Consider the following 103698-nt stretch of genomic DNA (forward strand, 5'->3'; position numbering starts at 1 on the left):
CAGACTTAAACGTTAAAATAATGGACCAAAAAGAAGCTGTTGAAGAAGGAGCTCCAACAGAAGAAGAGGAAGAAGAAGGTTCTGAAGAAGAAGAAGAGGAAGCAAAAGATTGTACTAATTTGGAAATGAGTGTGAGGTATACAAGTACAAACATCATTATCGAAGTAGATAATAGATCGGAATTAAGAAAAGATAACGCAACATTTGTATGGTCAATAAACGGTAAGGAGTTAACACCAGCAGAATTACTTGAATTTGATAATAATGATACTGATCATAGTTTAATTGTAGCAGAGCCAAGTGATTTCAACAAAGGGAAAAATATAGTTGAAGTAAAATTGACATCACCAAGTCTTTGTCCTGGAGGAGTAACATTAAAAGCAGAGGTTTTTAATGAGTCTGAAGAAGAGCAACCAGTGATTGGAGAACCAACAATACCAATAGAGGAAGAAACACCTATAGCTGAACCAGTAACGCCAGTAACACCAACTGAGGGAGAAACACCAGTAGCAGAACCGACAGTGCCGGTAGCACCAGTAACACCAATTGAAGAAGGACCATCGACTCCAGTTGAACCAAAAGAATTGACTTGTAATGATATTTCAATTGAGTTAGGAGAACTTTTAGATCCAGAAAATAGAAATGGAAAAGTGGTGCAGCGAGCGCTTTATAGAGTTACTTCTATTAAAGATGCTACGTATACATGGTTTTTAGATGGAAAAGATGTGACTAGTGAACTATCAAGTGCAGTTGGAGTGAAATTTTTCTCTACTTTACCTTCCATAGTAAATATGCGCTTGGAACCAGGGACACATGTAGTTGAAATTTTAGTGACATCGCCAAATATTTGTCCTGGTGGAGTAACTATAAAAGATACCATTGTAGTTCCTTAATGCAACAAGATAAAAAAGAATATAACTAAATAGTAGTTTTATAAAGCGCGTGTATATTGGGAATACACGCGCTTTTTTATTTTAAATGCTTAATTGTTAAAAAAAGTTAAAAAAATAGGGTAAAGGATAAAGTTGGGGTTGTATTTAAACACAAATTAAATTTTAATTAAGACCAACAAACTTAAAGTTATGAAAAAGAACATTTTTTATGGATTATCATCTTTGATGCTATTATTTGGGATGACATCATGCGAAAAAGAATCTACGATTGAAGAAAACGTTATTAATGATAGCGTTGAAGTAAACAAAAAAGGAGCTAAAACATTACTGGCATGTGATGATATTGAGTATAGCTTTGTTTATGGGATAAGTGGCAGATTTTCTGATTTTGCAACTGTGCCTGTTCAAATAAAAAAGGCGACAAATTTTAAGCATGAATATACTTATAGATGGTATTTAAATGGAAAGTTATTATCCGATAAAGACAGACAAGCTTTTGGTTTTGGAACGGGTAAAGTTTTGCCGTATTTGACTCTTTATTCATTTGATAAGGAAGGAACTTATGAGATTAAGTCGGAGGTAGTCTCTGAGTTTTGTGAAGGAAGATCACTTTCTGCAACAGTAGTTATTGATAATAAATTAAACGTAAAAATTTCAAATCAAGAGGAAAAAGTTGTTTCTCCAGAAGAAATTGAAGAGATTCCGAATGAAGAGCCAGTAACGCCAACTAAACCAATAGCACCTGTTGAGCCAGTTGAGCCAATAACACCTGTTAATCCAGTTGAGCCGACAAAACCGATAGCAACATCAGGTGAAAAATTAAGCTGTGATGATTTAACACTAGCAGCAAGGACAGCTATTAAAGGTAGGGTTATTGTTGAAATTCCACAAAGGAAAAATGATGCAGGTAAAAGTTTGATAAATCCATTTCAAAGCAACTACATATACACTGTAGATGGTAAAACATTAACAGATGCGGAATTAGATGCTGTTGATGCAGATGTTGTGGGTGATCACAGTTTAGTCGTTTTTACAAATCTTGCCCCAGGAGCACATACAATAGAGGTACAAGTAACTGCAGACAATATTTGTTCTGAAGGAAAAAATTTATCAGTAAGTTTTACAGCTAAATAATACGATTTGCTGATAGTAATTTCGTATTAATATGCTGAATTATTTTTTGCTAGTCTAAGGCAGGGCAGCACTATAGTGATGAGCCAGTTGATGCTAGCAGGAAAAAGCATAGCCTTAGTTCCGATTGCTTTTTTTAACGCCAGAATAGTGAAAAAGAAACAGCAGATATGCGATTTTTGTTAGTAAATCGTATAAGATAAGGACTAATAATTGTAGTAGTTTTATAAAGCACGTGTACGTTGGGGATACACGTGCTTTTTTGTTTTTTAAATATCTCGTATCTTTGCGCTTTCAACCTTAACTATTAGTATAGCATGCAACTGTACAATAAATTAAGCGCTGCCGAAAGAGCTACTCTTATTGAGGAAGCAGGCACAGAGCGCATTACTATTTCTTTTTACCAATACCATAATATTGGCAACCCACAAGTACTTCGAGATCACCTTTTTTTAACTTGGAACGACTTAGATGTTTTAGGTAGAATTTATGTGGCAACCGAAGGGATAAATGCGCAATTATCTGTCCCCGCACCTAATTTTACTAAGTTTAAAACGCATTTGGACAGTATTTCTTTTTTGGAAAATGTACGTTTAAATATTGCAAGAGAGCAGGATAATATGTCCTTTTTAAAGTTGAAAGTAAAAGTCCGTAATAAAATTGTTGCCGATGGTTTGGATGATCAAACTTTTGATGTTACGCAAAAAGGGGTGCACGTTGATGCCAAAACCTTTAATGAATTAATCGAAGATCCAGATACAGTGCTGGTAGATATGCGTAATCACTATGAAAGCGAAATTGGGCATTTTAAAAATGCGGTAACTCCAGATGTAGATACCTTTCGCGATTCGTTAGATATTATTGAAGAAGATCTTAAAGACCATAAAAAAGACAAAAAGTTGGTCATGTATTGTACCGGAGGAATTCGCTGCGAAAAAGCGAGTGCGTATTACAAGCATAAGGGTTTTGAGCAAGTATATCAATTGGAAGGCGGAATTATTGAATATGCACGTCAAGTGGAATCTGATAATTTAGAAAATAAGTTTTTAGGGAAAAACTTTGTTTTTGATCACCGTCGTGGCGAGCGTATTTCAGAAGATATTATTTCTAACTGTCACCAATGCGGAAAACCATGTGATGTACATGAAAATTGCGCCAATGAGGCATGTCATTTGTTATTTATTCAATGCGAGGAATGTAAACAGGCAATGGATAATTGCTGTTCCGATGCTTGTAAAGAAATTGCCGCGTTGCCTTTTGAAGAACAAAAAGCACTAAGAAAAGGCAAAGGGAATAGTAATAAAATTTTCAAAAAAGGAAGGTCTGAAGTGTTGAAATTTAAGCGGTAAATAGGGTCATTGAAGTGTTAGTACAGTGATTTTTATTTCAAATTTATTTTAATACAAAATGATCCTGAGTCTTTATTGGATGTAAATCGTATAACTAAACTCAGAGGTATTTTCTTAAAAAAAAAGAACAGTTCTACTGCTGTTAAATTTATAGTATCTTTACTACTTAAGAATAGTTTTACGAATTAAACACTTACATGTTGATTTTTAGTTTGTATGCTGCGTTATAACAATTAGCGTGAGATTTTTAAAGATCTGTAATGCTAGTGTTTACGCAATTGAATATGAATTATATTTTCTGTTGCTTTATACAAATTGTAGGCAATAGGTAGTAAAATCAATACGTAAAGTTTTATATATAAATTGATGTATGGCATGTAGTAGTTGTGCTACCAAGGACGGACAGCCCAAGGGATGTAAAAATAATGGAACTTGTGGAACCGATGGTTGCAATAAGTTAACAGTTTTTGACTGGCTTTCAAATATGTCGCTTCCTAACGGAGCGAAACCCTTTGATTTTGTTGAGGTACGTTTTAAAAACGGACGAAAAGTGTATTTCCAAAATACCGAAAATTTAACCTTAAGTATAGGAGATGTTGTAGCAACACAAGCCAATTCTGGGCATGATGTTGGTATGATTAGTTTGGCAGGCGAATTAGTGCGTGTGCAAATGAAACGAAAAAAAATTCCAACCAGTGGTGACGAAATTTTAAAAATATACAGAAAGGCAACTCAAAAAGATATTGATATTTGGAAAGCAGCCCGAGATCGAGAAGAAAAAATGAAAGTCCGAGCACGCGAAATCGCGATCAAATTGGATTTGAAAATGAAAATATCGGATATCGAATTTCAAGGAGACGCATCCAAAGCTACATTTTATTACACTGCGGAGGAACGTGTTGATTTTAGACAATTAATTAAAGATTTTGCCAAGGAGTTTAGCATTCGTATTGAAATGCGCCAAATAGGTTTTAGGCAGGAGGCGGCTCGTTTAGGGGGAATTGGCTCATGTGGTCGTGAGTTGTGTTGTTCCACTTGGTTAACAGATTTTAGATCGGTAAATACCAGTGCGGCACGTTACCAACAATTATCATTAAATCCTCAGAAATTAGCAGGACAATGTGGTAAGTTAAAATGTTGTCTAAACTATGAATTGGATGGATATTTAGAAGCCTTAAATACTTTTCCTAAAACAGATGTAAAAATAAAGACAGAAAAAGGAACTGCTGTTTGTCAAAAAATAGACATTTTTAAAGGCTATTTATGGTATGCTTACGAAGGTGAATGGATGAATTGGTTTACGGTAAAAGCTGAAGATGCGAATGAAATGATTCGTATGAATCAGCAGAAAGAAACTGTTGAAGCGCTGGAAGATTATGCTATTGAGGATAAGAAAGAAAGCACATTTGAGTATGAAAATGTAGTTGGTCAAGATAGTTTAACTCGTTTTGATCAACCTAAAAAGTCAGGTAACCGACGCCGAAATAATAGAAAAAAGCCTCAAAATCAGCAAAGAAAACAACAACGCCCAGAGGCTAGAAAGGCAGGTCATCAGAAAAAAGAAGGTGATGTGGGTGTGGAACAGAAAAAAACGACATCACGAAGAAAACCAGGGAATAGATCAACGAATAAACCCAACAATAACAGACCAAATAATAAAACAAACCAAAGCACCAAATCAACTGCTAGAACGACAGATGCTAAAAATACTGCGGGAAGTACAAATAAAGGGAAAGTTGATGGACAGGTAAAAACAAATAACAAACCTAGGCCAAAACGAAAACCCAAGCAAAATAATAAACAAAATCCACGACAGGCTCAAAAGCCTAAGTCTGGTACAAATCAAAAACCAAATTCAACTACTAAAAATGTGTAAATTAGGCCTTTTAGTCCCTTTTTTAGGGTTTAATGACCAATGGATGAGCTTAAAAAATACAGCTGTTGTAAAACAGCAACTGTATAAGCATATCTCAAAATTTATAGTAGTCATTTTTTTAGGATTAGTAAGTTGTGATCAAAACCAAGTGTTTGATACCTATACCGCAATTGAAACTAAGGGATGGCATAAGGATAGTATAGTTCGCTTTAATTTACCTGTTATGGATTCATTAAAGTCCTATAAATTGTTTTTTAATATTCGCAATACCAATGAGTATAAGTTTAGTAATCTTTTTATAATAACGAGTATTGATTATCCCAATGGAAAAAAACAACTCGATACATTGGAATATGAAATGGCTGCTCCCAATGGGGAATGGTTAGGTGATGGGACAACATCAATAAAAGAAAGTAAGCTCTGGTTTAAAGAGCGATTTAAATTTAAAGAAAAAGGGAATTATAAAGTTTCGGTAAGGCAGGCAATGCGTACCAATGGTTCGGAGCACGGTATTTTATTTTTAAAAGGAATTACCGATATTGGCTTCAGAGTGGAAACTCAGGAAACTCATTAAAAATGACACAGAAAAAAACAACCTCAAAAAAAACACCAGCAAAAACCAGTAACGTTAAATTTATTAAGTGGTTTTGGATTGCATTTGCATCCGGCTTTTTATTTTTAGTTCTTTTGTTTTTATTAGCTGGTTTTGGAGCTTTTGGAAAAATGCCAGAATTTGCCGAGTTAGAAAATCCAGAAAATAATTTGGCTACCGAAATTATTTCTGCAGATGGAAAAACCATAGGTACTTTTTTTAATGAAAATAGAACTCCGGTAAGCTATGACGAACTGCCCGAACATTTAGTGAAAGCACTAGTTGCTACCGAAGATGAACGTTTTTATTCGCATTCGGGTATTGATGCACGGGGAACTATTCGTGCCGTAGTTAATTTAGGAAGAAAAGGAGGAGCTAGTACGATTACACAACAATTGTCTAAAATGTTGTTCACTGGTGGTTCTAAAAATATTGTTGAGCGTATTGCCCAAAAAATGAAAGAATGGGTAATTGCTACTCGTTTGGAACGCCAATACACCAAGGAAGAAATTATTACCATGTATTTTAATAGGTATGATTTTTTATACCAAGCGGTTGGAATTGGTTCGGCCTCTCGTATCTATTTTGGTAAAGAGCCTCGAGATTTAAAAATAGAAGAATCGGCTACTTTGGTAGCTATGCTTAAAAATCCAATTTTATATAATCCACAAAAAGAACGTTTTAAAAAGAATAGTTTACAACGAAGAAACCAGGTGTTAAAACAAATGGAGAAGCAGGAATTTATTTCTACCAAAGTAAAGGATAGCTTGCAAAATTTACCGTTGGAAATAAACTTTTCTCCAGAAGGACATGCCGAGGGAATAGCGACTTATTTTAGAGAATATTTACGTGACTTTATGGAAGGTTGGATAGAAGAGAATCCTAAACAAAACCCTGTTACCGGCGAAAAAGAACTTTACAATATATATAGAGATGGACTAAAAATTCATGTTACCATAGATTCTCGTATGCAAAAATATGCCGAAGAAGCGGTGAGAGAGCATTTAACAAAGCTGCAAAAAGAATTTGATAGGCAAAATAAAAAGAATACCACTGCTCCTTTTAGAGATATTGAAAAGAAGGAGCGAGAAAAGATTATTAAGCAAGGAATGCGTCGTTCCGAGCGTTACAGAATAATGAAAGCGGCCGGCAAATCAGATAAAGTAATTTATGCTTCATTTAAAAAGAAAGTAAAAATGCGTATTTTTTCTTGGAGTGGAGCTATAGATACCATTATGACGCCAAGGGATTCGATTTTATATTATAAATCCTTTTTTCAGACAGGTATGATGTCTATGGAGCCTCAAACAGGACATGTTAAGGCTTGGGTTGGTGGAAATAATTATAAGTATTTTCAATACGATCATGTAAAGCAAGGTAAGCGTCAGGTAGGGTCAACGTTTAAGCCATTTGTATATGCCACAGCCATTGATCAATTAAAACTGTCACCTTGCGATACCTTACCCAATGTGCAGTATACTATTGAGGCTGGACGTTTTGGTAGCACCGAAGATTGGACTCCAAAAAATAGCGGGGACAAATATGGAGGTTATTTAACCTTAAAGAATGCTCTAGCAAAATCTGTAAATACGGTTACAGCTCGCATTATGGGTCGTATAGGACCCGTTCCTGTGGTGCGATTGGCTAAAAAAATGGGCATAAAAAGTAATATACCCGAGGTGCCATCAATAGCTTTAGGTACCGTTGATTTAAGTGTGTATGAAATGGTAGGGGCTTATAGTACTTTTGCCAATGAAGGGATTTATAATCAGCCAGTAATGATTACTCGAATAGAGGATAAAAATGGAACGATTTTATATCAAAATGTACCCGATCCTCGTGATGTAATTAGTAAAGAAGCTGCCTACGTGACCTTAAATTTAATGGAAGGAGTTACCAGGGCTGGTTCTGGTGTGCGTTTGCGTACTGGTAAATCTTATCGGGAAGATTATAAGCGTGTTGTTACTGGATATCCTTATGAATTTACAAATGCTATTGCGGGAAAAACAGGGACTACTCAAAATCAAAGTGACGGTTGGTTTATGGGGGTAGTACCTAATTTATGTACAGGAGTTTGGGTTGGTGCCGAAGATAGAGCTACCCATTTTTCCTCGGTAACTTATGGACAAGGAGCCGCTATGTCTTTGCCTATTTGGGCAATATATATGCGTAAGTGCTATAATGATAAAACACTAAAAATATCTAAAGATGATTTTGTAAGACCAGGTAATTTAGGTATTGCTATTGACTGTGAAAAATACAATGAAAATAGAAAAGAAAACAATGACAATGATGAAGAGATGGATGAATTTGAATAATTAATATAATTTTAATCTTACTAAAGCATAAAAAAAGCATCCGGATGAGGATGCTTTTTTATTGAAACATGTTTAGGATATCTATTTAGTATAGATTTTTTAATAAACAAAAATAATTAAATATTAATTTTTAATAGTTTTTGTTTATAATCAAATATTAAGCATAGCTCTTAAAGCTTTAAAATTGTTGTTTTAACGAGTATTTTAAAATTATAAAAAGCTACTTTTTCGGTGTAATTATCTTTAAGTGTGACTTAAGCTATTTTTTTTGTAGGTAGTCATTTAGTAAGTAGGAATTTTCTTCAATTAAGTGATTTCAACCCTTATGGTTTCTAGATTTGTCGCTAAGTTTTTTATCATTTTGATATAATTTAATACACCGATTTTAGGGTGTTGAATTGGTCTTAGTTGTTTGATTTGCTCATAATATGAATTAAACAGTACAAGGAGCTTATGTGAATAATAACAAAACGAAAAATGAAGTTAATCCCCCTTTTTAAAAAAATAAGAAATTATCCTATTGTTGTAATTTATTTGATGGGTTTAATTTCAAGTCAAATTCACGGGCAACAAATTGGTGACCCTGGTTGGGAATTTGATACATCAAAGTATGATAGTAGGTATCCAGATATGAAAATTTGGGCTACTGCTGGAGTTCAAGGAGGTATTCCTTATCGTAATAACTATCAAAATAAAATTGAAATTAAGCCAGGTGATGATATTCAAAAAGCTATTGATCAAATGGCTAAAAAGTCTGGCGGAGGTGTAGTTATTTTAAAAAATGGAATATACAAATTAGGAGCAAAAACGATAAGTTTAAAATCTAATGTAAGGCTGAGAGGTCAGAGCAAAAATGGCGTAAAAATTAAATCAAGTTTGCGTGCTACCAAAAAGAATGAAAAAGTTCTTTTTAAAATGAATGCTATCGAAAGAGCAGGTATCGAAGATTTGTCTGTAGAATTTTTATTGCCTTCTGGAATAGTAATAAATGATGATCGCAATAATTCCAAAAAGAAATATTGTGGAAATTGTTGGAAAAACGATCCAAGTGGAAGAAAAGATTTATACATTAAGTTCGTAGGGATTTCTAGTAAAACAAAAAATTCATGGGTTGATAATTGTTCGTTTTTAAATTCTGGAACCGACCCTATCGAGGTGAATGGGACTCACATTACTTGTCGAAATAATTTGTTTGATGTATCTGCCAATAAAGGTGGAGGAGGTGAAGGTTATTATGGGGTGCAAGGTAAGTATGGCTTATTTGTTAACGAGACAGTAAAAAGAATACGTCATTTTGCTGTACAGCAAGGAGCTGAATATAATGTAGTGATTAATTGTGATTTTGAAGTTGATGTTAATTTCCATAATAAGGACAAAGGTCATAATCTAATTGAAAAAAATAAAATAACAAACCTTAATTGGCGAGGTTGGGATGTTTTTGCAACTGGAGGAGCTAAATATGGTCATACAAAACCTGGTCCAAATAATATCATTTATAATAATGATACCAATAGTGACGGTAAAAAAGGAGTGTATGGTGGTTCAAAAATAGTATATACATTTACAGGGTATGGACGTCCTTCGGAGTTGTCAAAAAATACACCTTCGGGAGGAACTTTTTATGCCATTAAAAGAAAAAAAACGGGAACACCAGCACCAGTAATTGAACCAAAGCCAAGTCCTAAACCTACAGCAAGTAACGGAAATAAAAAACCACAACTTTCATTTAAAGGATTGAAGAATGGAACAACTTTTAAAGTAGGATCCAGTTTAAATGTTGAGGTGCTTGCTAGTGATGCAGATGGAAGTATTTCCAATGTTAAGCTGTATGTAAATGGGAAATTTCTAAGGCAAGAAAATTTTGCGCCATATGAATGGGGAGGAAATAATGATAAGAGTTTAGTTAATTTAAAAAAGGGGAATTATACGCTGAAGGCCATAGCTACGGATAATAAAAATGCGACCAGTACTACACAAGTTGACATTAGGGTAGGTGAAACAACACCAATCAATAAAACCAATAGTATTCCCTTAGGAAAAACAATATGGCTTAAAGCTAATGACGGGAAAGGTGATTATGTAGTTGCCGAAAAAAATATAAACACGAGTCCACTTAGAGCCAATAGGAATAGGCTAGGTACTTGGGAACAGTTTATTGTTGAAGATGCTGGAAATGGGAAGGTATTTTTAAAGGCAAAGGCGAATAATAAATATGTACAAGCTAAAATCAATGAAGAATCACAAATTTTGGCTTCAACTAACAATAAAAGAGGTTGGGAAACATTTACTTGGGAAAGTAAGGGGAACGCTAAAGTGGCATTAAAAGCATTTAACAATAAATACATATCAGCTAGGTTGAATACGAATGATAAAGTATTATTGGCGAGTGCAAATGAAGCAAAAGCTTGGGAAACTTTTACATGGGGAGTTGTTTCGGGAGCAAAGCAAGTTGAGAATGATAATTATAGTATTAGAGCATATCCAAATCCGACTGTGGATACGGTTATAATAGATTCAGATGATTTGTCAGAGCTAGCATCAATTAATGTATCTGATATGAATGGGATAGTATTGCAAACAATACCGCTAGTAAATGAGCTAGACAAAATAGAAATTGAATTGAAAGATTATAGTCGAGGTGTTTATATTTTGAGTTTATTAAGCCTTGAGGGTAAAACTAAAATTATTAAGGTAATTAAAGACTAATAAAATTTTAGTAAAGAGTAAATACACACTTATATTTTTAAGGGGCTGCAGTTTTATGTAGCCCTTTTTTGTTTGTTCTAGTAAATGGAATTTGCATTAATTCGGTAAATTCATATAGGTGATGGTATAAATTTTCAATAATAAATGGAATGCGTATTAAAAGAGCCTTTTAATTTTTGTATTTTTAGTATTCATCTATTTTATTCTTGTATTCTCATGGTTAATAAAAAAGTAGCAGATGTTCATGAAGCTCTTAAAGGAGTATCTTCTAACATGACTTTTATGTTAGGAGGATTTGGTTTATGTGGAATACCCGAAAATGCAATTACAGAATTAGTACGATTAAAAATTTCAGGCTTGACCTGTATTTCAAACAATGCCGGAGTAGATGATTTTGGTTTAGGTTTGTTGTTGCAACAAAAACAGATAAAAAAAATGATCGCTTCTTATGTAGGAGAAAATAAAGAATTTGAACGTCAAATGCTGTCGGGAGAATTGGAAGTAGATTTAACCCCACAAGGAACATTGGCTGAGTGTTGTAGGGCTGCAAAAGCTGGAATTCCTGCTTTTTATACCCCAGCTGGTTATGGTACAGAAGTGGCTATTGGGAAAGAAACTAGAGCGTTTAATGGAAAAATGCATGTGTTAGAAAAAGCCTTTAATGCCGACTACTCATTTATTAAAGCATGGAAAGGGGACGAAGCCGGGAATTTAATTTTTAAAGGAACTGCACGTAATTTTAATTTACCTATGTGTGGAGCAGCAAAAGTGAATGTTGTCGAAGTAGAAGAATTGGTGCCTATAGGTGAATTGGACCCAAATCAAATCCATGTACCAGGCGTATTTGTTCAACGAATTTTTAAAGGTGAGAACTATATAAAACCCATTGAACAATTAACCCTGAGTGAGAAAAAAAAATAACTTAAAATATACAAATTATGGCAGTATTAAGGCTAGGAGATATAGCTCCAGATTTTACGGCAAAAACATCACAAGGAGATATTAATTTTCATGAATGGTTAGGGGATAGCTGGGGAGTGTTGTTTTCGCATCCTGCGGATTACACACCGGTATGTACTACCGAATTAGGAACGGTTGCAAAATATTCAGACCAATTTAAAAAAAGAAATGTAAAAGTAGCCGCATTAAGTGTTGATGGGGTGGATTCACATATGGGGTGGATAAGTGACATAAACGAGACTCAGGATACCACAGTTAATTTTCCTATAATAGCGGACGAAGATAGAAAAGTATCGGATTTATACGATATGATTCATCCTAATGCAGATAATACCTTAACCGTACGTTCTGTATTTATAATTGGGGATGATAAAAAAATAAAATTGATTATCGTTTATCCTGCTTCAACAGGAAGGAACTTTGATGAAATCATTCGTGTGATTGATTCATTACAATTAACAGCTTACAGAAAATTAGCTACACCAGCAAATTGGAAACATGGTGATGATTGTGTAGTGTCTCCTTCGGTAAAAACAGAAGATATACCGGAATTATTTCCTAAAGGACATAAAGTGATTAAGCCTTACTTACGTACTACACCAATGCCCGATTAAAAAAAAACACTAAACCTAGGACATAAAGTCCTAGGTTTTATTAATAATAGCTATGTTAGATAAACAAGGAATTGCAAAACGGATAGCAAAGGAATTGCAGGATGGTTTTTATGTCAACCTAGGTATTGGTATACCTACGCTGGTAGCCAATTATGTCCCTGCGGATATTTCGGTGGCCTTTCATAGTGAAAATGGATTATTAGGGATGGGGGCATTTCCTTATAAAGGAGAAGAAGATGCAGATTTAATTAATGCAGGGAAACAAACCGTAACAGCTTTGCCTGGAGCTTCGTTTTTTGATTCGGCAACTAGCTTTGATATGATTCGAGGACAGCATATTGATTTAACGGTATTGGGAGCTATGGAAATTTCTTCGGATGGAGACATTGCCAATTGGAAAATTCCAAGTAAATTAGTCAAAGGAATGGGAGGTGCTATGGATTTAGTGGCCAGTGCCAAAAAAATTATAGTGGCCATGATGCACACGAGTAAAAGTGGGCATTCAAAATTATTAGATAAATGTACGTTACCATTAACTGGAGTACATTGTGTTCAAAAGGTAGTTACAAACTTGGGCGTATTTGATATTACATCAAAGGGGTTTTTATTAACCGAAATTGCGCCAAACGTGTCTGTCGAAATGGTAAAGGAAGCTACGCTTGGAAAACTACATATTTCGGATTCGTTAAAAACGATTACTACAGACTAATAAATCTTCAAAAAAATATATTATTAAGGGCTTTTTGTTAATAAATGTTAAAAAATATTGCATTTTGTCGATTTTTAATGCTTTTTATCGAAAACATCTGATATTTTTTTCTATATTGGTACTCTAATTTGATAACCACCAATAATTCATACATGGAAGGAACGATAATAAACCACTCAGTAACAGCATCAATTCAGAATACAAAGGAGGAAAGCAATAATGTAGTAAAAAGCTATAAAGCTAAAAGTGACTCCAAAGAATTTCTTTCGGGTGTGTTTTACCTTTTTAAAAAAGTATTCCTTTTAGGGTAATTCTTCTTTTTATATTCCTTTTGGAATAGCATCAATAAGTTTTTGCGTATATTTTTTTTGAGGATGGGAGTATATCATATCTGCGTCTCCGTGCTCTTCAATACGTCCTTGATTCATTACTAGTAGTTGGTCTGCCATGTACTTGACCACCGCTAAATCATGTGATATAAATATATAAGTAAAATGGTAACGTTCCTTTAATTCATTTAATAGATTAAGCACTTGTGCTTGTACCGAAATGTCTAAGGCACTTACAGACTCATCGCAAATAATTAGTTTAGGCTGTAAAGCAATGGTTCGAGCTATACCAATACGCTGGCGTTGACCCCCGCTAAATTCATGGGGATAGCGATTAAAATAAGAGACAGATAAACCTACACGCTCTAGGAGTTCAATGGCTTTTTCTTTTCGTTCTTTATCACTATTATATAGTTTGTGAGCTTTCATGGGTTCAATAATCGCTTTTCCAACAGTCATTCGTGGATTTAAGCTAGCAAAAGGGTCTTGAAAAATAAGCTGTATTTCTTTTCGTAATTCGCGCATTTTTCTTCGCGAAAGCGAGCTAATATCTACGCCCCTATATTTGATATTCCCTTCATCTGCCTTTGTTAACCTTAAAATTAAATTACCCAAGGTTGATTTTCCACAGCCAGATTCACCTACTAACCCGAGTGTTTCCCCTTCGTAAATAGAAAAGTTAACCTTGTCAACGGCTTTAAATTCGGTGGTAGTAAACCAGCCTGTTTTAGTAAAAAAAGTTTTTGAAGCATTTTTAATTTCTAAAATAGGAGGTTGCGCGTATAGTTTTTGGTGCTTTTCTTTTCTTTCGGAAGCGGTAATTACGTTGCTTTTAGGAGTGCTATTTAAAAAATCATTTATAGTTGGAAGCCTAAATAAACGTTCTTTTAATGAAGGTCTGGCGTAAATTAACGCCTTGGTGTAATTGGCAGTTGGATTATTGAAAAGTTGCGCCGTGGGTTTTTGTTCTATTAGTTTTCCTTGATACATCACCATAGTGGTATCGGCAATATCAGCAACTAGAGCCAGATCATGCGAAATGAACATAATGCTCATTTGCTGTTCTAGTTGTAGTTCTTTTAATAGTGCAATAATTTCTTTTTGTACTGTAACATCTAAGGCAGTAGTGGGTTCGTCTGCAATAAGTAATTTAGGTTTGCAGGCTATAGCCATGGCAATAACAATTCGTTGTTTTTGGCCGCCACTTAATTCGTGCGGATAGGAATTGTAAATACGTTCAATGTTAGGAAGTTTTACTTTTTTAAATAAGTCCAATACTTTTTGTTTAATAACAGAAGTGGTAAAATCCGTATGCGTTTTTAATACTTCTGCTACCTGTGGCCCACATTTCATTGAGGGGTTTAAAGCACTCATGGGTTCTTGGAAAATCATGGCAATATCATTTCCACGTAAACTTTTAAACTGATTGTAAGTGTAATTTGTAATATCAGCACCTAAAAATTCAATGCTACCCGTAGTTATTTGAGCTATTTTATGAGGTAAAAGTCCCATTATGGCTAATGAAGTTACGGATTTTCCACTTCCAGATTCGCCAACGACACCCAAAATGCTATTGGCGGGTAAACTAAAAGATATATGGTGTAGTACATTTTTGTTGTTAAATGCAACAGACAGGTCGGTAACTTTAAGTACGGGATTCATCAAAAGTGTAGTTTGATTTTGTAGGTCTAAGTTAATTTATTTATGTGGATAAAGTAGGATGATTACAAGTACTGAGTCGGAATTATACCGAAATAATTTCGTGTGGCGCTAGTAATGGCTGTTGTTTAAATTTTAAAAGAATTTGAGCAACCGCTATGGTGTCCTTTTCACAATAAATAATAATACGATCAATATTCTTTTCTTTATAAAAAACATCTTTTACTTGGCTACCATCAATGTCATCTTTAGGCGATGGAATATTTAAAATAGTAGTAAGTAGTTTTAGTGATGTATAGTGTTTGTAGTCGCCAAATTTCCATAATTCTAAAGTGTCCAAATGAGGTACTTCCCAAGGTTTTTTACCAAATAAATTGAGTTTGTTGGGGAGTGATATTTCGTTTATAATCATACGACGCGCAATGTAAGGGAAGTCGAATTCTTTACCATTATGCGCACAGAGTACATGTTGAGGTTGGTTGTAGTGGGTGTCTATTAATTGTTTGAATTCGAGTAATAATTCTTTTTCTTCTCCATAAAAGGAGGTTACTCTAAATTGTCTTTCGGAAGTGTTTGGAGTGAAATAACCAACAGAGATACAGACTATTTTTCCAAATTCGGCCCAAATGCCAGCACGCTCATAAAATTCTTCGGGAGTAAAATCATCTTTACGTTGGTAGGCTGTTTTTTTGGTGTATAATTCTTGTAAATCTTCTGATATTAAGTTGAAGTTTTCTTCTTGGGGAACCGTTTCAATATCTAAAAATAATACATGCTCTAGCTTTAAATGAGTGTGCATTCTATTCTATGTGTAATAAATTAATTGAGTTGAAGCATTTGATAGGTTTCATCAATATAGGTAGTAAAATCGTTACCCGAATTATTATTAGGATCAGGTTGGTCGCGTTTGTGACCTAAACGTACAATAATCAGATCATCTTCGGGAATACAAATTACGTATTGCCCTAGTATACCACGCATATAACTTATTTTTTTGTTTCTGTAATTGCTTAACCATAGTCCAAAGCCATAGTTTTGACCATTGCTAAATTGAGGTGTTTGCGCTTTTATGGCAAGTTCTTTTGAAATGAGTTGTTTTTGATTCCAAGCGCCATTATGTAACCATAATTGTCCAAAACGACCAAAATCACGGGCATTACTAGCAATGCAGCAATAGGCCTTTTCCATGTGGTTTTTTGTGCCATCCACTTGCCACAAGGCATTTGAGTGCATGCCCATGGGTTGCCAAAAGCTAGTGCTTAAATAATTTGCTAAAGTTTTGTTGGTGGCTTTTTTTATACACATGGCAAGCAATTGGGTGGCGCCACTCAGGTATTTAAAGGATTTGCCAGGAGCGTCTTCAACTTTTAAACCTAATATTAGATCTTGAATATCGGTGTTGTAGTAAGCTTCTGCTGTCATAGAAAAAGGGCTGATGTAATTTTCGTTCCAATTCAAGCCCGAAGACATAGAGGATAAATCGCCTACCGTAAGTTGGTTGGCAAAGGCACCTTTAATTTCTGGGAAATAAGTTTTTACAGGGGTGTCCAAGTTGGGTATGTATCCATCATCAATAGCTTTAAAAAGCAAGGCAGTTGTCAAGCTTTTTGCCATTGAAAAGGAGTTGGTTTGACTGTTGCGGCTATAGCCTTCGGCATAATTTTCATACCAAATACTGTCATTTTTAATAATTAAAAAGGCTATGGTGCCCAAGCGCTCATGGCATTTTTTTAGTTTTTCTGTGGCCGATACGCTATTGTATTTTTTATGAAGTGGAAAATTTTGTGTAGCTCCTTTGCTAATTGTATTTGTATCAAAATGTACAGTGTCTTCAATATAAGCAGTAGTATGACCTGTTAGGTAAACTACACGTATCCCTTTTAAAATATAATCATAATCAAAAATGTACAGTAATGCAATGAGCAGCGCAATTACAGCAATACTGAATTTAAGAATTTTTTTTAACCATTTCATACCAACTAAATATACTAAAAAGAGCGCCAAATTTTAAAATTATGATTTTTTTTAGTCTTATTTAATTATGTAGTGGTTGTGTTTGCTACATTAGTGAGGTTACATATTTTTTTGGGGTAGTGCCATACTTCTTTTTAAAAGCAGCTATAAAATGACTCGATGTGCTGTAGCCTACTTTTAATCCGACTTCATTCACATTATTACCCTCGGCAAGGAGTTTACAAGCAAGCTCCATTTTATGATCGAAAAGAAAGGTATACACAGGTTCGCCATAAATTTGTTTAAAACCGTCTTTTAGTTTTTTTAAAGGCAACCCAATTTCCATGGCTAAATCTTGTAGCGTTGGTGGTTCAGCCATGCGGTCGATAATGATTTTTTTTGCCTGTCTTATTTTTTGAACATTAAGTTCATCTGCTAAAAAAGGACATTGTTCAACGTCGGCATCTTCCGGTTTGTTAAAGTGAAGGCTTAATAATTCATAAGCTTTGGCTTTGTAATATAAATCTCTTAACGAACTATGTACATTAAAATTCATTAATTGATTTAAAACCACGGCCATCGATGGAGAAATGGCCTTGTCTGCATAATATTTTTTGTCGCTATTTTCGGTACTTAAAAAGGGAATGTAATTGGCTTCCGCAGAAAATAAACTGTGGAATTTTTTTATAGATACTAATAATGTTACCAGCCATGAATTGGGTTCAATTTGAAGGTTCATGGGTAATTCCCTAGTTGGATTGTAAAGTAGTAATGAAGTTTCCTCCTTCATGGGCATCATGTACGAGCCATTATTGAAACTAAAAAGACCACTTCCCTTTATAGCATAATGAAATTGTATAAAGCTACTATCAATATCACGAACTACGGTTTGTGTTTTTTCGGTTTCATTTTGGAATTTTAAAATCAAGAAGTGATTTTCTAGTTGAATTTCTTCCATTAAACCTTCAGCGATATTTTTTGATACAATTTCCATGCGTAAGCGTACTTTTCTTATGTATAATAAATCTAAACAATCACTCAAATATACGGTATTGCTAAATATTTACGGTAATTTTTAACAATTTGTAAGTGTAAAATTTCGCAAAACGCTTTAGTCGACATTTATAAAACTTATAGCGTTATTTTAAGTTGTTTAACGACAGTATTTTTGTAGCATCTTTAACGATAGGATATTTATGGAGCCCCACCTACGAGCAAAAGGATCAAATTTTTATAGTATTGGACTTAGTTATAAGAAAGCCGATGTGGTTACACGTGGTAGTTTTAGCATAAGTGACGATGCAAAAAAGAATATCTTAAAACAAGCTAAAGGAGAGGGGATTGAATCATTGTTAATAATGTCTACTTGTAACCGAACCGAATTGCATGGTTTTGCACAACATCCTTTTCAATTAATTAAATTGTTATGTGAACATACTCACGGAACTGTTGAAGAATTCGAAAAAGTAGCCTATGTTTTTAAAAACTCAAAGGCAGTAGCTCATCTTTTTAGAGTAGGTACAGGTTTAGATAGCCAAATATTAGGAGATTTTGAAATTATTAGTCAAGTTAAAAATGGGTTTAAGTTGGCTAAAGAGCACGTGATGATTAATCCTTTTATGGAGCGATTAATAAATGCAGTCATTCAGGCAAGTAAGCGGATAAAAAATGAAACCGAAATTTCTTCGGGAGCTACCTCTGTGTCGTTTGCCTCTGTGCAATATATTATGCAGCATGTTGAGGATGTTTCCAATAAAAATATTCTGTTATTTGGGACAGGAAAAATAGGTCGAAATACCTGTGAAAACTTAATAAAACACACAAAAAACGATCATATTACACTAATTAATCGGACAAAAGATAAGGCAGAAAAAGTAGCAGGAAAGTTTAATTTAGTAGTAAAAGAATACGCAAATATACAAGCCGAAATTAAGCAGACAGATGTGTTAGTGGTGGCTACTGGGGCTCAAAATCCTACAATTTCTAAACAATTAATACATACAACAAAACCTTTATTAATATTGGATTTGTCAGTGCCTCGGAATGTGTCGGACAATGTGTTAGAATTGCCAAATGTAAGTCTAGTTCATTTGGATAATTTGTCGCAAATTACCGATGATACTTTGGCTAAACGCGAATCTCAAATTCCGAATGCCGAAAAAATTATAGATGAAATCGTAAGCGAATTTAATGCCTGGTTAGAAACCAGAAAATTTGCCCCAACCATAAAGGCTTTAAAAACAAAATTGACCTTAATACGCGATAGTGAAATCAACCAATTGCGTAAAAAGAAAGGTGATTTTGATGCGAATGAAGCGGCCTTAGTAAGTGATCGTATTATTCATAAGATTACTTCGCAATTTGCTAATCATTTGCGCGAAGAACAACATAACTCCGATGAAAGTATCGAGTTTATTCAAAAAGTATTTCAACTTCAAAACTTATAAGCTTGAGTAGAGTAATTCGAATAGGAACCCGCGATAGTGAGTTGGCCTTGTGGCAAGCAAAAACAGTACAAAAGCAACTAGCAGATTTAGGCTATCCATCGGAATTACTTCCTGTAAAGTCTACTGGGGATTTAATATTAGATAAACCCTTATACGAACTTGGAATTACAGGAGTTTTTACAAAAACCTTGGATGTAGCCATGTTAAAAGGAGAAGTTGACATTGCCGTACATTCCATGAAAGATGTGCCTACATTATTGCCTCAAGGAATTGTTGAAGCTGCCGTATTAAAGCGTGCCAATGTAAACGATGTATTGATTCATAAAGGAACAGCTGATTTTTCTGAAGAAGCCACCATTGCCACTGGGAGTTTACGTAGACAAGCGCAATGGTTACATAAATACCCTAATCATACGGTAGTGGATTTGCGAGGGAATGTAAATACGCGACTTCAAAAATTAAAAGATAATAATTGGCAAGGAGCTATTTTTGCCGCAGCGGGTTTGGAGCGTATTGGGCTTACGCCAGAAGAGGTAATTTCGTTAGATTGGATGATCCCAGCACCAGCGCAAGGAGCTATGTTGGTTGTAGCCATGGAAAATGATACATATTGTAAGGAAGCTTTAGGGCAACTTAATGACCCTATAACGGAATTGTGTGTGCACATAGAGCGTGATTTTTTACGTAAGTTAGAAGGAGGTTGTACAGCACCAATTGGCGCTTTAGCTAGCGTTAAAAATGATAAAGTATACTTTGAGGGTGTACTATTTTCACTTGATGGAAAAAAGAAATTAAGTATCTCGAAAAGTTGTAATTTGAATGAAGCAGCAACTGTAGGAGCAAATTATGCTGAAGAATTGTTGCAACAAGGGGGCGATAAGCTAATGCAAGAAATTAAAGCCGGTTTAAAAAAAGAAAAGTAGAATTACCATTATATTGAAAACAATACTATCAACAAAAAAACTAAGTCTAGCGCAAAAGGAACATTTATTGAATGCCCAGTTAGCTGTAGTGGATGTTGATTTTATAACAACAGCACCTATTTCATTTTCTGTAACCGAGAAAGAGGTAGTAAATGCTATTTTTAGTAGTTTAAATGGAGTGAAAGCTGTTTTGGATAAGGGAATAACTATTAAAAATTACTTTTGTGTAGGTAAAAGAACCGAAAGTTTATTAAACGAATTGAATATAAAGGTAGAGCATTGTGCCCCAAATGCTAAAGCACTTTCGGAATACATAATAACAAACCACAAAGACAAAAGCTATCATTATTTTTGTGCCAAAGATCGTTTGGAAATTTTGCCAAATGCCTTGACAAAAAATAGGATTAAGTGGAAAGAAATACCTGTATATAAAACAATATATACACCAAAAAAATACGAACAAGAATTCGATGGCGTATTATTTTTTAGTCCATCGGGTGTCGAAAGTTTTTTTAGTAACAACAGCCTAACAGGACATAGTTTTTGCATAGGAAACACGACAGCAAAAGCATTAAAAAAATATACAGAACAGTATACGGTAGCATCGCAACCGAGTATCGAAAATGTATTAGTAAAAGTCATAAAACATTTTAAAAGCAATGATTAAGAACGATTTATTTTTAAGAGCACTTAAAGGAGAAACAGTAGAGCGACCACCAGTGTGGATGATGCGTCAAGCGGGACGTTACCTTCCTGATTTTATGAAGTTAAAAGCTAAATATGACTTTTTTACACGTTGCCAAACACCCGAATTAGCTACCGAAATTACAGTAATGCCGATACATCAAATTGGTACGGATGCAGCGATTTTATTTAGTGATATTTTAGTGGTACCACAAGCAATGAATGTTGAGGTGCAAATGAAAGATGGAATTGGACCTTGGTTGCCTAATCCAATTCAATCTCAAAAAGATGTTGATCAAGTAATCATTCCTAATATAGAGGAAACGTTGGGATATGTGATGGAAGCTATTAAAATGACAAAAGAATCATTAAATGATGAGGTGCCATTAATAGGTTTTGCAGGTTCGCCATGGACAATTTTATGTTATATGGTACAAGGACAAGGATCCAAAAACTTTGATAAAGCCAAAGCTTTTTGTTTTCAAGAACCCGTGGCAGCACACTCATTATTGCAAAAAATAACAGATACTACTATTGCGTATTTAAAAGCTAAAGTAGCTGCAGGTGTAAATGCAGTTCAGGTTTTTGATAGTTGGGGAGGAATGTTATCCCCAGTGGATTATCAAGAATTTTCATGGAAATATATTCAACAAATAATTGATGCTTTAAAAGAGGAAATACCAGTAATTGCTTTTGGAAAAGGCTGTTGGTTTGCTTTGCAAGAAATGAGTAAGTCAGGAGCATCGGCCTTAGGAGTGGATTGGACATGCTCGGCACGTAATGTACGTTACTTAACAGGAGGGAATATTACATTACAAGGTAATTTTGATCCTTCGCGTTTACTTTCGCCTCCGGCAGAAATAAAAAAGATGGTGACTCAAATGATTAACGAGTTTGGAAAAGATCGTTACATCGCCAATCTTGGACACGGTATTTTACCTAATATTCCGGTAGCAAATGCGCAAGCATTTGTAGATGCAGTTAAGGAGTATAAAGGATAGTGGAATTATAAATAAATTTACTACATTAGAATAGTCTATTTTGCTTAAAAGAAGTCATTATAAATAGTAAAGAAAAAGTTTCATATGAAAGATAGTTTATTGATTTATTTATTGTGTTTAATTTGTTTTTCATCTTGTAATTCAGATGATGAATCTGTAGAGGATTCTGGACCAGATTCAGATACAGAAGTTTTGCTTGATGCTTATAATGCAAGAATATCATATTTTTTATTAGTTTTTGCCATTAATAATGAAGATAATCCTGAAAATGAATTTATTGAATTAAAATATGATGATAAAGGACGAGTTGTAGGTCGGCAAAATAGAATGATTTTTAGAGCTTTAGCAGGTCAAAATTTATTAATAAGAAGACCAATTTTTTTAGATAAAAGTTATAGAGATAGTCTTGTTTACGATAATGATTTGATAAAAAATTATTCTATTAAAGATTCTGAAGGGAGTAAAAAAGTTGAGCTAGCTTCTATAACTAAGTTAAACAGCAAAGGTCAAATAATAGAAAAAGAGAATTTAATCAATGTTTTTCCTCCAGTAAGCCCTTTAGAGGGTGGTACTTCAGAATTTAATGAACCAAGTATTTCTTTTTTTAGTTATGCCGAAAACGGTTTGTTAACTAAATTAATTACAAAATTTGAATCTAGAGAATCCGAGCCAAATCATATTGAGATCGTTTTTGAATATGATGAATTTGATAATTTAAAGAAGAAGACTATTTCTAATAATAGGTTTTTGCCTTTGAGTTTTGAAGAAAATGAAAGGGGAGTATTTACGAATGAACCAGTTAGTAAAGAAGTTGTTGAAATTAATTATTCTAATTACGATAGTGAAGAGAATTTATTTAAATCACTTATGATATTTGATGATTTATTAGATATATCGCTTTCAAAGAATAATTTTTCAAAAGTTGAATCAATAAAATATTCGTGCAGTGATCAAGATGAAGATCCTATGGATGATATAGTGGATTTTGATTGTAATAATGATGACCCTTCAGGAACATTTAATAGTCTTCTGAAATTCATATATGAAGAAAAGGAAGGGAGTTTAAGAGCTGTTCTTGATAAAAGTTTGTAAATAAATACATAAAATTTTGATCTGTTGTTGATGAAAGAACAATTCTACCAATACATACAAAACTTACAAGACAAAATCACTACTGCTTTAGAAAAAGTAGATGCTAAAGCTACTTTTCAGGAAGATCTTTGGGAGCGTCAAGAAGGTGGAGGAGGTCGCACTCGTGTGATAGAAAATGGTGCAGTTATAGAAAAAGGAGGGGTCAATATATCCGCAGTTCATGGACCTTTACCAAAAACGATGCAAGCTTATTTTAAAGTAGAAGATGTAGATTTTTTTGCATGTGGTTTAAGTTTGGTTATTCATCCTAAAAACCCAATGGCGCCAACAGTACATGCCAATTGGCGTTATTTTGAAATGTATGATAAACAAGGTAAAATTGTAGATCAATGGTTTGGTGGCGGACAAGATTTGACTCCTTATTATTTATTTAAGGAAGATGCTATTCATTTTCACAGCACATGTAAAACAGCTTGTGATAAGCATGATGCGGAATTTTATCCTACATACAAGCAAAAATGTGATGAATATTTTTATAATGCGCACCGAGGAGAAGGGCGTGGGATAGGAGGTTTGTTTTTTGATTATTGTAAAGCTACTGAAGACCGAAGTATTGATGATTGGTATGCTTTTGTAACTGAAGTGGGTGATAGTTTTGTGGAAGCTTATGTGCCTATTTTAGAAAAAAGAAAAGACTTACCTTTTACAAAGGAGCATAGAGATTGGCAAGAAATTCGTAGAGGTCGTTATGTAGAATTTAATTTGGTACACGATAAAGGAACATTGTTTGGTTTAAAAACCAATGGTCGAATCGAAAGTATTTTAATGAGTTTGCCTTCAAATGTGCAGTGGCGCTATAACCACCACCCGGGGGAAGGAACGGCGGAAGCTAAGTTACTGGAAGTGCTTAAAAAGCCTGTGAACTGGTTAGAGCAGTAGTTAAATAGGGAATCAAAAGACGTCTAAATCGCTTGGGATCGTCTTGTATATTGTGTTTTATTATGTATTCTTTTATTTGGTTGATTTCAATTTTATTTTGAATGGCAACAAATTTTGAGCTATAACCTTGAAAAAAAGGAATTTTAGTACTTTTTTGAAGAATTGTGTATATGTCACTATGTCTCGAATCTTTCATTATTTTATTATAAAATAGATGTGTGATTTGTGTTTCGTCACCTTCTAGGACTTGAAAAAAAGTGCCAGAAGAAAATAAAAGAACACCTGTAATTCCATTGTTATTATTAAAGTGTGTCGTTTCTTCTAAAACAATTTTAAGTTCGTCATTGGTTAAACATGGGCTAGCTTTGCTTAGGTAGCAAATTTCGTATGTAGTCATAAAGAGCTAATTTTTAAGTTGTTGTGCTTAAAAATACAAAAAATGAGAACATATGAAATTTTTATGTAGTATTTTTTTTACTTTTTAACTTCTGTCCAACGTCCTCCTTTAGTAGCATTTATGGTATTGTCATACATGGCCTCGCAACTTATAGAAGGCAAATAAAATTTTCCTAAATAGGAAGCGTTGACTAAACTTACAAAAGTTTTAGTAGCTCCTTTTTTAAGATCAAAGTAGTAGTGAATGCGATCATCACGAACATCCATATAGTCCGGAGTGCTTTTTAAATGTTTTTCACCTACTTTGTCCATGCGTATATTTTGTATTTCCCAGCCAGATGGGAATAATTGAGTTAAAGCCATTTGTTTATAATCTCCTTTATATCCTGAATTTTTAAGTTGAACTTCGACTTTAAAATCGGTTCCTTGTTTTATTTGATTTGGATTAATAGGCTTGTTTTCTAAATCAAGGTAAGTGACGTTCATTTGTAAATCATTGCTAGCATCCGAGGTTTTTCCAGTTACAGGAACCCCTTTGGTAACTACGCGAGCAAATAGGACACCCGTATTGTTGTTTTTTATGTTTAGTGTATTTGAAGTTTTGGTTACTTTTAAGGCTTGTTTATATATAGGCTTGTTGGAAGCAAAATTGGCACTAGCCACACCATTTTGCGTATATGAAAAAGCAAGTTGCCCATTGGATTTATTACCGGCAATAAATTTTGAAACAGCTATTAGTGAATAGGCGGTGGTTTGTGTACTCATCCATTTTTTGGCATTTAGTTCATTGGCAAGTGATTTTAATAATTCGGCAGCTTTTTCCTTTTCATCTAATAAAATAAGTGTTTCTAAAATCATTGCTTTATCCCTGGTGTTCGAACCATAGCTATAGCCCATTTCTTTATATTCAGGAATTTCATAGGATTTTCCAAAGATTAGTTCTTTCCCAATGTCCTTTTGACCAGCAACAGCATAGGCGGCGGCTAAACGCCAAATGGCTTGTAAGCTTAAGGTTTCCGATTCTTTTAATCTATTCATAGCACCCATTTCGGCTTTGTTGGCTAGGGCTAGTGTGTATAAACGATAAGCTTGTTGCATATCGGACCAACGGTAATAATTTGAACTGTTTTTAGGGCTTGATTTCCAGGAATTAGCTACGGATTTTTGGTAATTAACCCATTTATTAATCATGCCCGAAGGGATGGCAAAACCTTTGTTTTTAGCTTCTAATAAAAAGTGTCCTACGTATGAGGTTGCCCAGTCATCAGTCTTAGTTCGGCTAGGCCAATAAACAAATCCTCCCTCAGAATTTTGGAATTGCAGTAATTTGTTAATGGTACCACTCACATTGTTACTAGCTCTGTTAGCGACGTTGTCGGATAATTCCATTACCTCACTTAAAAATAATTGAGGAAACCCTGCGGAGGTGGTTTGTTCCACACATCCGTGTGGGTATTTGATCAAGTATTGTAAGCGTTCTTCTAAATTGATAGCAGGAATACTAGATACTTCTAGATAAGCTTTATTGGTACTTTTTATACCCGAAAGTTCAAAATTAGTTTCCCAACTTTCGTTAGGGTTGATCACTTTGTTATAGCTTTTGGTTAATGGTGGATTGGGTAAGCGTACTGCAACATCAATGCTGTGTTTCGCTATTTTATTTCCTGATTTAGCTATGATTTCTACTTTGGCATTTCCTATAGTTTTAGCAACATCTAAATCAAAGGTGACTAATTGGTCTCCAGTTTTTTCGAAACGGAGTGTTTTTGTGTTACTCCCTGTAGTGCTAACTAGTTCATTGGTTTTAATTGTTACACTTACATTTTTTAAACTTTTGTCCATAGCAAATACCGTAACTGGAACTTTTAGCTTTTCGGTGGGACTAATTACTCTAGGTAGTGTAGCCAAAACCATTAAAGGTTGAGTGACCGGCGTCGCTTTATCTACAGTTCCATAAGCATTATTGCTAGAGGCAACTACCATGGTTTTTACAGCGCCTACATATTGTGGCATAGTAAAACTATGCGTATTTTTTTGTCCTTTTTTAAGGGAGAAAGGTCCTAAGAATTTAACAACGGGTTTAAATCTATTAGCTTTTTCGCCTTCTTTTTTAACATTAAACGCTGTATCACCTCCTATTTGTAATAATCCAGAAATTTCCCCTGTATAAGCCCCCATAACATATTGATACATGTCCCAGCTACGAACACCTAAGGCTTCGCGAGCATAAAAAGTATTCCATGGGTTAGGAGTTTTAAAGCGAGTAATATCTAAAAGCCCTTCATCAACAACAGCAATAGTATAGTCCATGCTTTTACCGTTTTGTTCACCAATTTTAAGGCTTACTTTTTCGTTGGGATGCAATTCATCGGGCATGTTTAATGTTGGGGTAATTTTACTAGTAGCATCTTCTACACTAATAGGTGTTATACCATACAAACGAATAGGAAGGTCGTTGTTTTTGTAGTTGTGAGGTTGTAATAAAGTAACATTGATAAACACATTAGGTGTCATTTCTTCGGTAGCAACAAAACTAAACTGAGTGGTTTCCTTTTCGGCATCGACCCAGTAGGTTTCAATAACTTTTGACCCCGATTCAATACTTACCAAAGCACGGCCTTTGTCTGCAGTTGGAATGCTTACTTTTACAGTTTCACCTACGTTATATGTTGATTTGTCGGTGCTAAAAACAAGCATGCTAGCTCCTCCAGGATTATCTTTACTAGCACGACCAGCCCAACCGGGCCAATCCACATAAATAATTTTACCAGTGGTATGACCACTTTTTTGATCTGTAACACGTACATAATAGCGCCCCCATTCGGGTTCTTTTATTTCAAAATGGGCTACGCCCAATCCATTTTTGGTAGTAGCATAACTAGTATGTATCGGTTTTTTGTATGAACTGCCAATATAATTGGATAGATCTTCGTTGTTGTTTTTTTCCCACCAATAGCGCCATTCAATTTTGTAAATATCAATTTTTACGTTACTATCTACAGGTTTTCCGTTGGGGTTTACGGTGGCAATATTAATTGGATGTTTGATGTTGGTAAGTAGCATGCCTCTGCGTTTATCTCCCTTAGGAAGTCGAATACCTACAAATGATTTATAGGGAGCATAAGGAATGGAAAAACGATCTACAGAAAAATCACCTCCTTCTTCAAATACTTTTACCGAAAAGTTAGCCCGTAGCATTCCAGGAGCGTTATTACTAATTTTTAAGTTGGAATTTATGGGCGCTTTTCCTTCTGCGTTAAGCCTACCATCAAATAAATTTTGATCGTCGTTTTTAAAAGCAAAACCAGGATCATCAAAAATATAATCAGTGTATTTTGGGAATTTTGTAGGGGCTTGAGTTAAGCTTACGCGTACATTCGCTTTAAGGTTTTTAGCAATAGCGCCGTGTAACCACCTAGAGCTTAATGTACCTTTTATATTAGTGTTTAGTACAGACAATTGGTCGGTGCCAAAATTTAAATTTACTTTTAGCCTATTGGGTTTTACTGTTTCAATTTTAATGCGTTTTGAAAATACAGAACCTCCAACTTTTACGCGAGCCATCCAATTCCCCGTAGGAGCATCTTGGAGTGTAGTGGCAGTGAAATTGTATATGTTACCAACAGCTTCATGTTTTGTTTTGGAGGTAATAATTTGTCCATCGGGGTTTAAAAGCTCAAAAGATACAGGATGATTTTTTGGAAGTAATTGGTCTTTATCCTGTAACATGAAATTCAAAAATAAGGTGTCTCCAGGTCGCCAAACGCCACGTTCGCCATAAATGAATCCTTTAATTCCTTTTTGAATAACAGTTCCAGAAACATCAAATTTACTAGTGGATAGGGATGAATTATTATCCAAACGCACATAGCCTTTTTGTTTTCCTTTTGTGGCAATTAACAGGTAGGGCTTGTGTTTTATGGGTAATTCGGCAAGTCCTTTAGCATTTGTTGTTCCATTGCTTATTTGTTTTTGTTGGTAGTTTAGCACTTCAAGGCTTACGCCAGAAATGGGTTCGGTGCTTTGTAAATCGGTAACTGCAGTGAATAATTTTTGATTGCCTCCCATTTTGGCAATAATTCCTAAGTCGGAGGCCAATACATTTCTGCTCACTTTAGTAGTGTTGTAACGGTAAAATGCATTGTTGCAAGGATTATCTCGTTGCGAATAATCGTAATTGTTATTATCATAATAATAGTAATCATCTTCATTATAATAATCCCACGAACTCGTTTCAAAAGATTGATCTTGGTTCCAATCACTATCTGTTGAAGTGTCTTCATTTTGATCGGAAACAGTATCCTCACATGCATACATGCTTTGATTTTTACCAAAAGAGAGTTCAACACGATAAATGGCTCCAGGTTCTGGGTTAATAAGCCTATCCAATTGAAGGGCAAAGCTGTTCCATGTACCATAATCAATATCCTTTTGCGACTTTAAATCAACAATACTTTGGTGTACTGTGCGCCCTACGCGTCGAATTTCTCGTTGTCCATCAACGTTATTTATTTGTAAAAATTGAGCCACATTTTCTTCGTAAATTTTGATCACTCTAACTTTTACCGCTTTTAAATTGATGGTTTTAAAAGGGAATTTAATGCCTTCATTATTGGGTAAAATAACTCCTTTTCCTAAAAGTGCGATTTCAGGTTTTACATCTTCAAAAATTAAATTGATAGTTTGTTTTTTAGGCAGTTTTTGTCCCATGCTATTTTTTACCTTTTCTATAGTTAAAGGATGCTTGCCAGTATATCTGCGCGACGGGAATATTTTTAATTCATTACCTTCTATAACAAATTTGGGATTCCTTTGTTGTGGGAAATAAACAAGCCCATTTAAATTTTGATTTTTGTCTAACGGGTCCGAAAAAACTATAGATATATACTGCTCAGGTTGTTGGAATACTTGTGTTTGTAAAATTTTGAAGTCACCAATAGCAGGGATTTCAACACTTAATTTGCCACTTTTGTTTAAGCCCAAAGCATCGGCATCCCAATTGATAGTTAATTTGTTTGCTTGTTTGGAGCGGGGAATACTATCAATATGAAATTTAAAACTTTTAGCACTGTTTCCTTTGTCGAGGCGAACAGGATATTTTGTGCCATTTAAATTTGATGTAAAAATTTGAGCAAGGTCATTAATTTCAATAACATCAGCAGTTTTTATGCTCCCTTCAACCTTTTGAAGATTCAAATTAGTAAGATCAAAACTTTTTACGGTTTTAAGTTTTACGTCAAAATTTTGAGGGATCACCTGAACGCTAAAAATAAATTCTTTTAAGGTTTTAGGGACCTCCATTACTTTGCTTAACGCGAAGTTGATGTCGTATAATTCTCCAGAGGGGAGGGGTTTCAAAGGAGTGAATTCAATGGTATTTGTACTTAGCCACTGGGCATTTCCTTCAATTTTTGGGTCAATTTTAAATAAATGGGTGGCATCATCGCCAGTTTTAACTTCTGTGTTTGCTTTTGAAAGCTTAATTTTTATGGAAGATTTAGAAGATATTAAACCGGAGGTATATGCCGAAACATAATTGATAAACTCGGGATTAACTTTTTTGAATTCCTTTTTTTTACAACTTAGTATACTAATCATTGTAAATAAGAGTAAAAATAGGTGTGAAATATTTTTTTTCATAGGAAGATCAAATAGTTAGTAATGCAAATTAGAATTGGTAATTTGCTATTACAAGATACTTGAATCGGATGAAATTGTAGGAATTTTTAAAGAAATACTTTAGTAGAAAAATTAAGCCATTCAATGCAATTGAATGGCTTAATTTTTTATTGTTGTTATAAAGGTATTAACGCTTAAAAGGGTGATTTACTGAAGGTAATTTGGCAAAAGGATGGTATTCATCTTTTAAAACTTCAGGTGTAGCATGACGCAGTTGATGGGCCAACTCTAAAGATTTTAAGGTTTCTGAAATCCCAAATCCGTCACCTGATAAAATGTGTTTGTAGGATTCTGTATGTAAATCGGTAAAACCTGCGCTAAATTCTAAAGCTTCATTGTCAATTGTTATGGTTCTGAAAGTACGTTGATCTTGGTCTATAGCTTCTTGAGGTAAAGTATCTGAATTGATAGAAAGAAACCAGCGAACATTGGCATTTTGTAAATGTAACACGCCAGAAGCTCTATCATGCTCCATAAGGTGAACGGTGCTTTTTTGAACATCTCCAAAAATCCAAATAAGCATATCAAAAAAATGAATACCAATATTAGAGCAAATTCCTCCAGATTTTTCCATAGCTCCTTTCCAAGAGGCGTAATACCAATTCCCTCTGGAGGTGATGTATGTTAAGTCAACATCATGAATTTTATCTTTCGGGCTATGGGCAATTTTTTCTTTGAGAGCTATTATTGACGGGTGTAAACGTAATTGTAAAATGGTGTTTACTTTGTTGTTCGAATCTGCTTCTAATTTTGCTAAGGCCTCGGCATTCCATGGATTTAATACCAAAGGCTTTTCGCAAATGGCATGGGATCCGTTTCGTAAAGCAAAGCGGACATGAGCATCATGCAAATAATTTGGCGTACAAATGGACATGTAATCGATAGATTGCTGCTTGTCTAATCGGAGTTTTTCAATATGCCTGTCAAAACGCTCGAATTCAGTAAAAAATTTGGCCTTTGGAAAATAAGAATCAATAATGCCTACACTATCATTAGGATCATAGGATGATAACAATTCATTTCCAGTATGCTTAATCGCTTTTAAATGTCTGGGGGCCACAAAACCTGCAACTCCCATAAGGGCAAATTTTTTCATTGATATAAGTTAAACGGGTGTTACTCCGTTTTTTGTTAATTTATATTGTTCACCACTTTCGGGGCATGTAGCTATTTGGTGTTCATTAAATTGTAACCGATGTCCGTATTTGCTCACCCAGCCAATTTGTTTGGCAGGGTTGCCAACCACAAGTGCGTAAGGTAATACAGGCTTTGTGATTACAGCTCCAGCTCCAATTAAGGCATAACTGCCAATTCTGTTTCCGCAAATAACGGTGGCATTAGCGCCAATAGTGGCTCCTTTTTCAACGTAAGTTTCTAAAAATTGTTCTTTACGAACAATAAAACTTCGAGGATTAATAACATTGGTAAATACCATGGATGGACCTAAAAACACATCATCTTCACATATTACCCCAGTGTAGACAGATACATTATTCTGAATTTTAACGCCATTTCCTAGTTGTACCTTAGAGGATACCACTACATTTTGACCAATATTACAATTGTTGCCTATGCTTGCATCGGACATTATATGTGAAAAGTGCCATATTTTTGTTCCATCTCCAATGTTGGCTTTAGGGTCAATAACCGCAGACTCGTGAGCACTATATTTTTTTAGGTTATCCAAATAAGTTGTATTTTACCCGCGAAAGATACTAATTTGGATTTTTTTATGGTTTATTAATTTTTGATTTCTGGATGTAAATTTTCGAAAAAAGTATGTCCCTACAGTGTTTATTTAGGGGATTTAATTTTTTTGAACATAGTTTATGTTAATCGAATACTATTTTAAAACATAAAATTATTATATTTAATGAAAGTAAAAAATATTGAAAATGAGACACTTGAAAAATGTTGCTGTGACGTGTTTGTTATTTGTTTTTGCTCAAACGCTTCAAGCTCAAGATATTGCTAATCCATCGGAATCTGTTAAAAAGAGTGTGATTAGAAATGTAAAAACACTGAAAAACAAATTAGTTTTATCGGTAAGTCAAACGGAAAAAGTTACCGAACAAGTAACAAAGTATGAAACGGCAAAGCATGATATCTATATGTCAAAAGATGCTATGGATTTAAAAAATAAAAAGCTTTCGGAATTGGAAGAGGAGCATCACAAAAAAATAGAAGAGGTGCTCTCTGAAGCGCAACGTAAAAAGTTTTTGGCTGCTATTGCGGATTCTAAAAAAGGAGTTTAAAATAAACAAAAGCGCGCGATTGGTTGTAACTGATTGCGCTTTTTTATTTTTGTCTGTTTTCCAATGCATCATATATTTCTAAAAACTGTTGATCCTTTTTTTGTTCATACAGATGAAGCAATGCTGTTTTTCCATTAGCGCCTAATCTTGTTCTAAAGTCACTGTTTAAAAGTTGTGTTATACAGTTCTTGAAACTTTCGTAATCGGAATAAATTAATCCGCATTGAGCATCTTCGATTAGTGATTTTTGAGCTTTACTAGCGGTGGCAAGTATTGGAATTTCTCCATACATATATTGAAAAAGCTTATTGGCAACACCAGAGTCATGCTGCGCATTAACTTCAAAAGGAGCTAAGCCTATGTCAATTTTTTTTAAATAGGCAGGTAAAAACTTTACATTGGCCCAAGGAATATAGGTTACGTGATTTTTTAGTTGATCACTGTGTATGTAAGTGTTAAAATCAGCTTTGTCAGCTTTGTCCACTGGGCCAATAATAAGTAATCTAAATGCTAGACCTTCGGTTAAAAGAGATTGTACCCATGGAAGTATATCAATAATACCTCTTCGTTTGGCTACTACACCAAAATAAAATAGTGTAGGTATTTTTGAAGTATATGCTACCTGTAGTTTTTGATTTTCATAATAATTAAAACTTTCTAAATTGGGCATATTTGGATGTACAAATATCTGCTGGGGTTTTAAAAATGAGAATCGTATAATTAAATCAAGTTTAAAACTGTCACTTAAAACAATAAGTTTATCTGCATACTTTAAATAAGTAGCCTCTTTAGTATACCATTTTTTTGGTTGTACTATCAGTTTACGCCAACCTTTTATTGCCCATTGGTAACTGTTAATAGCAGCAGGGTAATTTTCATGTAAATCCAGTGTAAATGGAATTTGTTGTTTGCTTTTTTTTATGCCTAAGTGAGTAGCTTTGCTCATGTATAAGTCATGAGCATGTATAGTGTCTAATTTAAAATTGATTATAAAATTAGCAATATGTTTAGCCCAAAATTGTTCGTAAAAACTAAAATTGGTACTAAGTAATACTAATAAATCTTTAAACTTCTTAGGAAGTTTTATGCGGGTTACAACAATATTTTCATGAACATTGTAATTTTTGCCAAAATCAAAACAAAGCACGTAAACTTGATGCCCTTTATTTAAAAGTAATTGAATTTCCTTTTGAACCCGATGATCATGGTCAAATTCATTATCTAGAACAACGCCAATTTTTAGCATACATTTTTTTAAAATTAATAGCTAATTTTAATGTTGGTATACAATAGCATTGATATTCATTCCCGCACCAACGCTAGCTAATAAAAGAACATCACCTTTATTAATTTCATGAGGAGCTAATTGGCCTGTAGTAATTAGATCATAAAGTGTAGGTACAGTAGCAACACTACTATTTCCTAGTTTGTTAATACACATAGGCATAATGTTTTCGGGCATTTTCATGTCAAAAAGTTCATAAAAACGTTTTACAATGGCCTCGTCCATTTTTTCGTTAGCTTGGTGTATTAATATTTTTGACACGTCATTGATGGTAAATTTGCTTTTATCCAAGCATTTTTTCATTGCTAAAGGAACATTGGTAAGTGCAAATTCATAGATTTTACGGCCGTGCATTTTAATATAATAGCTATCATCGGCTTCAGGAAGGTAACTATTTCCGTTAAAAATAAAATTAGCCTCATCTAAAGTGAAACTAGCCGTTTCGTGACTAAAAATCCCTCCTTCATCATCTGTTTTTTCAATAATACTTGCTCCAGCACCATCGGCATATATCATAGAGTCTCTATCATGCGGGTCAATAACACGTGATAATGACTCGGCACCTATAACTAAACATTTTTTAGCAATTCCAGCTTTGATAAATGCATTGGCTTGAATCACACCTTCGACCCAGCCCGGGCATCCAAAAATAAGGTCATAAGCAACACAGCTCGGATTTTTTATTTGTAGCTTTTGTTTAACACGAGACGCTAAGCTAGGAATCATATCAGCCTTTCCATCTCCATATTTAACATCACCAAAATTATGAGAAACTATAATATAATCAATGGTTTCGGGATTGCATGATGCTTTTTCAATGGCACGTTGAGCAGCCACATACGCCATGTCCGAGGTGTTTAAATGTTCGGCAGCATAACGGCGTTCTTCAATTCCGGTAATAGCTACAAACTTTTTTATAATGACCTGATTGTTTTGTTTAAAACTGGATCCGTCAGCATTCAAAAAAGAATGATTTTCAAAATCTTCATTGGCTACAACTTTGTTAGGTATGTAGCTTCCAAGTCCTGTAATTTTAATGCTCAATGTGAGGGTGTTTTTAATTTTAAATACAAATTTACAAAACCTAAACGACTTTAGTTTTCATAACCGTAGCAATTGATAGTGCATTTGTTTTTAATTTGTTAGAAATAAGACCGCTAAAGTGATTGTCAACGGTTTCATTTAAGAGGTGTATCCATTGATCAAAGTGAGCATATTGCATAGGAGATTTAACATGAATGTTTTTATGAATTTCAAGTAAATTTTTTGAATAAGTTCCTTTGTGGAATAAATTATATTCCCAAAAATCTAAAATAATAGGAAGGTGAGTTTCTAAATCTATTGGAATAATTTCTGTAAAGAAATATCCTATGGAAGCATCTGCAATTGCTTTTTTGTAAAAGGAATTAAAAATTAATTCTAAATCTGTACGATTTTGGATATCGGTCATCTGTTATGCTTACGTCATTTTGTAATGCAAAATAAGGAACTGATTTAACTTTTATGTAATTCAATTAAGGTATTAAGTAAAATGTTCAGATGTCGGGATACATTTTGTAATAAGGAGAGAGTAGCTAATGCGTTGTTTTGTTTGATTTGTATGATGTTGAAATAAAGAGATTGTCTAGTCTAGTGATTTATATATGTGTAAGTTCTCAACAAGCTTGCATCATTTAAATAAGTTATTTATAAATCAAAATGTTCAACAATCTCTTATCGGGGTTAAGGGGTAAATAATATATTTTTATATATAACGCTTGAAAAGTAAAATACCCTACCACCTTATTAAATAATTTGTAGTCTATTCTTACGTAAGCGATAAAATAAAAAAACCAGTTATCTAATAAAAATAACTGGCTTAGTCCTTTATGTAAATTCTATTGTTTGTTGTTAAGCATAAGCTTCAATAGGAGCGCAACTACATATTAAATTACGATCTCCATGGGCTTCATCAATTCTGTTTACACTAGGCCAAAATTTATTTTCGCGAATGTAAGCCAATGGATATGCCGCTTGGTTACGCGTGTATGGGAAGTCCCAGGTATCTGCAGTAAGCATGTCTAAAGTATGCGGAGCATTTTTTAATAGGTTGTTTGGAGTTTCTAATGACACGGAGGCGATTTCTTTTCGAATAGAAATCATAGCGTCACAAAACTGGTCTAATTCTGCTAGACTTTCACTTTCGGTAGGTTCAATCATTAGTGTACCGGCAACAGGAAATGAAACTGTTGGTGCGTGAAATCCATAATCCATAAGTCTTTTGGCAATATCCGAAACTTCAATACCTTGATTTTTAAAAGGCCTACAGTCAATAATTAATTCATGTGCAGCTCTATTCATAACACCAGAATAAAGTGTGTCGTAATGACCAGCAAGTCGTTCTTTGATGTAATTGGCATTTAAAATAGCATTCTCAGTAGCTTTAGTAAGTCCTTTTACGCCAAGCATTTTAATATAGCCATATGATATTAAACAAGCTAATGCAGAGCCAAAAGGAGCTGCCGAAATAGCGGTAATGGCTTTGTTGCCGCCAGTTTTAACTAATGGGTTGCCGGGTAAAAAAGGAACTAATTGTTCTGCAACGCAAATTGGTCCTACTCCAGGTCCACCGCCACCATGCGGAATAGCAAATGTTTTGTGTAGATTTAAATGGCATACATCGGCGCCAATAGCTCCAGGGTTAGTTAAGCCTACTTGGGCATTCATATTAGCACCATCCATGTATACTTGACCACCATGTTGATGTATAATACTGGTAATTTCTTTAATTTCGGATTCAAAAACACCATGTGTAGATGGGTAAGTGACCATCAATGCAGCAAGCTTATCTTTATGCAACTCTGCTTTTTCGCGTAAGTCATTAACGTCAATATTGCCATTGGCTGCAGCTTTGGTAACAATTACTTTCATCCCTGCCATTACTGCGGATGCAGGATTTGTTCCGTGAGCAGAAGAAGGAATTAGACAAATATTTCTATGATGATCGTTATTAGATTCATGGTAGGCTTTTATTACCATAAGACCAGCAAACTCACCTTGAGCACCAGAGTTTGGTTGTAGTGAAGTCGCACTAAAACCTGTAATCTCCGAAAGCATATCTTCCAATTTTGAAAGTACTTGTTGGTATCCAGCTGCTTGTTGTACAGGGACAAATGGATGAATGTTATTCCATTGAGCATTACTTAGCGGCAACATTTCTGCAGCAGCGTTTAATTTCATGGTACAAGAACCTAAAGCAATCATAGAGTGGGTCAAAGAAAGATCTTTACGTTCAAGCTTTTTAATATAACGCATTAATTCAGTTTCCGAATGGTAAGACTGAAATGTGTCGTGTGTTAAAAATTCGGTATTTCTTTTAATACCATTATCGATTCTCGCATTAGTTTCTAGCGATGTTATTGCTATATGCTTATTATTTTTTAAGGAAGCAAAAACAGCGCAAATAGTATTAATGTCTTCTATAGATGTAGTTTCATTGATGGCAATTGAAACTTGATTCTTATTTGGATAATAAAAGTTTAAGTGTTGTTTTTCGGCTTCTACTTTTAATTGTTCACTATCATTAACTTGAAAAAGTAGGGTGTCAAAAAACTGATTGTTTAGCTGTTGATAACCTAATTGAGTGATTTCTTTTTCTAAGCTAACTGCTTTTAAGTGGATGTTGTTAGCAATTGCTTTTAAGCCTTTAGGGCCATGGTATACGGCATACATACCAGCCATTACGGCAAGTAGTACTTGTGCGGTGCATATATTTGACGTGGCTTTATCACGTTTAATATGTTGCTCCCTTGTTTGTAAGGCCATACGTAAAGCACGTTTTCCTTGTCTATCCTTGGAAACGCCAATAATTCGACCGGGAATGTTACGTTTGTAAATTGCTTTTGTGGCAAAATAAGCAGCGTGTGGACCTCCATATCCCAAAGGAATTCCAAAACGCTGTGTGGTTCCAACAACGACATCTGCCCCCATTTCTCCCGGGGCTTTTAAACTTACCAAGCTCATGATATCTGCAGCAAAGGCTACTTTTATATCATTGTTTTTTGCCTTGGAAACAAAATCGGTATAATCAAATAATTCGCCTGTTTTTCCGGGGTATTGTAGTAATACACCAAAATAATCGGCTGAAAAGTTAAATGATTGATGCGAATCTATAACAATTTCTATATCCAAAGGAATTGCTCTAGTTTTTAATAAGGAAATAGTTTGCGGTAATGTTTCTTCGGAAACAAAAAACTTAGTTGCGTTATTTTTTTTCTGTTGGCGATTACGTAAAGCAAAAAGCATGGTCATTGCTTCGGCAGCAGCGGTACTCTCATCAAGTAAAGAAGCATTGGCTAACTCCATGCCTGTAAGCTCAACCACCATGGTTTGGTAATTTAGTAATGCTTCAAGTCTACCTTGGGCTATTTCGGCTTGGTAGGGAGTGTAGGCGGTATACCAACCTGGGTTTTCTAATATATTACGTTGAATAACAGCAGGTACACAAGCTTCGTGATATCCTAATCCGATATAAGATTTAAAAACTTTGTTTTTTAAGCCTAATTCATGAATGTGTTTTAAATAATTATATTCAGAAATGGCTTGTTCAAGTTTTAATGGTTTTTGTAATCGAATACCATCGGGAATAGTCTCGTAAATTAATTGTTCTAAATCGTTTACTTGAACGGTTTTAAGCATTGTTTCCATTGCTGATTTTGAAATACCTATATGGCGATCACTAAATTGGGGAATATTCATGTGCTAATACATTGAATTTTAGGCTGCAAAAATACGCATATTATCTAGTAGATTTTACAAAAAAATAGCGTACAATTGTTAAGTTTTCAACTTTTGCATATAGATTATTAACAAAGTGATGAAGCGTTTTTTACTATCTGTTTTTCGGTTTTATATTGAAGCAAGTATTCATGTCTCCTTGGCTGTATTTGCTTTGTTTCAAGTTTTTTTATTAAAAAATGAACTTAGATCTGATTTGTATTTGTCAGGAGTGATTTTTTTTGGATCCATAACGGGGTATAATTTTGTTAAATATGCTCCTGTGGCTAAGTTACATCACCGCAGTTTAACTCGTTTTTTTAAGGGAATCCAATTTTTTTCTTTGATCAGTTTTTTGGGGTTAGTCTTTTTTGGATTAAAATTGCCTTTAAGGACATTGCAAGCTTTTGCAATAGGTGGAATTTTTATTTTTTTATACGCTATACCTGTGGTATTAAAAAAGAATTTGAGATCACTATCTGGTGCCAAAATATATATAGTAGCATTTAGTTGGGTAATTGCAGTAGTGGTAGCTCCTGCGCTTCATTTTGATTTAGCTATTGATCATTTTTTTTTAATGAATTGTTTGCAAGTTTTTTTACTTGTTGTTGTGTTGATTATTCCTTTTGATATAAGAGATCTAAATTATGATAGTAAAAATTTAAGAACATTACCACAAGTGATAGGAGTTGTGAAGGCTAAATTAGTGGCAGGGGTATTGTTACTATTGTTTTTGTCAATAGAATTTTGGATACAAAAAAAGCCTGAAGCATTATGGGCTTCAAGCTTAATAAGTATTTTAATGGCTTTTATGATTTATAAAACTTCGACAACTAATTCGAAATTTTATTGCTCCTTTTATATAGAATCTATACCTATTATTTATTGGGTACTTGTATTAATTACCTGACTGCTGTTTAGCAAGTTCTTTTTCGAACATGCTTTGTAAGTTGCTTTTTTCATTAACTTCCATTGCGCAGGATGTTTTAACGTCACTGTTTTTCATAGCTTTGGTAAGCTTCCTGTTATTGCTAGTGTATTTTTGGCATACCTTGCAAAAAACCAAATGAATACTAAGCTTAATTTTTTCTAATAAAGTGGCTTCATTGTATTGTGATTTGTCGCATACGTGTTGAGCTTCCTCGCAAGGGACAAATAATTTGTAGTTTTTTTTCATCGACATATTCATAATAATAAATTAAAACCAATTTTTTTCCATGCAAGTAGCCATCGCAGTCCTTGCTCTGTGGATAATTACCCATAGATTAGACGCAGTAATATTAAATTCATTACAAATTGTTTCTGTGTCAAATCCATCAATTGTTTTCATTCTGAAAATAGTGGCTTGTTTTTCGGGTAGCTTATCCAAACAATTATGTATGGCTTTTCCAAGTTCGTTATTCTCAATTTTGTTTTCAGCATTGGAAGCATAAGGGTCCGCTACGCGTTCTTCTAACCAATCTCCTTCCGTTTCGGAGTCCGAATTATAGGTCATTCGAACTTCTGCTTTTCCTTTATTGCTATTTATTTTGCGATAATGATCAATGATTTTTCTTTTTAAAATTGAAATCAGCCAAGTACGTTCGGAAGCTTCTCCTTTAAAATTTTTCATTGAACGTAAACCTGCAAAAAAAGTTTCCTGTACAATGTCTTTGGCAATTTCTCGATCATCTACACGAACAATAGTATAGTTGAATAGGTAATCACTATACTTTTTTATCCATGTGTTGGGGTCTAATTGATGTTCAGCCATTTTTTTTAAATTGATACCAAATGTAGTAAAATATTGCTTTTAAATTACGCTAGACCAGCTCTTTTAAGTAAAGCTTCATTTGTAGGCTTTTGGCCTCTGAAATTTTCATAGAGTTTAGCAGGGTGTTCTGTGCCTCCTTTTTCAAGTATTTCTGTCTTAAATTTTTTAGCTACTTCGGGATTAAATATTCCTTTTTCTTTAAAACAAGAAAAGGCATCAGCATCTAATACCTCGGCCCATTTGTAAGAGTAATAACCGGAAGAATAACCTCCTTGAAAGATATGTGCAAAAGAGGTACTCATGCAATTTTCTGAAACATCTGGGTATAATTGCGTGTTTTTAAAAGCTTCGGCTTCAAATGATTTAACACTAAAATCTCCTGTAGGCGGATTAGTGTGCCAGGCCATATCTAACAAGCCAAAACTCAATTGGCGCAGTGTGGCCATACCTTCGTGGAATGTAGCAGATTCCTTTATTTTGTCAATATATTCCATAGGTATGAGATCTCCAGTCTCGTAATGATGTGCAAAAATTTCAAGGGCTTCTTTTTCAAAACACCAATTTTCCATAATTTGACTAGGAAGCTCTACAAAATCCCAAAAAACGCTTGTGCCAGATAGGCTAGGGTAAGTAGTGTTGGCTAACATCCCATGTAACGCATGACCAAATTCATGAAATAATGTGGTTACTTCGTTAAAAGTAAGTAATGAGGGTTTTGTGTTTGTAGGTCGAGTAAAATTACAAACAATAGATACATGAGGTCTGTGGTTAATATTGTTTTTTAGTTGTTGTGATTTATATGAAGTCATCCATGCACCAGCACGTTTTCCTGGCCTTGGGTGGAAATCAGTATAAAATAATGCAATAAAATCCCCTTTGGAATTATGCACGTCATATACCGTTACTTCGTCATTATAGGTATCTGCAGTTGTGTTCTTTTTAAAAGTAAGGTCAAATAATTTACCTGCTATAGTAAAAGCGCCATTTAAAACATTGTTTAGTTTAAAATAAGGCTTTAATGTTTCATCGTCTAAGCTGTATAATTTTTGTTTCAGTTTTTCACTGTAATAAGCACTATCCCATTTTTGAAGTTGATCAATACCATCTAATTCCTTAGCAAATTTGCTAAGGTTTTCAAATTCTCTTTTGGCTGCGGGGGTGGCTTTTTTTAAAAGATCATTAGAAAAATCATATACATTACTAGCTGTTTGAGCCATACGTTCTTCTAAAGTGAAGTGTGCATGTGTGTCATAACCTAGTAGTTGAGCTCTACTTAATCGTAAATGAACAATCTCTTTGATAAGCTTTTCATTATTGAATTTGTTGTTTTTAAAACTTTTAGCTCCAAAGGCAATGGCTAATTTTTTTCTGAGATCTCTATTGTCAGCATATTGCATAAATGGAATATAGCTTGGGTAATCTAAGGTAATTAACCAACCTTTTTTTTGTTTGCTTTCAGCTAAGCTTTTAGCTGCTTCTTTAGTTCCTTCTGGCAAGCCTTTTAAGTCACTTTCATTAGTGATTAACAATTCAAAATCATTAGTATCTGCTAGTAGATTTTGCCCAAATTGAAGTGTTTTTTGAGCTAAATCTTTGTCAATTGATCTAAGCTTTTCTTTGTCTTCACTGTCTAAAAGTGCTCCATTTCGCGTAAATGATTTGTAATGTTTTTCTAAGAGTTGTTGTTGTTCTTTAGTTAAATTAAAACTTTCTTTAGTATCATAAACTTGCTTTACTTTTTGAAACAAGATTTGATTTAAAGTGACATCATTTCTAAATTCAGAGAGTATTGGAGAAACTTCTTGTGCAATTTTTTGTATTTCATCATTTGTTTCAGCACTATTTAAATTAAAAAAAATGCTTGAAACTCTACTTAAAAGATCCCCGCTATAATCTAAAGCTTCAATAGTATTTTTAAAAGAAGGCTGTTCTTTTGCTTTGCAAATATGGTCGATCTCATTTTTTGCTAATTCAATGGCATTTTGAAAAGCAGGTAAAAAATGTGATGCGTTAATTTTAGAAAAAGGGGCGCTATCAAATACAGTTAAAAGAGGATTATTCATCAGATGCTTTTTTATACAAATATAGTTCTACGGATGTTAAAAAATTATAAATATAGGTTGCAATAATTTTATTGAACGAATTTTCGTTGTAAATTAGAAAAAATAAGAAGTGAAATCAAACACTAAAACGTTTGAAAAAAATAAATTAATGTATTTTGTCGAACAATAATGCTTTTTGTCTTGTTTGTTTGATTCTTTAGCTTATATTTGAATGTGTAAAAAACGGACCTTACGAAGTTTTGTGTAATATATTTAAGTTGGTTAATAATATTTATTCTTCATAAAGTAAGGTCCTATTTGTAAAAAAAGCTATTCATTTCGAATAGCTTTTTTTTTGTGGATTAATTAATTGTGTTTTAAACTTAAGTATATGTCGTTATAAATTAAGTTTAGAATACAATTTATAATAGTACGTGTAATATTTATATCATTGATTTTCAATTATGTATTTGGGTATAGTGTTTTTTGACTGAAATAGAATATGCAAAAGTTGAGGTTGCTTTATGACTTTTGAGAAAAGGAATAATTTAATTTGTTAAAATTGAGTTGTTTGTTCGTGTATTTAATTATTTTAAAATTTAATTAATTTTCACTGAAAACAGGGGGTTTTCAATATTAGAAAATCTTGATATTTGATGAATGTAATATCGGGGTAACTTTTAACAGCATAAAAATGCTTTTTGTCTAACAAAAACGAATTTAATCGATATTTGTGTAGGTAATTGAGAATTAATTATTTGTTATCTCTGTTGTTAACATACTTTTGTAAAGGCTTCAAGGTTGTGTAAATATTTAAGTTGGTTACTTTTTTTCATTATATGAAGCCAAAAAAAGTGGATGTGTTAAAGCATCCACTTTTAAATAAAAACTGATATTAATCAATGAGTTTTTAAGATTTTTATTGTAGTAGTTTGATAAAGGTTATTGTAGACTATCCAGTTGCAGGACCAAAAGCTTATCTAGGGGGTAGATATAATAAGTACAGTGACTGATTTACGAGATAACCTTTGTTTTACTTACTAATTTCATCTGCTGTTTGTAGCACTTTTTCTCTTAGTGATTTTTTGTAATCTAAAATTCTTTTCTGAACTCTATCACTTTTTGTTCCTAATATTTGTGCTGCTAATATACCAGCATTTAAAGCACCATCAAGGGCAACTGTTGCTACAGGGACACCTCCAGGCATTTGTAGAATGGATAGAATAGAGTCCCATCCGTCAATTGAATTTCTTGACTTAACAGGTACACCAATGACCGGTAAAGGTGACATTGAGGCAACCATACCAGGCAAGTGAGCAGCGCCACCAGCACCAGCTATAATAACAGTAATTCCTCTTAAGTGAGCATTTGATGAATATTCAATAAGTTTTTCAGGCGTACGATGAGCGGAAACAATGTCCACTTCAGTTTCAATAGCCATTTCCTGTAAAAAATCGATAGCTTGTTGCATTATGGGCAAGTCACTTTTACTTCCCATTATCACTCCTACTTTATCCATACGTAATTGTATAACTTATTATCTAATTGTTTAATTTTTATGTGATTGATTTACTAAGTTAGCAAATAATAAGCGCTTTAGCTACTTATTACTTTGATTGTTCGTTTTACTTTTTCTGCTATTTTTCGAGCTTCACTTACATCGGGGCTAACAATAGTTACGTGTCCCATTTTTCTAAATGGTCGGGTTTCTTTTTTACCATAAATATGAGGTGTCACTCCTGGTAGTGCCATAATGCTCGCTATATTTTCATAGCATACGTTTCCTTCATGTCCTTCTTCGCCGACAAGGTTAACCATTACGCTAGCCACTTTACTATCTGTGTTGCCTAACGGAAGATCTAGTACGCTTCGTAAGTGTTGTTCAAATTGATTTGTATAGCTTGCTTCAATAGAAAAGTGTCCACTGTTATGTGTTCTTGGAGCAACTTCATTAACTAGTATTTCGTTGTCTTTAGTTTCAAACATTTCTACAGCAAGTATGCCAACGTGCTCAAAGCTTTCTGAAACTTTTTTAGCTACTGCTCTAGCTTTTTTTGTGACTGCCTCACTAATACGAGCAGGACAAATAACATATTCTACTTGATTTGCTTCGGGGTGAAATTCCATTTCAACAACGGGATAAGTTTTTACTTCTCCAGAAGGATTTCGTACAACAATAACACCTAATTCATTTTTGAAATCTATAAGCTTTTCAGCAATACACTCTGCATTAGGGAGCTTGTCTAGATCGGAAATGTGCTTTATAATACTAACGCCATTACCATCGTATCCACCTTCGGTACATTTCCAGACAAAAGGGGGGGTGATTTCTCCATTTTGTAAGGCTTTAATTAATGTTTCCTTAGAGTCAAAATGAATAAAATCAGCAGTAGGGATCCCTTTTTCTTGATAAAAAAGTTTTTGTTTCCCTTTGTTTTGAATTTTCTTTAATGTAGCCGCAGAAGGGAATACTTTTTTTCCTTCAGATTCTAATTTTTCAAGAGCTTCTACATTTACAGCTTCAATTTCAAAAGTAAGTATATCAACTTGCTTTCCAAAATTATAAACGGTATCATAATCTAATAAATCACCTTGTTCAAAATAATTACAAGCTATTTTACATGGAGCTTCATTACTAGGATCTAGTACATGAGTTCTAATGTCGTATTTACGAGTTTCGTACAATAACATTTTACCAAGTTGTCCACCTCCTAATATTCCTAACGTAAAATCAGATGAAAAGAAATGTTGCATAAACGTGCGATTTAATCTGCAAAATTACTTTTTTCTTTTGTACTAAGCTGAACTCATCTTGACTTTTTTGGATTAATAAGAAAATTATGATTTTCTATTAGTTATTCTCATTGGGCTTATTATTTGATAGGTGTTCTTTGTTCATAGAAAGAGCGATGTTTTTTTAGTATATAACAGGAGTGTAAATTGTTTATTTGTAAAATTTTGAAGGTTGAGTACAAGTTTAGGATTCGATATTTTTATAAATGAATAAGACTTAGGATGAGTTTTTTTGTAATCATCAAGGCTTAACGGGTAAATCACTATCTTTGCGTTTCTTAAAATTTATAGTAATCATCAATTTTTAGGTATAGTATTTGGTTGCTGATACTTAAATATTCATTAAAAATAAATAAATGACAAACGTAGTACTTTTTGGACCTCCAGGTGCTGGTAAAGGAACACAAGCTGAATTTTTAAAAGAAAAGTATCAATTGGTACATATTTCTACAGGTGATGTATTTAGATACAATATCAAAAATGCGACTGAGTTAGGAGTTTTAGCTAAATCATATATTGATAAAGGCCAGTTGGTTCCAGATGAGGTTACTATTAATATGCTTAACGCTGAAGTTGATAAAAATGCTGCGGCAAAAGGTTTTATTTTTGATGGATTTCCTAGAACAGAAGCTCAGGCAGAGGCTTTAGCAAAGTTATTGGAATCTAAAAATACAGAAGTGAGCGGAATGGTTGCTTTGGAAGTTGATGATGAAGTATTGGTGGAGCGTTTATTAGAGCGAGGTAAAACTTCGGGAAGAGCCGATGATGCCGATGAAAGCATTATTAGAAACCGAATAAAAGTGTACTATGCCGAAACTGCTATTTTAAAAGGTTTTTACGAAAAACAAGATAAATATCACGGTATTAATGGAGTGGGGAGTATACCAGAAATTACGGAGCGTATTAGTACAGTAATTAATACATTGTTATAAATAAGTACAGGGTACTGGTACTAACTGATATATTTGGTTAGTTGTTTTTGGATTGCCTGTTTAATACTATACGCTTAGTGCCTAATGCTATGTGCCATTTACTAAATAAAAAAAATGACTGAAGGGAATTTTGTGGATTATGTAAAGCTACACCTATCTTCTGGAAACGGAGGGAAAGGATCAGTGCATTTACATAGAGAGAAATACATTACCAAAGGAGGACCCGATGGTGGTGATGGAGGTCGCGGAGGTCATGTTATTTTACGTGCTAATCCAAATATGTGGACATTACTTCCTTTAAAGTATAAACGACACATAAAAGCAGGGCACGGTGAACATGGAAGTAAAAATCGTAGCTCGGGAGCAGATGGTAAAGATGTATATATTGATGTTCCTATGGGAACAGTGGTAAGAGATACAGAAACACAAGAAATATTGTTTGAGCTAGTTGAGCAAGGACAAGAGATTGTTGCCTTACCTGGAGGTATGGGAGGTAAAGGGAACTGGCATTTTAAAAATAGTGTGAACCAAACACCTCGTTATGCCCAACCAGGCATTCCGGGATTGGAAAGTGATGTAACCCTAGAATTAAAAGTTTTAGCAGATGTTGGTTTGGTAGGGTTTCCCAATGCGGGAAAATCTACACTATTATCTGTATTAACAGCGGCTAAACCAAAAATAGCGGATTATGAGTTTACTACCCTAAAGCCTAATTTAGGGATTGTTAAATACAGAGATTTTCAATCATTTGTAATAGCAGATATTCCTGGGATTATTGAAGGAGCAGCAGAAGGAAAAGGAATTGGTCATCGTTTTTTACGTCATATTGAACGTAATTCGACATTGTTATTTTTAATTCCTGCCGATGCACCAGATATTGTTGAGCAATATCATATTTTATTGGATGAGCTTAAACGCTACAACGCGGAAATGTTGGATAAGCAACGTTTTGTAGCGATATCTAAATCAGATATGCTGGACAATGAGTTAAAAACAGAAATTACTCAAGAGATGGAGCAAAGTTTAGGTGTACCATTTATGTTTATTTCATCGGTTGCCCAAGAAGGTTTGGTTGAATTGAAGGATGAACTTTGGAAAATGCTACAGTAAAAAGGAAGGTCTATTACATAAATATAATCAAAAACCCTGCTATTCATAAGAACAGCAGGGTTTTTGTTGATTAGTGTTCAGAACTCAGATTAGACTATGTAATGGGCATTGAAAGTATCATAAAAACAGCTGTGACGAGTAGATTGTCACTTTTTTGGCTTACTTTTTGACAAAATCATGGTAAATTTAAGTTATGAGACAGTTTTTATATACATGCCTAGTTTTAATAGTAGTTTCGTGCTCGGGGCCTAGAGTGGCTTATGATTATGATACTAAAACCGATTTTTCTAAATACAAAACCTATAATTATTATCCAGACCTTAAAACTGGCTTAAGTGATTTGGATACCAAACGCTTACTTGATGCCACAGATACAGCGCTTGAGGCAAAAGGATTTTCAAAATCGGAATCACCTCAAGTTTATGTAAATTTTAAAAGTCACAAATACCAAACGCCTTCACGAACAGGTGTTGGAGTAGGCGTTGGTAACGGACCCATTAGTATAGGAGGGACAATTCCCTTTGGCAGACCAGATCAACATGTTCAATTAACCGTTGATTTTATTGATGTCCAAAAGGATGAGCTTTTTTGGCAAGCCGAAGCTGACGATACACAAAATTCGGAACAAACACCAGAAAATAGAGTAGGTTTCTTTAGGGTAATGATGCAAAAAGTGCTTTCTAAATACCCACCAGCTAAAAAGAGTAAATAATAAATAGGAAATGCAAGAGAATCTGTTATATGTTTGTGAACTTTTTATTTTGATTTTTAGTGATGTTAACGGGCAAGTTGTTGTTAAAGACTGATGTTTTTTTTAATCGAAAATAATTAAAAAGAATTTTTTTGAGTGTCTGAAACGATTGCTTTTTTTTGAGTTGTAAATATTATTGGTAAATTGAAACTAAAACCTACTGGTTTTCCATTAAATGTGCCAGGGAAAGTAGCTTTAGGAATAAATTTAAATAATCTCAAAACCTCTTTCTCTAGATCAGGGTGAATACCTAGCGCAGAAGGCTTACTGGGTATTCCATTTTTGTCAAATTTAAATAATAAAAGAGTAGTGACTTTAGCTTCATAAAGATTGTACGTATCGTTTAAATTTTTTTCCGTAGACCAAATTACTTGGGTGTTTATTTTTTTTTGAATGAGCTTATTGATATAGTGTTCAATACATTTCCTCTCGGCTTTATATTTTTCTTCTAAAGAATATTCTTTACCAAGTTGATGACATCCACTGTAAATAGGTAATGTACAGGAATTGTTCAATTTTGTTTCATTGGATATATGAAGAGAATAATTAGTTTCACCTTTTGTAGAGTCCTTTCGGATTTTTGATAAAAAAACATATTGTTTATTTAAATATTCGTTAAACAGAGGATTGTCTTTTTTATTAAAGTGAATTTTTGAACAAAGAAATTTTAATTTTTTTGTAAATATTTTTTCTCCCTTAATATTTGAGCTTAGTAGATTGGTGTTAACTCTACCAGAGCTTTTGATCCAAAATGTTAATCCAAAGGTTTTTGTGTCAGAAGAATTTAATTTTTTTATGATTTCTTGTCCAATATGATCAGTAATATATTTATGTATCGATTGTTTAACTTTCTGTTCAAATTTTGTTTTTTCAATGGAAGGATTATTTAATTTTGAAAAAACGGCAATATTTTTCTTTTTAAAGCATTTGGAATAATTTGTGTTTTCGCACTCATTAAAATTAAATGTCAGATTATTAATCGTTTGAGCTGTTGATATGTAGTTTATTAATAGAAAAAATACAATAAAAGTTTTTATAAAATGCATTTATTTTAAGTTAGGTTCAAAGTTCTAAATATAAAGAAATTATTGTTCTAAAATATGAATACGTTGCCCAGCAGAATGACTACTAAACTCAGGAGCATACATACACTGTAATGTGGTGATGCCATTTGAAAAACTACCTGATTGGTTGGCAATTACATCATATTCTAATACATAAGTTCCTTTAGGCAAGCGGTCAATAAAAAAGTGTGTCGCCACATCTTTGGTACTTTGGTAATAGGCTAAACGCTCTTTGTATTCATAGCCAGATAGTACTTTTGTGGGTTCAAAACCACTGGCACGCATGTCTTTTAAATGCACAAATTCCATATCGTTAGCACTTTTTACCAATAAGCGCACCGTAACTTTATCGCCAATTTGTAATGGCGTACTAGGAGTAATACGTTTTAATTCAGTACCCTTACTGGTGGTCACTTTTTTGTACAATTCTTTGTCTATAGCTAGTGGTGATTTATCATCGGTTTTAATATGATCTAAATCTTCGAAATACTGCCAGTAATAGCCACCGTAATTGGTCACTTTTCCTTTGTTGGAAACACGAATAGTTTTAAAATCTGGTGTGATTTCATCCGAATTCCAATGGGTTTTAAAATAGCCTGTACCTTGTTCTTTTTCGGTAGCTAACAATTTTTTGGTGGCTATTTTATTTCCACCAACTGTTATGTTAGTATTATCTTTTAGTGAAAGCCAGTCGGTTCCTTGTAACAATAAAGCATAGCTGGCATCGGCAGTTTCAATTGTGGTTTCCCAACGGTTGGTACGTTTGTTTTTTAGTAAGAATATCTTAAGCTCTTCAATGTATTTTTTAGGTTGTTTGGTTTCACTAAAAGCTTCAATAAGTAAAGCCTGAGTGCTGATAGCAGATTGGTACCACCACCAAGAGTTGGTGTTTTCTTTCCAATACATTCCGTTTTCCTTTGAGTTTACGGCAGATTCGATTAAAGCGGTTAAAATTTGTTGCGTAACGGGGCTTTTTTCAAAACGATGTAATGTTAAGGCTAGCAAACCTTTTTGATAAATGGAGCGTGACTGCCAGTCTGTTTTTTGAAATGTTAAAGCTTTAGTAATAATCGTTTTTACTTCTCCCTTTAAGGGGAAGCGATCCAGATAAAAACTTCTCGCGTAAGCAAAATGAAGTAACTGCACTTGCTTGAAAAATCCATCGGGAGTTTTGTGATATTTTAGGTATTCGTTGTACTTGTATAGTAAGTCCGCATCTAAAAAACGAATCATATTTTTAACGATGTTATCCGTTTTTGTACGTTGTTGAGTAACGCCTAATTTTTCCAAATGCCCAAAACCGATTAAAATATGTCGGGTAATATATGGATTAGCGCGACCGCCATTAAACCAAGGGAAGCCTCCGTTTGATTTTTGTAATTGACGTAGTTTATTAATGGATTTTTCTTGATTTCGAGCTGTTTTGTTAATATCAAAAAGTGTGGCCAAACGCTGTTGCTGTTCGGTTTCGGATTTAGCTTGTTGTAGCCATGGGCTTTCCGAAATTAAAATTTGTTTTAAGACTTCATTTTTTTCTAAAGGACTTTGTAAACTTCCATTAGCAGCCCAACTATCAAAAACAGTTTTAATTTTTGGTTGCGAATTAATAATATGTGCCGCCATAGTATTGGCATATAAGCGTGAAAATGTTTGCTCACTGCATTCATGCGGAAACTCCATTAAATAAGGAAGCGATTTAATAGCTACCCATGCTGGATTTGAGGTGTACTCTAATGTAATGGTATGCGGTTTTTGTGTGCTGCTATTAGGTTCAAAATTAGTTAATGAGTAAGTCTCAGTTTCGCCAGGACGTACCCAAATAGGAATACTTTCGGTAACCAGCATACGGTTGGAAAGTACAGGGATAATCTTTTCTTCGCCATCAGTATATTTACCTGCTTTAGCGACAATTTTGTATTGTAGGGCAGATAAATCGGCAGGAATAGCAATTTTCCAACTCACAGCACTATTGCCATTGGCATCAATATTAAATGGCTGCGTAGTGTTTACATGTTGTAGTTGTTTGTTTATGTTTTTTCCATTAGTAGGATCGGTCCAGTCGAGTAGTGCCGTTCCTTTTATAGAGTTGTCGGTCAGATTGGCAATTTTAGCAGTAAAACGTAAACTATCTCCCTCGCGTACAAAACGAGGAGCGTTAGGAATAATACTCAATTCTTTTTGCGTAAGTGTTTGAGCATTGAAGGTGCCCGATATGGCTTGCGGGGTGTGAGCAAGTAAATTAAAATTCCAACGAGTAAGGGCTTCGGGAGAGGTGAATTCAAATTCAATTTCCCCTTTTTTATTGGTACGTAAATTAGGCAAAAAGAAAGCCGTTTCCTGTAAATTAGTTCGGGCTTGGATGTTTTTTAGGTCTTCAATTTTTTCTGAAGCTTGTTTTTCTTCTTCAGGTAGGGGAGGTTTTTTTCTGGAAAAGCCTATTTCTTCATCTTCTTCTAATTCTAAATCTTCAGACGAATTAAGCATCATTGAAGATTTTTGAGTGTGTAGTGACTTACGAGCCATGCTGTTGGTGACAGCTCCTGTTAATTCACTTTTTTTATGAGTACCGTAACCGACGACTATTATTTCATTTAATGAATTGTGATCTCCTTCAAGGTTCACTTCGAAATAACTAGTATTTCCTTTTATTAAAATTTCCTTTTTTATGTAACCTATGTATTCAATTATCAAAACGTCATTAACTTTAACGTCAATATTAAATTCTCCATCAAAATCAGTAACAGTATTTAATTGGGAATTTTTTATTGTAATGCTCACCCCCGGCAGAGGAATGTTATCAGTAGAAATTACACCACTTATTGTTCCCCTGTCTTTAAATTTTATTTTTTTAGGATGGTTTACTTTATTTTTCAATTCCCTCAAATACTTTCGGTAATTCCAAGAATTAATCACATTAAAATCAAAGCCAAAAAGGTTTAGGTATTCTTTAGGGATATCAGGATAATTGAGTCTGGCAATGGCTTGTCTAAAACTAATGGATGTTGTATTTAACCGCTGCATGTCCGAAGGCAATGTCGGACTCGGAGTGTAGCTATTAAAACCAAAGTTGGTAGCCCAAGAATGTTTTCTGAATTGATCCAAAGAAGCATCGTACATTGAGGCTAAGGCTTCGGCATTAAAGCCTTTTTTATCGGAACTTTCAATGCTAAAACTCCAGGTTTCTTTACCGCCAGGAGTAATTTTATCGGTAAAATGTTTTTTGGTAATACTTAAAGTGATGGGTTTTTTACTCAAATCAATAGTATCTTGAGTGGTATAGAAATGATTAAAAATTTGATAGGTATATACCACGGTAAGCTTGGTGTAGCTTAGGTTTTTAAGCGGAACAAGAATTGATTTACTCCCTTTTTTTAAAGCTATTTTTTGTTTCGAAATAGAAATATCGCCATCAAAAACTTCTACAAAAGCGGTCAAATTAGGGGCAGATGTTTTGATATCAATAGCTAGTTTGGAACTATTGTTATTAACCATTTTTGCATGGTGAGTAAACAGTTGTTTGTCGGCAGGAAAACGTTGATCAATATGCTCGAGTGTGATTAGTTTTTCGGTTTTAGTATCCGCTTTAGTTATAGGATCAACACTGGTAACAACAATTAAATACTTACCCGAAGGCCAGGTTTTAAAATTATCAATTTTTATAGTTTCGTTATCCGTATTTTTAAAAGTACGGTCGTAAAAACTCCTTCCTTTTTGCCAGTTTTGGGCATCATTCTCATTAGTAAAAGGAATATGGGGGAATTGCTCAATAAATGTGCTTTTATCAATATTTTGAATATCTGGCGCAGACCAAGGGCGTACATTTAAAAAACGATCGGGTGCTTTTAACTTAAAAATTTTGAGTGTGCCATTGCTTTTTATAGGGTTTCCGTTAACATCGGTGGTGTTAATGCTTAGGTTGTTTGATTCGTGAGATTTCCATGTTTCACTAGTATTAATTGTAGTTATTAAATTTTTCTCGGCTACTTTTATCGTAGTAGTTGCTTCACGTGTTTCGGCATTAAGGTCAATGACTTTGGCCGCTATACTATAATGGTATATTTTGTCCTTAGTATCCGCTTCATCAGTTTCTGCTTTAAAACGAATTGCAAAATCTCCTTTATGGTCAGTGGTAAGTTCGCCAACGGCGATTTGTTTACTTTCATTACTGGTAGGTCTACTCCACCAATAGGCGCGATATTGTGTGGTTCGGGTAACAGCATAGTTTACTGTAGCATCAGTAATTGCGGTGCCTAAAAAAGCTTTGGCATTTCCAGTAACTTTAATACTATCTAAAGGTTTGTAAATTTTAGTAGCTGGTAAAAAAGAAACCTCAAAAGTAGGGCGTTTGTATTCTTCAACAGAAAAAGAAATAGTTGCGTTGTAATTTCTTTTTCTATTCTTAGGATTTTCTATCAGAGCACTAATAGTAAAGTTGCCTGTGATACCTGTTTCGGGGAGTTTAAATTCGCCATGGACGGATCCATATTCATTAGTATAAAGTTCTGTGGTATGTACTTTTTCGTTGTTAGTATCGCTAACCTGAATACGTATCTTTTGATTTGGAATTACGGTACTTTTTTTATTTTCTTCACTAACGGCAATGGCTTTAAAATAAACGGTTTGACCTGGTCTGTAAATAGCGCGATCTAAAAAAAGTAGTGTTTTAGAACGGTAATCATTTTGTTCGCTTAGATAATCTTTGTCCCGCTCATTATTATATACATAATCCGAAAATTGTAAGGTGTCTGTTGCGGTACTTATCCTAATTTGTTGGCTTTGATAATGATTCTTTTTTTGCACCTCATAATTACCCCATTGATCGGTAGTGTAGTTTTCTGTGGTATATTTTTTATTACGACGATCAATTTCTGTTTTTATACGAACTGCAGCATTCACCAAAGGTTCACCGGTATAGCGATCAGTTACTTGGTAACGATTGCTGTTTTTTAAGTTCGTTTTATTTACGCCAATGCGAGTTACTTTTACATGATGATATTTAAAGCTAGTAGTTAAGCTGTCTGTTTGTATACGAAAAACATAGTTTCCTAACGGAAGTTGAGGTACGCTCACTTCGGTACTGTAGGTATTGTGATCTTTTTTTGGGGGAAGGTTATAGGTTTTAGTAAAATGTAATTTACGTTTGGCGAGGTAGGCTTCGGTGAGCGAATCCCTGTTGTTATAACTAATTTGATTCAATTCAAAATCAACAGGAACTTGATACGCATTTAAAGTGAAATTTTGACAATTAGTGAATGTGGCTTGAGCTAAATGGGGTTGGTTGGGTAAGTATTTATCCTGTGTTAACCAATTCAATTTTTTTTGAAGTATTTGATTTTTTAGATTTTTGGCTTCAATAAGCGTTTGTGTGTTTACTTTTTGACTTTCAATACCGGCAATTAAGTCTAAGGCTTTTTGGTTGTAGTCTGGGTATTTAAAATTGCCATCTTCATTTTTGGCAAAGGAAAGATCGCGGTAGGCTTGCGCTAATTTGATGTCAATAGTAGCCATATCTTTAGCTTTAGAAAATTCTTTTCGTAGGTTTTGTAAACTTTCTAAATAAAGTGTTTCTGTGGTGTTTCCAATATGATTTGCTTTTACAAAGGCAAGTCTTTCCAACGCATTTTCTACCCAAGCGGTAGTGCTTTTTTGTTGCGAATGTATTTTTTCGAGTTGCTGGTAGGTGCTAAGCGCTTTAAATAGTAAAGAGTTGGTATCTGTGGTGCCTAACTTGCTTCCCACAAAAGTGGAAGAATTAGTAAAATAAGCTGCTGTATTTATTAAAAACTCATCTTTAGGCGTGTGAGCTCGGTTCCTACTATTTTTGTAAAATTTAAGGGCTTTATGGGCTATAATATCATAAGCGGTAGGTTTGTATTTTCGCGAAATAGGCACGGTAACCAGTAATTCACTAATAGTTTTGGTAGGAACATCGGCCAAGGTTAGTGCTGGGAGTAATGCTTGTTGATAATTAAGGCTAATTTGATTTAGAAAAGTGTTTATATCCCAAGTCTGATAGTCTTTTAATTGAGCATCTTCGGTAGTTGTTCGTTCATTAATACGCCAATAATTGTCATTTAAATAGCTTTCTAAAAAGTGCGCCATATACATATGTAATAGCTGTTTGTTAGGGAAAGCTTGTTTCGTAATTTCTGCGTTTACCTCATTAAGTATAATTACTTGCGACTTTTCGTCCACTATTTGCATGAATTTCCAACGAAAAAGTAAGCTTTTAAGTTGCTGTACCTTGTTTTTTTGCTGTGTCGCTTTTTTGTGAAGCTCGTTAACTTTTTCAAGTGCGGTGCTCACTTTGCCATCAATTTCTAATTGTTCTATAGTTTGCCACATAGCGGTATAATTTTTTTTCTGGGCACTTAGCGTAGCAGTGATGCTTATAAAAAAACAAATACAAAAAATAAGAGCGCGCGTCATAAGTTGAAACAGAATTCGTTAAAGAGTAAAGCAAGTGAAACTTTAGTTAAAGATACTAACTTTGGATTTACTTGTTGCAGATAACGAATTCAAAGTATACAAGTTGTTTTTTGTTGTTTAGGGGATAGCTGTTTAATTTGGGTTGAATAGTTTAGTCGCTTATATTTTTTGTTTGAGGCCTAGAAATATTTAATCAATTTTGAAGTGCTTTTGCGTTTGTAATTAGCAAATTTTTTGGTAGGATAATAAAGTGCAATGGCCAGTAATAAAGCGATTAACCATATTTGATAAACATGGTTAATTCCAAAAGCAGTTCCTTGGTTGGGGCCAAAAACAGACAATAAGACTTTGTAGGAAATAAGCAAGATATACAAGTGGATTACGTAAAAAAACATTGGAGCCGACCCATATATTTTAAGGATTTGTGTAGTCGTTTTAGAAGCATTTTCAAAACAAAACAATAAAATTGAACTTATGCCGAGTGTTAACAATAAGTAATCTAATGATGGTGGGTATTTTGTGTAATTTAGAAAATGCATGGTTGAACTTATAAAATTTGACTGGGGATGCCAAGGGAGTGTTTCACCATAAGTTGTAAATCCTCTTAAAATTATCAATACTAATAATGACGAAATGCCTGAAATTAAAAGTGTTCGTTGTCTTTTTTTAGCCAATACATCATGTTTAAAAATAGGGCCGCAAAAGTAACCAAACAGGATAACACCTATCCAAGGAAGGACAGGGTAGGAAGCCTTTATTTTTATAAAATTGTTAGTCATTAAAAAACCTCTGTCGTGCAAAATAGTCCAAAGGCTATATCCAAATTCGGAAGGCTCAAAAGCGATAGGGGCTAATAGATTATGCCCAAAAATAATGAGTAAGCCTATGGCTCCTATCCCTATTTTTGGAACTTTTGCAAATAATAAAAGTCCCAAACAGATCATGCTAATACCAATAGCCCAAATAACTTGTAAATACAATGTGTGGTAGGCTCCATACCACGAAAAATTGATTAATGTAGCTTCTAATAGGATTAATAATAAGCCTCTTTTTAATAAAAAAGAACTTGCAGGGCGTGTTGGTTTATTGATTGGGTTGGCATATAGCCAAGCAGATAGACCTGTTAAAAACACAAAAGTTGGTGCACAAATGTGTGCGGATAATCTTGTAAAAAATAGACTAGTACTTATTTCGCTTATTGTTAATGGGTCCGTTATTGGATGGTGCGAAAAAAATCTTTCACGGACATGATCCACTAACATAATTAGCATTACTAAGCCGCGTAACATATCAATTGATGAAATCCGAGAAGGTTTTTGAGTTCTCATAATGTTTGTTAAGTATTATTTTAAGCAAAAGAATGTATAATCTTAATTAGGATGAATTTAATTAACATTTTTAAGTTTTATGAAAATGAACAGCTCTGTGTGTTGTTAAAAAGTGTATCTGGGAATAGAAAATAGTGCTACTTCCGTATTTTTTTAATGGAGTTTTAAAATAGTTTGTTAAACTAATAATATAGATTAAGTTAGTTGTAATTTATTTTAGTAGTTTAACCTAAATTATGATACATGAAAACTATTATATAATTCAGGGTTAGTCTAAATTTTAGAAAAATGACAAATAATAAGATTATCTACCAAGTAGATTCATTTACCGACCAAGTTTTTAAAGGCAATCCAGCTGGGGTACAATTTGTAGACCACAAAGTTGATGAAGCAGGCATGCAACAAATGGCTATGGAAATGAATTTGTCGGAAACTGCATTTATCACTCCTAATGGGGATAGTTATGATATTCGTTTTTTTACACCAAATACCGAAATTCCTTTATGTGGGCATGCTACATTAGCTAGCGCACATGTAATGTATGAGGGAGGAATGGTACAAGAAAATGAATCCATTTATTTTAATGCCAAGGGAGGAAAGCTTAAAATAGACAAAGATAGTGACGGCATAAAAATGGTATTTCCAAAATATGCGCTTAATGAAATAAGTGTTCCTGCTAATTTTAAGGAACTAGTAGGTTTTGAACCTGTGGCGGTATACGAATCCGATCACTGGGTGGTAGCTGTGGCAGAAGATGAAAATAGTATTGTAAACGCCACTCCTATGATTAGTCAATTGACTAAAAATGGATTAGGTAATTTGCTCATAACAGCGAGTAGCGATCAAAAAGATGTTGATTATGTAGTGCGTTGTTTTGCTCCAGCTTCGGGAATTGATGAAGACCCGGTAACAGGTTCTGCACAATGTGCTTTGGTACCGTTATGGCATTTGCGAACAGGGAAAACATCATTTAATGCCATACAGGTTTCTGAGCGTACAGGTAAATTAAAACTAAAGTTAATTGGTGAAAATATTGAAATTAAGGGAGAAGCTGTAACCGTTTTTAAAGCGGAATTAAAATAGTATATTCTGCCATTGAAATAGTTAGGTAATTATGAAAGTATTTTTTTTAGCACTTTTTTTTAGTATTTCGAAATTGATAACAGCAACACCAGAATCATTAGAAAAAGGGATTGATTTATTTGATAAAAAACAGTTTGAAGAAGCTAAAGAAGTTTTTGAGGCTTATTTAAATGAGCATCCCAAAAATAAAGTTGCTTTAGAGTATTTAGGGGATATTGCTTTTCAAAATAAAAAATGGAGTACAGCGGCAAATTACTTTAAACCCTTGTTAAGTATTGAAAAAAACAACCCACGTTATCATTTTAAATATGCAGGAGCCATTGGTATGAAAGCCAAGAATAATAAGTTGAGTGCGTTGTTTTTAATTGATGATATCAAGGAGCATTTTGTGAAAGCAGCAGCACTAGATGCAAATTATGAAGCTCCTCGAATGGCGCTTGTTCAATTTTTAACAGAATTGCCTACCGCTTTAGGCGGAAGTACCGAAGAAGCTACAAAATATGCAAAGCAGCTGATGCTTTTAAATGCCAATGAAGGCAAGAAAGCTTTAGCTTATATTGAGGCGAATAAATGAGTGATCCTATTTTAAAAGATATAATCTTAGACAAACAGACTGTTTTATTTAGGTCATCTAAGAATTCAAAAGAATTTGAAATTGTTTTAGATGTTTAAAATGATACTGTTTGGGCTACTGAATACCAAATAGCAGAATTGTTCGATAGAAATAGAACTGTTATTAACAAACATATAAAGAATATTTATAATGATAAAGAGCTTGATATAAATTCAACTAGTGCAAAAATTGCACAAGTTCGAATAGAAGGAAATAGAAATGTTAAAAGAAAAATAAGCATATATAACTTAGATGTGATTATTTCTCTAGGATACAGAGTGAAGTCGCATGTTGGAATTGAATTTAGGAAGTGGGCAAGTACGAAGCTGAAAGAGTATCTGGTAAAGGGTTTTGCTATTAACGAGAGATTGTTGAAAGACAAAATTTTTAAAATTGAAAATTTAGAAAATGAAATTTCATATTTAAAAGAGAAGGAGTTTTATGTACAAAAGTCTTTAACAGATGGATTTTTATCAATAATAACAAATTATTCAAAATCGTTTGAATTACTAAGTAAATTCGATTCAAATAGTTTATCAACATCAAATTTAAAGAATGATATTATTTATGTTATTAATTATGATGATGTTTACCAAGCTATATTAAAATTAAAAAACGAATTAATAAATAGAGGAGAGGCTAGTGATTTATTTGGAAACCCAAAAGACGATTCATTTAAAGGTATATTAGGTAGTATTTCTCAGACAGTTTTTGGAGAATTAGCTTATCCTAGTATTGAAGAACAAGCAGCTCAATTGCTATATTCTATAATAAAAGGGCATGCTTTTAGTGATGGAAATAAAAGAATTGGTTCTTTTGTTTTTGTTTGGTTTTTAGAGCAAAATGAGTACGCTTTTTCAAAGAATCACCTTAGGAAGATTAATGAGAATACATTAGTAGCTTTAGCCTTAGTAGTTGCTCAAAGTTTACCAGAACAAAGAGAGTTAATGGTAAAACTTATTATTAATTTAGTCAAAAATTAGTTTTTATGCGCGTACATTTTATAGCAATAGGCGGGAGTGCCATGCACAATTTAGCTATTGCATTACATCAAAAGGGATATCAAGTAACTGGAAGTGATGATGCTATTTTTGAGCCTTCAAAATCAAGACTGGCCAAGTATGGTTTATTGCCGAGTACTACAGGTTGGAATGCCGAAAAAATAACCACAGCTTTAGATGCTGTTATTTTGGGAATGCATGCCAAAGCGAATAATCCAGAGTTGTTAAAGGCGCAAGAATTAGGCGTTGAAATATACTCGTATCCCGAATATTTATACGAGCAATCAAAATTAAAATCTAGAGTAGTTATTGGTGGTTCACATGGAAAAACAACCATCACTTCCATGATTTTACATGTATTACATTACCATAACAAGGAAGTGGATTATATGGTAGGAGCCCAGTTAGAAGGTTTTGAAACCATGGTACACCTAACAGAACAAAATGATTTTATAGTGTTGGAAGGCGATGAGTATTTATCCTCGCCCATTGACTTACGCCCTAAATTTCATTTATACAAACCCAATATTGCTTTGCTAAGCGGTATTGCTTGGGATCATATTAATGTGTTTAAAACCCTAGCAGATTACGAGGAGCAGTTTAAAATTTTTATTGATCAAATTACTCCAGGAGGTATTTTAATTTATAATGAAGAAGATCCAACAGTAAAACGTTTGGCTGAAGCTACAGAAAATCAAATTAGAAAAATACCTTATAAAACACCCGAATATTCCGTTGAAAACGGAGAAACCTTTATTGAAACTAATGAAGGTCCAATGCCCTTAGAAATTTTTGGAGCACATAACCTAAGTAATTTAGCAGGAGCCAAATGGATTTGTCAAAATATGGCAATTGACGAAGATGATTTTTATGAGGCTATAGCTAGTTTTAAAGGTGCATCAAAACGATTAGAAAAAATAGCAGAAGGTTCCAATGCTATAGCTTATAAGGATTTTGCGCATAGTCCTTCAAAAGTATCCGCTACAACAACAGCGGTTAAAAATCAATTTCCTACTAGAAATTTAGTGGCTTGTTTAGAGTTACATACCTATAGTAGTTTAAATGCTGAGTTTTTAAAACAATACAAAGGGGCATTAAATGCTGCGGATGAAGCGGTCGTATTTTACTCGCCCGAAGCTTTAGCGATAAAAAAGATGGGCCCGATAAGTGAACAACAAATAAAAGAAGCCTTTACAAATAATAACTTGCAAGTTTTTACAGACTCAAAAGCTTTTAAAGATTTTTTATTTACTCAAAAATTTGATGATAAAACATTACTATTAATGAGTAGTGGGAATTATGGAGGCCTGGATTTTGAGGAGGTGAGGGAGTTATTTTAAATACTTAAAAAGAAAATACCAATGGAAAATTCTTTAGAAAAATCCAATTTTAGACCCTGGGATATGGAGCTAAAGCAATTTTGTGTTTTAATGCATATAGCACAATTTGCAGGTTATGTAATCCCTTTGGCAGGTTTTGTATTGCCATTTATCATGTGGCATAATTTTAAGGATAAAAATGAGAGTATTGATCAACATGGTAAAAATATTGTGAATTGGATGATAAGTGCAGTAATCTATGGAGCACTATTTGGAGTACTTTGTTTTTTTCTAATTGGCTTTCCTTTGTTATTTGTTTTAGGTGCTTGTGCTACCATATTCCCAATTCTAGGAGCATTAAAAGCGAATGAAGGTAATTTTTATAAATATCCCTTTACCATTGAGTTTTTTAAATAAGGTCGAATTAAGGGATGTTTCAAATCTAATTTAATACAACAAATTCATTTAAGGCAAGGTATCTAAAAGACAAATGCAATTATAATTGTGTTGTAGTGATTTATATAACTACACCCCAAATTGCCTTAAATGATGATCGAGGTGCTTGTATTCTAAAATGCCCCATTGATCGTGGGTAAACGTTCCAAAAAGTGGATGTGGATTCCAATCGGTTCTATCTTTTAATTGATGAGTTTGTTCAATTAAGTCAATAATTTTAGATTTTTCGTTATCAAAATCTTTTTGTTCTGTAGCTACTAAACCTTTAGCCGTGGGGAGGTTTTTTTTGAATGGGCGCTCATTATAAAGTGTTTTTTTAAACAGTTTCATAAAAAATTTACCATTACCTAAATTTTCGTTCTTTATAGCAATTTTTAACGGATATTGACAATGCCAAAGCATTTGTCCCGAGTTCATTTTTCCCCATTGAGCGGCACTTTTTTCTGAAAGTTGATCAATACGATTTTTTATTTCTTCCTTTGCTTGATAGTCAAAGATTGATTTCATTGTTTATTTTTTTAATTAGCATATTAAAAATAAACAATATCAAATGAAATTTATTACTCATAACAAATTAAAATAATACTATTTAATAAAGCATAAGTATTTATTCGCTATCAGGTTTAATACCTCGAGGCTTGCCTCGTTAATTATTACTATTTTGTGACTCGATGTCCCAAAATAGTAAATATATCCATAAGAGTCATAATGTTACAGTTTTGCTGTATCATTTGGTGAGTAGTGCTAAATATGGAAGAGTAGTATTTTGATAGCACGGGAAGTTTTTCGACGTTGCCCAGAGGTGAAAAAACAATTATGGGGAGGCGAATTTTGGGGCAAGGGGTATTTTGTTAATACAGTTGGTCAACATGGCACAGAACAGATGATTGCAAAATATGTCAAAAATCAAGGGATTGAAGAAGAGTATAAGGTTTTGAAAAAAGATAATCAGCTAAAATTATTTTAATGCCTCGTGGGCTTGCCCCGAGGATTATTTACTTGTTTGTTTTTAAGTGATTTGTGTTTGTTACTTTTAGGAAAGCAAAAGTATTTAGACCACTTTAACCATTGATTGCTCTAGTTTAGTTATTAGTTTTTTGCGAACTTCAACAGATTTCAAAATATTATCTAACGATCTTCTGGTTACTACCGAATTTTTATTGGTTGCATTAAAATTTGGGGTTGGATAAAGTTCCATTTTTGAGTTTTTTAAGATTAGATTATTAGTTAGTATGTTATTAGTAAAACAAATGAGGATAAAAAAACCCTACTTAATTTTTAGTATGTGTGCTGTTTTTATTAAAATAATAAAATAACCTGTGGAAAAATGAGGAAATTTCAATAGTGTTTTTTTTGAGAAGAGATTGAAGTAGCTTTTTTAGATTTTTGAATAAAATAATTAACTTGTTCGTTATGAGTGATTTTAATTTTCCAATAACACAATGGAGCGAGGCCGATAAACCAAGAGAAAAACTAGTAGAGCGCGGGAAAAAATCTTTGACAGATGCAGAATTACTCGGAATATTAATAGGTTCGGGTAGTAGGAATGAATCTGCGGTGAATTTATGTAAACGTATTTTAGCCAGTGTGGATAATAATTTAAATGAGCTTTCACGATTATCAGTAGCTCAGCTCACTAAGTTTAAAGGTATTGGCGAAGCCAAGGCGATTACTATTGTAGCGGGTTTGGAAATTGGCAGAAGACAGCAATTGCAAGATGTGCCTTTGCAGCCAGTAATTACTTCGAGTAATGATGCTTTTGTTTTAATGCAACCTTTAATAGGTGATCTAAATCATGAAGAATTTTGGGTGGTGTTTTTAAATAATGCCAATAAGGTGATTCATCGAAAAATGTTAAGTAGTGGTGGGCAAACAGGGACATTGATTGATGTGCGCATGGTGTTTAAATTAGCGTTGGAAATTTCGGCTGTAGCATTAATACTTGTACATAATCACCCAAGTGGTAAATTAATACCAAGCCAAGCAGATATTCAAATTACTGAACAAATCAAAAATGCAGGTGTAGTATTAACCATAAAAGTATTGGATCATTTAATTGTTACCGAAAAAGATTATTATAGCTTTGCTGATAAAGGAAGTTTATAACCACTAATTTTAGTAATGATACGAAATGCGACTTTAGAAGATGCTTTTGAATTAGCAGAGATTTACAATTATTATATTCTTAATTCAACGATTACTTTTGAAGAGACAAGGATTGATGCTGAAGAAATGAAAAGTAGAATGGAGTCAATAATTGAAGAGTTTCCTTGGCTTGTTTATGAATCAAATGGACAAATAATAGGATATGCTTATGCCTCAAAATGGAAAGGACGTTGTGCATACAAGCATTCGGTTGAAAGTACGGTGTATTTAAAAAATGGCGAAGAAGCCAAAGGAGTGGGGACTTTATTGTATACTGAGTTGATAAAACGTCTTTCTAAAATTCAGATTCATGCAATAATAGGTGGTATAGCACTTCCTAATAAAGCTAGTATTAGTTTGCATAAAAAATTAGGGTTTCAACAGGTGGCTCATTTTAAGGAAGTGGGCTATAAATTTGAAAAATGGATTGATGTTACTTATTGGGAATTACTAATTAATAATCACAAGTAGTTCAGAAAAAAAGAAATATGCTGTTAATTTATACGCAAAAAACAAGTCCACGGTTACGTTATATTGCCAAGCAATTATTTGAACGTATTTTGGGTATATCGGTTGATTTTACCACTAAAATTGAAAGCTTTGTTGCTCATAATGGACCTAAATTGTCTTATGGAAAGCAGCCTTTAGGGAAGGAATTATTTTTTCAGAGTGTATCCTTATTATTTGAAAAGGGGATTTCCGAAGAGGTAGTAACGGTTCGAGAATGGGAAGGTATTCCTTGTTTTTTTAATGTACCCCATGCCGAGAGTGCGTTACCTTTTGATGTTTTTGCAGCTAGTTTTTATTTATTAAGTAGGTATGAAGAATATTTACCACAAGTAAAAGATAATTTGGTGCGTTTTATGGCCAGTTCAAGTATTGCTTACGAACATCAATTTTTGCAACTCCCTATAGTGGATATCTGGGCATTAAAAATAAAAGAAAAGTTACAAGAGCGTTTTGAAGATATTCAATTTTCGCCAAATGAGTTTTCAACCCAAATAGTTTGTGAAGTTAGCGAAGCTTTAGCTTACAGGAAAAAAGGATGGTTTCGGAGTATAGAAAGTTTTGGGAATGATCTGTTAAACTTGAGATTTAAGCGCACTTTTATCCAATGTAAAGTGGTCTTAGGATTGCAAAAAGATCCTTACCACACGTATAATTATATTATTAATAAAACGAAAACAGGAAAAGCGGATTTAAGTTTCTTTTTTGGTTTAGGAGATTATTCCTTGCATGAAAAGAGTAATTACCACCATAGTCAGACCTATCAACGACTCATAAAATCCATTGGAGATTATTGTAAAGTTGGAATGCGGCTGTCGTTTGATGCTCAAAAGAATTTAATAGCATTGAAAAATGAAAAAAAGCGTTTTGAAAAAATTACGCATCGTAGTTTAAATCAAACTTTTTGTCAGTATTCAAAAATTAATTTACCCACTACTTATCGTGATTTAATAGAACAAGAGGTCACTTTTGACTATTCAATGGGGTATCAGGATAATTCGGGTTTTAGGGCAGGCACCTGTACCCCTTTTTTATTTTATGATTTGGAATATGAAATCCAAACGCCATTAATGCTCATGCCTTATTGCTTATCCGAAAAGGCGTTTATAAAAATCACTTCTCCAGAAAAGGCAATACAACAAGCTAGTGTACTTGTGGATCAAGTAAAAAAAGTAAATGGAAAGTTAATTATACATATCAATAATCAACTTTTTGATACCACACAGCAGCGTTCTCGTTTTTGGAAACAAGTATTTGATTATTTTGTGTCTATTTAGTTTTTTAATTTTATTTTTAGATCAAAAGGACTACTTTAGGAATCTTAAAATCAGAGTTCATATGAATAAAAAGCAATTAATTTCAGGTATTATATTCATATTTTTTAGCATTACAGCTTTTGCACAAGTATTAAATGACTATAAATATGTAATGGTACCTGCACAGTTTACGTTTCAAAAAGAAGAACATCAATATAATTTTAACCGATTAACAAAGTTTTTACTTGAAAAATATGATTTTGATGCGATAATTCAAGGAGAAAATCTTCCTGAAAATTTGAATGGATGCGAGGCATTATTGGCAAATGTAGTAAAAGGAAAAGGCTTTTTAAAAACAATGCTTACTTTAGAGTTAAAGGATTGTAAGGGGCAGGTGTTGTTTAGATCAATTGATGGGGTGAGTAGAGAAAAAGATTTTAAGAAATCTTACCATGAAGCTATTCGAAATGCTTTTAAAGATCCCAAATTAGCGAGGCATCATTATGAGAAAAAAGTATTAACCGCAGCGGCGGTTTCTAATGCTGGAGCCTTAGCCGTTGGTAATAATATACCAACATCAATTCCTAGAGTGGTGGCAGAACCAACAGTTGCAGTATCAATATCTAAGCCTAACCATGCTGTTGCTAAAAAGAAGATAGCTTTAGCATCAAAAGATTTACAACTGGAGCTACTTGATAAAGAATATATATTTAAGGCGACTCGTATGGGCTATGATATTTATCAAAATGGAATAAAATTAGGCAATGCAATTATTGGCGAAAATAAAACCCAATATATAGTAACTGCAGGAGCGTTAAGTGGTACAGGTTTTTTTGATGATTTTGGAAATTTTGTATTGCAGCGTGTTAACCCTGTCAATAAAAAAACAATCACGGATACCATGGCACGTATGAATTAAAGAATTAACTCCATTTTTTAGCGTGCGACATCGACAAAACTTAGTACTTGTACTTAGTCCATAATTTTTTCAAAAGAATTCTGATACTATTTTCTTTGCTATTAGCGCCGGGTTTGTAAAGTAGGGTTCCCGAAATTTCTGGAGGTAAAAATTCTTGGTTCACAAAATTACCTTCGTAATTGTGTGCATACTTATAATCCTCACCGTAACCAAGCTGTTTCATTAACTTAGTAGGGGCATTTCTTAAATGTAGAGGAATAGATAAATCCCCTGTTTGTTTTACCAATTGTTGTGCTTCGTTGATGGCCATATATGAAGCATTACTTTTAGGAGATGTAGCCAGGTATATAGTGCATTGACTCAAAATAATTCGTGCCTCGGGATAGCCAACAGCAGTTGCGGCACTAAAGCAATTATTAGCCATAACTAGTGCAGTGGGGTTGGCTAATCCAATATCCTCAGAAGCTAAAATAATAAGTCTACGGGCAATAAATTTTAAGTCTTCACCGCCTTCAATCATTCGGGCTAACCAATATACCGCAGCATTGGGGTCCGAACCCCGGACAGATTTGATAAAAGCAGAAATAATATCGTAATGTTGTTCGCCAGTTTTATCATATCGAGCAGGGTTTTGTTGGACTAATTGGGTTACCGAATCATTGGTAATTGTAATAGTATTGGTATTGAAACTAGCAATAACCAGTTCAAAAATATTAAGCAATTTTCGGGCATCTCCTCCGCTTAAACGTAACAGGGCTTCAGTTTCTTTAAGCTGTATTGTTTTTTTAGCGAGTACATCGTCTTTTTCAATAGCACGTTCTAGTAATGCAACAAGTTCCTCTTTGTTAAAGGCTTTTAAAGTATATACTTGACAGCGGGAGAGCAGAGCGGGAATAACTTCAAAACTGGGGTTCTCAGTAGTGGCGCCTATGAGTGTTACCCAGCCTTTTTCAACAGCGCCTAGCAATGAATCTTGTTGAGATTTGCTAAACCGATGAATCTCATCAATAAAAAGGATAGGGTTTTTAGTTGTAAATAGACCGCCATCTTTTTTAGCTCTGTCAATAACTTCTCGAACATCTTTTACTCCACTATTAATGGCACTCAATGAATAAAAAGGACGATCCGAGGTTTCTGCAATAATAGTAGCTAAGGTAGTTTTACCCACTCCAGGAGGGCCCCATAAAATTAATGATGGAATAATTCCTTTTTTTAGTTGAAATGCCAAAGCACCTTTTGGGCCAACAAGGTGCTGCTGACTTAAATAATCCTGTAGTGATTTTGGTCTTATACGTTCGGCAAGTGGAGTTGTCATATGGCAAAAATAGCCCTTATGAATCAATTTATACAGCGGAAAAGCGCATGAATTATTCTTGATTTTTATACATTAGGATTGGTGTTCATGCTGACAATATTTCATACAAGTAAGTTTTGGACAGCTTGTTGACTAATTTATTTGAAAAACTCATGAAACAAGAACAGGTCATATTGCCCTTTAAAATTAATATGCTGCTATACCCATTACTACTGGTGTTGAGTATATGGTTTGTTTTTTGGTTTGAAGTAAAATGGGATATAAGTTTTAACGAATGGGGAGTGAGACCAAGGCATGTAAGTGGGTTAAAAGGAATATTCTTTTCACCATTTATACATGGAGATGCCTCTCATTTATGGCATAATACGTTGCCCTTATTTATTTTAAGCACGGCCTTGTGTTATTTTTATGAAAATGTGTCTGTAAAAGTATTGCTGTTAGGTGCCTTTTTTACAGGTATAGCTACCTGGATGATTGGCCGAGATTCTTATCACATAGGAGCAAGTGGTGTAATTTATATGTTGTTTGGTTTTTTATTTTTAAAAGGAATATTAGCCAAGCATTATAGGTTACTAGCAGTATCTTTTTTTGTTGTTTTTGTGTATGGAGGAATGATTTGGTATGTAGCGCCTATTGACTATAAAATATCATGGGAAGGTCATTTAAGTGGACTTCTAGTAGGCTTTTTTCTGGCAACAAGTTTTAAAAGTAAATTGCATAAGGAAACGCCAAAGTATATTTGGGAAACCGAAAACTACGATCCTACAACAGATGCATTTATGCAGTGTTTTGATGCGCATGGCAATTTTGTTCCCACTCCCCCCAAAGTACATGAAGAAGCACTTGAAGAAATACCAAGTGTGGAAGTTTTTACTAATGATGGGATTCGATTAATTTATCAGCAAATTAAATCTGATAAGAATAAAAAGCGAGTTTTTAAGCTTCAGTAGTTTTAATGTAAAAGACTTCTTTTGATCACATAGGGCCATTTATTAGTGTTATGTGTTTGTTTTTACGTGTTAATATGTTGTTTTTTTAATTTTATAACAATAATTAAGTTAAAAAAACAATCTTTTGTTTAAAAGAAGTACCTAAAATTCTGTGAGAAAACTATAAAAATAAAAGTTAAAATTAAGGGAAGTTTAATTTTTTGTTAAATGTTAAAATATTGAAAATTGCTCCAAAAGTTTAATCTTTAATTTAATCAAAACAATGATTTTTATAAAAAATCATTGTTTTTGCATAATTATTATCAAAATGTTAAGTTTTTGTCAATAAGTCAGCATTATGTATGTTTTGTAGGTGTTTTTGATTGTGTTTTGTTAATTCTGAATTGATTGTGTCTCTTTACAGTGTCTAATTTTATTCTTAATTATTATGCACAAAAAAAGAGTGAAAACGTTTCTAGGTTTATTGTTGTTAATCTTTCAAATTAGTTTAGCACAGAATCAAATGGTATCGGGAGTGGTTTATGATAATTTCGGGATACCACTTCCTGGAGTCAATGTTTTTATTGAAAATAAAGCAGCAGGTACAGTAACTGATTTTGATGGTAAGTTTGTTATTGAAACAGCAGTAGATGATACATTAATTTTTAGTTACATAGGTTTTCTAACTCAGAAAATTTTAGTTGCAAATAATTCAATTATTGATGTGAAGCTATTAGAGGATAGTGAATCGTTAGAAGAAGTTGTAGTGGTTGCTTTTGGAAAACAAAAAAAAGAAGAAATCACCGGTGCAGTTACAACAATTAAATCAGCAGAAGTAAATCAAGTGCAAACAGCCAATGTTATTCAAGGCTTAACAGGTAAAGTTGCGGGAGTACAAATTATACAACAAAATGGACAGCCTGGTAGTGGACCTAGTATACGGTTTAGGGGAATTGGCTCCATTAATTCATCAAGTCAAGCACTTATAGTAGTTGATGGTGCTATTTATAATGGAAGCATTAGTGCAATTGCTCCACAGGATATTGAATCAATTTCTTTTTTAAAAGATGCTTCAGCAAATGCACTTTATGGAAGTAGAGGAGCTAATGGGGTAATTATTATTACCACAAAAAAAGGAAAGAGAGGCCTATCAGTCAGTATTGATTCAAAAGTGGGTTTTAATACGAGAGCAGTTCCAGAGTATGATATTTTATCAACACCGCAGGAATATTATGAAGCCTATTATAATAGAATAAGAATAGGATTAATTAATGGAGGTGACACACCCGAAGATGCCGCAAAAAAAGCCAGTCAGGGGTTGATAGATGGAGGTCGAGGATTGGGTTATAATAATTATAATGTGCCCAATGATCAACTGATAGATCCTACTACAGGAAAATTAAATACAGATGCGCAACTTTTATATAATGACGATTGGCAAAAGGAATCTTTCAAAACAGGAGTTAGGACAGAAAACTATTTGAGTGTTCGAGGGGCATCGGACAAGACTTCAACTTTTTTGTCTTTGGGTCATTTGAATGATGAAGGTTTTGCCATTAATTCGGGCTTTGAAAGGGTGACAGCACGTTTATCCGTAGATCACACTCCCAAATCATGGTTAAAATTGGGTATAAATGCGAATTATGCACGTACGCAACAGGATTCACCTTTATTAGGTTTGGGGAGTGGCGCAGTGAGTAATTTATTTGGGTGGGCCAGAAATGTAGCTCCTATTTATCCAGTATACGGTAGGGATTCAAAGGGGAATTTTGTTTTAGATGAAGCTGGGAATAGACAGTTTGATTTTGGAACCGGGGATGATGACTTTGTAGGAACTAGACCAAGTTTTACAGCAAATACCAATCCTATCGCAACAACCTTATTTGGGATTGGTGATAATACTTTTGATAATATTTCGGGGAGAAGCTATTTGGAATTTGATTTTTTAAAACATTTTAATTTCAGATATAATTATTCTATTGATATCGTTAGTGGGAATGTTACACAATTTAATACACCTGTAGGGGGGGATGCACAAAGAGTTAATGGCTTAATCACCAGCCGAGCAACTAATGGAACAACTTTAGTTAATCAACAGTTATTGAATTATAAGCAGGATTTTAATAAACATTCTATATCAGCTTTGATTGGTCACGAAAGTACCGATTATACTTTTAAGTATTTGGCAGGTCAAGTAACCGATGTGGCATTACCAGATACCGCAGTTTTAGATAATGGGACAAATACGCAATTTTTAAGTGGGTATGAAGCCAATTACAGAGTCGAAGGTTACTTGTCAAGATTAACCTATGATTATGACGATAAATATTTTTTGAATGGAAGTTTTAGAAGAGATGGTTCGTCTGTTTTCGCGTCAAAGAACCGTTGGGGAAACTTTTATGGATTAGGTGTTGCTTGGTCAGTTCATAAAGAGGCTTTTATAGCTAATGTTGATTGGATAAGCATATTAAGGTTAAAGGCAAGTTTGGGGCAGCAAGGTAATGATGCACTTTTGTATGAACAAAACAGAACTTCAGTTGGAGATAGAGACAATAGGAATTACTTCCCATTTTTAGATCAGTTTGATATTGTAAATTCAGGTGATGGAAGTCCTGCAGCTTCATTTTTTGCTTTAGGTCAAGTACAGGGGAGAGAAAGTGTGGTTTGGGAAACTTCTACAAATATAAATGCAGGTTTCGAATTAGGTTTATTCAGTAATAAAATAAATCTAGGTGTAGAGTATTTTGAACGTAATGTTGAAGATTTATTATTTTATGATCCCGTTTCACTTTCGGAAGGTGTGGGGTCTATACCTTCAAATGTTGGCGATATGGAAAACAAAGGAATAGAGGTTGAGTTAGGCGCCAACATTATTAGCACTCCAAATGTGGATTTATCCGTAAATATAAATGCGACACATTTCAAAAACAAAGTCACCAAATTACCAGATGAATTTATTGATAGTGGAATTTTTAGGTTACAAGAAGGGAAATCGCGATATGATTATTTTACAAGGTTATTTGCAGGTGTAAACCCAGATACAGGAGCAGCAATATGGTTTACAGATGAACTAGATGCAAATACAGGCAATCCAACAGGAAACAGAATTACAACCGAAGATGGTGCTACAGCAACCGAATATTTCGTTGGCAAGTCGGCAATACCCGATGTGTATGGGGGATTTTCAACTTCATTTAGATGCAAGCAATTTTTATTGGATATTGGTTTTGCTTATCAAATAGGAGGTTATGGTTATGATGGGATATATCAAGATTTACTGGGGAATGCTACTTCGCCTGGGAATAATTTACATCGGGATGTGGTAACAAGTACTTGGACACCAGAAAGGAAATCAGCGCCTTTACCAAGAATAGACACTACAGACAATGATCAAACAACTACATCTGACTTGTTTTTAGTAGATGCCAGTTACCTAAGTTTACAAAATGTAAGTCTAGGATATAATTTGCCTAAGGAGATTTTAAGTGTTTTCAAATTAACATCAGCTAAAATTTATGTAGCAGCAAATAATGTATTCTTGTGGACAAAAACCAGAAAAGGTTATGATCCAAGATTAAGTGTAACAGGAAATGCAATTAATGAATACTCCTTGGTTAGAGCTACTTCATTAGGATTAACATTAAATTTTTAAGTTATGAAAAAAAATAAATTAATAAATTTTGCAGTATTCATTTTTGTTATATGCGGTTGTGAAAAGGAATTTTTGGATACCGAACCCACTAGATTCGCCAGTGGAGAGCAATTAGGGCAAGTATCATCGGCAACAAATTTGATTTTAAAAGGAGCTTATGTAAAATTAAGAGAAGCTGGAGTAGGAAAAACAGGTTCACATACAGATTATGGTAATATGGGGATTAAAGCGGGCTTGGATATGATGAGTAATGACATAGTACTCAATAGCTTTAATTGGTATATTTTTTGGCATGATTACAGATCAAGAGTGCAGAATAGTACTAGGTCATTAGCAATATGGAACACCTATTACAAAATTATTGCAGATGCTAATAGTGTAATAAATACCTTAAAGGATGTAGTAAGAGATGCCGATCAAGATGCTGTATTAGGCCAAGCTTTAGCATTAAAAGCAAGTTCGCTGTTTAATTTGATTCGAATTTATGCATTTACCTACAAAGGTCATGAAAATGACTTAGGTATCCCGGTACCTAATCGAGTTGATTTTGAAGGAAAAGAAAGGGGAACTGTTAAAGGCGTGTATGATAAAATTATTCCAGATTTAGAGCAAGCAGTTGTCTTATTAGAAGGGTTTTCAAGAGGGAATAAACAAACAATAGATCAGAGCGTTGTATATGGTTTTTTGGCAAGGGTATATTTAGAAGTTCAAGATTGGGAAAAGGCATCCTTAAATGCGAATAAAGCAAAGCAAAGTTACACATTAATGACAGGTGGTGATTGGCTGGAAAGTGGTTTTTCAGATATTACAAATAATGAATGGATGTGGGGGTCGGATATTAATGCAGAAACATCAACAGGTATTGCGTCTTTCTTTTCTCATTTTGATAGTTTTTCAGATGGTTATGCGGGTAGATCTGGAGGATTTAAGTTAATTGATGTAAGGCTTTACAGTGCAATATCTGATACAGATTTGAGGAAACAAGCTTTTGTAGGTCCCGATGGTGATGAACAATTTCCAGCAATACCTGCTTATGCAAATAAAAAATTTGTGGACAAAACTACTTTTGAAGGAGATTATGTATACATGAGGGCTGCAGAAATGTACCTTATGGAGGCAGAAGCATTAGCACAAATGGGAAATGAAACCGAATCAGCACAACTATTATTTGAGTTAGTATCAACTAGGGATCCTGAATATAAATTATCAAAAAACAAAGGGGAGGATTTGCTAGATGAGATTTATTTACAACGAAGAATTGAATTGTGGGGGGAAGGTTTTGCTTGGTATGATATGAAAAGATTAGAAGTTCCTTTGGAAAGAGATTATGAAGGATCTAATCATAAAGATTTTGCTAAATTAAATTTTCCAGCGAATAGTAATAATTTTAGATTTCAAATTCCAGAAGCTGAGTTAAATGCAAATCCAAGTATAAACCCCGGAGATCAAAATCCAAATCCAAAAGGTTAATAATTCGGGTTAAATTAAAAATGGAATTTTCTCAAAATAGGGAACAAAAATGTGGTGATTACCTTATTTATAGACATGGATAGTATTTACATATTTATATTGAAGAATGAGTTTATTTTAAGGTAAAAAAGATAAAGAGCAAGTTTTTATGCTAAAACAATGTTTCTTTATTTATGTATAGTTTTTTTGTGCGTAATATAATAAAGATCAATATTTTAAAAGTCGTTGTCAATTTTATTTTATGTTGAGTAAATAAAATTCAACGATTTTTGTTTTTTGTTGTAATAGTGTTATGTTTTTTTTAAAAACGATGATACTTTGTTAATGGGTGATGTTAATTTTACTCTTTTTAGATCCTTATTTAGTAAATTTTGCCACTTTTAAAGAGAGAAAAATGAATTTTGGACTTCAAAAATGATAGGATGTTGCAAAATTTTGTAGGTTTTTTTGTTAAAAAAAGTGTTAAAATTATTGTGCGCGCATAGTAAAAACAAAAGTTAATTTTAATCCAATTTTTGAATATATATAAAAAAAAGAAGCTTAAAGACTAGTGAAATCAACAATTTGCTCAAATTTGAGGAGGTTATTTGAGATATTAACATCTTGTTAAATACTTGCTTATTAAAACGTTATAGTGTTAAAATTGTAGGAATTTGACAGTTGTTTTTTGGGTATAAGGGAATAATTGAGTCTCTTTATATAGTCTAATTTTTATTCTTTATCATTATGCATAAAAAAACTACAAAGCTATTTATTGGCTTATTTTTGTTAGTTATTCAAATTACTTTAGCTCAAAACCGAACAATAGCAGGATCGGTTACGGATGAATCAGGATTACCACTACCTGGAGCTAATGTTTTTATTGAAAACAAACCAGGTGGAACGGTTACCGATTTTGATGGTAAATTTGTTATTGAGGTATCTGATGCAGATACTATTGTTATTAGTTATGTAGGGTATGTGACTCAAAATATTTTAGTTGGCAATCAATCAGCTATAAGTGTTCAATTACTTGAAGATACTGAGTCATTGGAGGAAGTTGTCGTAACAGCTTTTGGAATTAAAAGAAACCCAAAAGAAGTCGGTTATGCAGTAACGAGTATTAAGGCAGAAAAAGTCACTGAAAATTCAGAACCTGACCTTGTAAGGTCAATTGCAGGGAAAGTACCTGGTGTTAATGTGAATTTTTCTACAGGTGTTGCTGGTGCAGCAAATCAGATTAATATAAGGGGAGCAACAAGCATAATAAAGTCTACACAACCATTGGTGATTGTAGATGGAGTGTCTTACAGTAATGATGAAGTAACAACATCAAGTTCTAGGATCGATGGAGGACCTTATGAGTCTGCATTATCATCTTTAGATCCCAATAATATAGCCTCTATAACTGTATTGAAAAGTGTTGCAGCATCAGCGCTATATGGTTCCAGAGCAGCTAATGGTGTAATCATTATAACAACAAAAACAGGTAGTGATGCAACTTCAAAGAAAAAATTAAATATCTCTGTGAGTTCAGGGACTTATTTTGAAAATATAGCAAATTTACCAGAATATCAAAATACCTATGGAAATGGTGTTAATTTTGGTTATCAAAATGTGAATGGTTCATGGGGACCTAGATTTGATTCCTTGGAAACAATACCAGTATGGAATGGTATATCTACTGCTTTTCCAGGTTTGTTACCTAATAGAATTCCTTACGAAGCACAACCAGATAATGTGAAAGATTTATTCAAGACAGGTGTTGTATTAGATAATTCTATTAATATTGGATATTCAGGCGAGGATGGCAATTTTACCATGACACTTTCTGATTTAGATCAGGATGGATATATACCTTTTAACACATATGACAGAAATAGTATAAGTGTTGGGGGTAATTTTAAGTTGAATAAAAAACTATCTTTTGGAGGGAATATGTCATACTCTGATACACAACAAGTCGGTCCTTTTTTAGGGAATAATCAATTAGGAGACGGAGCCTCGTCATTTGCTCGAGCACTTTGGTTAGGAAGAGTTTGGGATTTTAATTTGCCTTTTACTGATGCCAATGGAGGATCAGTGATACCAAATACGGGTTATGACCATCCACTTTGGTCTTGGCAGCGTAACCAGATTATTACAGATACTGATAGAACTGTAGCTAATTTTAATTTCTCTTACAGAGCTACTGATAAGTTATCTTTTTCATATCGATTAGGTTTAAATAAATATGAATTAGATAGAACACAAATACGAGATATTGGTTCTAGAGCTGATGGAGGTTTAGGTTCTATTAGAGAACAAAGTTTTACAAATGAAGATATTGAATCCACTTTTTTGGCTACTTATAATTTTAATATAACAGAAGATTTAAGTTTGAGAGCTATAGCGGGTCATAATTTACTTCAAAAAAGTACTGATGCTGAAGTTTTTGAAGGAGTAGAATTAGTTGTTCCAGGTATATATAATATAGAGAATACATTAAGTTCTGGTCCAGTTAGAGATGCTGATAATGACGGGACTAATGATTTTGGAAGTACTAGAAGTAGACAGATTGGTGTTTTTGGAGAAATTGAATTTGCTTATAAAGATTATGCATTTATTAATGCTACAGGGAGAAACGATTGGGTATCGACTTTGCCAAAAGAAAATAGCTCTTTCTTTTATCCTTCGGTTAATGCCTCTTTAATTTTTACAAGTGCCTTTAACTTAAATTCGGATGTATTAACTTACGGTAAAATTAGGGGAGGATACGGATTGGTTGGTGCCGCAGCTGATGCAGAATTTACATCAAGGGTTTTCAATAATGGAAATGCTTTTAATGGAGTGCCAGTTATAGGTAATCAAACAAATTTTTCTGATGTTGATTTAAAAGCTGAATTTACTTCTGAGTTTGAGTTGGGTACAGATCTTGAATTTTTTAATCGAAGAATTGGTATAGATTTTACGTGGTATAAAAAAGTATCAGAAGATGTAATTGCGCAAATTCCTATTCCAATATCTTCTGGTTTTGAGAATTTTAATACGAATGCAGCTACATTGGAAAACACTGGTTTTGAAATTGGACTTGACCTTACGCCATTTAAAACAAAAGATTTTAGTTGGAATTCAATAACTAACTTTACAAAAAACGTAAATGAAGTTACGGATATTGTAGAAGGGGTTGATGTAATCCCTATTCAAGCAGGCGAAATTCCCCATATCATAAAGGGACAACCGTTTGGTGTGTTTTATGGAACTAAATTTGCTAGAGACAACGAAGGTAATTTTTTAATTGACAGAGCAACTGGTGGTATTGTAGCAGATGTTGATCCAGCAGTAGTAGGAGATCCAAATCCAGATTTTAGAATTAGTTTTATCAATACGTTTAAATATAAAAGTTTTTCATTAAGGTCTCAATTTGAATGGAAAGAAGGAGGAGATATTTCATCAGTAAGTATTAATTCTTTATTAGGAAGAGGGGTGACTAGAGATACTGAAAACAGAGAGCGATCGGTTGTAATACCAGGATTTTACGGAGATAATAATGGGAATCTAATTTTAGATGCTGAGGATAACAAAATACCTAATACTACTCAGATAAGTACTAATGAATTATATTTTTCTCCTTCAGGAGCTAATACATTTGGCATAAACACGGTTGATGAAGGAAGTATTTACGATGGAACTGTATATCGATTGAGGGAACTAAGTTTAACTTATGATATGCCAAGAAAATACCTTTCTAAATTACCTTTTTCGAGATTGAGTATAAGTGCAGTAGGGAATAATTTGTGGTATTTTGCTCCTAATGTACCAAAATATACCAATTTTGATCCTGAGGTTACAAGTTTTGGTTCAGGACGACTACAAGGGGTGGAGGTGTCAGCAGCTCCTACTGCAAAAAGATATGGATTTAGAATTAACGCATCATTTTAAATATTATGGAAATAAATAGAAAAAATAGCGCTTACATAAAGTTAATAACAATTTTCTTTTTGAGCATTTTAACAATAAGCTGTGATGATTATCTAGATGTTAATGAGGATATTGATAATCCAACAATCGCTCCAAATGGACAATTATTATCTAATATTCAAGTTACAACAGCTACAATTGGAGATTTTAGGTTATGGTCAGGAAATATTTTACAAGTATACACACATCAATTGACAGCAAGGGAGGATGAAGATCAATACAATGTTAAGCCTGATGACTTGAGACCAAGAAATGATTGGGATAATATATACACACTGTTGACAGACATTGAATCACTAGCATCTCAGTCAATAGCATCTGGTGAAGGTTTTTATTTGGGGATTTCAAAATTGTATAAAGCTTATTTAATGTCTACAGCTGTAGATTTATGGGGAGACGTACCTTTTAGTGAAGCTACACAATTAGAAGCAGGAATTATTTCTCCTTCATTTGATAAGCAGCAAGACATATATATGGAAGTTCTGAAAATTATTGATGAAGCTAAAACTGATATTACCTCTGATGAAAATACATCTATTGATGATGCAGATTTAATATATGGAGGGGATAAAAATAAGTGGTTGCGATTTGCTAATTCATTCCAATTAAAATTATACAACCAAATTCGTTTATCAGAATTATTTAATACTCCTGAAGTGCAAGATGGATTTAGAAGTTTACTAGCTGAAGATAATTTTTATACTGATAATGGAGATGATTTTGAATTTAAGCATACAGGAGCTATTTCACCTAGAGATGAGCGTAATAATCTTTGGAGAGATTCATACAATGCTGGTCAATTTACTACCTATGCAAGTCCTTGGTTTTATGAAATTTTGATAGGAACCAATCCTACTATACATACTAGTAATCCAGATCCAAGATTACCATATTATTTTTTAAGTCAATTGAAAGATGGAGAGTTTCCAAGAGATCAAGGTGATGAAGATACTATGAATCCAAATGCAGACTATTGGGACAAAGCTACAGGGTTTATTTCTATTAGATTTGGAAGCGTTGGACCAGCTCGTGATGCAGCAATAGATGGTGATGCTACTTACCCAGGAATATTTCCATGTGGAGGTTTATATGATGATAATACGGGTTTGAGTGCCAAAACAAATGGGCAAGGAAATGGGACAGCAATAGCGCCACGTAGAATGTTTACTTATGATGAGTTTTTATATGTGCAAGCGGAATTAATGCAAGTAGGTTTAATGATTGGTGATCCTGGGACTCAGCTTGAAAAGGCAATAATGGCAAGTATGTCAAAAGTTGATAAGGTTGTATCGGAAAGTCAGACTTCGCAAAACGTACCTGTATTATCTGGCTCAACAGGTGTTACAGATTTTATTACTAAAATCATGGAAGAATTTAATTCTGGTGATAACGAAAAGAAATTAGAAGTAATAATGACTCAGAAATGGGTGGCTACTTTTGCCGATCCTATAGATCAATATAATGATTTGAGAAGAACAGGTTACCCTGTAATAGCAAACCCATTGAGTTCTACGCAAGAATATCAATTAGATAACGGAGATGGTTTTCCTTTAAGGGACTCTGATACAACATTAAATGGAAGTTTTCAATTATCATTTTTTTGGCCACAATCAGAGTTAAACTCAAATAGAAATTCACCTACCGTTCAAAAAAATGCAACCGAGTATAAAATATTTTGGGATAACTAAAAAGAAAATTGTATGAAAAATATATGTAAAATAATTATTGGGTTTCTAATGTTAACCTTATTTATCACATCATGTGAAAATGATGGAGGGGAATCTAAGGTTGATTTAATAGAAGGTGTGGTGCCAAATTTTCAAATACCTGAAGAAGCTGTAAAATTAGCAGATTTTAATAATATATCTGCAGGTGAGGATTTTGATTTTGTTTTTGATGTATCAATTGGTTTTGGAGAATTAACCACAAAAGGAGATATTGTGGGGGTGTATACTAGAGTAGATGACCCAATAACTGAATCTATAAATGAAGCAGAAATTTTTTCGACCATATTGATAGAAGATGCGAATTTTCCACAACAAGTGAGGATGTCTTTTTTTGATTTGATCGATAAGTTTGAAGGCTTGAGCGTTGACGATATAGGATTAGGGGATAATTTATTGATCAGTGCTCAATTTGTAAGTGAAGATGGTTTAGAGTTTAAAATCATTGATGAAATGGGGAGTTTTGTTGTAGGACTAGATATACGGAATAATCCTTTATCTGTACCTTTTTTAGCATATCCAGTTTCATGTCCAACCAAGCTTGAAGGTAGTTATACTGCCAATATCAAGAATGTATCAGGTGCTGCATTATCGGATTTCCCAAATAATGGACAGACAGTTGAAGTGACACAGCCATCTTCAGGAAGTTATGTGGTTAGTGATGCAACAGCAAATATTTTAGGCGTTGAATTACAACTAGGGTTTACTGATGTTTGTGGAATACTTACAGTGAGTGGACCTTCATTAAACTTTCCAAATCAAATTATTTTCGACGATTTGGGGGCAGTTTTAAATGTGAGTACAGGTATAATAACCTTAAATATAGCGTTTAACTCTGGTAGTTGTTGTCAAGTGGGAACATCTTATACCTTAGAATTGGTGCCTGCCAATTAAATTTATAATTATTTTATTAACAGATATCAAGGCCTTCTAATTTTTTAGAAGGTCTATTTTTTTGCTAAAATTTTGTTTTTATATTTTAAGAAATTACATGAGTTTCAAAATTATATTTATAAGTGTTATTGTGTTTAACAATATAGTGTGCTTAGCACAAAGTAAATCTTATGATTATCCAAAAACTAAAATAGAGGATAGTGTATATTATAAATATTACCGTACAGCAATTAAGGATCCTTATCAATGGCTCGAAAAAGATAAAACAAAAACAGTGCAAGATTGGGTGAGTGATCAAAATGATTTTACACGTGTTTATATTGATAGTATTCCATTGAGAGAAACACTAAAAAGCAAGTTGCTCAATTTATGGGATTATGAAAAACAAAGCATACCACTTAAACACGGGGCCTATACTTATTTTTATAAAACTAAAGGCTTGCAAAATCGTAGTGTATGGTATCGATATAAAAACAATAAAGAAGAGGCTGAGGTTTTTTTAGATCCTAATACCTTTAGTGCAGATAACACAACTTCATTACAAGAAACAGCATTTTCTAAATCGGCTAAGTATTTGGTTTACGCCATTTCAGAAAAAGGCAGTGATTGGCGTAAACTTTGTATTATGGATGTAGCATCTAAAACGAATGTTGATGATACCATAGCAAATGTTAAGTTTTCGAAAATAGCATGGAAAGGTGATCAGGGGTTTTATTATTCTAAATATGATCGCTTGGCCGAAAAACCTTTTCAAAAGATATATTATCACCAAATAGGAACAAGTCAATCTGAAGACGAACTTATTTTTGGAAAAAAATACAATAAAAAATATGAGTATGTTAAAGCACATGTTACTAATGATGGGAAATACCTCACCCTTTATGCAGGAAATGAATTACTAGTAAAAGACTTGACTAAGAAAAAAAGTAAACTTAAAACTTTAATTGAGTATAGTGGAAATACAGAGGTTGTTCATAGTATAGACAGCGTTTTATACCTAAAAACATATATAGGTAGTGATTATGGAAAACTTATAAAAATAGATATTGATAGACCCCAGCAGGAGTTTTGGGAGGATGTAGTTCCAGATATAGGTTTTAAAATTGAAGATATTAGCACTGCAGGAGGTTTCTTTTTTGTGAAGTACATTACAGAATCGTCTGTAACGGTAATACAGTATAATCTTAACGGACAAAGTATTAGAAAAGTAACACTACCAGGCAAAGGAAGTGTAAGCGGTTTTAATATTATGATTAATAAAAAAGAAACCTATTATAGGTATCATGATTACATTAATCCACCATTAATAGTGGGCTTAAATGTAAAAACAGGAGCGTTAAGAACGTATCGAAAAGCCGCTATTGATTTTAATCCAGATCATTTTATAACTAAATTAGTTTATTATAAATCAAAAGATGGAACATTAATTCCTATGCGTATAACGCACCAAAAAGACTTGAAATTAACTGGCAAAAATCCTACAATATTACATGCCTATGGAGGTTTTGATATTAGTAAAACACCTAAGTTTTCAATTGGGATGGCTTTGTGGTTGAAATTAGGAGGGGTCTATGCAGTTCCTAATATTAGAGGAGGAGGAGAATATGGATATCAATGGCACGTGAATGGAATGCGTTTACAAAAACAAAATTCTTTTGATGATTTTGTTTTTGCAGGAAAGTATTTATCAGATTATAATTATACTTCGTCAGATTACCTTGCTATTAAGGGAGCCTCAAATGGGGGTTTATTAATTGGTGCAGTAATGGCACAACGCCCCGATTTAGCTAAAGTAGCATTACCAGCTGTGGGTTTATTTGATATGCTACGTTATCATAAATTAAATGATAAATGGAATGAATATGGTGATGCCGAAGAAAGTAAAAAGATGTTTAGATTTTTAAAAAGTTATTCGCCAATTCATAATATTAAAGATAATGTAACTTATCCTGCAACACTTATTTTAACAGGAGATCATGATGATCGGGTATCACCAGTACATTCTTATAAATTTGCGGCTACTTTACAAGGGATACAAAATAAAGCCAATCCTATTTTGCTACGTACAGAAAAAAATAGTGGTCATGGCTATGGTTTATCATTGTTTAATGTTATAGAAAAATATGTTGATGTATTTAGCTTTACGCTTTATCAAATGGGTGTTAAAAGTTTAGAGTAACTTATAAAAGAGTTTAAAATAAAGAATATCCTAAAATAACTGAAAAAGTTCTGAAAGAGGTGTCAGCTGATATTTTGTTTAAAAGATTTCTTTCACTTTGTTGACGTATTTCTATGCTGTATTTATCATTAAATTTATAGCCAAAACCTAATGCAAAATTAGTTCTGGATGTAGTATCATCTCTAATATCGAGGTTGTTTTTAAAGATAAATTGATAGTCCGATTTTAAAGTTAAATCGATTATAAATGAAAAATTGACAAATAATTTTGATTTCTCATTTATAAATAGTGTCTCAAACTTAAGGGTATTTCAATTGATTTGTAGTTAATACTATTAGTAACATTAAAATTTGTGTTTTTTAATAAACTGTTTCTTGTGGACGAAAATTCTTGATAAGTAGGCTCAATAGAAATACTCCATTTGTTTTTATTAAATGGTAAGATATATTCCACTTCAATACCTAACCCAAAGCTAGACTTATTGCCAAAGTCCACATTTCGAGTTTTAAAAGAAGCATTTTTAATAAAAAATGAACTAAGATTATATCTAGGTCTTAAGGTAATATTAATAACATCTTTGCTTTGTTTTTTTGAGGAACTAACATAAGTAGTTGGGGCACTACATGTGTTATAATTATCGAATAGAGAAATTAACTTATTTCTAGTGTATAATAGATTTTTAATCGTTTTTAGAGTTATGGAACTACAAGTTAAACTGTTTAAAAGCTGTTGTTTGTATTGAAAATTATTTGCAATTTTATTATTTTCCGTAAGGTATTTTTTAGAAACTAAGGCTTTTATTTCATTTGAAAATTGTTTTTTGAAAAAAAATCTTTTAACATTTTTGTCTTCATATAGATATAAAGAAGCCCCACCTTCAACCAAAGTCTTTTAAAAAAAACTACTTTTTTTACAAAAATTGGTGTTCTTTTAGTGCTTAAGTTGCTGATATTGTTACTAGATATGTCGATTTTAACAACGCTGCGGAGGTATTTTAAGGAACTATAAACACCAAATTCTTTAACACTATTTAAATTATTGGTTTGAATAGTTCCATTCTCAGTTAATTTAAATAAGAATTTATTAGGATTGTTTTTCTACTCAATATTCTTTATAAAGCAATCTATCTTGAGGTTAGAATTATCAATGTAGTATCCTTTTTCAAATAGAATTTGTGCAAAGCAGTTCGAGCTTAAAATAGTTGTAAATACTACTAATAATTTTTGTTTCATTATGTTTTGCTGCCTATTTAGTTGATGGTGTGAAAATATGTAAAATAATGAAATGAATATAGAATTGTATAAAATAAAAGAAGCCTTCGTTTATAGATGTTTTTTATTTCTATTAGTTGCTATGATTGTTTAGAGCTAAGCTCTTACTCACTCTTCAGGTATTTAAAACATAGATTGTTTTGGGTGCTATCAAATGCTTTATAAAAGACATCCATGTTTTTTTGGATTGGTCATTCGTATAATTCCTAGCTAGTGTAAGTCTTGTTTTACTTCATTTATAGTCCATTATTTGAATCTAGTTGAATGTTTGCTAATTGTTTGTCAGTTGATTAGGTGATGAAGTGATATTTTTTTTGTTGTAATTTTGGTATACTTTTAATTTTTTAACTCTTTTATGTAAATATTTGTATTTAAGATAGTTGTGTTTTTTTTGAATTTTTATTTGTACTAAATTTATGTATAATCTTAAAAAATCTTATTTATGAAAGTTAAAATTAAAAGTATTGTTTACTGGGGGTTATGCCTTTTTTTTACTATTTCATGTAGTAAAGAAGAGCTTAATCAGGATCAAGAGATTGATCAAAATTTAGAAATTGTTAATTCAGATCTAAAGGTGTATAATTTAGTGGTTAATGGTTCAAATTGTCCTGAAATTGATATTCCCGATACTCCCATTAGATTTGATGGAGATGTACTTATGTATTCTATAATAGGAGATATGCCATCTTCAGTTTTTTGGAGTGTACAAGGTAAAGGGATGAGTATTGTAGGGAGTAGAAATAATAGAACTTTATCTGTGCGTTATACTTTGGGTTTTAAAGAAGGGAAAATAAGATTGAATGTGCCTAATCCTAATAATTGTTTAATTGAATTTGACGTTAAATCAGTAGGTTCATCTGGAGTAAAGTGTAATCCGGATTTGGATAATGGTCAAGGTTCCTACAGGAGAAGTGTAAAGGTAACTAGAACATCAAGAACAATGATAGGATTATCTTTTTGCTATGATAATCCAATTGGAGCAAATAAAATAACATTTGGACCAGATAATGGCCCTTGTGCAAGTAGTGGCGGAGTGAATTTATTGACAGGTAGTAGTTTTTCATATCGGGTTGTTAATAAAGTGCCTACTAATGCAAATTTTATTATTAAACGAGATGGCCCTACTACAGTAAGTATAGCTTCTAGAACTCGTAGACCTATAAGTGTTGGTCTCGAAATTACTATAGGTGGATCTAAGAAGACTTTTCATATAAGATCAAGACACTGCGATGAAGAGTACTTAGAATAATATACAAAAAAATCGCTACTGTAAATTTTACACGGTAGCGATTTTTCTAGTTGTTTTTAATTTGATGAATTACTTTTTAAATAAAATATCTCTCAGATATTTAATAAAAATACTACCAAATCCTCACCCGATCTTCGGGTTTTAAATACATCGCATCATTTTTAGTAATGTCAAATGCTTTGTAAAAGGCATCCACGTTTTTTAATGGTTGTGTAGCACGTATAATACCCGGTGAGTGTGGGTCGGTTTTTATTTGTGTACGTAAGGCTTCTTCTCTAGTAAGGGTACGCCATACGGTAGTCCAGCTAATAAAAAAGCGTTGTTCGGGTGTAAATCCATCAATTTTACCAGGTCTACCATGTTCTTTGAAAAATAATTGCAATCCATCATAAGCACCTAGGACACCACCTAAATCTCCAATATTTTCTCCTAAAGTGAATTTTCCATTAACAGGTAAGCTATCCAGTACTTCAATGGCACTGTATTGTTCAGCAAGCTTGTTTCCACGCTTATTAAATTGTTCCAAATCTTGATCGCTCCACCAGTTTTTTAAGTTTCCATCGGCATCAAAGCGCGCGCCACTATCGTCAAAAGCATGCGAAATTTCGTGTCCAATTACGGCACCAATCCCTCCGTAATTTACGGCTTCGTCTGCTAAATAATCATAAAAAGGGGGTTGTAAAATAGCTGCAGGAAATACAATTTCATTATGCAATGGATGGAAATAGGCGTTAACTACTTGTGGTGCCATGCCCCATTTGCTTTTGTCTACAGGTGTGCCAATTTCGGCAATATTCTTTTGTTTCTCCCATTCTCTAATGGCAATACGGTTATTAAAATAACCATCTTCTTTATTTAAATTAAGTTTCGAATAATCCTCCCATTTATCTGGATAGGCAATTTTAACCGTAAGTTTATTAAGTTTATGAATAGCATTAGTTTTAGTACTATCGCTCATCCATTCTAGTTTTTCGATACGATTTTTAAAAGCTTCAATAACATTTGAAATCATTTTTTCGGCCTTTAATTTAGCTTCAGGCGGGAATTTTTTATCAACATATAATTTACCTAAGGCTTCGCCAAGTGAACCATTAATAGTAGCTAATGCGCGTTCCCTTACATCACGTTGCTTTTTTGTGCCTCTTAAATAATTACTGTAAAATAACCAATTTGCTTTCTCAATTTCTTTAGAAAGTAAGCCCGTATTACTATTAAACGTATCCCATTTGACCAAAGCTTTAATATCTTCAATAGGCGTATTAGTCAATATTTCATTCAACTTTTTTAAGTATTTAGGTTGGGTTACAATTAAAGTATCTGTAGCTTTTGGAACACCATTTTCTGCAAGAAATTTTTCAATTTTAATAGCAGGTAGTAGCTCTTGAATTTGACTAATAGGCATTGGGTTATTTAATTTACGCGTATCTCTACGTTCTACTTTGGTAAATCTTGGTTCGGCTAATTGAGTTTCAAGCTCAAGTATTTTTTTAGCTGCTTTTTCAGCTTCTTGTTGGCTGTCTCCTAATTTTTGAAGCATATTAGCTATATGCTCTTGATATTTTTTGCGAATTTCTTTAGACTTTTCGTCTTGCTCCGTGTAATAATCACGATCTGGAAGCCCTAAACCATTAGGTCCAATGTAGGCAGCGTTAATGGAGCTATCATTTAAGTCAGCAAAGGCAGAAACTCCCATAAAAGGCGTAGTAATTACCGCACTGGTGCTCATTAAGCTTTGTAATTCTGCTAATGAAGTTACTTTGGAGAGTTTTTCCAAGCTAGGTTGTAAAGGTGATAAGCTTAGTTTATTACGTGAAATAGAATCCAATTCATTATAAAATAAAGCCAAGGCTTTGGCTTGGTCGGTACCGGTAGCATAGGTATTATTTTTTTTGGCTTCGCTAATAATTTCCAATACATCTTTATCTGTGGATTTTCTTAAAATGCCAAAACCTCCCCAACGTGATCTGTCGTCAGGAATTTTAGTGTTCTTTTCCCAATTTCCATTAACGTATTGATAAAAATTTTCTTTAGGACTAACACTAGTATCCATATTAGAAAGTATCAATCCGTGGGCCGCAATTGGATACGATGTTGGTTTTTCGAGTATATTTTTGGTTTGCGAATTCACTGAAATAGCAGCGGTGCAAGTAAGCCAAAAGGCAATTTTTTTTGAGTAATTTTTCATAGTATTGGTGTAAATAATTGTAATTTTATATAAGTGGTGGTAAACCCGAATTATATATTAAAAAATCTATTACGTCTGCGATCTACTTCAAATACTATCGTAAACTGTATTTTTTAATTTAACCATAACGGTGCTATGCTGAAATTAAGAAAACACTAGTATTTATTGTATATCACGGCCTCATGACAAAGTTTCAATATATAATTCGGGTTTAATAAACCTACATAAAATACTTAAAAAACTAAGCCTAGTTGCTGTTTTTTAACGTAATATGGTTTTTAGGTTGATTTTTTATCATTTTAGTTATTTTTTATATTGAGAATTCTTTTTTACTAAAAAGAATAAAGTTTAGTTGATTAATTCACAATTAATTTCTGATCGGTTGTGTTTCCCAATGAATCTTCAAGAACAATAATATAGGTTCCAGAGGAAATGTTTAGATTAATAATGGTGTTGGTTTCATTCGTTAACTTTTTTTGTAGTAATAGCTTTCCTTGTAAATCAAAAAGATATAATGTGTTTGGATTAGTTGAATCAATAAATAGGTTGGCGTTACTCTTTACAGGGTTAGGATAAATGTTTAGTGCTGTTGTCGATTCACTGGGGAGTGTAATAATTTCAGAGTTAATTACGGAACCATTAGTTAAATGGACTTCGAAAAAAAAATCAGTAATGTTAGTAAGGTCGGATAATTCATAGGTTTGTAACAAATTAGAAATAGTAGTCCTACTTTCAATCAATTCGGGTTGTGTAGTGTTTTTATATAATAGAATTTGGTTTACTTCAAATAAGCTGTTAAGTTGTACATTAATGATTCCGTTGTTGGTGGATTTATTTTTTAAAAAGAGTAAGTTTTCGAAATAACACTTTTCTTCAAAATCATTGCTATTAATAGTTTTGGTTTTAGTGAATGCTTCCTTTTCATTCGTATGCGGAATTAAATAATATAAATGATGGCTATTTTTTTTAGTAACAATAGCCGAACTATCAGTAGTTTTTAAAATAAATTCAGAAGTGCTTTGGGTAGGATTAATACTGTAAAGCTCGTAAAAATCAATAGCTTCATTTTTTTTCCAACGAAGTTCAAGGTTTTCACTACAATTAAAACCTAGTTCAATAGTGATGTTTTTAGCAATTTCAAAAGAAGCCGTAGTGTATGTGGTTTTATTTTCGTTATCGGCGATAAATCGTAATCGAGCATTATGGGTAGTAATTTCGGGAGGAGACCATTTAAAAAAGGATGTGTCAAAAGGGACGTTTTTTGCGACAGCGATCCAGTTGTTGGTGTTGTGGTAATCCACTTCAATAGTGCCTGTGGATCCTTTTTTAAAAGTAGACTTCCAACGTATAAATTGAGTGTTAATGTCGGCAGTAGTTATTCTGTTATGAGCATTTGGGAATAGCCACTCAAATTGGTCTTTTAATTCATAACGATAAACCAGGGCGTATTTTTGTGAATTGGAAATTAATGAGCTGGCTTTGATTTGAATGGTGTACTTGTCCGCTATCACATTTTCAATACTAATTTGCTCTACAGGATTTAAATGGTCTTCGGTTTCAGTAAGTTGTTTTTCTTTTGAATTTAAAGGGGATGAAAAAGACCAGGGTAGGAATGTTTTATTTTTAGTAATAGCCTTTAAGTCTAAGTCATTTTTTAATAGAATTTGATCATTAGGACTGGAAGGCAGATCATTCCATACTAGCATAATTTTAAGTAGTGCTGCGTTTTTAGGAATTGAAATTTCAATATTGGTAGTCTCATTTGCTTTAATTTCATCTAGGAGAAATTGACTGTTTTTAAGCATTTCAAGACTTTGTAATGCATTTACATTACCAAAACCAGATTCAAAATCAATACCCTTGGTTCCCACATCATCTGCTCCATTTAGTAATAAGGCTTTTAATAAATAGGAAGGAGCTGTTTTTTTTTCTTTAGAAAAATAATACTGCTGTAATTTTTGAGCTATCCCCGAAACCAAAGCCGCTGCATTTGAAGTGCCAACAGCGCTGTAAGCTACAATTTCGGGTTTAATACGACCATCAAAAGTAGGGCCTTTTGAAGATTTGTTTAATACGATGTTATTCGTATTTAGGGCACCTACACTAATGCTGTTCTTTGCCATTTTAAAGTTTCCTGTCAGGTTAGACATTCCATTAGTTTCATTACCAGCATTACCCGACGAAAAAATATGTGTTATTTCGGGATTTTGGTACAGGTATGCATCATAATCGGAAGCGAGTAAACCGTAAAAATTTTCAACTTTTGTTCCGTAGGAATGATTTTGGATGGTTATTTGGTGTTGTTTTAGAATAGCAATAGGATCTGGAGTAAGGTTTTTAAAGTTGGAAGAGAAAATTTTAGCTTTAGGCACTACACCTAATGCATTTGGTCCGTTAGTCCCATTACCGGCAATAATACTAGACATAATAGTGGCATGTAAATCCTGGGTTTCAGAAGTTAGCTCGGAACTTATTATTTTATTGCCAATATCAAAGTCATTCTCAAAAGGTTTATTATCCTTAACTCCAACAGTAAAATTTTGACCATCTAATTCGGGATATTTGTCCGAAAGAAGCGTAATGGCATTGGAATGAAAATTATAGTCAGAAATTAGGCTTTCTTGATTGGGGGAAAAACTCTCGGTACTCACGTATAAAACATAGGATAAAGGAATGATTAATTTAGTTATAATTTCTTTTGAAGTTTTTACTCGTATACAGTCCTTAAGTATATGGTGAATTTTTATTCGATTTTTATTTAGAACGGCAATTAATTGTGCTGTGTTATTGGTTTTAATGGTGAAAGAAACTTTGGAATTATTTAGGGGTGGATTAATTAATTTCCATTTGAAGTTAGCTGGTTGGAATTTTAAATAGGGGATTTGCTTTAATTCATGACTACTATTATGAACAATGCAGTGGTTTTTATCTAAAGTTCGAATAATGTGAATTTGATTCGAACAATTTATAAGTTTATTAAAGTCTGTGGTATCGGGTATTTTAATAAGGTAATATTTCCTTTTTGTCGTCTCATTATTCTCAATTTGGTGTTGATTTACAAAATTAGTCCATGCTAATGTTTGACAGAAACTTTGTAGGCTTCCGAAAAAAAGTAAAATGAGATAGAATTTTGACACAATGAGGATTTTTTAATTAATGTTAAATTTAGTCATTAAGTTTAATTTTGTCAAAAAATAGCATTTTTAGAGTCAAATTTTATTTTTTTTAATATTTTTTATGTAAAATTTGTTGTAAAATTTATATTTAAAATTTATTTTCTTTTTTTAAAATGTAAATTTTATCATAAAATTATCATAAAAAAAGTATTTTTAATAAAAAATAATAGGTTTTTAAAACTTTTTGATGAGAAATAAATAATGAAGGCTTGTCTGTTGTAATTTAGCAGTACTAGCGCTAGACACACAATTTACTAATTAATATTTCGTTCGTTATGAATATTTTCATTAAAAAAAAGGCATACTTATGCTTTATTATGTCAAGCTTATTATTGGGTCTTTTTACATCATGTGAGACAGAAAACACCGATACAGTTTCAGAAGAGGAAACTGAGCTAACATCATCAATTAGTACTGCAGATTTAATCAAATTAAAAAATCTAGGATTTGAAGCTAACACCGCAGAAATAACCGATTTTATACTCCCCGATGGTACATCAGAGTCAAGGTACTTAGTAGAGGGAGACATTGCGTTACCTGAATCTTATTTAAAGTCCTTCGATGTTCAAGAAGAAATTATTGGAGAGCAATACCGTACCTTTAATTTGGTAACAGCTATAACTACCATCAATGTTATAGGAATTAGCGAAGGTAGATTTGCATTACCTCAAAATAGTGTTGAAGGTTTACGTAGAGCTATAGATAATTTCAATAATTTAGGTTTAGATATACGCTTCACTTTAGATTTTGGATTTAGAGGTTTTCGGGATTTTGATATGGTAGTTTACTATAACCCAAATGAAAGAGATGATCAAGGAAGGTTGATAAGTGGAGGAGTAGCAGGTTTTCCGAGCAGAGCAGGTTTTCCAAATCAATTAATTCGCATATACGGTCTTGGTGATAGTAATGCCAATGTAAATGAGCATGTGATTACACATGAAATGGGACATTCAATTGGATTAAGACACACAGATTGGTTTAGTAGATCAAGTTGTGGAAGCAATGTATCTGAAGGAAGAACAAATGTAGGAGCTGAATTTATACCTGGTACAGCTAGAGGTGAGGATCCAAGTTCAATTATGAGCGCTTGTTTTGGAGCAGGAGTCAATGGAGAGTTCAATAATAATGATATTACTGCACTTAACTTTTTGTATTAAAACACTAAACAATTTCACTATAAGTTAAATAGTGATTATAAAAAAGTACTTTTTTAGTTTTTCCTAGTTTAATACTCTTTTATTGAAGACAGCATGGTTTTTAACCATGCTGTCTATTTTTAGATTAATTAATGTAGTGTAGGTGCTATTTTTTCAACCACAGCAATAGTTTCGTCTAAATCTTTATAGCTAAGGGCATCGGTAATAAACCAAGTTTCAAAAGCGCTTGGCGCAATGTAAATGCCATTAGTTAACATGCCATGGAAAAACTGTTTAAACGTATCATTATTTCCTTTAGCAGCAGTAGTGAAATCGATAACAGGTTCGGCATCAAAATGCACAGAAATCATAGATCCAAGTCTATTTATGGTATGCGTTACCTTATGTTTGTTTAAAGCTTCGGCAATTCCTTTATGTAAGTAAGCTGTTTTTTCTGCTAAACGATTAAATACCTCTTTGTCGTTATTTAACTCGGTAAGCATGGCTAGTCCTGCAGCCATGGCTAAAGGATTTCCACTTAATGTTCCAGCTTGGTATACGGGGCCAAGTGGTGCTAAATGATTCATAATTTCATCACGTGCGGCAAAAGCACCTACAGGTAGTCCACCTCCAATTACTTTTCCAAAAGTGACAATATCAGCGTTTATATTAAATAGTTCTTGAACACCACCTGGAGCTAAACGAAATCCGGTCATTACCTCGTCAAAAATGAGTAATATATTGTGCTTATCGCAAAGATCTCTCAAGCCTTGTAAAAAACCGTTAACAGGAGGAATACATCCCATATTCCCAGCTACGGGTTCTATAATAATACAAGCAATTTCATTTTTATTAGCATTAATTAAGTTTTCAACATTAGCTAGGTTGTTGTATTCGGCAAGTAAGGTGTCCTTTGCAGTTCCGGCAGTAACACCAGGGCTATTTGGAGCACCAAATGTTACAGCACCACTTCCGGCTTGTATTAAAAAGGAATCACTATGTCCATGATAACAACCTGCAAATTTGATAATTTTATCTTTTCCAGTAAAGCCACGTGCTAAACGTACGGCACTCATGCATGCTTCAGTACCCGAATTTACAAAACGAATTTTGTCAATATTAGGAACCATGCTCACGGCAAGCTCTGCAATTTTAGTTTCAATTTCGGTAGGCATTCCAAAGCTAGTTCCAAGTTTGGCTTTTGTCACAACAGCGTCCACAACAGGTGGATGTGCATGACCTAAAATCATAGGTCCCCATGAGTTAATGTAGTCAATGAGTCGATTGCCATCTTCGTCATATAAATAAGCCCCTTCGGCTTTTTTTACAAATATAGGGTCGCCTCCTACTGCTTTAAATGCGCGAACGGGTGAATTCACACCACCGGGAATTACTTTTTTTGCTTCATTAAATAAAGCGCTACTGCGTTGATATAACATATTAAAAATCCTTTGGTAGGGGTTTTACGTATAAGGTTTGACCTTCGTGAATAGTATTATTTTCAATGCCGTTGAATTCTTTTAATTGATCAACAGATATTTTGTTTTTACGAGCAATACTATATAAAGTATCTCCTTTTTTAACCGTGTATTGATCGGATTTTCCAATTACTTTTTTGGCGTCTTTTTTTGATTTTCCCAACACGCTAGCATCATAGTTGTATAACTTATACTTTTCAATAAGGTTGATCAATTTGGCAGGGTATTTTGGGTCGGTAGCATAACCAGCTTTTTGAAGACCTTTTGCCCAGCCTTTGTAATCGTCATTAGCGAGTTTAAATAAACCCAAGTAACGTTTACGTCCTGTTAAAAATAAGGAATGATCTTGGAAAGAAAAGCTTGCATTACTGTATTTTCTAAAACACTCCTGTTTGCGATCATCATCGTGGTATACTTTGGCGCCTTTCCAATCATGACATTTAATACCAAAGTGATTGTTGGCTCTACGTGTTAAATCACCCGAACCTGCTCCAGATTCCAAAATTCCTTGGGCTAGGGTAATACTTGCAGGTATTTTGTATTCGCGCATTTGCTCCATAGCAATTTCAGAATAAGTATCAATATAGTTGTTGATCTTATTGGTGTAAGTGCCTACTGCTGGTGCAGACTTAGGAGTACTTGTAGGCTTTTTTGTAACAGTTTTTGGTGTGTTAGGTGTTTTTTTGGGAGTAGTTTTATGTGTGCTCGTTTTCTTTTTTGGTGTGTAAACTATTTTTTTACTTTTACACGAAAACAACAAAAATACACTAGCTATAAGTGTGATGAATACGTTAAATTTCATAATTGGTTGTAATAAGCTTTTGCCCCTTTTTTTTCAGTTTGGTATTTATACCAGCTATACCTTGAAGACCGCCAGTATGAATGGCTAAAATACGTGTTTTTTTTCGAAAGTTTCCTTGCTTTATACTTTCAAAAATACCGTGTAAGAGTTTTCCTGTGTATATAGGATCCAATAGAATTTTTTGAGTTTTATAGAATTCATTTATAAAACTAATGAGTTCGGGAGTGGTTTTAGCGTAACCTCCTAAATGATAGTTTCTGTTTAATTCCCAATTGGTCTGCGTTGTTTTTTTTGAAATTTCTTTATGTAAATAAGTTTCTTTAAGCGCGGGAAATCCAATAACATGTTGTTCTGGTTGGGCACTGCGTATTAATCCTGTAATGGTGCCTCCAGTGCCTACGGCGCAACAAATAACATCAAAAGAATGATCGTTTGGTGTTAAAATTTCGGTACAGCCTTGTATAGCAAGTTCGTTAGTGCCGCCTTCGGGAACCAAATAAAAATCACCAAATCTTTTCTGTAGTCCCGTTATAAATGTTGCTTTCTCTTTTAATTTATACTCACTTCGGCTTATAAAATGAAGTTGCATTCCTTGTTTAACAGCAAAAGCTAAGGTGTTATTTTGAGCAAGTGTTTTGGAAAGATCAACGCCTAGTTCTTCTCCCCTAATGATACCAATGGTTTTAAAACCATAGAGGTTGCCAGCGCAAGCTGTTGCAACAATATGGTTGCTATAAGCACCTCCAAAGGTGAGTAATGTTTGTTTATTTTGCTGTTTGGCTTTGGCAGTGTTATATTTTAATTTTCGAAATTTATTACCCGAAATATGTGGGTGTAGTAGATCTTCTCTTTTTATAAAAAGTTCAATTTGGTATTGCTCTAATAACGGATGTAATATTTGATCATTTTTTACCGTAGTTATCATACGATAAAATTAAAGGTAACGTAAAAAATTCCATCGAGGACGATGGTTTATATAAAATAGATTCGACTCTTGGTCATATGCCTCACGTTCAAATGAGATGTTGCGATAAGCGATGTAGCGATCCTTATGAATTGCCCATTTAATTAAAAACTCAATACCGTACCAAATATAAAAAGGGAGTATGAGTAGTTCCAGTTGTTGTACCAAATGAATTTCTTCGTGATTCATTAATGTACTATCATTTTTAAGGGCTTCCTCTTTTAATATAATAAAAGGCCAAAGCGTCATTCCTCCAAAATGTTTTCCTAAAAGTATTTTACTTACTAGCACTCGCATACGGCCGCAAGATAGTATTTTTGTTTAAAAATAGAAATGGATTTTATTCATGTCAACATATAGAAAAGTACTTAAGCCAGAAGAAGGAGATTATTATTTAACCCCCGAAGGTTATCGCTGTTTTACGGAGCAATATCACCTTAGACGTGGCTATTGCTGTAAAAGTGGTTGTAAGCATTGTCCCTATGGCTTTGATAAAAATAAAGAATAGTTATTAAGAATAACTTACTATTGTTGTTAATAATTTGTTGTTTACCATAGTGGAAATTAGGTAATTTAAGAAACAATTAAAGATATTTACGCTTGATCGGTATGATTTTTGATAATTTATTAAAAAACAAATTATTATGAAGGTCAGATTTATTTTAGGTATTATTAGTTGTTTGCTTTTAACATCCTGTGCTACTGTAAGGGTTACTACCGATTATGATACTAAGGCATCATTTAATCAGTACAAAACATTTGCTTTTTTTAAACCAGGAATTGATCAAGTTGAAATTAGTGATTTAGATAAACGCCGTATTTTAAGATCAATTGATACTGTGATGAGGTTAAAAGGGTTAACTAAATCTGAAACTCCGGATGTATTAGTAAACATTAGTACAGAAGCTGAGAAAAACACCTATTTATACCCTAATAATTTTGGTTTTGGTTTCGGTTGGAGTCCTTTTTGGTGGGGGAATGGTTTTATGAATACTTATGATGTTATTGAGGGCACACTGTTTATAGACTTAATTGATGCCAATAAAAAGGAGCTAATTTGGCAAGGAGTTGGAAGTGCGCCATTGGTACAGCAAGGGCCAGAAGAAAAAGAGGAACGCATTTATGAAATTGTATCTTCTATTTTAGCCAAATACCCACCTACACCAAAATAGTCGTAGTATAGATGAAGCAAATTATTTTAGGAATTTTAATCGGAGCAATTGCTGTTTTTGGATACCATCGGTTTTTAAAAAAAACGGAAACGATAACGGGAAGCCAGTTAATTGAGCAAAAATTAAAAAATGTGAGTAAGCTAGTGGTCACGGAGGGGTATTTTTCGGATGTGATCACTTATAAGGATGCTAAAAAGTATTATTTGGATTGGCTTACTGCCGAAAAAAAGGCTGTAGTACTTGTAAATGCCAAGGCAACAATTTCATATGATCTTAAACAGCTAGAGTTTTCAGTTAATGAATCCGAACAAATTATTAGAATTGTAAAAATCCCTGAGCCCGAAATACAACTTTCGCCCAAATTAAAGTATTACGATATACAACAGGATTTTTTGAATCCTTTTGAAGTTAAGGATTATAATAAAATTAGTGCATTAGTTGATCAACGATTATTGACTCAAATTGAAAGGTCTACTTTTAAAACTAATGCACAAAATAGGTTAATTACAGAGTTGCATTATTTGTTTAATAAAGGAACTACAAAAAATTGGTCTTTGGAATATGACGATATTAGTGAATCACTATTTGAACTTAAAAACTAATTGTGATTAGGTGCTATTATTTTGGACCTAGTTCAATAACATTTAGGTTGTGAATAGTGCCGTTGTCAATTTCAAAACTAAGCATAGTACGTACCTTGTGGAATCCATGTTTGCCGCAAGCGCCGGGATTCATGTGTAATAACCCGTAACGTTTATCGGGCATTACCTTTAAAATATGCGAATGTCCGCAAATAAATAATTTAGGAGGATTGGCTTTAATCTCGTCACGTGTATTTACGTTGTATTTTGGAGGATATCCACCAATATGAGTTATCCAAACATCAACACCTTGGCAAGTAAATCGATTGTTTAAGGGGAAACACTTTCTAATTTCATGATCATCAATATTACCAAAAACACCCCGTAAAGGTGCTACTTTTTGTAGCTGGTCTGTTACCTGTAAGCTCCCAATATCACCTGCATGCCATACCTCGTCAGCTTGACTGGCATAATGCAAAATTCGGTCATCAATATAGCTATGTGTATCGCTAAGTAAAAGGATTTTCATTTTCTAATTTTAATGCAAAAGGTTAGGTAAATGACGTAAATAAGTAAGCAAAGAAATACGTTTATTTTGAATTTAGAAAGTTTTATTTTGTTGTGTGTTGTGTGTTGTGGGTTGTGGGTTGTGAGTTTTTGTTGGGTATCATTGTTTGGATAGAAATGATATAATAGTTCGAGTGAAATTCTGGAAGAATTTTGTATCGAGAACCGCTCTTTAATTGCTATCTAGAAACTAAAGTCTGTCTAAAACTTTTGAATAAAAAATTTTTTATTTCTACAATTTTGAAGAAATAAAATATTTCTCACAACTCACAACTCACAACTCACAACTCACAACTACCTCCGTTGCATCTGTTTTAAATTAATCCAAAACAAACTGGCACAAATAGGGATAAAAGCTAAATCGTAACCTTGTATTTTCGAAAACCATACGCCAAAAGTAGTCAAAATACAGAGTAGCATTAGGGTCGCAAATGTTTTGTGAATTTTTTTATATTGGGTAAAACAAAGCGCAAAACTCACAAAATAAAGAGGGTTACACCATAATAAATTGTAATTTTTTTGAACTTCGGGGTGCGCGGAAAACAAGGTTAAAACCAAAATAATAACACCCCCTAAAGCCACAACTACGGTGAAAGTTTGTATAAGTACTCTAGATCGGCCAAGTACTAATGCTACAAAAAGAAAACAGAAAAAAATGAAAGGCGTAAGTTTCCATGTTGATGTTTTTTTGGGAGCTAAATTAGGCAGAAGCTTTTTTTGTCTTCCAGCCAAAGCTTCATTATTCACTGTTGCTTTTTCAAGTTCTTCCGAAAGGTAATCGGGTAAAAACATGAGTTCACTGGTGTTAATGTTTTTATCAATAGTACTGCCTAGTGCTAAATTGATACCAAATTTAAACCACGGAGCCACTTTGGAATAGTCGTTTAAGTATGAGCGGTAGGTTTTATGGGTTTCGCTAGGGGTATAGTTAATGTCTTCGATATCGTTAAGGAATACATCGCGTAATTCGGTACTACAATTTTTACTTAAAAAACCGTAACGATAATACCTGTTTTCGGGACGGTATAGGAATTCGAGGCGATCAATAATTTTTGTTGTTTGCTTGTTAGATAGTCGAAGTTCCTGTTCAAACACCTGTCTATTGTCATATTCATACCCCAAAAGCATATGGTTGTAATCCTCAATTCCTAAGCGATAATCCAAGCGTCCGCCAGCAAATTTTATTAAAAAATTAGGAGTTTTAAAGTCGAATATGCCAAAGTTGTACACAATATCTGTATCCTCATGTGGGTTTTGAACACGTAATGCAGTATGTCCAAAAATAGCGTGTGATGCTAAACCTGTATCAAAGGTTAGTAAGCTAATTTTAGGTTCCTTTTGGGCAAAAGCTAAAAGTGTACTAAAAAGAAATAAAATAATGAAGATTTGCTTTTTCAATAGAATAAGATTTAAACCGGTCGTTGCACTCCAAGCCGAAGCTGTATCTTTGCGTAAATTTATAGCTAAAATATAAAGTTTGCGATATTTTATAGAACTTTCGTACAATGGCGCTTCTTTTCATGGGTGGCAGATCCAGCCGAACGCCATTTCGGTACAAGAAACCCTTGAAAAAGCCTTGAGTGTATTACTTCGCGAAAGCGTAACTATTATGGGGGCAGGTAGGACAGATACCGGTGTACATGCCAAATATATAGCCGCTCATTTTGATACAGAAGTAGTTTTTGATTCCAAAACTTTAGTATACAAGCTAAATTCTTTTTTGCCCGAAACAATAGCCATAAAAAATATTTTTAAAGTAACCCCAGAAGCTCATGCTCGTTTTGATGCAGTTAGTAGGGCATATGAATATCGAATAGTAACTCAAAAAAATCCTTTTGAAACCCATAGCGCCTATTATATAAAAGGAAATTTGGATGTGCTTGCCATGAATAATGCAGCAAAGCAGTTATTAAAGTATACCAATTTTAAATGTTTTAGTAAATCAAAAACAGATGTAAAAACATATAACTGTGAATTGTTTTATGCTCATTGGGAGAAACAAGGCGAGGTGTTGGTGTTTAAAATATCGGCAAATCGATTTTTACGGAATATGGTAAGAGCTATAGTGGGAACGTTAATTGAGGTAGGTCAAGGGAAATTGAAATTAGCGGATATTGATCGCATTTTGGTTTCGGAAAATAGAGGCGAAGCAGGCTATTCAGTCCCGGCAAAAGGCTTATATTTAACAGATGTTACGTACCCCAAAACAATACGGCTGATTAATGAGTGAAAAGAATAATCCATACGATTTAAGTGTACTAAAAAAATTGGTCAAATTTACCAGTCCTTATAAAGGAGTATTGTTTTTAGTAACACTAACGGCTATTTTAACTTCAGTTTTTGCCTTAGCACGTCCTCAATTTTTACAACAAGCTATTGATCAAGGGGTTTTAGGTAAAAATAAGGAGCTGTTATTGTATTTTATTCTTTTTATGTTAGGCTCATTGTTGTTAGAAGTACTTTCGCAACTCACCTTTATATTTTTTGCCAATTGGTTAGGCCAGCATGTGGTTCGTGATTTGCGTACACAGTTATTTAAACGCATGCTTAATTTTAAAATGCAGTATTATGATAATGCAGCTGTTGGGCGTTTGGTCACTAGAGCTGTAAATGATATTGAAAAAATTGCCGAAATTTTTAGCCAAGGATTATTTATGATCATTAGTGACTTGCTAAAAATGACTGCTATTGTGGGGATCATGTTATATAATAGCTGGCGTTTGACATTGATTGTGTTTTTAATGCTTCCGATTATTGTGTATGCCACACGGGTGTTTCACAAAAAAATGAAAGTAGCTTTCGAAAATGTACGAACCGAGGTATCTAATTTAAACACTTTTGTACAAGAACATATTTCGGGAATGAAGATTGTTCAGTTATTTGCCCGAGAAAAAGTAGAGCACGAAAAGTTTAAAGCCATTAATGAAAAGCATAAAAATGCTTGGATAAAAACCGTGTGGTACAATTCAATATTTTTTCCTATTGCCGAGTTGTCGGGTTCTATTGCAGTAGGTTTTTTAGTTTGGTATGGAGGATTACGAAGCATTGAGAGTGTTTCCATTACCTTAGGCTTAGTAGTTATGTTTATTGAGTTAACTAATATGCTATTTAGACCTTTACGACAAATAGCAGATAAGTTTAATACCCTACAAATGGGTATGGTAGCTGCTAGACGTGTGTTTAAAGAACTTGAGTTGGAGGAGGTAATTACCCAAGCACCAAGCACTAAATTGACTAGTGTGAAAGGAGTAATTGATTTTGATGATGTACGCTTTAGTTACCTTCCGGGAGAAGAAGTACTTAAAGGAATTACATTTAATGTAAAAGCAGGTCAAACCGTGGCTATTGTTGGGTCAACAGGAGCTGGAAAATCAACAATTATAAATTTATTGAATCGTTTTTATCAAATTGATAGTGGCGATATTTTAATTGATGGAACTTCGATACACCATGTTTCATTAGCAAATTTAAGGAGTAATATTGCCGTTGTGCTACAGGATGTATTTTTGTTTGCGGACACCATTTTTAAAAATATTACACTAGGTAATGAAAACATTACTTTGGCAGAAGTAAAACAAGCGGCAAAAGAAATTGGAGTGCATGAGTTTATTATGCAATTACCTAATAATTATGAGTATAATGTAAAGGAGCGCGGGAGTATGCTTTCGTCTGGGCAACGTCAATTGATATCTTTTTTAAGGGCCTATGTTTCCAAACCAAGTATTTTGGTGTTGGACGAAGCCACGTCATCGGTGGATACTTACAGTGAACAATTGATTCAAAAAGCCACAGAAAAAATAACTCAAAATCGTACTTCCATTGTAATTGCGCACCGATTAGCCACTATTGTAAACGCCGATGTGATTATAGTAATGGATAAAGGTGAAATTGTAGAGCAAGGTTCACATAAAGAATTACTAAAAAAATCAGCAGGTTATTATAAAAACTTATACGAAGTACAGTTTGCCGAGGCTATGGTGAATTAATATTTTTTTATAGAAAATAAGCAGATGAGTAGCATGCAAAAAAATGAGGAAGCCTATTTGTTCACATCAGATCGATTAGGGTTTCGGAATTGGTTGGAAACTGATTTGAGTGAGTTTGCCAAAATAAATGCCGATCCAGCGGTAATGGCTCATTTTCCATTTGCCTTGACTTTTCAAGAAACTAAAAAACTTATGGCAAGATTGCAAGCGATGTATCTAAAAATGGGATACACCTATTTTGCTGTCCAAGTTTTAAAGACCGGTGAGTTTATCGGTTTTATAGGTTTGGCATACCAGGATTATGAAGCGCCGTTTAATCCAGCAACAGATATTGGTTGGCGCTTAAAAAAATCCGCATGGGGAAAAGGCTTTGCAACCGAAGGAGCTAAACGTTGTGTAGACTACGCATTTAATGAATTGAAATTGGATAGGCTAGTGGCAACTTGTACTGTGGATAATGAGAAGTCCGAAAATGTAATGCAAAAAATAGGAATGACAAGGCAAGGAGCATTTAAGCATTCGAAATTGAAAAAATTCCCCGATTATGAGCAATGTGTTTGGTATACCTTATCGAAATAATAGCATTTGAGAATTACCCTAAATCCTCGGTTAATTTTTGAATTAATTCCAGTCCAGAAGTGTATACAACAAATTCACCATTGTTAATGTATGATATTTTACCATTTTCTTCACTAACCACTAAAGCAACAGCATCTGTTTTTTGAGTAATACTTACAGCAGCACGGTGACGCAAGCCAAAGCGCAAAGGAATATTAAGATCACTGGAAACAGGAAGAATAACCCGAGTGGCACTAATGATGTTATCTTCGATAATCATGGCGCCATCATGAAGCGGACTGTTCTTGTAAAAAATACTTTCAATAATTGGAATATTTACTTCGTTATTCATACTGTCTCCAGTAGTTTTTACAAAGTCTAATGAGGTATTTCGTTTAATAACTATAAGTGCGCCTGTAAATGTGTGACTCATGTTTTCGCAAGCTTTTACTATAGCGGTTACGTTAGTCGAAATTTCTTTATTGCTGTCTTTTAAAAATTTGAGTTGGGCAAAAAAACGATTTCTCGAAGCAAAATTGGTGGATCCTACCATAAGAAGAAATTTTCGTATTTCTTGCTGAAACACCACAATTAAAGCAAACATTCCTACACCAATAAATTCTCCTAATACAGAGCTTAGCATAAGCATGTCTAAGGCTTCTGTCAACTTCCAAACCCCATAAATAATAACAATTCCAATAAAAATATTAATGGCAGCTGTTCCCTTGACTAATTTGTATATATAGTACAATAAGGTAGCGACCAATACAATGTCAATAATATCTAAAAAGCGAATGTTAAGGAAATCCAATTTATCTGTGTCTGTTTTCGTAAAAATAGTGAAATAAACGATTCTTATTCAGCTTTTTTTAACGCGCTATTTTTTGGACTTTAATATCCACATTTATAAACGAGTCTTTTCCATTTGCTACAAACTGTTTAATTTTTAGCGCTCCTTTTCTACCATCGGCGGTTTCAAATACGATAATCCTCGGAGTAATTGCATTTGTAAATACTAGTGACCCCTCTGGAGTTTCGGTTATGCTAATAGCGCTTAACAAAGCATCGGTAGTCATCGTATCAAACTCATTAACCGATAATGAAACACCACACATACAGTTTTCCAAACTATTTATAATTTTAGTTTTAGAGGCATTTACTAAATTCGGAAACGTAGTATTTTCCAAATTATCTGGCGAAACAAAAACATTACGCGTAAAATTTTCATTCAATCCAAAATACACGAAATCAATCGAGCTGCTATTTTCGGGCGTAAGCTCATTGGCATAAAAAACGCTACGCGTATCAAGGTCGTAAAAACTACCGATACTATTACCTGTGTGCGCGGCATTTACCCCTAAATTGACATTCTTTAAAACTCTTAAATTAGTATCTGTAACTATTTCAATAGTTTTTGTAATGGATTTTGTTTCCTTTCCATTACTAGCGGTTAGTTTAAGCTCTTGGGTACCCGCTGTATTAAAGGTGACATTTGGTTCCGCTTCATCACTATTTAATGGAGTAGCATTGGTAAATTCCCATTCATATGATGTGGCGCTTATACTATTGTTTTTTATAGTTACCGTAACAGGTGCTTGAAAATCATCGTCATCAAAATTTACTTCATATTCAAAATCGGCTTCTAAAAACGGAGCCACTTCAATGCGTTGCTCAAAGGTTTCTGTTTCACGTCCATTAGTCGCCTCTAATGTAATTTTATGTTCTCCTGGAGTTGAAAATACAATTACTGGGGGCTGTTCACTTGTGCTTGTTGCTGGCACTCCATCTTGAAAAGTCCATTGATAACTTGTTGCTCCAGTAGTTAGATTTTCGATTTGCGCCTTTATAGGTGAAAAAGTATCTATTTCGGGGGTTACAGTGAATTTAATAGCCACGGGATCATCAATATTCAATACTTTTTCCAAAAAGGCTTCCGATCCATCCTCATTAGTGGCTTTAAGTGAAATTTTATGAGTCCCTTTAGTATTAAAAATAATAACCCCAGGATTTCGTTGACTCGAAATTGCTGGTGAGCCTGCTTCAAATGTCCATTCATAGCTATCAGCCCCACGCGTGTTATTAAATATAATCACTTCCACAGGTACCGAAAAATCATTATTAAACACTTCAAATTCAAAATTAATATCTACAGGAACAGCTTCTTCTTTTGCACAATTCACTAAAAATATAAAAGTTATAAGCCCGTAAAAATATCTTGAAATTATATTCATTTGCTTTGATTTTTCATTTTTCAAATATACTCATTTTGATTGTTTAGCAGATTTTTTAGCGTGCATTCCTTGAAGTTGGGCAGTAGGGTTTATGAAGCTAACTTTTTATGTAGAATATAGAAATGCAGTATTAAAATGTATCCATCCGAGCAAACACATATTTTAAATTACACAGTTGTGTTTTAAGTTTGAAG

Annotated in this window: 79 protein-coding genes and 2 pseudogenes; 47 read left to right on the forward strand and 34 right to left on the reverse strand. The window is 33.6% G+C overall.

Features of this window, described 5'->3' with window-relative positions; genetic code table 11:
* The 11 genes and pseudogenes from KQA_RS18795 to KQA_RS20245 form a co-directional block, all read left to right on the forward strand.
* Nucleotides 1-893, forward strand: a pseudogene (locus KQA_RS18795) (hypothetical protein); the annotation flags it as partial.
* 189 nt (nt 894-1082) lie between these two features.
* On the forward strand, nt 1083-2027 hold the full coding sequence (locus KQA_RS0209665) for a hypothetical protein (protein WP_010180556.1): 945 nt from the start codon (nt 1083-1085) through the stop codon (nt 2025-2027).
* A 314-nt stretch (nt 2028-2341) separates the two neighbouring features.
* Nucleotides 2342-3373 (forward strand): oxygen-dependent tRNA uridine(34) hydroxylase TrhO, encoded by a 1032-nt coding sequence (trhO, locus tag KQA_RS0209670; RefSeq protein WP_010180558.1) that lies wholly within the window; start codon nt 2342-2344, stop codon nt 3371-3373.
* A gap of 370 nt (nt 3374-3743) precedes the next feature.
* Entirely contained in the window at nt 3744-5249 is a 1506-nt protein-coding gene (locus tag KQA_RS18800) for a PSP1 domain-containing protein (RefSeq protein ID WP_010180560.1), read from the forward strand.
* Nucleotides 5242-5823 (forward strand): gliding motility lipoprotein GldH, encoded by a 582-nt coding sequence (locus KQA_RS0209680; protein WP_010180562.1) that lies wholly within the window; start codon nt 5242-5244, stop codon nt 5821-5823. The genes KQA_RS18800 and KQA_RS0209680 overlap by 8 nt, the downstream gene beginning before the upstream one ends.
* A gap of 2 nt (nt 5824-5825) precedes the next feature.
* Complete coding sequence (locus KQA_RS0209685; RefSeq protein WP_010180563.1) at nt 5826-8159, forward strand: transglycosylase domain-containing protein; 2334 nt, start codon at nt 5826-5828, stop codon at nt 8157-8159.
* A gap of 477 nt (nt 8160-8636) precedes the next feature.
* Nucleotides 8637-10865, forward strand: a complete 2229-nt coding sequence (locus KQA_RS0209690; protein WP_010180565.1) for an Ig-like domain-containing protein — start codon at nt 8637-8639, stop codon at nt 10863-10865.
* A 216-nt stretch (nt 10866-11081) separates the two neighbouring features.
* Entirely contained in the window at nt 11082-11786 is a 705-nt protein-coding gene (locus KQA_RS0209695) for a CoA transferase subunit A (protein WP_010180567.1), read from the forward strand.
* 17 nt (nt 11787-11803) lie between these two features.
* On the forward strand, nt 11804-12439 hold the full coding sequence (locus KQA_RS0209700) for a peroxiredoxin (RefSeq protein WP_010180569.1): 636 nt from the start codon (nt 11804-11806) through the stop codon (nt 12437-12439).
* Between the two features lie 52 nt (nt 12440-12491).
* Entirely contained in the window at nt 12492-13148 is a 657-nt protein-coding gene (locus tag KQA_RS0209705; RefSeq protein ID WP_010180571.1) for a CoA transferase subunit B, read from the forward strand.
* Nucleotides 13149-13300: 152 nt separating this feature from the next.
* Nucleotides 13301-13459 (forward strand): hypothetical protein, encoded by a 159-nt coding sequence (locus tag KQA_RS20245; RefSeq protein WP_157366642.1) that lies wholly within the window; start codon nt 13301-13303, stop codon nt 13457-13459.
* Nucleotides 13460-13468: 9 nt separating this feature from the next.
* On the opposite strand, the gene KQA_RS0209715 is transcribed toward KQA_RS20245, so the two are convergent.
* The 4 genes from KQA_RS0209715 to KQA_RS0209730 form a co-directional block, all read right to left on the reverse strand.
* Entirely contained in the window at nt 13469-15139 is a 1671-nt protein-coding gene (locus KQA_RS0209715) for an ABC transporter ATP-binding protein (RefSeq protein ID WP_010180574.1), read from the reverse strand.
* 82 nt (nt 15140-15221) lie between these two features.
* The gene (locus tag KQA_RS0209720; RefSeq protein ID WP_010180576.1) at nt 15222-15935 is read right to left on the reverse strand and encodes a 3'-5' exonuclease; all 714 of its coding nucleotides are present in this window, start codon (nt 15933-15935) and stop codon (nt 15222-15224) included.
* A 20-nt stretch (nt 15936-15955) separates the two neighbouring features.
* A complete protein-coding gene (locus tag KQA_RS0209725; RefSeq protein WP_029209548.1) occupies nt 15956-17110 on the reverse strand; it encodes a serine hydrolase domain-containing protein in 1155 nt (384 codons plus the stop codon).
* Nucleotides 17111-17195: 85 nt separating this feature from the next.
* Nucleotides 17196-18083 (reverse strand): helix-turn-helix domain-containing protein, encoded by an 888-nt coding sequence (locus tag KQA_RS0209730; RefSeq protein ID WP_010180581.1) that lies wholly within the window; start codon nt 18081-18083, stop codon nt 17196-17198.
* A 202-nt stretch (nt 18084-18285) separates the two neighbouring features.
* Between KQA_RS0209730 and hemA the strand changes: the two genes are divergently transcribed.
* From hemA to hemF, 6 genes are all read left to right on the forward strand, one after another.
* Nucleotides 18286-19536, forward strand: a complete 1251-nt coding sequence (gene hemA, locus KQA_RS0209735; RefSeq protein WP_010180583.1) for a glutamyl-tRNA reductase — start codon at nt 18286-18288, stop codon at nt 19534-19536.
* 2 nt (nt 19537-19538) lie between these two features.
* Nucleotides 19539-20459 carry a hydroxymethylbilane synthase gene (gene hemC / locus KQA_RS0209740; RefSeq protein ID WP_010180585.1) on the forward strand — a complete coding sequence of 307 codons (921 nt, stop codon included), beginning with the start codon at nt 19539-19541 and terminating at the stop codon, nt 20457-20459.
* A gap of 13 nt (nt 20460-20472) precedes the next feature.
* Nucleotides 20473-21126: a uroporphyrinogen-III synthase gene (locus tag KQA_RS0209745; RefSeq protein ID WP_010180586.1), complete on the forward strand. Its 654-nt coding sequence runs from the start codon at nt 20473-20475 to the stop codon at nt 21124-21126.
* Nucleotides 21119-22144 (forward strand): uroporphyrinogen decarboxylase, encoded by a 1026-nt coding sequence (gene hemE, locus KQA_RS0209750; protein ID WP_010180588.1) that lies wholly within the window; start codon nt 21119-21121, stop codon nt 22142-22144. Before KQA_RS0209745 ends, hemE begins: the two co-directional genes overlap by 8 nt.
* Before the next feature lie 84 nt (nt 22145-22228).
* Nucleotides 22229-23236 carry a hypothetical protein gene (locus KQA_RS0209755; RefSeq protein ID WP_010180590.1) on the forward strand — a complete coding sequence of 336 codons (1008 nt, stop codon included), beginning with the start codon at nt 22229-22231 and terminating at the stop codon, nt 23234-23236.
* A gap of 30 nt (nt 23237-23266) precedes the next feature.
* Nucleotides 23267-24175: an oxygen-dependent coproporphyrinogen oxidase gene (gene hemF, locus KQA_RS0209760; RefSeq protein WP_010180591.1), complete on the forward strand. Its 909-nt coding sequence runs from the start codon at nt 23267-23269 to the stop codon at nt 24173-24175.
* On the opposite strand, the gene KQA_RS0209765 is transcribed toward hemF, so the two are convergent.
* The 4 genes from KQA_RS0209765 to KQA_RS0209780 all read right to left on the reverse strand — a co-directional run bounded on the left by KQA_RS0209765 (nt 24144) and on the right by KQA_RS0209780 (nt 31937).
* Nucleotides 24144-24572 (reverse strand): BLUF domain-containing protein, encoded by a 429-nt coding sequence (locus KQA_RS0209765; RefSeq protein WP_010180593.1) that lies wholly within the window; start codon nt 24570-24572, stop codon nt 24144-24146. The two genes, hemF and KQA_RS0209765, sit on opposite strands and share 32 nt — an antisense overlap.
* Nucleotides 24573-24649: 77 nt before the next feature.
* Complete coding sequence (locus KQA_RS0209770; RefSeq protein ID WP_010180596.1) at nt 24650-30211, reverse strand: alpha-2-macroglobulin family protein; 5562 nt, start codon at nt 30209-30211, stop codon at nt 24650-24652.
* Nucleotides 30212-30377: 166 nt separating this feature from the next.
* A complete protein-coding gene (locus tag KQA_RS0209775; protein ID WP_010180598.1) occupies nt 30378-31346 on the reverse strand; it encodes a Gfo/Idh/MocA family protein in 969 nt (322 codons plus the stop codon).
* A 9-nt stretch (nt 31347-31355) separates the two neighbouring features.
* Entirely contained in the window at nt 31356-31937 is a 582-nt protein-coding gene (locus KQA_RS0209780) for an acyltransferase (RefSeq protein ID WP_010180600.1), read from the reverse strand.
* A gap of 208 nt (nt 31938-32145) precedes the next feature.
* Between KQA_RS0209780 and KQA_RS0209785 the strand changes: the two genes are divergently transcribed.
* Nucleotides 32146-32505, forward strand: coding sequence for a hypothetical protein (locus KQA_RS0209785; protein WP_010180602.1), 360 nt, complete (start codon nt 32146-32148; stop codon nt 32503-32505).
* 43 nt (nt 32506-32548) lie between these two features.
* Here the strand turns inward: KQA_RS0209785 and KQA_RS0209790 are convergent, their stop codons facing one another.
* From KQA_RS0209790 to gcvP, 4 genes are all read right to left on the reverse strand, one after another.
* The gene (locus KQA_RS0209790) at nt 32549-33751 is read right to left on the reverse strand and encodes a glycosyltransferase (protein WP_010180604.1); all 1203 of its coding nucleotides are present in this window, start codon (nt 33749-33751) and stop codon (nt 32549-32551) included.
* 27 nt (nt 33752-33778) lie between these two features.
* Entirely contained in the window at nt 33779-34834 is a 1056-nt protein-coding gene (locus KQA_RS0209795; protein WP_010180606.1) for a 3-oxoacyl-ACP synthase III family protein, read from the reverse strand.
* A 40-nt stretch (nt 34835-34874) separates the two neighbouring features.
* Nucleotides 34875-35240, reverse strand: coding sequence for a group III truncated hemoglobin (locus tag KQA_RS0209800; RefSeq protein WP_010180608.1), 366 nt, complete (start codon nt 35238-35240; stop codon nt 34875-34877).
* A 440-nt stretch (nt 35241-35680) separates the two neighbouring features.
* Nucleotides 35681-38527, reverse strand: coding sequence for an aminomethyl-transferring glycine dehydrogenase (gene gcvP / locus KQA_RS0209805; RefSeq protein ID WP_010180610.1), 2847 nt, complete (start codon nt 38525-38527; stop codon nt 35681-35683).
* 118 nt (nt 38528-38645) lie between these two features.
* Between gcvP and KQA_RS0209810 the strand changes: the two genes are divergently transcribed.
* Nucleotides 38646-39455: a hypothetical protein gene (locus KQA_RS0209810; RefSeq protein ID WP_010180612.1), complete on the forward strand. Its 810-nt coding sequence runs from the start codon at nt 38646-38648 to the stop codon at nt 39453-39455.
* Here the strand turns inward: KQA_RS0209810 and KQA_RS0209815 are convergent.
* The 5 genes from KQA_RS0209815 to KQA_RS0209835 form a co-directional block, all read right to left on the reverse strand.
* Nucleotides 39444-39722 carry a hypothetical protein gene (locus KQA_RS0209815; RefSeq protein WP_040396265.1) on the reverse strand — a complete coding sequence of 93 codons (279 nt, stop codon included), beginning with the start codon at nt 39720-39722 and terminating at the stop codon, nt 39444-39446. The two genes, KQA_RS0209810 and KQA_RS0209815, sit on opposite strands and share 12 nt — an antisense overlap.
* A gap of 21 nt (nt 39723-39743) precedes the next feature.
* The gene (locus KQA_RS0209820; protein WP_010180617.1) at nt 39744-40298 is read right to left on the reverse strand and encodes a sigma-70 family RNA polymerase sigma factor; all 555 of its coding nucleotides are present in this window, start codon (nt 40296-40298) and stop codon (nt 39744-39746) included.
* A 44-nt stretch (nt 40299-40342) separates the two neighbouring features.
* Nucleotides 40343-42361, reverse strand: coding sequence for a M3 family metallopeptidase (locus KQA_RS0209825; protein ID WP_010180618.1), 2019 nt, complete (start codon nt 42359-42361; stop codon nt 40343-40345).
* Between the two features lie 1012 nt (nt 42362-43373).
* On the reverse strand, nt 43374-43859 hold the full coding sequence (gene purE, locus KQA_RS0209830) for a 5-(carboxyamino)imidazole ribonucleotide mutase (protein ID WP_010180621.1): 486 nt from the start codon (nt 43857-43859) through the stop codon (nt 43374-43376).
* Between the two features lie 77 nt (nt 43860-43936).
* Nucleotides 43937-45094, reverse strand: a complete 1158-nt coding sequence (locus tag KQA_RS0209835; protein ID WP_010180622.1) for a 5-(carboxyamino)imidazole ribonucleotide synthase — start codon at nt 45092-45094, stop codon at nt 43937-43939.
* Nucleotides 45095-45489: 395 nt separating this feature from the next.
* On the opposite strand from KQA_RS0209835, the gene KQA_RS0209840 reads away from it, so the two are divergent.
* From KQA_RS0209840 to KQA_RS0209850, 3 genes are all read left to right on the forward strand, one after another.
* Nucleotides 45490-46065, forward strand: coding sequence for an adenylate kinase (locus tag KQA_RS0209840; RefSeq protein WP_010180624.1), 576 nt, complete (start codon nt 45490-45492; stop codon nt 46063-46065).
* Nucleotides 46066-46179: 114 nt separating this feature from the next.
* Nucleotides 46180-47175 (forward strand): GTPase ObgE, encoded by a 996-nt coding sequence (gene obgE, locus KQA_RS0209845; RefSeq protein WP_010180626.1) that lies wholly within the window; start codon nt 46180-46182, stop codon nt 47173-47175.
* A gap of 193 nt (nt 47176-47368) precedes the next feature.
* Nucleotides 47369-47887: a DUF4136 domain-containing protein gene (locus KQA_RS0209850; protein WP_010180628.1), complete on the forward strand. Its 519-nt coding sequence runs from the start codon at nt 47369-47371 to the stop codon at nt 47885-47887.
* 116 nt (nt 47888-48003) lie between these two features.
* Here KQA_RS0209850 and KQA_RS0209855 read toward each other — a convergent pair whose 3' ends face one another.
* The 3 genes from KQA_RS0209855 to KQA_RS0209865 form a co-directional block, all read right to left on the reverse strand.
* Nucleotides 48004-48972, reverse strand: a complete 969-nt coding sequence (locus KQA_RS0209855; protein WP_010180630.1) for a biopolymer transporter TonB — start codon at nt 48970-48972, stop codon at nt 48004-48006.
* Between the two features lie 39 nt (nt 48973-49011).
* Entirely contained in the window at nt 49012-55335 is a 6324-nt protein-coding gene (locus KQA_RS19565) for an alpha-2-macroglobulin family protein (protein WP_010180632.1), read from the reverse strand.
* A 263-nt stretch (nt 55336-55598) separates the two neighbouring features.
* Entirely contained in the window at nt 55599-56747 is a 1149-nt protein-coding gene (locus KQA_RS0209865) for a DUF1624 domain-containing protein (RefSeq protein WP_010180635.1), read from the reverse strand.
* 288 nt (nt 56748-57035) lie between these two features.
* Here KQA_RS0209865 and KQA_RS0209870 point away from each other — a divergent pair, with 288 nt between their 5' ends.
* The 5 genes from KQA_RS0209870 (at nt 57036) to KQA_RS0209890 (ending at nt 61180) form a co-directional block, all read left to right on the forward strand.
* On the forward strand, nt 57036-57830 hold the full coding sequence (locus tag KQA_RS0209870) for a PhzF family phenazine biosynthesis protein (RefSeq protein WP_010180637.1): 795 nt from the start codon (nt 57036-57038) through the stop codon (nt 57828-57830).
* Between the two features lie 31 nt (nt 57831-57861).
* A complete protein-coding gene (locus tag KQA_RS0209875; RefSeq protein ID WP_010180639.1) occupies nt 57862-58404 on the forward strand; it encodes a tetratricopeptide repeat protein in 543 nt (180 codons plus the stop codon).
* Nucleotides 58405-58541: 137 nt separating this feature from the next.
* Entirely contained in the window at nt 58542-59426 is an 885-nt protein-coding gene (rhuM, locus tag KQA_RS18810; protein WP_010180641.1) for a virulence protein RhuM/Fic/DOC family protein, read from the forward strand.
* Nucleotides 59427-59431: 5 nt separating this feature from the next.
* Nucleotides 59432-60784 carry a UDP-N-acetylmuramate--L-alanine ligase gene (locus KQA_RS0209885; protein ID WP_010180642.1) on the forward strand — a complete coding sequence of 451 codons (1353 nt, stop codon included), beginning with the start codon at nt 59432-59434 and terminating at the stop codon, nt 60782-60784.
* Nucleotides 60785-60805: 21 nt separating this feature from the next.
* On the forward strand, nt 60806-61180 hold the full coding sequence (locus KQA_RS0209890; protein ID WP_010180644.1) for a DUF4870 domain-containing protein: 375 nt from the start codon (nt 60806-60808) through the stop codon (nt 61178-61180).
* Between the two features lie 108 nt (nt 61181-61288).
* Here the strand turns inward: KQA_RS0209890 and KQA_RS0209895 are convergent, their stop codons facing one another.
* A complete protein-coding gene (locus KQA_RS0209895; RefSeq protein WP_010180646.1) occupies nt 61289-61726 on the reverse strand; it encodes a DUF1569 domain-containing protein in 438 nt (145 codons plus the stop codon).
* A gap of 164 nt (nt 61727-61890) precedes the next feature.
* On the opposite strand from KQA_RS0209895, the pseudogene KQA_RS18815 reads away from it, so the two are divergent.
* Nucleotides 61891-62186 (forward strand): annotated as a pseudogene (locus tag KQA_RS18815) (transposase).
* 84 nt (nt 62187-62270) lie between these two features.
* Here KQA_RS18815 and KQA_RS20250 read toward each other — a convergent pair.
* Nucleotides 62271-62417, reverse strand: a complete 147-nt coding sequence (locus tag KQA_RS20250) for a hypothetical protein (RefSeq protein WP_157366643.1) — start codon at nt 62415-62417, stop codon at nt 62271-62273.
* A 215-nt stretch (nt 62418-62632) separates the two neighbouring features.
* On the opposite strand from KQA_RS20250, the gene radC reads away from it, so the two are divergent.
* The 4 genes from radC to KQA_RS0209925 all read left to right on the forward strand — a co-directional run bounded on the left by radC (nt 62633) and on the right by KQA_RS0209925 (nt 66046).
* Nucleotides 62633-63325 (forward strand): RadC family protein, encoded by a 693-nt coding sequence (radC, locus tag KQA_RS0209910; protein ID WP_010180648.1) that lies wholly within the window; start codon nt 62633-62635, stop codon nt 63323-63325.
* Between the two features lie 15 nt (nt 63326-63340).
* Nucleotides 63341-63835 (forward strand): arsinothricin resistance N-acetyltransferase ArsN1 family B, encoded by a 495-nt coding sequence (locus KQA_RS0209915; protein ID WP_010180650.1) that lies wholly within the window; start codon nt 63341-63343, stop codon nt 63833-63835.
* A 17-nt stretch (nt 63836-63852) separates the two neighbouring features.
* Entirely contained in the window at nt 63853-65148 is a 1296-nt protein-coding gene (locus tag KQA_RS0209920) for a polysaccharide deacetylase family protein (RefSeq protein WP_010180651.1), read from the forward strand.
* 61 nt (nt 65149-65209) lie between these two features.
* Nucleotides 65210-66046, forward strand: coding sequence for a hypothetical protein (locus KQA_RS0209925; protein WP_040396262.1), 837 nt, complete (start codon nt 65210-65212; stop codon nt 66044-66046).
* Nucleotides 66047-66086: 40 nt separating this feature from the next.
* On the opposite strand, the gene KQA_RS0209930 is transcribed toward KQA_RS0209925, so the two are convergent.
* Nucleotides 66087-67361, reverse strand: coding sequence for a replication-associated recombination protein A (locus KQA_RS0209930; protein ID WP_010180655.1), 1275 nt, complete (start codon nt 67359-67361; stop codon nt 66087-66089).
* A 152-nt stretch (nt 67362-67513) separates the two neighbouring features.
* On the opposite strand from KQA_RS0209930, the gene KQA_RS0209935 reads away from it, so the two are divergent.
* From KQA_RS0209935 to KQA_RS0209970, 7 genes are all read left to right on the forward strand, one after another.
* Nucleotides 67514-68311 carry a rhomboid family intramembrane serine protease gene (locus KQA_RS0209935; protein ID WP_010180656.1) on the forward strand — a complete coding sequence of 266 codons (798 nt, stop codon included), beginning with the start codon at nt 67514-67516 and terminating at the stop codon, nt 68309-68311.
* Between the two features lie 442 nt (nt 68312-68753).
* The gene (locus KQA_RS0209940; RefSeq protein ID WP_010180658.1) at nt 68754-71942 is read left to right on the forward strand and encodes a SusC/RagA family TonB-linked outer membrane protein; all 3189 of its coding nucleotides are present in this window, start codon (nt 68754-68756) and stop codon (nt 71940-71942) included.
* A gap of 3 nt (nt 71943-71945) precedes the next feature.
* On the forward strand, nt 71946-73412 hold the full coding sequence (locus KQA_RS0209945) for a RagB/SusD family nutrient uptake outer membrane protein (RefSeq protein ID WP_010180660.1): 1467 nt from the start codon (nt 71946-71948) through the stop codon (nt 73410-73412).
* Between the two features lie 726 nt (nt 73413-74138).
* Nucleotides 74139-77312 carry a SusC/RagA family TonB-linked outer membrane protein gene (locus KQA_RS0209955; protein ID WP_010180662.1) on the forward strand — a complete coding sequence of 1058 codons (3174 nt, stop codon included), beginning with the start codon at nt 74139-74141 and terminating at the stop codon, nt 77310-77312.
* 59 nt (nt 77313-77371) lie between these two features.
* On the forward strand, nt 77372-79039 hold the full coding sequence (locus tag KQA_RS0209960; RefSeq protein ID WP_232285879.1) for a SusD/RagB family nutrient-binding outer membrane lipoprotein: 1668 nt from the start codon (nt 77372-77374) through the stop codon (nt 79037-79039).
* Between the two features lie 12 nt (nt 79040-79051).
* Nucleotides 79052-79969, forward strand: a complete 918-nt coding sequence (locus tag KQA_RS0209965; RefSeq protein ID WP_010180666.1) for a hypothetical protein — start codon at nt 79052-79054, stop codon at nt 79967-79969.
* Between the two features lie 97 nt (nt 79970-80066).
* A complete protein-coding gene (locus tag KQA_RS0209970; protein ID WP_010180668.1) occupies nt 80067-82148 on the forward strand; it encodes a prolyl oligopeptidase family serine peptidase in 2082 nt (693 codons plus the stop codon).
* A 279-nt stretch (nt 82149-82427) separates the two neighbouring features.
* On the opposite strand, the gene KQA_RS20530 is transcribed toward KQA_RS0209970, so the two are convergent.
* Nucleotides 82428-83033, reverse strand: coding sequence for a tRNA modification GTPase (locus KQA_RS20530; RefSeq protein WP_010180669.1), 606 nt, complete (start codon nt 83031-83033; stop codon nt 82428-82430).
* A gap of 828 nt (nt 83034-83861) precedes the next feature.
* On the opposite strand from KQA_RS20530, the gene KQA_RS0209980 reads away from it, so the two are divergent.
* On the forward strand, nt 83862-84668 hold the full coding sequence (locus KQA_RS0209980) for a hypothetical protein (RefSeq protein WP_010180672.1): 807 nt from the start codon (nt 83862-83864) through the stop codon (nt 84666-84668).
* 112 nt (nt 84669-84780) lie between these two features.
* Here KQA_RS0209980 and KQA_RS0209985 read toward each other — a convergent pair whose 3' ends face one another.
* Nucleotides 84781-86853 (reverse strand): M13 family metallopeptidase, encoded by a 2073-nt coding sequence (locus tag KQA_RS0209985; protein WP_010180674.1) that lies wholly within the window; start codon nt 86851-86853, stop codon nt 84781-84783.
* 356 nt (nt 86854-87209) lie between these two features.
* Nucleotides 87210-89990, reverse strand: coding sequence for a S8 family serine peptidase (locus tag KQA_RS0209990; RefSeq protein ID WP_010180675.1), 2781 nt, complete (start codon nt 89988-89990; stop codon nt 87210-87212).
* Between the two features lie 356 nt (nt 89991-90346).
* Between KQA_RS0209990 and KQA_RS0209995 the strand changes: the two genes are divergently transcribed.
* Nucleotides 90347-91186, forward strand: coding sequence for a M57 family metalloprotease (locus KQA_RS0209995; protein WP_010180677.1), 840 nt, complete (start codon nt 90347-90349; stop codon nt 91184-91186).
* Between the two features lie 128 nt (nt 91187-91314).
* On the opposite strand, the gene hemL is transcribed toward KQA_RS0209995, so the two are convergent.
* From hemL to KQA_RS0210015, 4 genes are read right to left on the reverse strand one after another with little or no spacing between them, the layout of a single operon-like run.
* Nucleotides 91315-92604 carry a glutamate-1-semialdehyde 2,1-aminomutase gene (gene hemL / locus KQA_RS0210000; RefSeq protein WP_010180679.1) on the reverse strand — a complete coding sequence of 430 codons (1290 nt, stop codon included), beginning with the start codon at nt 92602-92604 and terminating at the stop codon, nt 91315-91317.
* A 1-nt stretch (nt 92605) separates the two neighbouring features.
* Nucleotides 92606-93445: a glucosaminidase domain-containing protein gene (locus KQA_RS0210005; RefSeq protein ID WP_010180680.1), complete on the reverse strand. Its 840-nt coding sequence runs from the start codon at nt 93443-93445 to the stop codon at nt 92606-92608.
* Nucleotides 93435-94370 (reverse strand): 1-aminocyclopropane-1-carboxylate deaminase/D-cysteine desulfhydrase, encoded by a 936-nt coding sequence (locus tag KQA_RS0210010; RefSeq protein ID WP_010180682.1) that lies wholly within the window; start codon nt 94368-94370, stop codon nt 93435-93437. The genes KQA_RS0210005 and KQA_RS0210010 overlap by 11 nt, the downstream gene beginning before the upstream one ends.
* Nucleotides 94371-94379: 9 nt before the next feature.
* Complete coding sequence (locus tag KQA_RS0210015; protein ID WP_010180685.1) at nt 94380-94706, reverse strand: hypothetical protein; 327 nt, start codon at nt 94704-94706, stop codon at nt 94380-94382.
* 49 nt (nt 94707-94755) lie between these two features.
* On the opposite strand from KQA_RS0210015, the gene KQA_RS20535 reads away from it, so the two are divergent.
* The 3 genes from KQA_RS20535 (at nt 94756) to KQA_RS0210030 (ending at nt 96183) form a co-directional block, all read left to right on the forward strand.
* On the forward strand, nt 94756-94917 hold the full coding sequence (locus KQA_RS20535) for a DUF5522 domain-containing protein (RefSeq protein ID WP_010180687.1): 162 nt from the start codon (nt 94756-94758) through the stop codon (nt 94915-94917).
* A 136-nt stretch (nt 94918-95053) separates the two neighbouring features.
* Nucleotides 95054-95581, forward strand: a complete 528-nt coding sequence (locus KQA_RS0210025) for a DUF4136 domain-containing protein (RefSeq protein ID WP_010180689.1) — start codon at nt 95054-95056, stop codon at nt 95579-95581.
* An 11-nt stretch (nt 95582-95592) separates the two neighbouring features.
* Nucleotides 95593-96183: a DUF4230 domain-containing protein gene (locus KQA_RS0210030; protein WP_010180690.1), complete on the forward strand. Its 591-nt coding sequence runs from the start codon at nt 95593-95595 to the stop codon at nt 96181-96183.
* Between the two features lie 16 nt (nt 96184-96199).
* On the opposite strand, the gene KQA_RS0210035 is transcribed toward KQA_RS0210030, so the two are convergent.
* Nucleotides 96200-96691: a metallophosphoesterase family protein gene (locus KQA_RS0210035; protein ID WP_010180691.1), complete on the reverse strand. Its 492-nt coding sequence runs from the start codon at nt 96689-96691 to the stop codon at nt 96200-96202.
* 332 nt (nt 96692-97023) lie between these two features.
* A complete protein-coding gene (locus KQA_RS0210040) occupies nt 97024-98127 on the reverse strand; it encodes a lipoprotein N-acyltransferase Lnb domain-containing protein (RefSeq protein WP_157366645.1) in 1104 nt (367 codons plus the stop codon).
* A gap of 79 nt (nt 98128-98206) precedes the next feature.
* Between KQA_RS0210040 and truA the strand changes: the two genes are divergently transcribed.
* The 3 genes from truA to KQA_RS0210055 are packed head-to-tail and all read left to right on the forward strand — an operon-like array spanning nt 98207 to nt 101294.
* Nucleotides 98207-98959, forward strand: coding sequence for a tRNA pseudouridine(38-40) synthase TruA (truA, locus tag KQA_RS0210045; protein WP_010180693.1), 753 nt, complete (start codon nt 98207-98209; stop codon nt 98957-98959).
* The gene (locus KQA_RS0210050; protein ID WP_010180694.1) at nt 98952-100715 is read left to right on the forward strand and encodes an ABC transporter ATP-binding protein; all 1764 of its coding nucleotides are present in this window, start codon (nt 98952-98954) and stop codon (nt 100713-100715) included. Before truA ends, KQA_RS0210050 begins: the two co-directional genes overlap by 8 nt.
* A 33-nt stretch (nt 100716-100748) precedes the next feature.
* Entirely contained in the window at nt 100749-101294 is a 546-nt protein-coding gene (locus KQA_RS0210055) for a GNAT family N-acetyltransferase (protein ID WP_010180695.1), read from the forward strand.
* 13 nt (nt 101295-101307) lie between these two features.
* Here the strand turns inward: KQA_RS0210055 and KQA_RS0210060 are convergent, their stop codons facing one another.
* Both KQA_RS0210060 and KQA_RS0210065 read right to left on the reverse strand, forming a co-directional pair.
* Nucleotides 101308-102084, reverse strand: coding sequence for a diadenylate cyclase (locus tag KQA_RS0210060; RefSeq protein WP_010180696.1), 777 nt, complete (start codon nt 102082-102084; stop codon nt 101308-101310).
* Between the two features lie 58 nt (nt 102085-102142).
* On the reverse strand, nt 102143-103504 hold the full coding sequence (locus tag KQA_RS0210065; RefSeq protein WP_029209552.1) for a PKD domain-containing protein: 1362 nt from the start codon (nt 103502-103504) through the stop codon (nt 102143-102145).
* Between the last annotated feature and the right edge of the window lie 194 nt (nt 103505-103698).

The sequence above is a fragment of the Aquimarina agarilytica ZC1 genome, from assembly GCF_000255455.1.
In the GTDB taxonomy this organism is placed as follows: Bacteria; Bacteroidota; Bacteroidia; order Flavobacteriales; family Flavobacteriaceae; genus Aquimarina; species Aquimarina agarilytica.

Excerpts from the sequence above, each read along its gene's own strand:
- KQA_RS0209690 (WP_010180565.1), top strand. The coding sequence starts at position 8,637 with ATGAAGTTAATCCCCCTTTTTAAAAAAATAAGAAATTATCCTATTGTT.
- KQA_RS0209835 (WP_010180622.1), bottom strand. The coding sequence starts at position 45,094 with ATGCAACATTTCTTTTCATCTGATTTTACGTTAGGAATATTAGGAGGT.
- KQA_RS0209850 (WP_010180628.1), top strand. The coding sequence starts at position 47,369 with ATGAGACAGTTTTTATATACATGCCTAGTTTTAATAGTAGTTTCGTGC.
- KQA_RS0209855 (WP_010180630.1), bottom strand. The coding sequence starts at position 48,972 with ATGCATTTTATAAAAACTTTTATTGTATTTTTTCTATTAATAAACTAC.
- hemF (WP_010180591.1), top strand. The coding sequence starts at position 23,267 with ATGAAAGAACAATTCTACCAATACATACAAAACTTACAAGACAAAATC.
- KQA_RS0209965 (WP_010180666.1), top strand. The coding sequence starts at position 79,052 with ATGAAAAATATATGTAAAATAATTATTGGGTTTCTAATGTTAACCTTA.
- gcvP (WP_010180610.1), bottom strand. The coding sequence starts at position 38,527 with ATGAATATTCCCCAATTTAGTGATCGCCATATAGGTATTTCAAAATCA.
- trhO (WP_010180558.1), top strand. The coding sequence starts at position 2,342 with ATGCAACTGTACAATAAATTAAGCGCTGCCGAAAGAGCTACTCTTATT.
- KQA_RS0209985 (WP_010180674.1), bottom strand. The coding sequence starts at position 86,853 with ATGAAAAATTACTCAAAAAAAATTGCCTTTTGGCTTACTTGCACCGCT.
- KQA_RS20250 (WP_157366643.1), bottom strand. The coding sequence starts at position 62,417 with ATGGAACTTTATCCAACCCCAAATTTTAATGCAACCAATAAAAATTCG.
- KQA_RS0209765 (WP_010180593.1), bottom strand. The coding sequence starts at position 24,572 with ATGACTACATACGAAATTTGCTACCTAAGCAAAGCTAGCCCATGTTTA.
- KQA_RS0210035 (WP_010180691.1), bottom strand. The coding sequence starts at position 96,691 with ATGAAAATCCTTTTACTTAGCGATACACATAGCTATATTGATGACCGA.
- hemA (WP_010180583.1), top strand. The coding sequence starts at position 18,286 with ATGGAGCCCCACCTACGAGCAAAAGGATCAAATTTTTATAGTATTGGA.
- KQA_RS20245 (WP_157366642.1), top strand. The coding sequence starts at position 13,301 with ATGGAAGGAACGATAATAAACCACTCAGTAACAGCATCAATTCAGAAT.
- KQA_RS19565 (WP_010180632.1), bottom strand. The coding sequence starts at position 55,335 with ATGTGGCAAACTATAGAACAATTAGAAATTGATGGCAAAGTGAGCACC.
- KQA_RS0209695 (WP_010180567.1), top strand. The coding sequence starts at position 11,082 with ATGGTTAATAAAAAAGTAGCAGATGTTCATGAAGCTCTTAAAGGAGTA.
- KQA_RS0209875 (WP_010180639.1), top strand. The coding sequence starts at position 57,862 with ATGAAAGTATTTTTTTTAGCACTTTTTTTTAGTATTTCGAAATTGATA.
- KQA_RS0210005 (WP_010180680.1), bottom strand. The coding sequence starts at position 93,445 with ATGAAATTTAACGTATTCATCACACTTATAGCTAGTGTATTTTTGTTG.
- purE (WP_010180621.1), bottom strand. The coding sequence starts at position 43,859 with ATGGATAAAGTAGGAGTGATAATGGGAAGTAAAAGTGACTTGCCCATA.
- KQA_RS0209785 (WP_010180602.1), top strand. The coding sequence starts at position 32,146 with ATGAGACACTTGAAAAATGTTGCTGTGACGTGTTTGTTATTTGTTTTT.
- KQA_RS0209775 (WP_010180598.1), bottom strand. The coding sequence starts at position 31,346 with ATGAAAAAATTTGCCCTTATGGGAGTTGCAGGTTTTGTGGCCCCCAGA.
- KQA_RS0209815 (WP_040396265.1), bottom strand. The coding sequence starts at position 39,722 with ATGAAAAAAAACTACAAATTATTTGTCCCTTGCGAGGAAGCTCAACAC.
- KQA_RS0209895 (WP_010180646.1), bottom strand. The coding sequence starts at position 61,726 with ATGAAATCAATCTTTGACTATCAAGCAAAGGAAGAAATAAAAAATCGT.
- KQA_RS18800 (WP_010180560.1), top strand. The coding sequence starts at position 3,744 with ATGGCATGTAGTAGTTGTGCTACCAAGGACGGACAGCCCAAGGGATGT.
- KQA_RS0209925 (WP_040396262.1), top strand. The coding sequence starts at position 65,210 with ATGAATAAAAAGCAATTAATTTCAGGTATTATATTCATATTTTTTAGC.
- KQA_RS0209770 (WP_010180596.1), bottom strand. The coding sequence starts at position 30,211 with ATGAAAAAAAATATTTCACACCTATTTTTACTCTTATTTACAATGATT.
- KQA_RS0209725 (WP_029209548.1), bottom strand. The coding sequence starts at position 17,110 with ATGAAATGGTTAAAAAAAATTCTTAAATTCAGTATTGCTGTAATTGCG.
- KQA_RS0209945 (WP_010180660.1), top strand. The coding sequence starts at position 71,946 with ATGAAAAAAAATAAATTAATAAATTTTGCAGTATTCATTTTTGTTATA.
- obgE (WP_010180626.1), top strand. The coding sequence starts at position 46,180 with ATGACTGAAGGGAATTTTGTGGATTATGTAAAGCTACACCTATCTTCT.
- KQA_RS0209755 (WP_010180590.1), top strand. The coding sequence starts at position 22,229 with ATGAAAGATAGTTTATTGATTTATTTATTGTGTTTAATTTGTTTTTCA.
- KQA_RS0209705 (WP_010180571.1), top strand. The coding sequence starts at position 12,492 with ATGTTAGATAAACAAGGAATTGCAAAACGGATAGCAAAGGAATTGCAG.
- KQA_RS0209680 (WP_010180562.1), top strand. The coding sequence starts at position 5,242 with ATGTGTAAATTAGGCCTTTTAGTCCCTTTTTTAGGGTTTAATGACCAA.
- KQA_RS0209810 (WP_010180612.1), top strand. The coding sequence starts at position 38,646 with ATGAAGCGTTTTTTACTATCTGTTTTTCGGTTTTATATTGAAGCAAGT.
- KQA_RS0209715 (WP_010180574.1), bottom strand. The coding sequence starts at position 15,139 with ATGAATCCCGTACTTAAAGTTACCGACCTGTCTGTTGCATTTAACAAC.
- KQA_RS0209720 (WP_010180576.1), bottom strand. The coding sequence starts at position 15,935 with ATGCACACTCATTTAAAGCTAGAGCATGTATTATTTTTAGATATTGAA.
- KQA_RS0210030 (WP_010180690.1), top strand. The coding sequence starts at position 95,593 with ATGAAGCAAATTATTTTAGGAATTTTAATCGGAGCAATTGCTGTTTTT.
- KQA_RS0209790 (WP_010180604.1), bottom strand. The coding sequence starts at position 33,751 with ATGCTAAAAATTGGCGTTGTTCTAGATAATGAATTTGACCATGATCAT.
- KQA_RS0209730 (WP_010180581.1), bottom strand. The coding sequence starts at position 18,083 with ATGGAAATTGTATCAAAAAATATCGCTGAAGGTTTAATGGAAGAAATT.
- KQA_RS0209915 (WP_010180650.1), top strand. The coding sequence starts at position 63,341 with ATGATACGAAATGCGACTTTAGAAGATGCTTTTGAATTAGCAGAGATT.
- KQA_RS0209930 (WP_010180655.1), bottom strand. The coding sequence starts at position 67,361 with ATGACAACTCCACTTGCCGAACGTATAAGACCAAAATCACTACAGGAT.
- KQA_RS0209980 (WP_010180672.1), top strand. The coding sequence starts at position 83,862 with ATGAAAGTTAAAATTAAAAGTATTGTTTACTGGGGGTTATGCCTTTTT.
- KQA_RS0209700 (WP_010180569.1), top strand. The coding sequence starts at position 11,804 with ATGGCAGTATTAAGGCTAGGAGATATAGCTCCAGATTTTACGGCAAAA.
- KQA_RS0210015 (WP_010180685.1), bottom strand. The coding sequence starts at position 94,706 with ATGCGAGTGCTAGTAAGTAAAATACTTTTAGGAAAACATTTTGGAGGA.
- KQA_RS0209825 (WP_010180618.1), bottom strand. The coding sequence starts at position 42,361 with ATGAATAATCCTCTTTTAACTGTATTTGATAGCGCCCCTTTTTCTAAA.
- hemE (WP_010180588.1), top strand. The coding sequence starts at position 21,119 with ATGATTAAGAACGATTTATTTTTAAGAGCACTTAAAGGAGAAACAGTA.
- hemL (WP_010180679.1), bottom strand. The coding sequence starts at position 92,604 with ATGTTATATCAACGCAGTAGCGCTTTATTTAATGAAGCAAAAAAAGTA.
- KQA_RS0209665 (WP_010180556.1), top strand. The coding sequence starts at position 1,083 with ATGAAAAAGAACATTTTTTATGGATTATCATCTTTGATGCTATTATTT.
- KQA_RS0210010 (WP_010180682.1), bottom strand. The coding sequence starts at position 94,370 with ATGATAACTACGGTAAAAAATGATCAAATATTACATCCGTTATTAGAG.
- KQA_RS0209935 (WP_010180656.1), top strand. The coding sequence starts at position 67,514 with ATGAAACAAGAACAGGTCATATTGCCCTTTAAAATTAATATGCTGCTA.
- KQA_RS0210050 (WP_010180694.1), top strand. The coding sequence starts at position 98,952 with ATGAGTGAAAAGAATAATCCATACGATTTAAGTGTACTAAAAAAATTG.
- KQA_RS0209800 (WP_010180608.1), bottom strand. The coding sequence starts at position 35,240 with ATGACCGATATCCAAAATCGTACAGATTTAGAATTAATTTTTAATTCC.
- radC (WP_010180648.1), top strand. The coding sequence starts at position 62,633 with ATGAGTGATTTTAATTTTCCAATAACACAATGGAGCGAGGCCGATAAA.
- KQA_RS0209995 (WP_010180677.1), top strand. The coding sequence starts at position 90,347 with ATGTCAAGCTTATTATTGGGTCTTTTTACATCATGTGAGACAGAAAAC.
- KQA_RS0209890 (WP_010180644.1), top strand. The coding sequence starts at position 60,806 with ATGGAAAATTCTTTAGAAAAATCCAATTTTAGACCCTGGGATATGGAG.
- KQA_RS0210055 (WP_010180695.1), top strand. The coding sequence starts at position 100,749 with ATGCAAAAAAATGAGGAAGCCTATTTGTTCACATCAGATCGATTAGGG.
- KQA_RS20535 (WP_010180687.1), top strand. The coding sequence starts at position 94,756 with ATGTCAACATATAGAAAAGTACTTAAGCCAGAAGAAGGAGATTATTAT.
- KQA_RS0209970 (WP_010180668.1), top strand. The coding sequence starts at position 80,067 with ATGAGTTTCAAAATTATATTTATAAGTGTTATTGTGTTTAACAATATA.
- KQA_RS0210025 (WP_010180689.1), top strand. The coding sequence starts at position 95,054 with ATGAAGGTCAGATTTATTTTAGGTATTATTAGTTGTTTGCTTTTAACA.
- KQA_RS0209885 (WP_010180642.1), top strand. The coding sequence starts at position 59,432 with ATGCGCGTACATTTTATAGCAATAGGCGGGAGTGCCATGCACAATTTA.
- KQA_RS0209870 (WP_010180637.1), top strand. The coding sequence starts at position 57,036 with ATGACAAATAATAAGATTATCTACCAAGTAGATTCATTTACCGACCAA.
- KQA_RS0209865 (WP_010180635.1), bottom strand. The coding sequence starts at position 56,747 with ATGAGAACTCAAAAACCTTCTCGGATTTCATCAATTGATATGTTACGC.
- KQA_RS0209820 (WP_010180617.1), bottom strand. The coding sequence starts at position 40,298 with ATGGCTGAACATCAATTAGACCCCAACACATGGATAAAAAAGTATAGT.
- KQA_RS0209840 (WP_010180624.1), top strand. The coding sequence starts at position 45,490 with ATGACAAACGTAGTACTTTTTGGACCTCCAGGTGCTGGTAAAGGAACA.
- KQA_RS0210065 (WP_029209552.1), bottom strand. The coding sequence starts at position 103,504 with ATGAATATAATTTCAAGATATTTTTACGGGCTTATAACTTTTATATTT.
- KQA_RS0209920 (WP_010180651.1), top strand. The coding sequence starts at position 63,853 with ATGCTGTTAATTTATACGCAAAAAACAAGTCCACGGTTACGTTATATT.
- KQA_RS0209955 (WP_010180662.1), top strand. The coding sequence starts at position 74,139 with ATGCATAAAAAAACTACAAAGCTATTTATTGGCTTATTTTTGTTAGTT.
- KQA_RS0209685 (WP_010180563.1), top strand. The coding sequence starts at position 5,826 with ATGACACAGAAAAAAACAACCTCAAAAAAAACACCAGCAAAAACCAGT.